This is a genomic window from Tenacibaculum aquaeponti (genome assembly GCF_052084715.1).
In the GTDB taxonomy this organism is placed as follows: Bacteria; Bacteroidota; Bacteroidia; order Flavobacteriales; family Flavobacteriaceae; genus Polaribacter.
Genome location: NZ_CP197288.1, coordinates 3,180,001 through 3,295,343 on the forward strand (window position 1 = coordinate 3,180,001; position 115,343 = coordinate 3,295,343).

Here is a 115,343-nt window from a genome sequence, read left to right on the forward strand (position 1 = left end):
AATTCCTTGTCGGGTAAGTTCCGACCTGCACGAATGGTGCAACGATCTGGATACTGTCTCAGCCATGAGCTCGGTGAAATTGTAGTATCGGTGAAGATGCCGATTACCCGCAGCGGGACGAAAAGACCCCGTGAACCTTTACTATAGCTTCGTATTGACTTTGGATAAGTAATGTGTAGGATAGGTCGGAGACTTTGAAGCAGTGTCGCTAGGCGCTGTGGAGTCAACCTTGAAATACGACCCTTTGCTTATCTAGAGCCTAACTCAGCGATGAGAACAGTGCGTGGTGGGTAGTTTGACTGGGGTGGTCGCCTCCAAAAGAGTAACGGAGGCTTCTAAAGGTTCCCTCAGCACGCTTGGTAACCGTGCGTAGAGTGCAATGGCATAAGGGAGCTTGACTGAGAGACATACAGGTCGATCAGGTACGAAAGTAGAGCATAGTGATCCGGTGGTTCCGCATGGAAGGGCCATCGCTCAAAGGATAAAAGGTACTCCGGGGATAACAGGCTGATCTCCCCCAAGAGCTCACATCGACGGGGGGGTTTGGCACCTCGATGTCGGCTCGTCACATCCTGGGGCTGGAGAAGGTCCCAAGGGTTGGGCTGTTCGCCCATTAAAGTGGCACGCGAGCTGGGTTCAGAACGTCGTGAGACAGTTCGGTCTCTATCTGCTGTGGGCGTTAGAAATTTGAGTGGATCTGACTTTAGTACGAGAGGACCGAGTTGGACGAACCTCTAGTGTATCTGTTGTCTCGCCAGGGGCACTGCAGAGTAGCTACGTTCGGAAGGGATAAGCGCTGAAAGCATATAAGCGCGAAACCCACCACAAGATGAGATTTCTTTAAAGGGTCGTTGAAGATGACAACGTTGATAGGCTATAAGTGTAAGTGCAGTAATGTATGTAGCTGAGTAGTACTAATAACCCATAGGCTTATGTACGTACTTCCCCTCTTAATGAGGGGAAGACAACTCTTTTGATTATTTAAAATACCATTTTACTAATATGTTAACTTATACAGTTGAAATATACTGAAACAACTTAAGGTGATTATAGCAATGGGGCTCACCTCTTACCATTCCGAACAGAGAAGTTAAGCCCATTAGCGCCGATGGTACTGCCACTGGTGGGAGAGTAGGTCGTCGCCTTTCTTTTAAACAAAAATCCGATTAGTTTTTTACTAATCGGATTTTTTGTTTTTTAATATTTATTATAAATATTAAAATAGATATTATTAAATTTTTCCTAGTTTATAAATATGGTATTAAGCTTATTTATCTGATCTTTTAAGAAAATATAATAAAGAATCTATAAAATATGATTAAGCTGAGTGTAACAGTTTTTGAAAGCTATTGTAGATATATAACTCGTAATTGATATTATTAATGGCTAATCTAGGATAATTATTTAGTTTTCTTGATAAAACCTTTGGTTGTTTGTAATTGCTTGTTATTTAGCTGCTTGTCTAGTGTCTTATTAAATTGTTGTTTAATCTATAAAACCATTTTTAATAAGCTTTATAAGTAGCAATAAATTAATAGTCAAACTGATAATTAAAAATTCTCTTTTTTTTTAGAAAACTTTATGTATATTTGCACACTGTTTTTACAGGGTAAATTATGTCTTGTAATAACGTAATTAAATAATTTTTAACTGGTTTCAGGTTTAATAGCTACGTTTTCGTAGGGACAATAGAAGTTATTAAATACCAAAACCACAAATCAAATCAATATGTATACAGATCCAATCGCGGATTTTCTTACTCGAGTGAGAAATGCTATTTCAGCTGGTCACAGAGTTGTAGAAGTTCCTGCTTCAAAATTGAAGAAGGAAATGACCAAGATTTTGTTCGATCAAGGTTACATTTTAAGTTATCAATTTAATGATGATTCTGTTCAAGGTTCTATCAAGATAGCTTTAAAGTACGATCGTTTAACAAAAGAGCCGGTTATTAGAAAAATTCAGAGAGTATCTACACCAGGTTTACGTAAGTATGTTGGTGCTAAAGAGATGCCGAGAGTTTTAAACGGTCTAGGAATTGCAATTGTTTCAACTTCTAAAGGTGTGATGACAAACAAGAAAGCACGACAAGAGAATGTTGGAGGAGAGGTACTTTGTTACGTTTACTAATTTAAACATTTTGTAAAATGAGTAGAATAGGTAAAAGCCCAATCACATTACCACAAGGTGTTGAAGTAAAAGTAAACGATAACGTGGTTACAGTAAAAGGTAAGTTAGGAGAGTTAAGTCAAAAGTTAACTTCTGATGTTACTTTAAAGATTGAAGATGGAACTTTAACATTAGAAAGACCATCAGATAGTAAAGAACATAAAGCTGCACATGGTTTATACCGAGCTTTAATCAGTAACATGGTTGAAGGTGTAAGTAAAGGTTATACTAAGGAGTTAGAGTTAGTAGGAGTAGGTTATAGAGCATCTAATCAAGGACAAAAATTAGATTTAGCTTTAGGATTTTCTCATAACATTGTTTTAGAGTTAGCACCAGAAGTAAAGGTTGAGACAGTATCTGAAAAAGGTAAAAATCCAATCGTAAAATTAACTTCTCATGATAAACAGTTAGTTGGTCAGGTAGCGGCAAAGATACGTTCTTTCCGTAAGCCAGAACCATATAAAGGTAAGGGAGTTAAGTTTGTTGGTGAAGTAATTAGAAGAAAAGCAGGTAAATCTGCATAATATTAGTGTTATGGCATTATCAAAACTTGAAAGAAGACAACGTATAAAGTATAGAATTAGAAAAGATATTACAGGAACAGCTGTTAAACCAAGGTTATCAGTTTTCAGGAGTAATAAAGAAATCTATGCTCAAATAATTAATGATGTAGACGGTGTTACATTAGCATCTGCTTCATCTAGAGATAAAGAAATTGCATCTGGTTCTAAAGCAGAATCTGCTGCTGCAGTTGGAAAAGCAATTGCTGAAAAAGCTGTAAAAGCAGGGATTGAATCTATTGCTTTCGATAGAAATGGTTACTTATATCATGGGCGTGTGAAAGTATTAGCTGACGCTGCAAGAGAAGCTGGTTTAAAATTTTAAGAAATTATATTATGTTAGGATATAAAAACGCAGAAAGAGTAAAACCAAGCGGATTAGAGCTTGTTGATAGATTAGTAGGGGTACAACGTGTTACTAAGGTTACTAAAGGAGGTAGAGCATTTGGTTTCTCTGCTATAGTAGTAGTAGGTGATGGTAAAGGTGTTGTAGGACATGGATTAGGTAAGTCTAAAGATGTTTCTTCTGCAATAGCTAAAGCTGTAGAAGATGCAAAGAAAAATTTAGTTCGTATTCCGCTTTTAAATGGAACTTTACCTCACGAACAAAAAGGTAAATTCGGTGGAGCTAAGGTTTTTATTAAACCAGCTTCAAATGGTACCGGAGTTATTGCAGGTGGTGCTGTGCGTGCAGTATTAGAATCAGTAGGAGTACATGATGTATTATCTAAGTCTCAAGGATCATCAAATCCTCATAACGTAGTAAAAGCAACTTTTGATGCTTTATTACAATTGCGTAGTGCAGAGACTGTAGCTAGACAAAGAGGTATTTCTTTAGATAAAGTTTTTAACGGTTAAAAATTAAGACGATGAGTAAGATTAGAGTTACACAAGTAAAAAGTCAAATAGGTCGCCTTAAGAATCAAAAGAGAACGTTAGAGGCGTTAGGGTTAAAAAGAATTAATCATACTGTTGAGCACGACGCGTCTGCTACAATTTTAGGAATGGTTAATAAAGTTCAACACTTAGTTTCTGTAGAAGAAATTAAATAAGAAGATAATTAAAATGGGTTTACATAACTTAAAACCAGCAGCTGGATCAACTAAGAGCGGAAAGAGAATCGCTCGTGGAGAAGGATCTGGACATGGTGGTACCTCTACAAGAGGACATAAAGGAGCTAAATCTCGTTCTGGATACTCTCGTAAAATCGGATTTGAAGGAGGGCAAATGCCACTTCAAAGACGTGTGCCTAAGTTTGGATTTACTAACATCAACCGTAAGGAATATGTTGGAGTTAACTTAGATAGATTACAAGAGTTAGTAGATAACGGTAGAATTACTGATACAGTAAATATGGAAGTTTTAGTTCAAAATAGATTAGCACGTAAAAATGATCTTGTGAAGATTTTAGGACGTGGTGAATTAAAAGCTAAATTAAATATTACTGTACACAAATTTACTGCAACAGCAAAAGCGGCTATCGAAGCAGCTGGAGGTGAAGCAGTAACTTTATAATCCCTGTTAAAAGATGAAGTTTATAAACACTTTAAGAGACATTTTTAAGATTGAAGAGTTAAAAGATAAGTTACTTTTAACTATAGGTTTAATCGCTGTATATCGATTTATGGCTGCAGTTCCTTTACCAGGAATTGATCCAACTCAGTTAGCAGCTTTAAAAGATCAAGCAGGAGGTGGACTCTTAGGTTTATTAAATGCATTTACAGGAGGGGCATTTGCTAGAGCATCTGTAATGGCGCTTGGTATTATGCCTTACATTTCTGCATCGATTGTAGTTCAGTTAATGGGAATAGCTGTTCCGTATTTACAAAAACTACAAAAAGATGGAGAGAGTGGACGTAAGAAAATTACACAAATTACTCGTTGGTTAACAATACTAATTACTTTAGTACAAGGACCAACATATATTACGGCAATTAAAACTCAATTTGGGTTACCAGAATCTGCTTTCTTAGTTGGTGGTGCTACTTTTTGGGTTTCATCAATGATTTTACTAACTGCAGGTACAATTTTCGCCATGTGGTTAGGTGAAAGAATTACAGATAAAGGAGTTGGTAATGGTATCTCTCTTTTGATTACTGTAGGTATCATCGCAAATTTCCCAGCCGCTTTTATGCAAGAGTTTATTGCTAAAACTACTAATGCTGGAGGTGGTGGTATAATGATGATTTTAATTGAAGTATTAGTGTGGTTTGTTGTAATATTATTAACTGTACTACTTGTTACAGCGGTTCGTAAGATTGCTGTTCAATATGCTAGAAGAACAGCTATAGCAGACATTAAAGACGTAGAGGGAGCTAGACAATATATTCCTTTAAAGTTAAATGCTGCAGGTGTAATGCCAATCATCTTCGCACAAGCAATTATGTTTTTACCAATGACTTTAGGTCAGAAATATCCAACTTTAGCTAGTTTAGCTGATATTAATGGGTTATGGTATAATGTAATCTTTGCATTATTAATTATAATATTTAGTTATTTCTACACAGCGATAACTATACCAACAAATAAAATGGCAGAAGATTTAAAGAGAAGTAATGGTTTTGTACCAGGCTATAAGCCAGGTGAAGAAACAGCAAATCATTTAGATTCTGTTTTATCAAAAATTACTTTTCCTGGATCTTTATTTTTAGCAGGTTTATCAATTTTACCAGCTATAGCAGCTAAGTTTGGAATTACTCAAAACTGGGCGTTATTTTATGGAGGTACTTCATTAATAATTATGGTAGGTGTTGCAATAGATACTATTCAGCAAATTAATTCATATTTATTAAACAGTCGTTACGACGGTTTAATGAAAACAGGTAATACTAATAGAAAATCATTAAAGTAATTATGGCTAAGCAACCAGCAATTCAACAAGACGGAACCATTACGGAGGCATTATCCAATGCAATGTTCCGTGTAGAATTAGAGAATGGACATATTGTTACAGCACACATTTCTGGGAAAATGCGTATGCATTATATTAAACTTTTACCTGGAGATAAGGTGAAGTTAGAAATGAGTCCTTATGATTTAACTAAGGCAAGAATTACTTACAGATATTAAAAAAACACACTGATGAAAGTAAGAGCATCATTAAAGAAAAGAAGTGCCGACTGTAAAATTGTACGCAGAAAAGGCAGACTATATGTAATTAACAAAAAGAATCCTAGATTTAAACAAAGACAAGGTTAGTTATGGCAAGAATCGCAGGTATTGATATTCCAAAGAATAAGAGAGGTGTAATCGCTTTAACATACATCTTTGGTATAGGAAGAAGCAGAGCTAAAGAAGTTTTAGCTGAAGCAAAAATAGACGAAAGTATTAAAGTTCAAGATTGGAACGATGATCAAATTGCAGCTATTCGTGAGCAAGTAGGAAAGTACACTATTGAGGGTGAATTACGTTCTGAGGTTCAATTAAACATTAAACGTTTAATGGATATAGGTTGTCAAAGAGGAATCCGTCACAGATTAGGGTTACCTTTAAGAGGACAAAGAACTAAGAACAACTCTCGTACTAGAAAAGGTAAGAGAAAAACTGTAGCAAACAAGAAAAAATAATCATTAGATTATTTTTACTAAACTAGTAAAGAATCATGGCAAAATCTAAAGTAACTAAGAAACGTAAAGTAGTAATTGAGTCTACAGGTGAGGCTCACATCACTGCATCGTTCAATAACATTATCATCTCTTTAACTAACAAAAAGGGAGATGTAATTTCATGGTCTTCTGCAGGTAAGATGGGATTTAGAGGGTCTAAGAAAAATACACCTTATGCAGCTCAGTTAGCTGCTGAGAACTGTGCTGAAGTTGCTAAAGAAGCAGGTTTACGCAAAGTAAAAGTGTATGTTAAAGGACCAGGTAATGGTAGAGAATCAGCTATCAGATCTATCCATAATTCAGGTATTGAGGTTACAGAAATTATTGATGTAACTCCAATTCCACACAATGGATGTCGTCCACCTAAAAGAAGAAGAGTATAATTATATTTTAACAAAGCAGGAAATTTGATTGTCGAAGGAGTAAGCCTTAATTCACAATCCCTGTTTAAATTTTAAGAAATGGCAAGATATACAGGACCAAAAACTAAAATCGCTCGTAAATTTGGTGAAGCGATCTTCGGAGATGATAAAAACTTCGAAAAAAGAAACTATCCTCCAGGGCAACACGGTAATGGTAAACGTAGAGGAAAAAAATCAGAATATGCTGTACAGTTAATGGAAAAGCAAAAAGCTAAGTATACTTACGGTATCTTAGAACGTCAATTCCGTAACTTATTCAAAAAAGCTCAAGCTTCTGGTGGTATTACTGGTGAGGTTTTATTACAATTATGTGAATCTCGTTTAGATAATACTGTTTTCCGTCTAGGAATAGCTACTTCTCGTAGTGCTGCTCGTCAGTTAGTTTCTCACCGCCACATTACAGTTAACGGAGATATTGTTAATATTCCTTCATACAGATTAAAAGCTGGAGATGTTATTGCTGTAAGAGAAAAGTCTAAATCTTTAGACGTTATCGAAAATGCATTAGCTTCAAATAGCGCTGTATACGAGTGGTTAACTTGGAATGCAGAACAAAAATCTGGAACTTTTGTAAAGGCTCCAGAAAGATTACAGATTCCTGAAAACATTAAGGAGCAGTTAATCGTAGAATTATATTCTAAATAATAAATTAATTATAACCATATTGGTATCCAGCCAAAGGGTCCGTTTGTTCTTCTTCAAACTTACGGACCGCGCAACTGGGTAACAATTAAAAAGAAGAAAAATAAATGGCGATTTTAAATTTTCAAAAGCCCGATAAAGTAATCATGATCGAATCTACTGATTTTAAGGGTAGATTTGAATTCAGACCGCTAGAACCAGGTTTTGGTCTAACTGTTGGTAATGCTTTAAGAAGAGTATTATTATCATCTTTAGAAGGATTTGCAATTACATCTTTAAGAGTAGATGGAGTAGATCACGAGTTTTCTACTATAACTGGTGTTGTAGAAGATGTAACTGAAATGATTTTAAATTTAAAACAAGTACGTTTTAAGAAGCAAATCGAAGAATCAGATAGAGAAACAGTTACTATTGCAATCTCAGGTCAAGAGCAGTTAACTGCTGGAGATTTACAGAAATTTATTTCTGGTTTTCAAGTGTTAAATCCAGATTTAGTGATCTGTAATATGGATAAATCTGTAAAGATTAATGCAGAGATTACAATTGAAAAAGGTAGAGGATTTGTACCAGCAGAAGAAAACAAGAAATCAGGAGCTCCATTAGGAACAATTTTTACTGATTCAATCTTTACACCAATTAAAAATGTAAAGTATGCAGTTGAAAATTTCCGTGTTGAGCAAAAAACTGATTACGAAAAATTAGTTTTCGATATTGATACAGATGGATCTATCAATCCAAAAGATGCTTTAACAGAGGCAGCTAAGATTTTAATTCACCACTTCATGTTATTCTCTGATGAAAGAATAACTTTAGAGGCTGATGAAATCGCACAAACTGAATCTTACGATGAAGAATCGCTTCACATGCGTCAGTTATTAAAGACGAAATTAGTAGATATGGATTTATCTGTTCGTGCTTTAAACTGTCTAAAAGCTGCAGAAGTAGATACATTAGGAGATTTAGTATCATTCAATAAGAGTGATTTAATGAAGTTCAGAAACTTTGGTAAAAAATCATTAACAGAATTAGAAGAGTTAGTGAACAATAAAGGCTTAAGCTTCGGAATGGATTTATCAAAATATAAATTAGATAGAGATTAAATTAATCAAGGTTAGCATATTTTGCTCCTCTAAAATGAGTTGAGCAAGATGTTAATCTAAAACTAAACGTCATGAGACACGGAAAAAAAGTTAACCATTTAGGTAGAAAAACTGCGCATAGAAAAGCTATGTTAGCTAATATGGCATGTTCTTTAATCGAGCATAAGCGTATTAACACTACTGAAGCAAAGGCAAAAGCATTACGTAAGTTTGTTGAGCCTTTAATAACTAAAGCTAAAGCTGAGAATAACGGTACAGAAGAAAAAAATATGCACAATCGTCGTGTAGTATTTAGTTACTTAAGAAATAAGTATGCTGTTACTGAGTTATTTAAAGAAGTAGCCGTTAAAGTAGCAGATAGACCTGGTGGTTACGTTAGAATTATCAAATTAGGAAATCGTCAAGGAGATAATGCCCCTATGGCTATGGTAGAATTAGTTGATTACAACGAATTATACAACCCTAACGGTAAGAAAGCTAAGAAGACAACTCGTCGTAGTCGTCGTGGTGGTGCTAAAAAAGTAGAATCAACACCAGTAGCAGATGTTGAAGCTTCACAAGAAGAAGAATAAGATGTCTGGTGATTTGAAATAATATAAAAGGATAAACTATTAAGTTTATCCTTTTTTTTATATATTATTGAAAATTAAAAAATTAACCTTATGAAAAGACTAATCTTCATTTTATCAATCTTTGTTTCTAAGTGTGTCTATTCTCAAAATTTACCATCTTTAGAAATTTTATCTCCAAGCAATCAGCTTACCAATCAGGTAAGCAATAAAGGAAGGGACAATGGAAATCTTATTAAAGGAAGTGTTTATTTAAAAGAGAATTGGGCAAATAAACTAACAGTAAAAAGTAAAACTGGTAAAATTTATGAATTCGACAATACAAATTTTAATGTAAAAGAAAATTTATTTGTCGTAAATAAAGGTTTTCAATCTTATTTCAAAGTTGACGATTCTAAGGCCAAAGAGATTTACTTAAATGGAATTCAATTTGTAAAAGTAAATGGAACTTATTATGAAGTTATTACTGTAGTAAACAATTCAATGATTGTTAAGTTTCATAAATTAACTGTTTTGAAAGGACAAGTAAATCCTTTTTCAAAAGAAAAAGTAGGGAATGATAAATATAAAATTAATAGTACTTATCATATTGTCGAAAATAATATAGTTAATAAATTTAAATTGAAATCCAAAAAGGTTTTAAATTTAATGGATGGAGATAAAGCAAAGAAAGTAAAAAAATACGCTAAGGATAATTCTTTATCATTTAAAAAAGAAAATGAATTAAAAAAGATTATTAAGTTCTATGCTTCAATATAATAATTGATCAATACTTTTGGATACCAAATAAATATTTGAATTTGATTTTAGAGTTAACATATAATTATCAACAACAAAATAATCTTAAAGAAAGCAATAAACAGTTATTACCTTTTTTAAAAAAGAAAGGTGTTTTAATTAATTTATTAATAAAATATTGTAAAATTTAAATTTTTATAAAAAGGATTAACAATTGTGTTTGTCCTTTTTTTTTAAACTATTTTTGACAAACTTTTTTAACATGAAATACACAACTAGAAAGAAAGCTCTTGTTTTATTAGCAGATGGAACAATTTTTTACGGTAAATCTATTGGTATAGAAGGAACAGTTACTGGAGAAATTTGTTTTAACACAGGAATGACAGGTTATCAAGAGATTTTTACTGATCCTTCTTATTACGGTCAATTAATGGTAGCAACGAATGCTCACATAGGTAACTATGGGGTTAATGACGAGGAAGTTGAGTCTGAAGGAATCAAAATTTCTGGATTAATTTGTAGAAACTTCAGTTTTGAACATTCTAGAGTAGATTCTGATGGAAACTTAAAAGATTGGTTTGAAAAGCATAATTTAGTTGCAATTTCTGATGTAGACACAAGAGCATTAGTGTCTTATATTAGAGAGAACGGAGCTATGAATGCTATCATCTCAACAGATGTAGATAACATCGACAAACTTAAAGAAGAATTAGCTAGTGTTCCTAACATGGAAGGGCTTGAGTTAGCTTCTAAAGTTTCAACAAAAGAGCCATATTTTGTTGGAGATGAAAATGCTTCAATTAAAATCGCAGCTTTAGATATTGGAATTAAAAAGAATATTTTAAGAAATTTAGCTAAGAGAGATGCTTATATTAAAGTGTTTCCTTACAATGCTAAGTTTTCAGAATTACAAGATTGGAATCCAGATGGATATTTTATCTCAAACGGTCCTGGAGATCCAGAACCTTTAATTGATGCACAAAACGTAGCAAAAGAGATAATAGAAAAAAATCTACCTTTATTTGGTATTTGTTTAGGACATCAGGTAATTGCTTTAGCTAACGGTATTTCAACATATAAAATGCATAACGGGCATAGAGGTATTAACCACCCAGTAAAAAATTTAATTACAAGTAAAGGAGAAATAACTTCTCAGAATCATGGTTTTGCTATTAATAGAGAAGAAACTGAAGCGCATGAAGATGTTGAAATTACACATGTTCATTTAAATGATAATACTGTAGCAGGTATTAGAATGAAGAATAAGAATGTGTTTTCTGTTCAATATCACCCAGAAGCAAGCCCTGGACCACATGATTCAGAATACTTATTTGATCAATTCATTGAAAATATTAAAAAAGTTAAGTAATTGATTTTATGAAAAGGTATGTAGTAGTAATACAAGAGTCAGTAAGAGATTTTTTTATGTACTATCAAAGTAAATGTAAAAGAAAAATTGTAAGTCTGAGTCTTTTAAAATTCAAAGATGTTGCTAATGCTACCAATTTAGAAATAATAAAATCATTTAAAAATATTTCAGTTAAGAAACGTATGAGTTGTGTATAACTCATACGTTTCATATTATACAGAAATATAAAAGTTAAGTTCTGTTTAAGATGAATAGTAGTAGATTTGTTTTTGAGCTAACTAAAAAAGAAGATTATGTATTTTTAGTAGAAAATGAATCAGTTAAACTTTTATGGAATTTACTAAAAATAAATACTGTTTAAAATCAGAATGACATCGTAAAACTACCTTATTAGATTCAAGGTAGCTAGCTGTTTCAGGATAAAACGATTTCGTAGAAAATAATTAAAAATCAACCTAAAATACTGTAGCATTTGTAAATTAGCTACAGCCAAAAAATAAATAAAAATATAAAAGATGAGTATTATTATCAATATCCACGCACGTCAAATTTTTGATTCTAGAGGAAATCCTACAGTAGAAGTAGATGTAACTACTGAAAACGGAGTGTTAGGTAGAGCAGCTGTGCCTTCAGGGGCTTCAACAGGAGAACATGAAGCAGTTGAGTTGCGTGATGGAGGAGATGATTATATGGGAAAAGGGGTTACCAAAGCTGTTGAAAATGTAAATACTATCATAGCTCAAGAATTATTAGGAGTTTCTGTTTTCGAACAAAACTTAATCGATAAAATGATGATTGATTTAGATGGCACACCAAATAAATCAAAATTAGGAGCTAATGCAATTCTTGGAGTTTCTTTAGCTGTAGCTAAAGCAGCAGCAAACGAATTAGGAATGCCTTTATATAGATATATTGGAGGAGTAAGCGCAAATACTTTACCAGTTCCTATGATGAATATCATCAATGGAGGATCACATTCAGATGCTCCTATTGCTTTTCAAGAATTTATGGTAATGCCGGTAAAAGCAGCAAACTTTACCGATGCAATGAAAATGGGATCTGAAATTTTTCATAACTTAAAGAAAGTATTACATAATAGAAATTTATCCACAGCAGTTGGAGATGAAGGCGGTTTTGCACCAACATTAGAAGGTACAGAAGATGCTTTAGATACGATTGCTTTAGCTGTTAAAAATGCTGGATATAAATTAGGTGACGAGATAATGATAGCCTTAGATTGTGCTTCTGCTGAGTTCTATGTAGATGGGAAATATGATTACACAAAATTTGAAGGCGATAAAGGAAAAGTTAGAACAAGTAAAGAACAAGCAGATTATTTAGCTGAGTTAACAGAAAAGTATCCTATTATTTCTATAGAAGATGGAATGGATGAGAATGATTGGGATGGATGGAAGTATTTAACTGAAAAAGTTGGAGATAAAGTTCAATTAGTTGGAGATGATTTATTTGTAACTAATGTAGAACGTTTATCTAGAGGAATTGAAAATGGTATAGCGAATTCAATTTTAATTAAAGTAAATCAAATAGGTACTTTAACTGAAACAATCGCAGCTGTTAATATGGCACATAATGCAGGATACACATCTGTTATGAGTCACCGTTCTGGAGAAACTGAAGATAATACTATTGCAGATTTAGCTGTAGCTTTAAATACAGGCCAAATAAAAACAGGTTCAGCCTCAAGATCAGATCGTATGGCTAAATATAATCAGTTATTAAGAATTGAGGAGCAATTAGATGATGTAGCTTATTATCCGCAGAAAAAAGCATTTAAGATTTAAAAATATTAGATCGTATTTAATTTAAAGCCTCGTTTTTCGAGGCTTTTTTCATGAAATAATAATAAGTTAAAGTAACTTAAAAATTATCATTTTTTTACTATAATTTTAATGTAATGTTTATTTAGTTTTTTAGACTAAAAAACAATCACGAACCATTTTTTTTAAAAAAAAGAAATAAAAAAAACTTATTGTTTGAACATATAAAATCTATAGATGAAGATTTTTTAAATACTTTAAAAAATGGTATCTTCGTGCATCATTTCAATTATTAATAAATTAAAATAGAAAATGGCAGAAATAGCGAAATTACAAATTGGCGAAAACACCTATGAATTTCCGTTAATAAAAGGGACGGAAGATGAAGTTGCAATAGATATTAAAACATTAAGAGGAGCTACAGGAGGAGTCATTACTATAGATCCAGGTTTTAAAAATACGGGGTCTTGTCAAAGTGCTATTACATTTTTAAACGGAGAAGAAGGAGTATTAAGATATAGAGGTTATTCAATTGAAGAGCTAGCAGAAAAAGCTGATTTTTTAGAAGTAGCTTATTTATTAATTTTTGGAGAATTACCAACCCAAGAACAATTAGATAAATTCTATAATGATATTTTAGATAATGCAATCGTAGATGATGATGTTAAAAAGATTATAGATGCATTTCCTAAGAATGCACATCCAATGGGGTTGTTATCTTCTTTAACTTCTGCTTTAACTGCATTTAACCCTTCTTCAGTAAACGTAGATTCAGAAGAAGAAATGTATAATGCAATAGTTAAGATAATGGGGAAATTCCCAGTGTTAGTATCTTGGTCTATGCGTAAAATAAATGGACTTCCATTAAACTATGGGTCACGTAAGTTAGGTTATGTTGAAAACATTATGAAAATGATGTTTGAAAAACCAAATGAAGATTATGAAATCAATCCAATAGTAAAAGATGCTTTAGATAAATTATTAATCTTACATGCAGATCACGAACAAAATTGTTCTACTTCTACAGTAAGAGTGGTAGGTTCTTCTCATGCTGGATTATTCGCTTCTATATCTGCTGGGATTTCTGCACTATGGGGACCATTACATGGAGGAGCAAATCAGGCAGTTTTAGAAATGTTAGAAGCTATTAAAGCTGATGGAGGAGATACTAAAAAATACATGGCTAAGGCTAAAGACAAAGAAGATCCTTTCCGTTTAATGGGATTCGGACATAGAGTATATAAAAACTTTGATCCAAGAGCAAAGATTATTAAGGTTGCTGCTGATGAGGTATTAGATGATTTAGGAGTTGAAGACCCAGTATTAGATATAGCTAAAGGATTAGAGCAAGAAGCATTAAGCGATGATTATTTCGTAAAAAGAAAGTTGTATCCAAATGTAGATTTTTATTCTGGAATTATTTATAGAGCAATGGGAATACCTGTAGAAATGTTTACTGTAATGTTTGCTTTAGGTCGTTTGCCAGGTTGGATAGCTCAATGGAGAGAAATGCGTTTGCGTAAAGAGCCAATCGGTCGCCCTCGTCAAGTTTATACAGGTGAGAATTACCGTCCTTTCGTAAAAATCAATAAAAGATAACGAGAATTAAAATGATATAATGTCATTCTGAAGTTTAACTCAGAATGACATTTTTTTTGAATTAATATTATATTTTTAAATACTGATTAAATTCAGAAAATATGAAAGACATAAAATTAATTAAGAATAGGTCAGATATAGGTGCAGGAACACGTGGTTCAGATATGGGAATAGACGCAATTGAAATTGCAGCTATTAATAAAGAGAATGATTACTTTAATAGATACGAATTTGAAGATGTAAAAACAGAAAATGAATCCATCTATAATAAAGTTAACAATTCATTTGGTAAGCAAATAGAAAGTGTTTTTAATCAATGTAAGAGATTAAGTAATCATGTGAAAGTTAATTTACAAGAAGGAAGATTTCCTATCGTTTTATCAGGAGATCATTCCTCAGCGTTAGGAACGATAAGTGGTGTTAAAGCTGCATATCCAACCAAAAGAGTTGGAGTAGTTTGGATTGATGCTCATGGTGATTTACATACTCCATATACTTCTCCTTCAGGGAATACTCATGGAATGCCTTTAGGAGCTGCTATAAATGATGATAATTTAGATTGTCAGGTTAATGAAATTGACCGTGAAACTGCTGAGTACTGGGATCGTATGAAAAACATTGCGATCGTTGGGCAAAAAGTTATACCAGAAGATATAGTTTTTTTTGGAGTTCGTGATACAGAAGAACCAGAAGATAAACAAATTGAAAAGTATGGTATTAAGAATTATAAAGTTGCTGAAGTACGTTATAGAGGTTTAAGCGTATGTGTAGAGGAAGCACTTCAAAAACTCGATAATTGCGACGTTATTTATGTGTCGTTTGATGTTGATGCAATGGATTGTGATATGATTTCTTATGGGACTGGTACACCAGTTTCAAAAGGATTTGATGATAAAGAAATTATAAAAATTATTAATGGACTTTTAGATAGTGAAAAGGTAGTTTGCGTAGAGTTTGTTGAGGTAAATCCTTTGTTAGATTTTAAAGGGAACAAAATGGCAGAAACTGCATTTGATATTTTAAATGAAGTTACTAAAAAAATAGAGAGTTTATAAAATTAAAACTTTTACATTTTTTAATTAGGCTATCCGTATTTTCAGATAGCCTAATTTACTTTTATACATGAATCCAGTGGTTTCCATTCCAAACAAACTCTTTCCCGTTTGCAGGTTTAGGTTGATGTGATCTAAAAACACCTGGATTAATGTTTTGACATCCCTCATTTTTAAGGTAATTAGTAACATCAATTGTAAATTGATTTGCCTGATGATGATTGTGATCATCCTGTCTGCCAAAACATAAACTATCGCCAGGGCCATTGTAAGTGAAATTTTGTACGTTATAATTTGCCATAATATTGAATTTTAAATACCTACTCATAAGGCTTTTCGGTTTGTCGCCTTCTATATTTTTTATAGAAAATTCTAAATGATTTATTTTTTATAATTATGATTTTTAAAGAGATATAGATTCGTCAAATTGAAGGATAAATCCTAACTCTTCTCGAGTCCTATATTGTTCGCCATATCGAAATTGAACACGTAGATAAATACCTGTAGTCATCCTGCATAGTTGTAATTTTCCTAAATCACCATTTAAATATATCCCCTCTATAGTAAACTTTGTATTTAGTTGAGGAGGTTCAATAGTTTCATCTATAGGAATAGGAATATCGTACCAAATATTAGTTTTATTGAGCTGTACAGTGTTAGAAATTCCATTAGGATCTTTTGTGTAGTCTGTTAAAATAGCAGTAACTGTATCTAGTTTATTAGAATCATTATAGCTTGCAGTAGCTTCTATTTTAATACCGTTGTAAGGAATTTGATCATTATTTCTTTGTTTCCAATCACCAGAGTACCATGTTTTTTTTGTTATAGTATCCATTATTAATTTTTTATGTTTTATGCGAATAAGAAAATTCAGTATTACTGATTAATATTTTCTAAATGAAAATTAAAGGGTGTAGCATTATTATCAGGTCCTGCTCCTGTCATTACAATATTTGCACTTGTAATTCCAAATAAATTAATTGAAGTAGTAATTTGAGAAATCATTTCAGAATTCATTATTTCTCCTTCTTCAACTTGCGAAACAACTCCAATGTAAATGATAGGACGAAATTCAAAGACAGCTTTTTGCCCAGGAGCTACTCCAGTTTTTTTAGCTAGTAATTTTCCATCTTTATAACAATTAACGTCAATAGAGCCATTGGCTAAATTATTTAAAATTTCTACTTCATTTGTGTTTACTACAGGAGTTGAAGATAATCGTAAAATATCACCAGAAGTATCTTTTATCATCTCAAAAGCTTGTCCATTAAAAGCTTGTAATTTTGGAGTGTAATTTCCATAAGAATCGCTTACAGAGATGTTAAATTTTAAAGGAAAAATAAAAGGATGATTATTCAATCTGTCACAGTTTTTAATAACTTTCCAAGCAATAGCAATTTCATCAAAATTTTGAGCGATGTTATTTTGAAAAATAACCACTTGACTATTATTAGTATTGTTAGATTTATTAATAAAATTTAGAGAAATATTATCCGTCATTTTTTTGATATTAAGATTATTGGTACTTATAAAGTTATTTTATTAATGAATGGATAATTAAAAGAGTGTAATGAGAGAGTTAAAAAAAAGTACGAGTGTAAAGATTTAAACCAAGAAAGTTAGTTAATGATGTTTTGAGAAAAAATAAACCATTATATTTGTTCATATTAAACTTTAGGAGTAGCTAGGTTACTAGTTTGAGAAATATCCTTAGAACCTGATTTGGTTAACACCAACGTAGGGAAAAGTTATCTTAACTTTAGTGTACATATATCTATTATTTATGTGTACAACTTCTATTTCTAGAGTTTACTTTAATTAGTTTTATATGATAACTGTAAAAGTAAACGACACAAGCAAAACATTTTCAAAAGAAACCACTATAGATAGAATGATTGAAACGTTACAAATTCAATCTAACGGAATTGCTATAGCTATAAACAACTCTATTATAAAAAAGTCTGATTGGGAAAAACATACATTGTCCGAAAATGACAATGTATTAATTATAAGATCTACCCAAGGTGGATAAACTAACAATAAAACAAACATCTCTCATAATGAAGAAAAAAGATACGGCTCCAAAGCAAGATGGAATTACAAGGAAACCTTTTCCAAATTCTACAAAGATTTATGTAAAAGGTAAATTACATCCTCAAATTAACGTTGCAATGCGTGAAATTTCATTGAATGATACTGTAGATTCAATGACTAAAACTCGTACTCCAAATGAACCAGTAACTGTTTATGATACTTCAGGACCATATACCGATCCAGAAAAAGAAATCAATATTCATAATGGTTTAGAGCGTATTCGTGAGCAATGGATTTTAGATAGAAGAAATGTAGAGCAGTTAGATAAATTCAGTTCAGAATACTGTAACGAACGTTTAAATGATAAAAGCCTAGATCATTTAAGATTTAATCATTTAAATAAGCCGTATAGAGCTAAGGAAGGAAAAAATGTAACACAGTTACATTATGCAAAACAAGGAATGATTACTCCAGAAATGGAATATGTTGCAATTCGTGAAAATCAGCGTATAGACGAAATGACACGTTTAGCGAAACAACATCCAGGTCAAGATTTCGGTGCTAGTATTCCAGAAAAAATTACTCCAGAATTTGTAAGAGAAGAAATCGCTAGAGGTAGAGCGGTAATTCCTTCTAACATAAATCACCCAGAAGCAGAACCTATGATTTTAGGTCGTAACTTCTTAGTGAAAATCAATGCAAATATTGGTAATTCGGCAACAACATCTTCAATCGAAGAAGAAGTAGAAAAAGCTGTTTGGGCTTGTCGTTGGGGAGCAGATAATATTATGGATTTATCTACAGGGAAAAATATTCACGAAACACGTGAGTGGATTATCCGTAATTCACCAGTGCCAATTGGAACTGTGCCAATTTACCAAGCATTAGAAAAAGTAAATGGTGTTGCCGAAGATTTAACATGGGAAATTTTTAGAGATACATTAATTGAACAAGCAGAACAAGGTGTAGATTATTTTACAATTCACGCTGGAGTTCGTTTAGCTTATGTTCCAATGACTGCAAAACGTATTACAGGAATTGTTTCTCGTGGAGGCTCAATTATGGCAAAATGGTGTTTAGCACATCATAAAGAAAGTTTCTTATACACACATTTCGAAGAGATTTGTGAAATCATGAAAGCTTATGATGTGGCATTCTCTTTAGGAGATGGTTTACGTCCAGGTTGTATTGCAGACGCAAATGATGAAGCGCAGTTTGCAGAATTAGAAACTTTAGGTGAGTTAACTAAAATCGCTTGGAAACACGAAGTACAGTGTTTCATTGAAGGTCCAGGTCACGTGCCAATGCATATGATTAAAGCCAATATGGATAAGCAATTAGAAGCTTGTGGTGAAGCTCCTTTTTATACATTAGGACCATTAACTACCGATATTGCTCCAGGTTACGATCATATTACATCAGGAATTGGAGCAGCAATGATTGGTTGGTATGGTACTGCAATGTTATGTTATGTAACACCAAAAGAGCATTTAGGTTTACCAAATAAAGATGATGTAAGAACTGGCGTAGTAACGTATAAATTGGCAGCGCATGCTGCTGACTTAGCGAAAGGACATCCTGGAGCACAACATAGAGATGATGCGTTAAGTAAAGCTCGTTTTGAATTCCGTTGGGAAGATCAGTTTAACTTAAGTTTAGATCCAGAATTAGCTAGAGAATATCACGACGAAACGTTACCAGCTGAAGGTGCTAAAATTGCACATTTCTGTTCTATGTGTGGACCGAAATTTTGTTCAATGAAGATTTCTCAAGAAGTTAGAGATTATGCTGCTCAAAAAGATTTAGAAGCTGAAAATGCAATTGCAGAAGGAATGAAAGAAAAATCTGAAGAATTCAAGCAAAAAGGTTCAGAAGTATACTTATAAGAATTACGAATTTTTGATTGTCATTACTAGGAGGGAACGACGATGTAATCTGTTTTTTGAATAAAAGATTGTTTTATTCCATTCGTAATGCATATTTTAAATTTGATATTGTAATAATGTTTGTCAGTTCGAGTGGTTTTTCGAAGAGAAAAGAAGAAAAAATGTATCGAGAACAAACGAATATTTCTCGATATAAATTTCACTCATTTTCAATCGTGAAATTCACTCGAAATGACAGCTGTTAATGACATATTATGTTAATTGTTCTAACATCCGAAAAGGAGATACAAAATGAAGCGACACTTTTAAATCAATTGTTTGAAAATGGTTTAGAAGTATTGCATTTAAGAAAGCCTTCTTTTGATATTGAAGGATATCGAAGTTTATTAAAAGAAATCAATCCAGAGCATTATCAAAAAATTATGATACATCAGTTTCATGATTTATGTGCAGAGTTCGTATTGAAAGGAATTCATATTCAAGAACAACCTAGATTAGATTTAGGAGAAAAACTAGAAGGTTATGTTTCATTATACATGTCTGAAGGTTTTAAAGTAAGTAGTTCTTTTCATGAACCAGAGGCTTTAGATGCTTGCGAAATCAATTTTGATTATCATTTATTGAGTCCAGTTTTTTCTTCAATATCTAAACAAGGATACCAAGGAAGAGGTTTTGATGTAAACAGTATTGATAAAACGATTATAGGAATGGGTGGAGTAAATGCAAATACAATTTCTAAAGTATTAGAACTAGGTTATAAAGGTATTGGCGTGCTTGGTGGCGTTTGGAATACAGAAGATCCTGTAAAAAGTTTTGAAGAAATAAAAGATCAATATAAAAGAAATTAAATAATGTCATTACGAGTGAAACGAAGTAATCTTTTCATTGAACAACAGATTACTTCTCTCATACTTCGATCATAATGACTGAAATAATAAATGAAACAACGACCATACATATTAACAATTGCAGGTTTAGATCCATCAAACGGAGCAGGTTTAACAGCAGATGTAAAAACATTTGAGCAATTAAAATGTTACGGATTATCAGTTTGTACTGCTAATACAATTCAAAATGATAAAGAATTTCTGAAATGTGATTGGATTGCTTTGGATACTATTATAGAGCAAATTCAAGTTTTGTTTGATCGTTTTTCGATTGCCACTGTTAAAATCGGGATTGTTGAAGATTGGCAAAAATTATCTAAAATTATTGATACGGTTTTACAATTAAATCCAGACGCTAAAATTGTTTTAGATCCAGTTTTAAAATCATCCACAGGTTTTGTGTTTCAAAACGATTTCAGTGAAAGTGATTTCGATAAAATTTTAGAGAAGATCTATCTAATTACTCCGAATTATCTAGAGATCCAGAATTTATATCAAGAAAAAACGATTGAAGAAACAATACATCATATTCAGTTGAAAACTCACTTATTTTTAAAAGGAGGACATCATCCTGAAAAAAAAGGAATAGATTATTTATATACAAAAGAAGGAAAAATACATCCTTTCAATCCTAAAGAAGGAATTAAAATATTTGGAAAGCATGGAAGTGGTTGTGTGTTATCATCAGCAATTGCAAGTTACATCGCTTTAAAATACCCGTTAGTAAAATCATGTTTTAAAGGAAAACGTTACATCGAGAAAGTATTGAGTTCTAACAAAACATTATTAGGATATCACAACTAAAACAAATGATAAGTAAATTACAATATATATCACAAGGAAAAACTCCTGAAGCACATTTGCAAAATATTCAAAAAGCTTGTACAGCTGGAGCAGAATGGGTACAACTTCGTTTGAAAAATGAAACAGAAGCGGTTATTTTAGAAATTGCTAAAAAAGCAAGAGAGATTACGAGTCATTTTCAAACAAGATTAATCATAAACGATCATTATAAAGTTGCACAGGAAGTAAAAGCAGATGGAGTTCATTTAGGTAAAACAGATGCTTGTCCGGCTGAAGTGAGAAAATACTTAGGAGACTTGTTTATCATAGGAGGTACAGCAAATACTTTAGAGGATTGTAAAGTATTACTTAAAAAGGAAGTAGATTATATAGGTTTAGGACCTTTTAGATATACGACTACAAAGAAAAATTTAAGTCCGACTTTAGGTCTTGCAGGTTATCAAGTATTATTAGATGAATTGAATACAGAAACTCCAATAATAGCTATAGGAGGAATTGTTTTAGAAGATGTAGCATCGTTATTAGAAACAAATATTCATGGTATAGCAGTATCAGGAGAAATAACTAAAGATTTTAATTCCATTTCAAAATTTTATCAAATTTTAAAAGCAGGAAGTTCACAAGAGCAAGTTTTTAAATTAGATACAAACAACTAACTAATTATTATGAGTTCATTACAAATAGCAGATAAAACATTTACATCACGTTTGTTTACAGGAACAGGAAAATTTAGTTCTTCAGAATTAATGCGTGATGCTTTATTAGAAAGTGAAAGTGAATTAGTAACAGTAGCGCTTAAAAGAGTTGATGTACAAAATGAAGAAGATGATATTTTAACACATTTAAATCATCAACGAATCAATTTATTGCCAAATACTTCAGGAGTAAGAAATGCTAAAGAAGCAGTTTTTGCAGCTGAATTATCTAGAGAAGCTTTAGAAACAAACTGGGTGAAATTAGAAATACATCCAGATCCAAAATACTTATTACCAGATCCTATAGAAACATTAAAAGCAGCTGAAGAGTTAGTGAAAAATGGATTTATTGTAATGCCTTACATTCATGCTGATCCTGTTTTATGTAAGCGATTAGAAGAAGTAGGAACACAATGTGTAATGCCATTAGGAGCACCAATTGGAAGTAACAAAGGATTAAAAACATTAGAGTTTTTAGAGATTATTGTAGAACAATCTAATGTTCCTGTAGTTGTAGATGCAGGAATCGGTTCACCTTCACATGCGGCTCACGCGATGGAAGTTGGAGCAGATGCAGTTTTAGTAAATACAGCAATAGCAGTTTCTCAAAATCCAGTTGAAATGGCAAAAGCTTTTAAAATGGCGGTTAAAGCTGGAAGAATAGCTTATGAAGCAAAATTAGCCCCAGTAAAAAAACATGCAGAAGCAAGTAGCCCATTAACTTCGTTTTTGAGCTAATACGACTAGATTTTTTTGTTTCTTTTTTCATCAATAGAAAAAGAAAATGTAAAGATTAAAGAATTCATTAAGAATAAAATAATGAACACCTTCGAAAATATATTTGATAATTACGACTGGGATTCAGTAATGAAAGAGATTCTTTCTAAATCATCTCTTGATGTAGAAAGAGCTTTGGCTTCAGATAAAAGAGATTTAGAAGATTTTAAAGCCTTAATTTCACCTGCTGCAAAACCCTATATTGAGCAAATGGCTCAGTTGAGTAATCAGTTAACCAAAAAGCGTTTCGGAAATACAATTCAAATGTATGCTCCGATGTATCTAAGTAACGAATGTCAAAATATTTGTACATATTGCGGATTCAGTCTAACAAATAAAATTCCAAGGCGAACATTAACAGATGCCGAAATTTTAAAAGAAGTAGAGTTCTTAAAAAATAAAGGTTACGATCATATTTTATTAGTTACAGGAGAAGCGAACCGTACGGTTGGTGTAGATTATATTAATAATGCAATTCAATTAATAAAACCACATTTTTCAAATATCACTATTGAAGTTCAACCATTAGATCAAGATGAATATGAGTTATTGATTGCAAATGGATTGTATGCCGTTTTAGTGTATCAAGAAACTTATCATAGAGAAGAATATAAAAAGCATCATCCAAAAGGGAAAAAATCTAATTTCTCTTATCGATTAGATACACCTGATCGTTTAGGTAAAGCAGGAATTCATAAAATCGGATTAGGAGCTTTATTCGGATTAGAAGATTGGAGAGCGGATAGTTTTTTTACCGCATTACATTTGAAATATTTACAAAAAACATACTGGAAAACAAAGTATTCCATTTCTTTTCCAAGATTACGACCGCATTCTGGAGGTTTAGAACCTAAAGTAGAAATGACAGATGCTGATTTAGTACAATTAATTTGTGCGTATCGTTTATTTGATGAAGATGTAGAATTGTCTATTTCTACTCGAGAAAGCGAAATTTTCAGAAATCATATTGTACATTTAGGTATTACTTCGATTAGTGCAGAATCGAAAACGAACCCTGGAGGTTATGCTGTAGAACCTCAATCTTTAGAACAATTTGAGATTTCGGATGAACGTAGCACAGAAGAAATCACAGTTATGTTGAAAGATAAAGGGTTAGAAGTAGTTTGGAAAGATTGGGAATATTTTAATTAAAGTTAAATGTTAAGAAAATTTACTTTTTTTATTTTGAAAATGATGGGAATAAAAAAGATATTCTCGAAAAAACCTGTTGATTATAAAAAATTAAGAAAGTCAGATAGAAAATTACCACCTAAACATTTTTTAAAAAAGTTTTCAGTAGAAAGTTTAGATTTAGATGATACTAAAATTTATAAAATTAAAAAGCCGAATACAACTAGTAAGGATTTAATAATTTTTATACATGGAGGTGCTTTTATTTCTGGCCCGGCTGAACATCATTGGAATACTATAGAAAAAATAGTAAAGCATACAGGCAAAGAATTGTGGTTAATAGATTATCCTAAAGCCCCAGAATATAACATTCATCAAATTTGTCAAAACATAGATTGGGTTTACGAGTTTGTAACTCAAACTTTTGTTTTATCTGAAAATATTACTTTGATAGGAGATTCTGTTGGAGGGAATTTAATTATGACTTTAACCCAAAGACTCCTTGAAAAGAAAAAAGAAATTCCTAAACAGTTAATTTTAATTACTCCGGTTTTTGATGCGAGTATGTCTAATCCTGAAATAGAAATTATAGCTGAAAAAGATCCAATGTTAAATGTGTTGGGTATACTTTCTGCAAAAGAAATGTGTGCAAATGGTTTAGATTTAAAAGATAAAATCATTTCTCCTTTATATGGAACGTTTAAAGGATTTCCTAAAACAGAGATTTATATTGGAGCGTATGATATTATGTATCCAGATGCTAAAATTGGAGTTAAGAAAATGCAGGAAGAAGGAGTAGATGTAAAACTTATAAACGGAGCTAAAATGCCTCATATTTATCCGTTGCTACCAGTTTTACCACAAGCAAAAAAAGCTCTACAACAAATTATTGAAAGTATAAAAGAGTAATGCTAACCATAGAAGAAAAAAAACAATATAACCGTCATCTTATTTTAGAAGAAATAGGAGAGAAGGGACAAATAAAATTAAAGGAGGCTAAAGTTTTAGTCATTGGTGCAGGAGGTTTAGGTTGTCCTGTTTTACAATATTTAACAGCTGCAGGAATAGGTACAATTGGTGTTATCGATGATGATATTGTAGATCAAACCAATTTACAGCGTCAGATTTTGTATACTATTGAAGACGTTGGAAAATCTAAAGCTGAAACTGCTGCAAATCGATTATCAAAATTAAATCCTTTTATCAATTTTCAGATATATAAAGAGCAGTTAACTAAACATAATGCAATTGAGTTATTTAAACAATATGATATTGTTGTAGATGGAAGCGATAATTTTCAAACTCGATATTTATCCAATGATGCTGCTGTAATTACCAATAAACCTTTAGTTTATGGATCTATCTTTAAATTTGAAGGTCAAGTAAGTGTTTTTAATTATAAAGGAAGTGCAACATATAGGTGTTTGTATCCGACACCACCAAATCCGAAAGATGTTCCTAATTGTTCTGAGATTGGAGTTTTAGGAGTTTTACCAGGAGTTATTGGAAGTTTACAAGCGAATGAAGTACTTAAAATGATTGTTGGTTTAGGAGATGTACTTGCAAATAAATTATTAGTGTTAGACGTTTTGTCGATGCGTCAATTAGTGTTAAATTACAGTAAAACTGAGAGATCTGAAGTAACTACTTTAGATGAAAATTATGAAGCATTTTGTGGAGTTACGATTATTGAAGATGAAATAACTCTTGAAGATTTGAATCAGAATATAACAAAATACAATTTGTTAGATGTACGTGAAAATTGGGAACGTGAACAGTATCATATTGGCGGGCAACATATTCCATTAGGAGAATTACCTAACCGTTTTTCTGAAATCGATACATCCAAACCAGTAGTTGTGTATTGTAAATCAGGAATTCGTAGTGCCAGAGCTATCGATTTTTTACAAGAGCAAGAATTACAAGGAAACTTTATTAATTTGAAAAATGGACTTTAAAAAAATGAATTAATTTCTATTCCAGAAAAGTCTTTATCATACAAATGGATTTTATATATTTAAACTCCAAAAAATGTAAGACTTGAAATTAATTAAACAAAAAACGCTATACTTCTCAGAAGGAAAGTCAGATAAAGTTTATGAGGTAGATTTATGTGAAAGCCAAGAATTGTTCGTGGTTAATTTCAGATATGGAAGAAGAGGTGCAAATCTAAGAGAAGGTACAAAAACTGTTTTTCCTGTATCTCTAGAAGAAGCAGAAAGTGTTTTTTCTAAATTAGTTGAGAGTAAAGAAAAAAAAGGATATTCAGAAGATTTAGGAGCTATTAAAGAAGTTCATAAAGAAGAGAATACAATACAAAAGGATACGATTCTTAAGTATCTTAAACAAGCCTTGTCAGGAACTTATACTCGAAGTTGGAAAGTTTCAAAAATAATTTCTCGAACTACAGTACTTCAAATTAAAGAAGCAGTTCCTTTAGTAAGTCAATTTATCACATCAAAAGATGAATTTGAACAGCATAATGCAATAGCGGCTTTAAGTCATTTCGAGGTTTCCGAATACACATCAACGATTTTAAAAGTATTAAAAGAAAATAAATTTCAAACAATAACAGGAAGAATAGCTTGTGCATATATTCTGAAATTTGGAACCATTTCTGAAAAAGAAGAACTTCATGAACTAGTTAAAGAGTACATCACTTCAGAGCAAATTCAAAATTTACCTATACAACTTTTAGGTGAAAAGCCTAAGAATCCAATGTTATTGTATTATGCCTATTTATTTTCTTACAAAGAAACTGCTTACCGAGAACAATTATATTCAATTATAGAACAGTTACCATTAAAGGTAAATACATTTAAGTCTATTAGATATATGTACAGAACTTCAGTAATTACTGAAGACGCGATGTTCTTTGGATTATTATCGAAACGAATGGCAGTAAGCAACTCGGGTTATACATCAGATTATTTTTATGTAGGAAATCAATGGGTTTCTGCTCAAGAAGAAAAGCAAAAGAAAAATCCTGGAATTGCTTTTTCAGGAAAAACGAAGCAATATTTTATTAAGAATAGTTACAAGAAAATATATAATTTAAGTATTGCAAAAAAAGAAAGTTATGTGAAATTCGCGACAGGAATGCTATGTGCTTTAAATGATGATAATGATCGTGTTAGTGAAAGAGTAGATTATAACTATAATTACAATTCAGAAACTAGACGTTACGAAACAGTGAAGAGTTTTTATCCAGCATATTCTAACTACTTAGGCTTAATGTATGTGTTGTATGGAAATTCAAATAGATTTAGTGATCAACATCAAATTTATTTTTCAGAAGAAGAAAAAAACACTGCTTCTAGAGAAGAAATTTTTCCTGAATTATGGAATGATAAACCAGAAGAGGTTTTATATATTTTAGCGAATGCTAAAAGTACTATTGCTATTAACTTTGCATTACGTGTAATTAATGATAATCCAAGTTTCTTAAATTCAATTTCCAATGAAAATTTATTAAAACTGTTGCAACATTCTCAAGAGGAAGTATTAAATCTAATAACTTCTTTTTTAGAAGAAAAATATAAAGAAGATAAGCCTGAAAACGTAATATTAATTAATTTATTAAAGTCTAAAAATAATAAAGCAATAACACTAGCTTTAGGCTGGTTACAGAAATTTGAAATTACATATTTATCCGATGTTACTTTTATAGTAGAGTTATTACATACAGATGAGGTAAGAGTAATTAATTATTTATCTGAATTATTTATTGAAAAAGTGAAGTATGAAAATAAGATTGCATTAGCTTCATTAAGTGCTTTATTTGCAATACCATCAAATTTCTCAAATTTATTTTTAAATCAGGTAAATGAATTAATAGGAAATACTAAATTCGGAACATTAATTGAAAATATAACTAAAGAGAAAATTATAGAATTAGCTAGCTCTAGTTCAATTTCTAATAAACTCTTTGCTATAAATTTAGCTAAACACGCAAATGTTTCTGTTTATGAATTGTTTAAAGATACTTATAGTGAGTATATTATATCAGATGATTCAGCTTTAAGAAAAGCGGGAGTAGAAATTCTAGCACACTTTCCGGATGTCTTTTTATTAGAAAATAAACAGCATATAGTATTGTATTGTTTTTCTGAATATGAAGAAATAAGAAAAGCTATTCAACCAAGTATTCATAAGCTTGTAAAATTAGATGATGTATTCAAAAAAAGTTTATTAAATCAGTTGCTTTTACAGATCTCAGAAGCAGAAGTGTATGAAGGAATTCATCAAAATAGTTATGAGTTATTAATTGATATTTATGGCGAAGATTTAAAAGAACTTTCAAAGGAGCACTTAATAGAGCTCGTTTTATCTAAATATGAATTTGCTCAAAAACTAGGAACTCCTTTGTTTCAAAAACGAGTGTCGTTAAGTACTTTAGAAATGAGTGACGTAATCCGCCTTTCAGATAGCGATGTAATTGCTATTAGAGAGTTGATGTATGAATATTTCGAAAAAAATATTCCAAGAATTAATTATGAGTTAGAAATTTCTTTAAAAATATTTAATTCTGATTGGGAAGATGTTGTAGTATGGGCATGTGATTATTTCGATAAACATATAGATACTAAAAATTGGACAGTAGATATGTTGGTTTATGTATGCGATCATGTTAAAGAACGTGTGCAATCTTTTGGAAGAAGTTTAATAACTAAACATTTTTCAGAAGAAAAAGGATTGCCTCTATTATTAAAACTACAAGAGCATCCAACTAAAGAAATGCAATTCTTTGTAACGAACTATTTAAAAGAATACGCAACAGATAATGTTCCAGTAATTTTGAAGTTAGAGAGTTATTTTAAGACAACATTATTTTATATCAATACTAACAGGTCTACCAAAACAAGAGTTTATTCTTTTTTAGAACAGGAATCTAAAAAATATAAAGAAGTTGCTTTAATGTCGGTTCGTATTTTGACCTCTGTTTTAGGGTCCAAAACAATTACAGATAGAGATTATGTTTTAGATATTTTGTTAATGATAACGGAGACTTATAACGACATAGAAGTTCCGTTAACAATAAAAGAAATTTAGAAAAAGAATGAAGTTTAATTTTAAATATAGCGGTAATAGTTCTGTTCAGAATAATGCTTCGTCAACAGGAGTAAGTTTTGCTCCAGATGTATTAAGAGATCCAACTTATTTTGTAGGGACTTTAGATAAGAAAATTCCTTTTAGAGAAGCTATTTCAGCTTTACATCACGTCGTTACAGCAGATTTTAATTTTCAGCCTAAAGATAATACCGAATATTTGGCATGGTTGAAAAGTCAAGAGGATATATGGGTAGCAGAAGCTTCTGAAAATTTGGTTTCTGTAAAGGAAGAAATAAAGAATTTACAAGAGCAACTAAAAGAACTACGTTCTAAACGAGATGTAATTACTAAACCGTATTACGAAGCACAACGAAAATATTTTAAATATTTATTTGTAAGAGATTATGCAGCTTGGTTTGTGTTAGATCCTGTGATCACTGTTCATCCAGATCAGATTTTCTTTGAGTGTTTTAGTAAAGATGAATCGGTTTATGGAAAGTTATCTTGTGGCTATGATGTATTTAATTCGATAAGTGATTTTAAATGCGGAACAACAAACATTGACTATTCTAAGAAATTATATAATGAATTTCAAAAAATAAGAACATATAAAGAAACGAACTTTAAAGTAGATCCTGGAGGATTTGATGTGCAAACAACGGGTGAAACTGCTTACAGAGAAGTGAAGATAGATTTGCCAGATAGCTGGGTAAGAGGGTTTTTACAGGTGAGTACTGCAATGACGAATGATAAAGTAACTTTTGATTTGCACCCTATAGATATAACTAATTTTATATTAGTTTTAAAAAGGCATAAAGAGAAAACAGGACCAAGAGCTATAAAATATGTTTTAGAGCCAGATAAACCAATTGTGGCAGTTTTTGAACCGTGGAATATTGAGATTGTATGCTCTCAGTCTATATATAAAGGTAATGAGAAACATGAAATAAGAGTTTGGGGAAGAAGAAGAATAACATTACTTGAGCGTTTATTACCAATTACAAACAAGTTTACTGTTCACTTGTTAGGAACAGGTATGCCTTCTTTTTACATAGCGCATTTAACTAATGAAATGTATTTTACATTAGGATTATCAGGTTGGACGGCTAACGATTGGACAAAATCTACAAGTCTAGATTTACTTTCACCTAGGCAGAAAGTACCAACGACTACAATGCAAAGTATTTATTTAGCTTTGCGTAAGGACTGGTTCAATACATCTCAGAAATTAACTGAAAATCTTGGGATAGATGAATTTTCAGTTCAACAGGCGTTACAAACTTTTACGCAAGCTGGAAAAATCGTTTATGATTTAAAAAATCAGGTTTACCGAATTAGAGAACTTAAAAAAGACGGAATAAATATTGAAGAACTTCGTTTTTCAAGTGAAATTGATAAAGAGGCATACCGATTAATGGAATCAGGAGCTGTTAAAAATTTAAAAGTAGAAGAAAATAGAAAAATTAAAATAACAGCTATTGTGGATGATCGCTACGATACTAAAGTTGTTATTAATAATGATTTACAAATAGAGGAAGCTTCATGCACATGTAGTTTTTACTATAAAAATAAGATGACAAAAGGACCTTGTGAGCATATTTTAGCTACAAGAATAACATTTGATAAAGATTAATTAATATATTTAAACCTTGGTAGTAATAAGATAAAAACCTTGCAACCCGATTGGTGTATCGCCAATCTTGCACACAGATACCGAACGCGTCACTGACTCGAACTTAACTTGTGAAATAGGTACTATAGTACCATTTCCGGTTATACTTCTGCGAAGTGAAATAGTACTATAGTACCTATTTCACTGGAGTTGTTCAATTCAGTCTTTAGAATCGTACGAAGGGAAACTAAAAAATACATCTTATTGCTACCTTTTTGTTTATGAATAATTCAGCTACGAGAAAACAAGAGATTTACGATAAAATCAAAGAATCATCGAAAGATGAATATATACTTTCTGAAATGAAACGTTTAGGTTTCTGGAAAGAAGGAAGTGTAGATTTTGAAAAAGTAAATGCGTTTTTAAAAGAAGAAAGAGAGCTTTCTAATAAACTTCATAAGTTAACTAGAGAACAAAAAAATCTTACAGATACTGAGGCTTTTATTGCTAGAAAGCATTCAGAACGAAAGAAACTGTCTAAAGAAAGACAAAAGGAAACCAAGTTAAGAAGAGAAGAGTTAAAGAAAGCAAAAGCTGAAAAGTGGAAACAAACCAAAGAAGAGGATATTATTTATTTGGGAAAAGGTTTTTCTCATCAATTAAATCATACTGATTCAAATGTTGGTAGGCTTAATAAGAATGGATTACCAATATACAATTCGGTTAAAGATTTAGCCAAGGCTATGGGGATTTCTGTTAATGAACTTAGGTTTTTAGCTTTTTCAAGAAAGAATTCAAAAATTTCACATTATAAGAGATTTAAAGTAGCTAAAAAAACAGGAGGCTTCAGGTTAATTTCTGCTCCAATGCCTCGTTTAAAAAAGGCGCAACACTTTATTTTAGAAAATATTTTAAATAAAGTAACGGTACATGAAAAAGCTCACGGATGTGTTCAAAAAAAATCAATAGTTAGTAATGCTGCTTTACATGTGAATAAAGCAGTAGTTATAAATCAAGATCTTCAAAACTTTTTTCCATCAGTAACATACAATAGAATTAAGGGAGTATATAAATCGCTAGGGTATTCAGAACAATTATCTGTTATTTTTGCATTATTATGTTCAGAACCAAAAATATTAGATATTAGTTTACTTGGGGAAAATTATTATACGCAACGAGGCGATCGTTCCCTTCCTCAAGGTTCTCCATGTAGTCCAGCTATAACTAATATTTTATGTAAAAAATTAGATTTTAGATTAGACGGACTAGCTAAAAAATATGGTTTCACTTTTTCTCGTTATGTAGATGATATTACGTTTTCAGGTGATGTTGAACAATTTCCAAATATCACAGCAATTTTAAAATATTCTAAAAAAATAATTAGAGAAGAGAATTTTAAATTACATCCCGACAAACTTAGAGTGATGAAACAAAATCAGAGACAAGAAGTAACTGGTATTGTTGTAAATGAAAAAATAAATATTAATAAAAAATCTCTAAAAAGATTTAGAGCTTTATTATTTCAAATCGAAAATGAAGGTTTAGAGGGAAAAACTTGGAATGGTGGAGCAAATGTTCTTGCAGAAATAGATGGTTTCGCGAATTATATTTATCAGGTGGACAAGTTGAAAGGAGAAGTTTATAAAGAAAGAGTCAAAAATATTTTAAATAAATATGAATATAAAGAACAACATAAAGCCAAGTTTTTAAAAGAGAAAAAAGATTCTAAATCTAAAATTGGAGGTATTTTTAAGAAGATAAGTTCTTTTTTTAGAAGGTAATCGATTAAGTTAGTCCAAACGAATAGTATCTTTTATTCTAAAACAACGTTCAGAACCTAAAAAATTAGGATCTCCAAATTCTTCTGACCAAAATCCATCTAGTATATCTTTCGTTAAGCATCGATATACTACTACACCTTTATAAATAGAAGAGTCATTCCCTTCGTATTCAAAATTTATAACTAAGATATTGTCTTTAAAAAATCCGATTCCTCTTTGTTTTTGATCGTTGTTGATTGTCCAATCTGCTAAAACCTGTTGATAATCATTTAATTTTAAAGTTAAAATACCTTTATAATTTGAATCGCTATCGTTTTGATTTGATCCTATTACAGAAAAATTACCTTCAAGATCTTTTAAATTCATAAATACCGTTGTAAAAAATAAAGGGCAAAGATATAATCTAAATTTAAACCTGTTTAAAGAGTGTTTATCCCCTTTTATAGTAAGAAATTTGTAATTGATCTTTATTATATATTAATTCGTATAGTAAAGAATTAAATTGTGAAGAGATAAATCTAAAAAACTGATGTTATGACTCAAAAAATCTATTTTTCATTGGTGTTTGTAGTTTTTGGCTTATCAACTTTATTAGGTCAGAAAGAGAATAAAGAAAAAGTTATAAACAGAAATAATATTACAGATTCGATAAGGCCTGAATACATTCTTAAAATAAAGCTAAAAAAGAAACCTAAAAGTAATAAGGTTGTTATAACCTCTATAAAGTACGAAAAAAGAGATTCTCAAATTTTTAAATTATTATTAGCTCAAAAAGAGAGGATCAAACAATTAGAGAAAAAAATAAAGTATACTAGTAATAATAATTTACAACTAGATTAATATTCAGTTTTTTCTAAAAGTTATTGTTTAGATTGAATCATTTCAGTCGAAAAAGTAATTCGTATTATAATTACTTTTGATGTATTCCTCATATACTTCCACCTTTTTTCTATAAAATTGTATTAAATGCAAACTATATAAAAACAATTTAAATTGAATTTCTTATTTTTTTGATAAAGGAGTAATATTTATAAAACAAGGCCTAATAAATTTATACTTTTGTTTTAATGAAACAAACTACCAATACGATTCTAATGATTCGTCCTATTGGTTTTAGGATGAATGAACAAACAGCAGTAAATAACTATTACCAAAAGGTATTAAATAATGTTTTACCGTCAACAGTAAATGCTAAAGCACAAGAAGAATTTGATAATTATGTAAAAAAATTAAGAAGTTACGGAGTAAATGTAATTGTAATACCAGATACTACAGATTTTGATACACCAGATTCTATATTTCCTAACAATTGGATTTCATTACATCAGAATGGAACTGTTGCTATATATCCAATGTTTGCAGAAAACAGAAGGTTAGAAAGAAGAGAAGATGTATTAGAAACTCTTGAAGATAATGGTTTTGTTATTGAAAATGTTGTTGATTATACTTCTGCTGAAGAAGAAAATATTTTTCTAGAAGGTACAGGAAGTATATTGTTGGATAGAGTTAATGAAAAAGCTTATTGCGCATTGTCACCAAGAGCAGATGAAGAATTATTTATTGAATTCTGTGAAGATTTTGAATATACACCTGTAGTTTTTACAGCTAATCAAACAGTAAACAATCAAAGGAAACCTATATATCATACTAATGTTATGATGTGTATAGCAGAAACTTTTGCAGTTATTTGTTTGGAATCTATAGATGATAAAAAAGAAAGAAAAAATGTTGTGAAACATTTAAAAGATGATGGAAAAGAGATAATAGATATTACAGAAAATCAGGTAAATAGTTTTGCAGGAAATATGCTTCAAGTTAGAGGTAAAGATGATGAAAGATTTTTAGTAATGAGCAAAGCAGCTTATGAATCTTTGACAAAAGATCAAATTAAAAAGATAGAAAAACATTGTAAAATAATCTTTAGTTCTCTAGATATTATTGAAGGTTGTGGAGGAGGAAGTGCTAGATGTATGATGGCTGAAGTTTTCTTGTCTAAACTATAAATTGAGGTAATTATATTATAGCTTAAATTCATGTGACTTTTTTAAAAAAATAGTGTCATAATAGTGTAATTAAAATTTATAAACTATGACTTTAAAAATAAAATTTATATCAGTTATAATATTTTCAATCTTTTTAGGAATTGAAACTTTAGCTGCACAAAAAGTTGTAGTTAAAAATGGAGTAGAATATTTAGAAGAAGAAAATCTTTCAGAAGATTTAAGTTCAATAGAAGCTCCAAGCCAAACCCTCATTGTTAAGGTAAAGAAAAAAAATGAAAAGAAGAGTGTTAATTCTGTTACTATTAAAACTCTAAAAAAAATAACTCAAAGGAGAAAATCTTCGTTAAGGTTTAGAAAGAAAAGAGTTACAAAACCGAATAAATGTTATAAAGAAAATAATTCTCCATGTAAAATAGAGGTGAAGAAAAAATAGAATAATGGAAAAGAGTTAGTTAAGAGATCTTTTTTGTTGTTTACCATTCATCGATACAATATTGTATTTTATCGATAAAGGCTTTTTAAAAACATATTTTTTTTGTATTTTAGTTCTATCCCCAAATTAATGAATTATGCATTTTAAAAATCCCCTGTTATTAGTAATTTCAATTTTACTATTTACATATTCTCAAGAAACTTTTTCTCAAAAAAAAGTAGTTGTTAAACATGGTGTTGAATATCTTGAAGAGGCTGAAGAAGATGGAGGATTAAATTCTATAACCGCTCCTTCTAATACCGTTACAATAAACGCAAAAACCAAGAAAGGTAAAAAACTAAGTAAAGAAGCTATAGCTATACAGAAGCTGAGTAAAATTACACAAAAAAGAAAAACATTAAGATTTAGAAATAAAAGGAAAAAAGATTCAAAGAAGTGTGTTAAAGATGTAAAAAAAGAACAATGTGAATCTAAACCAAAAAAGAAATAAATAAAGTTGTCTGTAAAGGCAATTTTTTTATTTGCTTAAACAACGGGGGAAGATGATTGAGAAAGAGAATTAATTAATCTATATAGATAAAGTATTAAGAAGAATATATAATAAGAAATCGTTTTATAAACGGTTTCTTGTTGTTTTAGATCTATTGTGTTTAGATTTAGGATAAGAAAAATTTATGTTTTTTTGTAAAGTTATTGGTTCTTGTGAGACTACTATTATAAGCATGCTGAATTGAATAATTAAAATTAAAACCAAGATTAAAAATTAATTATTATGACCTCAAAAATTAAAAACATACTTTTTCCTATATCAGTGCTGTTGATTTTAAGTATTCAGCAAATAAAAGCTCAAAAAATAACTAAAAGTAAAGAAATAGAGTATATAGAAGAAAATTCTATTAATGATCTAAGTACTATTAAAATTCCAGAAAAACAACATAAAAGACAAAAAACTAAAACTATTAAAACAGAAATTGAATTAAAAAGAATAGTGAAAAGAACAAAACGCTTGCGATATAGAAATAAAAGGAGAAAACCAAAAAAATGTTACATTCATACAGACGAAACATGTAAAACAAATAAATAAAAAAGAGCACCATTAGGTACTCTTTTTTTATTTTAATGCCTTGTGTATTATTTTTCCAGTTGATCCATTTGGGGATTCTATTTTTAATAGATTAGAAATTGTTGGCGCTATATCTATAATCTCATGATATTCTTTTGATTTACCTTTTAAAATTCCATTTCCGTAAAATATTATTGGAACATGAGTGTCATAAGAATAACCTGATCCATGAGTAGAACCTTTCTTAGAATATATAATTGTAGAAGGATTAGGAATTAATAATACATCACCAGAATATTTTTGATTATATCCGTTTTGTAAACTTCTTAAAATACCATTGTTAAATTGTGTGTTCTGTAAAGTTGTTGCAGTTATAGATTTATATATTCCATTGTAATTAATTACATTTTCACTAATTACTTCTGCTACTTTTTTTACAGTTAGGTTTTTCTTTTCAATATTTTCTTTATTAAGAAATATTTGAAAGTTTGATATGTTTTCAACAAAATCTTCAGCTTTAAAATATTTTTTAGTGATTTCATTCACATATTTTAAAAATTTAACACTGCTTAAATAATTAGCAGGGATTTTTACAGATTTTAAATAACTTGGAACTTGAACTGCGGCATGATCTGCGGTTAAAAAAATACTATAATTATTCTTTCCTATTTTTTCATCTAAAAAAATCAATAAACTTTCAAGTTCTTTATCTAGTCTTAAGTATGTGTCTTCTATTTCTTTAGAATCTACACCGAACTGATGTCCTACATAATCTGTAGAAGAATAACTAACAGTTAAAAAATCAGTATATTCATTTTGTCCTAAATTTTCTCCAATTATAGCGGCCTTAGCAAAATCTGTAGTTAAAGAGTTTCCTGCTGGAATTGCTTTAATGATACTGTAGTTATTGTTTTTGCTTCTTAAGTTAGGTATATCGTGAGGAAAAACAGGTCTGTCTTCACCTTTAAAAGTATTTTCAAATTCATTGTCATCAGCTATACTTTCAGTGTAAGTGTTAATATCGTATAAAGTTTTCCATGGTTCATTTAAATATGCATCTACTTTACCAGAAGAGTTAAAATCTAAAACCCATTTTGGTAATTTGTCCATGTAAAAACTAGAGCTTATCCATTCTCCTTTGCTACCACCATCAAACCAATAAGCAGCATTAGCTGTATGGCCAGCAGGTAAAATAGCAGAACGATCTTTAATTCCAATTCCAATGGTTTTACCTTTCATATTTTGAGCTAATCGTAATTGATCAGTAACAGTCGTAGTTAACATTCTATATGGAGATTTTTTTCCTCCATCCCCTTCATTACCTACAGTTTTATAATTGTTATCATCAACGCAATAAATTGATTTTTTTTCAAATTTATCATACCAATTATTTCCTATTATTCCATGATTATTTGGAGTTGTTCCTGTGTAAACAGAAGTATGACCAACTGCTGTATATGTTGGAATATAATTAAAATGAGCATTTTCTAAAGAAAATCCATTATTTATAAGTCGTTTAAAACCTCCATTTCCATATTTAGTATCAAATCTTGTTAAATAGTCGTATCGCATTTGATCAACAACAATACCAACAATTAACTTGTTTTTTTGAGTTATATTATCTTTTGATTTTTCTTTAGAAGTACAACTAAAAAGCACAATAGATAATGAAACAATAATAAGTTTTATGTAATATTTCATTGCTTTAATTTTGAATTTCAAAATTAAATAATTAGAAACTAAAAAAGTGTTTTTTATACAGTGATGTTAATGATTTTTTAATCTTATTCAAGAATTTATCCAAATGAATATTCTTTAGTACATTAGCAAAATAAATTGTAGTAGATGAATTATATCGAGCATGTGGGTAAGTATTTTATGATGCTGAGTCAAGTTTTTAGAGCACCACAAAAGTTTCGAGTTTTTTGGGAGTCTTTATTTCGAGAAATAGAGGAATTAGGTTTAAAATCTATAGGGATAATTGCATTTATATCTTTTTTTATTGGTGGAGTTATAGCTTTACAAACTGCTTTAAATATTAGTGATCCTTTAATTCCAAAAATGCTTATTGGTTTCGCAACTAAAAGATCTGTAATATTAGAATTTGCTCCAACATTTTGTTCTATCATTTTGGCGGGGAAAGTTGGGTCTTATATTACTTCAAGTATAGGAACTATGAGAGTTACTGAGCAAATTGATGCGCTGGAAATTATGGGAGTTAATTCTTTAAATTATTTAGTGTTACCAAAATTAATAGCTACGATCTTTTTTTACCCTTTTTTAGTTGTATTGGGTATGTTTTTAGCCATATTTGGAGGTTGGGTAGCTGGTAAGGCTACTAATATGTTTTTTGTAGAAGATTATATTGTTGGGATACAATTCGATTTTGATCCTTATTTGATTGTATATGCATTAATAAAAACAATAGTTTTTGCTTTTATTATCGCTACAGTTCCATCCTATCATGGATATTATGTTAAAGGAGGTTCTTTAGAGGTAGGAAAAGCAAGTACTCAATCTGTAGTTTGGACCATTGTTGTTATAGTGGTTTGTAATTATTTCTTAACTCAAATGTTGCTTACTTAATATGATTAAGGTTAATGATATACATAAAAGTTTTGGTGAAGCTGAGGTTTTAAAAGGAATTTCAACTTCTTTTGAACCTGGCATGACTAATTTAATAATAGGTCAGAGTGGAGCTGGAAAAACAGTTTTTCTAAAAAGTTTATTAGGACTTCATGTGCCTGAGAAAGGCACTATAGTATACAATGGTCAAGTTAATACAGAAATGACTATTGATGATAAGAGAGAGTTTAGGAAAGAGTTAGGAATGGTTTTTCAAGGAAGTGCTTTGTTTGACTCTTTAAATGTAGAGGAAAATGTGATGTTTCCATTAAAAATGTTTACTAAGCAATCTTTAAATGAAATGTTAGAGCGAGTAAATTTTGTGCTTAAGAGAGTTGATCTTGAAAATTCAAATATGAAATTTCCTGCTGAACTTTCTGGAGGAATGCAAAAGAGAGTTGCTATCGCAAGAGCAATAGTAATGAATCCAAAATATTTATTCTGTGATGAACCTAATTCAGGATTAGACCCAAGCACTTCTATACTTATTGATAACTTAATTAAAGAGATTACAGAAGAGTATCAGATAACAACGGTAATAAATACTCATGATATGAATTCTGTTATGGAAATTGGAGATAAGATTGTCTTTTTGAAAAACGGCTTGAAAGCATGGGAAGGAAGCAGTAAGGAGATTTTTAAAACAGATAATAAAGCTGTAGTGGATTTTGTTTATTCTTCTAATTTATTTAAGAAAGTTAGAGAAGCATATTTAAATAATGGGTAAATTACTGATAGATAGTGAGGTGGTGTTTTTATTGAAAAAAACATTTATTTTTTCTGAAAATATGTTTGGTAGAATTAAAAAAGCTTTATATATTTGCAACCGCTAAGAAAAAATGACCGGGTAGCTCAGTTGGTAGAGCATCTCCCTTTTAAGGAGAGGGTCCTGGGTTCGAGCCCCAGCCCGGTCACAATAAAGCTTCCTTGAGGGGGCTTTTTCTTTGAAAATTTTGGGGAGATTCCAGAGCGGCCAAATGGGACGGACTGTAACTCCGTTGTCTTTCGACTTCGCAGGTTCGAATCCTGCTCTCCCCACTACATTTATACTTTAATTAGGGGATTTTTATTAAGGGCGTTTAACTTGAGGGAGTTGGGCGTTTTTTTTGATTATAAAGCTCTTTTATTAGTGGGGTAATGAAAATTAAATTAAATGTAAGAATTATCATTTTGGTAATGAAACTATAAAAGTAGCCCCTTTTCCGTATTCAGATTCAACCCAAATTTTACCTTTATATAAAGCAATAATTTTTGTAACTATGGCTAAACCAATACCTGTTGAGTTGTGGTGGTCGTCTAGGGTTTGGAAAATATCAAAAATCTTTTTGTGATATTTTTCCTTTATTCCTTTACCGTTGTCTTGAATTCTAAATTCCCAATTTTCACTTTTGTCTTCGTAGCTTATAGTAACTAATCCGTTTTCTTTGTTGGCATATTTAACAGCATTACTAATTAAATTTTGAAAAAGTTGATGTATTCTAAATTTATCACCTCGAATAGTTGGAAGTTTCTTCGGAATATTAATTTTGACATGATCTGGGATGTGAATTGTATAAATAATATCACTTAAAACAAGATCTAAATCTACTTGTCTTTCAGATCTTTCAATTTTATCAACACCAGCATATTTCAGAATACCATTAATTAAATGGTCCATTTTATCAATTTTCTTAATTAATAATTTGAAGTTTTTTTCTATGTCTTCATTATTAATTAAATGACTTAGATCTTCATGAAGCCAAGTAACTAAAGCATTCATACTCCTTAACGGAGCTTTTAAATCATGAGAAACAACATGTGCAAAATCGTTAAGTTCTTTGTTGCTTATGGTTAAATGATTTAAAAGTTCTTCCCTTTCTTTTTGAACAATTAGGTCTTCTGTTATATCTCTAACAATTCCGTGTGCAAAAATAGGTTCATTTTTATCGTTATAAACTAAACTAGAATTTATTTCTATCCATCTTACTTCTTTGTTTTTATTATACACTCTTACCCTAAAGTTTCTAAAAGTGCCTTTTTCTAATAAAATGGCATAAGACTCCATGGCATACTCCATATCTTCTTTATATAGAGTATGAACAACATTAAAAGTGTCTGTATAACCGAAGAATTCTTGAGAAGCATTGTTCATTTTTAAAACATTACCATATAAATCCATTAATATATATGGATCTACGATCGTTTTAAAAAGACTTTCGAGATGAATTTCTTTTTCAGAAATGACGTTTCTTAAATTTTGATTAGTTTGATAAAGTTCTAAAGATTTGTCTTCAAGTATTTTTTCAGCAGCTTTTCTAGCTAGTTTTTCTCTATGAAGAGCTTTTTCTAAAAGTACTATTTTAGTGTCACTCATTTTTTTAAGATTTCAAAGCGTACTTCTGTACCATCTTCTTTAAGTAACTCATATTTAATATCGCAATCTAAACCATAATGTTTGAAGCTTTTTTCCATTAATCCATGAGCAAAAGTGTATAGAGATCTTGAAGAACGATAAATTAAGATTAATTTTTCGTCAGTTTGCTCTATAGTTTCGAATTCTGGTAATTCAGCATCAGGATATAATTTTCGTACCTGTACATGAATATGTTCTTCAATCGATGATAGTAATTTAATAGGGCATTTATAAGATTTTAAAATAACTCCGTAATTGTTTGCTAGTGCATCAAAAAAATGTAAACCATAAACTTTTAAAAGATCGTTTTTGGAGATTTTTGTAAGGTTACTTAAATTAGTAAGTAACGATACCATTTCGGTAAATTTATATGTGCCAACAGCTGTATAAATACCTTTGGATTCTAGTTCAGATTCATCAATAATTTGTTGAACTGTTTCGAGTCCAAATTTAGATTCTACTAAATCTAAGAATTCTGTAAAAACGATTCCTTTCATAATTTAACTGACTAATTCACTACTAGTCCAATAATCGAGCATAGTAGTAACGTTTTTGCTATAATCTTCGTAACGAATTGGTTTTAATATATAACCTGCTATACCAAGTTCATAACATCTTTTAAGATCCTGCATATTGTCAGAGCTGGAAAGAATAATAATTGGAATATATTTTAATCTTTCGTCAGATTTTAATATTTCCAAAAATTCAATTCCATTCATTTTTGGCATATTCAAATCTAAAAAAATGAGTTGAGATAATGAAGAACTTTTTAATTTCTCTAATGCATCTTCTCCATTTGTAGCTTCTATAACTTCAGTAATATGATTACTTTGCCTGCAAACACGGGAAAACTTCATTCTTTCTACTTCGTCATCATCAATAAATAATATGTTTAATTTTTTCATTATCATCAAGTAGTCTTAATTAATGCAGTCAAAATAGAAAAATGTATAAAAAATAGTTTTAGAATTTATTTAAGAAGGATTTAAGTTTAGATTATTGGTTAATTACTGTAGATGAATGTTTTTTTAAATTCATATAATCTCATAGGGTTAACTGTTGGATGTTTAGAAAAATAATTCATCTTTTTGTATCTTTCCACCAAAAAATAGAATGTAAGTATGGATGAAAATAAGCAAGAAGAAAATATAGATAAATCAAAGGAAGCTGTAAAAAAAGATGCAAAAGGTCTTTGGTCTAGTTTTAAAACGTTTCTGCATGAACTTTTAGATTTTAAACATGATACAGATCAGGAGGCTACAATTGAAGCGATCAAAGGAGATATTCCTTTTAAGGGAGCTACTGCTTGGATTTTAATTTGTTCAATTTTTGTAGCATCAATTGGTTTAAATGCAAACTCAACTGCAGTAGTAATCGGAGCCATGTTAATATCTCCGTTAATGGGGCCAATTTTAGGTGTAGGAATGTCGTTAGCTATAAATGACATTGATACACTAAAAAAATCGTTAATTAACTTAGCTACAATGATCGTGTTAAGTTTAATAACTGCTTTCTTTTTCTTTTTTATTTTTCCATTAAAAGAAGATACATCTGAATTAATGGGGCGTGTAAAGCCAGATATTCGTGATGTATTAATTGCGTTCTTTGGAGGATTAGCTTTAATTATTGCACGAACTAAAAAAGGAACGATCGCCTCGGTAATCTTTGGTGTGGCAATTGCTACAGCATTAATGCCTCCATTATGTACAGCAGGTTATGGTTTAGCTATTGGTAATATCGATTATTTCTTAGGAGCCATGTATTTATTTACGATTAATGCTATTTTTATTGCTTTAGCGACTTTTATTGTGTTAAAGTTGTTAGGGTTTACTATGATTCGTTATGTGAATTCTAAAAAGAGAAAACGTGTTGCTCAAATTGCTTCTTTAATAGCATTATTAGTAATGGTACCTGCTGTTATGACATTCTTAAAAGTGTATAAGGAAACTGTTTTAGATGCTAGTTTTAATAAATACATAAAGAAAGAAGTTACAGATAATGATAATTTATGGTTAAATGGAGAACCTAAAAAGGATGATGATTTAAAGGAAATTAGACTTAGATTTAATGGAGAAATAGCTCCTGCTGTAGAAACAAACTTAAAGCTGAAAGTTAAAGATTACGATAAAATTTCTGATTATGAAGTTTTTGTTATTGGAAATAAATCGAGAAGTATAGATGATATTTCTAAATCTTTAGAAAGAGCATATAATAACTTAGATCAGAAAGATTATGTTATTAATGGGTTGCAGGATAAGATAAAGGAATTGGAAAATGAAATTTCAGGATTAACGTCTACAATAGAAAAAGCAGATAAAAGTAGTATTCCTTTTAGTAAGATTGCTGGTGGAGCAAAGCTTAGATTTAATGATATTCAAGAAATTCGTTTTTCTAAAGTATTATCAACAAAAGATTTTATTAAAATCGATACACTTCCAGAAGCTACTGTGATTTGGAGTAGTAAATTGAAGAAAGACTATGTAGCTAAGAAGGAAATCGAATTAAAGAAATGGTTACAGAAAGAAATGAAATTAGATACTTTAATTCTTAAGAAATAAAAAAAAATAATATGTAATTAAAAAAGAGCATTCGTTAGAATGCTCTTTTTGGTTTTTATTTATCTTGATTACAATTTTTTAAAATTTCTTCGGCTCTTTCTTTTCCATATTTGGGATAGTATTTAGGTAGTTCTTCTTTTTCAAATAAGGCTAAGGCTTTTTCAACATCTTTACAATATGGATCTATAGGTTGACCGAAAAATTTTGCACTTCCCATGTCCCATTCAGCCTTTCCTAAAATAACTCTAGGATTTTTTGGAGCTAATTTTAGAGCTTCGTTATATAAAACTGCATTTTTACCAGATAAAGTCATTCCATATTTTTGTCCATCAAAAGCAATATAAGCTGTATTTAATAAAGCTTGATTAATCATGATTTCAGGATTTTTAGGAGAAATGCTTTTGGCGATATCTAAAAATTCTTGTGCTCTTTTTAATTTAGAGTTTAGTTTAGCTTCATCTTTTAAACCAAAACTTCCTAGTATTTCAATGGTTGCCACGTAGTAAGATGGTAACCATTCATTTTGTTCAGCTTTAGCGATTCTCTCAAATAATTGAGATGCTTGATCATTTTTATTCGCTCCCCAAAGTTCGAAAGCTTTTCGCATTCCTGTATCGTATTTCGATTGACTAAAAATTGAAACTGATACAGTTAATAAGAATAAAGTGATTATTTTTTTCATGATAAGCGTTTTTATTTTATCGTAATGGCTAAAGAAATATTTTTATCGACAGTGAATTGTGCATCTTTATATTTTGGAGGTCCAAAAAATCCTTTGGCATCATTAGAAATTCCTATAGGTTCTTTTGGAATACCAAATATTTTAGTGTCCATTTTTTTATTATCATTTTCATCATGAAAAGCAGAAATTGCATAATTTCCTGCTTTAATGTTTTTAAAAACAGCTGTAGCTTTCTTGTCACTTACTTTTACGATTTCACCTTTCATTGGAGTTTTTAAGAAAGTATCTTCAGAGTTATATAAAGCGATATATAAATCACCTTTGTCTGATTTCATTCCAGAAAAATCAATAGTAATAGAATATGTTTCTTGTGCTAAAATGCTTGAAAAAGTGCTTAACACGAATACGAAAAGGAGTAAAATAAGTCTTTGCATAGTTTTAAGATTTAAATTCATTTCAAATATCTTTCGATTTATTTTTATTTAATCAAAATTCTTACCGAGTTGTTATTTTTGGTTACCGAATTGTGATTTGATTATTGTTATTTATAGTTTGCTGATAATCATATTAAAGATTATCTAGTTGATTACTTTTATTATCATCACTAATAGACCAGAAAAATCCGATAAAAAAGAATTGATCTGCTGTAGGTCTTAATGCTTGTCTTTCAAAAGTTCCGTTTATGTTCGGTTGGTTACTGTAATTGTAGCCAAAAACGTTTTCTGTTCCTAAAACATTGTTCACAGAGAAGTATAATATCTTTTGTTGGCTAATTAAGTAAGCAGCGTTTAAACTTACGGAATTATAATTTTTAGTTTTTTCATTTAAAAAACCGGTTTTATTAGGGTTTGTATATGTTCTACCAGTTGCAAATCTATAAGAAATACCAAGTTGAGTTTTCCAAGAATCAACCCAATACTTACCAACTACAGAAGCATTGTGTGATGATGCAAAATTTGGAATTGCTTTAGTAGGAAAATTTCTATGATCTCTTTCCGTGTCTAAATAAGAGTACGATACCCAGTAATCTAAGTTTTTAATATTTTTATTATCTCTCCAAAAAACATCTATACCTTTTGCAAAACCATCTCCATTATTATCAAAATTAGAAGAAGGAGAAGCAAACTGATCGTCGACTTTAACTAAGTCATCATATTGTTTGTAGTAAGCTTCAATTCTAAATTGTTGCTTGTCTTTCATAAATTGATAGTTAGCAATGTAATGTGTCGCATTTTCAGGATTTAAATCGGTAGAAAATTTTAAATATTCACTTCTTGGATTCTGGTAAAACTTACCATAAGCAAAAGAGAATTGAGATTTAGCTCCTGATTTATAGGCTAATGAAGCTCTTGGAGAAAACGTCATTTGATCAGAAAACTCATTGTTTTCGGCTCTAAGTCCAACTTTAGCTGCTAGTTTTTTAGAAAAGAAAATATCTGTTTCCGCAAATGTTCCAAAAATATTATTATTGAATCCGTAGTTAAAAGAGTTGGTGTTATTTAATGTAAATTTTTCTTTAAAGTTTGTGATAAAATATTCTGAACCAAAGTTTACTTTTATTCGACTAGAAAAACGCTTAGAAACTTTTATTTTAAAGTGAGCAGAATTTTCCTGATCATCTATCAGATTATCTTGCAAAGTAAAATCAGTATTTTCATTAGTATAACTCATTCCTCCAGAAATAGACCATCTGCTTCCTAAACGTTGTTTGTATGAACCATTAAAGTAAAGGTTGGTGTTTTGTAAAGCAAAATTGAAACCGTTAGCGAAGTTAATATCCTCCTGAATCACATCTAAATTAGAGTAGTTAAAAGCACTATAAAGTTTTAATAATCCATCTTCATTTGGTTGATAACGATATACCATTTCACCACTTGCACCTTCAAAAGGTTTATTCCATTCTTCTCTTCCTGGAAATGCAATTTGATAAGGAGCTAAGTTGATATAAGAAGTGTTTATACTGAAAGAGTTTTTACCCCAAATTTGAGTGTTTCCAATTCCAGCACCAACTGTCATTAATTGGATTTCAGTTTTTTCTTGATCTGGTTGATCAATAGTGTTTAAAGTAAGTACGCTCGATAGCGCTTGTCCGTATTCGGCAGAATAACCACCAGTAGAAAAAGTCATTCCTTTAAAAAGAAAAGGAGAAAAACGTCCTCTGGTTGGAACATTACTAGATGTTGGGACAAAAGGGTTAAAAACTCGAATTCCATCAATAAACATTTGAGTTTCATTTGCGTCACCACCTCGAACAAATAATCGACCATCTTCGTCATTGGCTGAGGTTCCAGGTAATGTTTGAAAAGCTCCAACTACATCACCTAAAGCACTTGCTGTGGTAACAATATCCAAAGGTTTTAAAGCTACAGCTCTTGCTTTTTCTCCAGCATCAAAACTTCCTGCATTAATTACAACTGCATCTAAAGTGTTAACATCTTCTCTAAGTTTTATTACTAAATTATTTAGTTTACTTAACAAGGCTGTTTTATAAAAAGTTTCAAAAGAGATAAATGAAACTATTATGGTTTGTGTTCCTTCTTCAGAAGTTGTAAAGCTATATTTTCCATTTTCATCTGTAGAAGCTCCGTCGTAAGTTCCCTCTAAATATACATTTGCTCCAGGAATTGGATTTCCTTTAGTGTCTATAACTTTACCAGAAATTTCTACTTGAGCAAAAGTTACAAAGCTCATTAAAAGAGAAAAAATAAATAGTTTGGTTTTCATGTCGTTTTTTTATTTGATGACACAAAGGTGTGTTTGTCTTCTTTTTTTTCATAAAAAGAAATACTGAATTGTGAAAAAAATAAGCTGAACTGTTTTTTTAAAGTACAGGAATATAAATAGTGGTATTACATTTTTTTTGAGGATGCGTATTAAAGTCGTTATGATAAATGTCAAAAGGATTTAATTCACTGTTAATTTTATATCCTTTATTAAAAATCCAAACGAAAATACCTTCCCACATGTTAGGAAGTTCATCTATTCCTAATTCAAAATTAGCTTTAATATATTTTCCTGAAGGAATAGTACGAGTGTTTATATCAGTTGTATCAATATTAATTCCATTTAGACTAATACATGCACTAACTTTTAGCTTATCAGGTTCAGTGATTTTTGGGCTATCATGGTAAATTGACATAATTTGATGTTCTCCATTCATTAAGTTTCTAGGGTAAGCCCATTGAAGTAGTTTTTGAAATGCAATACCTAAATTTTCAAAAGGTCCTATGTGTGGAATATAAGCTACATCAATGTCGTTAATGAAAACAGTATCTATTTTTTTTGCGTTACTATCAATAAATTGTAAATGTTCATTCATGTTACAAATGTATTGTTCCAGTTGAGTTTCTATTTTACCATTCTTGCTTTCTGTTTTGCAAATCTTGCTAAATCTACTCGAACTACTTTCTTGAAATTGTTTAGGACTCATCCCATAAAACTTTTTGAAAGTTCTAGAGAATGAAGATATTGTGCTAAAACCTGAAGAAAAAGCAATTTCAGAAATACTTTTGTCCGGTTTGTGAAGCAAATAATCGGTAGATTTTTCAATACGCTTTCTAACAATAAAATTATTAAAAGTCTCGCCTGTTATAGCTTTAAAAATACGATGAAAATGAAAAGGAGAAAAATGAGCTTTAGTGGCGACATCTTCTAACAAAAGTTTAGCGTTACTATTTTCTTCTATGTATTGAATAGCTTTATAAATTCTAACCGCAATATTGTTATTCATACCTTTTATTTTCAGATGAACAAATGTATACTATTTATAAAGAACTCGCATTTATATTGTATTTTTACAAAGCTAAAAAAATACAAATGTCACAAGATTTAAGCGATTACAGAAAGTCGTATGAGAGATCAGAATTGTTAGAATCTAATTGTCCAGAAAATCCTATAGAACTGTTTAGAGATTGGTTTTTAGTAGCAAATGATTCTGAATTAGTAGATGAAGCTAATGCAATGAGTATTGCGTCAATCGGTTTAGATGGTTTTCCAAAAACTAGAGTTGTTCTATTAAAAAAATATACATATGAAGGTTTTATTTTTTATACCAATTATAATTCTGAAAAAGGAAAGGCAATAGCAGAAAATGGAAATGTTTGTTTATCGTTTTTTTGGGCAGGATTAGAACGACAGATTATTATAAAAGGTACTGCAGAAAAAGTCGCAGAGAATTTGTCTGATGGATATTTTGAGTCAAGACCAGATGGAAGTAAATTAGGAGCTTGGGCATCTAATCAGAGTGAAGTGGTTGCTGACAGAAAAGTGTTGTCAGATAGCCTTGCTGAATTTGAAGAGAAGTTTAAAAACAAAGAAATACCAAGGCCAGAGCATTGGGGAGGTTTTATAGTGAAGCCAGTTTCAATAGAGTTTTGGCAAGGACGTCCTAACAGACTTCACGATAGAATTCGTTACGAATTACAAAAAGATTTTAACTGGAAGCTTGAACGTTTAGCTCCGTAATACTATATTTGAACATTCTTTTTTAGTTGAATGAAAACAATTTACATAGTTCGTCATGCTAAATCATCGTGGAAATATACAAGTGTAAAAGACCACGATAGACCGCTAAAAGAAAGAGGAATTAATGATGCTCATTTAGTTTCTAAATATTTAGCGAAAAATATTCAAAGGCCAGATGTGTTTATTTCTAGTAGTGCAAATAGAGCATTACAAACAGGAATAATTTTTTGTGAAAACTTTGGTTATCCCATGGCTAATTTAAAAATTAGTAAGCAATTGTATAGTTTTAGTGATGGTTATCTTGTGAAAACAGTAAAAGCATTAGATGATAGTTTTGATAGTGCAATTATCTTTAGTCACGATCATGGTATAAATACTTTTGTGAATAAGTTTGGAAGTAAGCCTATAGCTCATGTAACTACTTGTGGGGTAGTTGGTATTCAGTTTAAAGAAAAACATTGGAAAAATATTAAAAAAGGAACCACAGTTCTTGTTGAGTTTCCTAAATATCATAAATAAAACGAATCACTTTTGAAGATAAGGAAATACGCCGCCATAGATATAGGTTCGAATGCAGTAAGGTTGCTGGTAGCGAATGTAATAGAAGATAAAAAGAAAGAACCTAAATTTAAAAAATCATCTTTAGTAAGAGTTCCTATTCGTTTAGGAGCGGATGCTTTTGTTGATGGAAGTATCTCTGATAATAACATCGATCGAATGATAGACGCCATGAAAGCTTTTAAATTATTAATGAAGGTTCATGGTGTTGAAAAGTATAAAGCGTGTGCAACTTCAGCAATGCGAGAAGCTTCTAATAGTGAAGAAATAGTTGAAAAGATTTTTAGAAAAACAGGTGTTGAAATAGATGTAATTAATGGTGCTAAAGAAGCTGCAATTATCTCTTCAACAGATTTAAAACATCTAATAAATTCTGATGAAACTTATTTGTATGTAGATGTTGGTGGAGGTAGTACAGAGCTTACTATTTTCTCTGAAGGCAAAATTATTAATTCTAAATCATTTAAAATTGGTACTGTTCGTTTAATAAACAATTCAAAAGAAAAAAATAAAAAAATATTTGGCAAAGTAGAAGAATGGATTACTAAAAACACAGCAGAATATAAAAGGATTTCTTTAATTGGTTCCGGTGGAAACATCAATAAGATTTTTAAAATGTCTGGATTAGATGCTGGTAGACCAATATCATATATTTATTTAAATGCGCAATTTGAATACTTAAAAAAAATGTCCTATGAGGATAGAATTTCTGAATTAAGTTTAAATCCCGATCGCGCAGATGTAATTGTACCGGCCACAAAAATTTATCTTTCTGCAATGAAATGGAGTGGTGCGAGAAGAATTTTTGTTCCTAAAATAGGGTTGTCTGATGGTATTGTTAAGAGTTTGTATTTTAATAAATTATAAAACATTTTAACATCTCTTTAACACTGATAAAATTTGTTTATATTTGTTAGGCATGTGACCTTTCCCCCGAAAAAGTGTCACAAAAAAGCTAAGTAATCAAAAAACAAATTTTATCCATTATGAAAAGACTTATGTTATCTGGTGCTTTAATAGCAATCGGATTTACGGTATCTGCTCAGGATCTACCAACGAATGCAGAACCAGGAAAGTGTTACGTTCGATGTAAAACTCCTGAAGTTTGGAAAAACGAAGATGTAACAATTGAAGTAGCGCCAGCTTATAAAAGAATTGTTACCTATCCTGCAAAGTATAAAACTATAACAGAAAGGGTGTTAGTAGATGAAGGAGGAGAAAAACTAGTTGTAGTACCTGCGAAATATGAAACACAAAATTTTACAGTAGTAACTAAAGAAGCTTCTAAACGTTTAGAAAAAACTTTAGGAAGGCCATCAGTAGAGAATGTTTCTGTTGTAACAAAAGAAGCGTCTAAGCGATTAGAAGTAGTTCCAGCAAAATATGAAATGCGTGATGTGGTTGTTACTGTTAAAGAAGGGTACAAAAGATTAATCAATGTACCAGCTAAGTTTGAAGTTCGCGATGAGGTGATAACAGTAAAAGAAGCTAGTCAGCGTTTGGAGGTAACACCTGCTAAGATGAAAACAATTACAGAAGAAGTTGTTGTAAAAGAGGCTAGCCAACGTTTAGTAACTATTCCGGCAAAATATGAAATGCGTGATGTTACTGTAGTTGTAAAAGAGGCTTCTCAAAGAGTAGAGATTATTCCAGCAAAATACGAAATGCGTGATGTTACAGTTGTTGTAAAAGAAGCTAGCCAACGTTTAGAGGTTGTACCAGCTACTTTTGGTACTGAAACAGTTTCTTATAAGAAAAGAGAATATGGAAATAAATTAAGAGTTGTACCTGCTTCTTTTTCAAGAGATAGTGAAGTAATTGAAGTTAGAGCTAAGTCGGCTAAATGGCAAATGAGTGAAAGAGCTCCTGATTGTACTTCTTCAGACCCTAATGATTGTCGTTATTGGTGTTACAAGGAAGTACCTGCTCAATTTACAACAGTAGATAAAACCATTTTATCTGCAGATGCTTCTGTAATTACAACGCCTGAATGTGATGAAAGTACTACTCCAGGTGGATGTGGAAATGCAACTTATGTGAAACGAGTAATGAAAACTCCACCAAGTACTAGAACAATAGATATTCCAGAAGTAACTAAAGTTGTAAAGAAAAGAGTAATGGTTACTCCACCAACTACTAGAACAATAGATATTCCAGAAGTAACAGAAATAGTAAAGAAGAGAGTGATGGTAACGCCTCCAGCCACTAGAGTTGTTGAAATTCCTGAGGTAAAAGAAACTATTAAAAGAACGGTTGTAGATGTTCCTGCTTCTACAAGGTTAGTTGATATTCCAGCGGTTACAAAAGTAGTTAAAAAAACAGTAATGGTTACTCCGCCAACTACAAGAGAGGTAGAAGTACCTGCAATTACTAAAGTGGTTAAGAAGAGGGTAATGGTAACACCACCAAGTACTAGATCTATTGAAATTCCTGAAGTTACAACTACGGTTAAAAAAACAATTCCTGCAGTTCAAGGAACTAGAGAGATTGAAATTCCTGAAGTTACAACTACATTAAAGAAAACGGTTATGGCAACTCCTCCTACAACGAGAACTGTTAAAATCGACCCTAAATATGCTTCTATAAAGAAAACTTTATTGGAGAGAGATGCTTATTCTGAAGAAAAGCCTGTTGAAGCTAAATATAAGACAGTAACTAAAGAAGTGTTGGTTTCTAAAGGAGGTTTAACCACTTGGAAAGAAGTAGAATGTAAATTAGTAAATAATACACCATTACCTATTAATTGGAATTTAGGAAGTGCTATATTAACCTCTGGGGCAAAAAGAATTATTGATGCTCGTTTATTACCAATCTTAAAAGACGGAGTAGCTGTAGCAATAGAATCTCATACAGATGCTAGAGGATCAAAAACAAGTAACCAATCTTTATCAGAAAGAAGAGCGCAAGCAGTAGTTAATTATTTAGTTTCTAAAGGGATTAACCCAAGTAAGTTAACTGCTAATGGTTACGGAGAAGCTAGATTAACAAACAGATGTAAAGACGGAGTTTCTTGTACAGAACGTGAGCATGCAGCAAACAGAAGAACTACATTTAGAGTTATTGATCAAAAATAATCAATAGATCTAACATAAATATCTAACAAAAATCAAGGAAGCCCGAGCGAAAGCTTGGGCTTTTTATTTTAATTTAAAGAGTTAAATAAATGTTGAAATATTTAACAGTTATGTTTAAGTGATTTTTTATTGTTAAATTAACATCATGACACATGAATTTGTAGATATAGTAAAACAAGCCGTACTTCATCAAGAAAAAGGATTGAAAAATGTATTAGCAACTGTAGTTCATTTAGAAGGTTCCTCTTACAGAAAACCTGGTGTTCGAATGCTGATTTGTGAAGATGGAAAAATGGTTGGAGCAGTTAGTGGAGGTTGTGTAGAAAAGGAAGTAAAGCTAAGAGCGCAGTCTGTTTTTAAAGATGGAATTGCTAAAGTTATTACCTACGATGGACGATATCGTTTGGGGTGTGAAGGTATCTTGTATATTTTAATTGAGCCTTTTTATGTTTCAAATGATTTTATCAATGATTTTGAAAAAAGCTTATCGGATAGAGAAGAGTTTACCATTCATTCTTCTTTTGTAGCTGAAGATGATGTTAAAGGAGATTACGGAAGTAATATTGCTTTTCAAAATGATAAACAATATACGTTTAATGAAAAACTGGAGTTCTCAAATGATTTACAAAAGTTTTCTCAGAAACTAAAACCACTAACAAAATTATTAATTATTGGAGGAGAACACGATGCTGTAAAATTAACATCAGTATCTAGTTTATTAGGTTGGGAAGTTGATGTGATTACTTCAATTAAAGATCCAAAATCAAAAACTGATTTTCCTGAAGCAAATAAAGTAACCGCAAGCACTCCAGAAATCGTTGATTTAAATATAGATTCCGATACTGTTGTAGTGCTAATGACTCACAATTACGTTCAAGATTTAAAATATTTATTGAAGATTATAAATTTCAATCCGATGTATATTGGGATTTTAGGTTCTACAAAAAGAAGAGATCAGTTAGAAAATGATTTGTTTCATTACAAAGAAGATGTGTCGGAAGAATTATTAGATAAAATTTATAGCCCAGCAGGATTGCATATTGGAGCAATAACACCAGAAGAAATTGCAGTTTCAATTGTTGCTGAGATTTTATCAGTAATTCGAAAAAAAGAACCGTATTCTTTACGAAAAATAAAAGGGAAAATCCATCTTCAGAAGTAAGATATGAAAATAGCAATGCTAATTTTAGCAGCAGGAAAAGCTTCTCGCATGGGAAGTATAAAACAATTACTTCCGTATAAAAATAGCTCAATACTAGGAGCAGTTTTAGAAAGCGGTATAAAGGTTTTTAATTCAAAAGATATTTATGTTGTTTTAGGAGCAAATGCTCGAAAAATAAAAGAAAACTTACCAAAATACACAGTAAACTTTATAATTAACGATGAGTTTACTTCAGGATTAAGTTCTAGTATTTATTCAGGAGTAAAAGAACTTTCAAATTACGATGCTATTTTAATCGCTTTAGGAGATCAACCTAAAATTGATGTTACCTACATCAAGGAAATGGTAACTTTGTATCAGCAAAATAAAGAATTTATTGTTGCTTCTAGATATGATGGCTTCAATGGTGTGCCAGCAATTTTTTCTAAAAGATTCTATCCTAAACTCTTAAATTTAACTGGTGATAAAGGCGCAAAACAATTGTTAAATTCTGAGTTAAATTTTATAAAAACTGTAGCTTCTTCAGGAAAATTACTCGATATTGATACACCTGAAGATTACCAAAAATTAATCAATCCATGATTTCAGTTTCTGAAGCAATTCAACATATAGAAAATTACTGTCAGCCCAATAAAATTATAGAGAAACCAATACAAGAAGTGTTAGGTTTAGTTTTAGCAGAATCTATAGTTTCTCCAATTAATATGCCGCCATTCAAGCAGTCTTCTATGGATGGATATGCATTTATTCACAATGAAATATCAAGTTTTACTGTAGTTGGCGAAGTTCAGGCGGGCGATTCAAAAAATGTAGTGCTACAAGAAGGTGAAGCTGTACGAATTTTTACAGGAGCTAGAGTTCCTGATCAAGCCGATACTGTTGTAATGCAAGAGCATACAAGTGTTGAAGGTGATCAACTAACAATTAATAAATTACCTGTAAAATTTTCTAACGTAAGACCTTTGGGAGAACAAATTAAAACAGGAGCAATAGCTTTAGAAAAAGGAACAGTTTTAAACGAAGCGGCAATTGGATTCATCGCTGGTTTAGGGTTAAGTACAGTAAAAGTTTATCAGAAACCTAAAATTAGTATTTTAATAACAGGAAACGAGTTAAAAGCTGTTGGAGGAGTCTTAGAAGAAGGCCAAGTGTATGATAGTAATTCGATTACTTTAAAATTAGCTTTACATAGATTAGGGATTGATGAAGTTGAAGTTGTAAAGGTTGAAGATACATTCGAAGCAACAAAAATAGCAATTAAAAATCAGTTAGATTTTGCTGATATTATTTTAGTTTCAGGCGGAATTTCTGTTGGAGATTATGATTTTGTAAAACGTGGTTTGGAAGAGAATAATGTGTCGGAAGTTTTTTATAAGGTAAATCAAAAACCAGGTAAACCTTTGTGGTTCGGTCAAAAAGATGAGAAATTAATTTTTGCTTTGCCAGGAAATCCTGCTTCTAGTTTAAGCTGTTTTTATTCTTATGTGCTTCCGGTAATAAAAGCACAATTAGGGTATAAAAATTATCATTTACCAAGAAGTATAGCTAAAGCAACAAGTGATATTAAAAACGCTTTTGGTAAAACTTTATTCTTAAAAGGAATAATAGAAAACGAACAGGCAACGCAATTAACAGGTCAAGCATCTTCAATGTTAAAATCTTTTGCTGTCGCAAATGGTTTATTAATCGTTCCAGAAGATGTACAAGAAATAAAAAAAGGAGAAGAAATTACATACATAAAACTTAGTTAATCGATGGAGGTATTACAGCTAGAAGTATTAGTTCCATTTTTATTAATTCTCGTTGTAGTTGCTTTTTTATATGCAAGTGTCGGGCATGGAGGAGCAAGTGGGTATTTAGCATTAATGGCTTTATTTACTTTTCCGGTTTTATTTATGAAACCGATAGCTTTAGTGCTCAATATTTTTGTTTCTGGAGTATCGTTTTGGTTTTTCAGGAAGCATCAACATTTTAAGTGGAAGTTGTTTTATCCGTTTGCGATTAGTTCAATTCCAGCAGCTTTTATTGGTGGTTATATTTCTGTGAATGCTGGTTTTTATAAAAAAATACTAGGTTTTTTTCTGGTTTTCGCAATTCTTAAGATGTTGAATGTATTTGGAGGTGAAAAGGAAGAACTAAAAGAGAATAATTTAGTAATTTCACTATTAATAGGAGCTTGTATCGGACTTTTTTCAGGAATGATTGGTATTGGAGGAGGTATAATTTTAAGTCCGGTTATTGTGCTTTTGGCTTGGGGAAATATGAAACAAGCAGCTGCAGTTTCAGCTTTATTTATTTTTGTGAATTCAATTTCAGGATTAATAGGTTTTACCATAAATGAAGGAATAGTTCCGTTAGAGGTTTTATACTTTATTCCGGTGGCATTAATTGGTGGAAGTTTAGGTGCTATTTATGGAAGTAAAAAGTATTCTATGAATACGTTAAAGTATGTATTAGCAGGGGTGTTAACAATAGCAGCTGTAAAATTATTTTTAGTGTAAGAAAATGAATGTTATTTATTTTGGAAAAATAGCTGATGTGTCAAATAAATCGTCAGAAAATATTAGTTTGAAGGAGAATTCAATAGCTAGTTTAATTGATTTTTTACAAGAAAAATATCAGTTAGAATTAGATGATATGCAAATTGCTGTTAATCATAATTTAGTTTCAAAATCTGATGAATTGATGTTGAAAGAAACAGATGAGGTAGCAATTTTATCAGCTTTTGCAGGAGGTTAAAATATTGTCAAGATGAGGAGTATAGTAATAGTTTTTGTGTTTTTAATTTACGCTTGTGTAGGTAAGCAATTGAAAAAAGAACTTGTTTCTGAAGATGAAACGATAAAAGACACTATTGTTATTAAAGATACAATCTCACAAGTCGAAACTGTTGAAAAAGAACAAAAAGAGGTAGCGACAAATAAATTAATAGTAATAGATTCAAAATCAATTTATATTAGTCTGCTTACAAAAATACCTGAAGGAAAAGATTATTATTTACCAGTGAGCTTTAAACCTTTGGTTTCAGATATAAAACAAGAAGATTTTTATAATAATTATGCTGATTTCACAAGTGATTTAATCCTGAAAAATATAGAGTATACTAGATATAAAATTGAAGATTCTGTCGCGAATAAATATTTTGAAATTAGTAATCTGAATTCAATTTTAGTTTTTGATGAAAATCAAAATATATTGGATACACTACAATTAAAAAACTACGAATACTTTTCAGACCAAATAGAAAGTCAGGTCATTGCAACGTACAAAGCCACAGAGAAAGTAAAAGAAGATAAAGAATATGTTTGTATGACTGTAAATGACTTTGTGAAAAAGAATAATTATCGGTTTATAAAAGATAGTATTTATTTAAAAGCGACTTTAAAGGAAAACAGATTTAAACCGACAGATGTATATGCACATTATAAAATGATAAAGGCTAAGGATACTATTTCCTTTTTGTCTTTTGGTCAGTATAAAGAAGAAACTGCAAAACATGCATTTTATCTATTTAGAAATAAAAAACCTTTAGATTCTATAATTAATAAAAACCTGATTTCTAAAATAATTTCTGTGCCAACAACGCTTAATGAAGAAAATATATTTGTAACGCATCAATTTATTCCAGATACAGATGCATTTTGGATATCGGTAATTGGAATTGATATTGTAGCAAATACATTAACACAGTACGAAAGAAACAGAGTGTTTTTAAGATAAGTGAAGAATAATAAGAAAATGAAGAAAAAAACAATTTTCATAGAAGGACAAATTACTTCAGAATTTATCGCTAATGCGATAGCTAAACATCAAGTAAAAACTCAAATAGGCGCACATAATATCTTTTTAGGTCAAATAAGAAAAGATGTTGTGAAGGATAAAACTGTCAGTGCAATAGAGTTCACTTGTTATCAAGAAATGGCAGAACAAAAACTACATGAAATCAGAGAAGAGGCCTTTGAAAAGTTTGATTTAACGTGTATGCATACATATCACAGTTTAGGTAAAGTAAAAGTAGGAGAAGTGTGTTTCTTTGTTTTTGTTTCGGCACCCCATAGACCACATGTTTATGAAGCAACAGAGTATATTGTAAATAGAATAAAATCTGAAGTTCCAATATTTGGAAAAGAGCTTTTCGAAGACGAATCGTATCAATGGAAAACAAATGTTTAATCTTAATTAAAGCTTAATTTATGTCAGTTCGAGCGGAGTCGATAAGCATTAAATATTAACAATGGTAGATATTACACATAAATCAAATACATTAAGAATAGCAACAGCACAAGCAATTGTAAAAGTGAGTTCACAAGCTACAATAGAAGCTATTCAAAATGACACTGTACCTAAAGGAAATGTTTTTGCAATGAGCAAAGCAGCAGGTTTACTTGGGGTGAAAAAAACACCTGAATTATTACCAGATTGCCATCCAATGCCAATTGAGTTTACTGGTATTACTTATGAAATAGAAGGGTTAAATGTTGTTGTAAAAGTTACAGTAAAAACGATTTATAAAACAGGAGTAGAAGTTGAAGCAATGCACGGAGCGAGTGTGGTTGCTTTAAATATGTATGATATGTTAAAGCCTATTGATAAAGGAGTTGAAATACATGAAATAAAATTACTTCAGAAAAAAGGAGGAAAAACATCTTACCCAGTAAGGGATGTTTCAGAGATAAAAGCAGCAGTTATAGTATGCTCTGATACAATTTCACAAGGGAAAGGTGAAGATAAATCAGGAAAGTTAATCAAAGAGAAATTGGAAGCTTATCAAGTAGCTGCAAAAGAAGTAGAAGTTATTCCTGATGATTTTGATACAATTCAACAAAGGGTTTTAGCTTTAAAGGAAGGTTATAACTTAATTGTATTAACAGGAGGAACAGGTTTATCAGCTAGAGATACAACACCTGAAGCAATTTTACCTTTATTAGATAAAAGAATCATAGGGGCAGAGGAAACTATTCGAAGATACGGACAAGAACGTATGCCTTATGCAATGTTATCTAGAAGTGTTGTGGGAACAATTGATAATAGTTGTTTAGTGTTAGCACTTCCAGGATCAAGCAAAGGAGTTGTAGAAAGTTTAGATGCAGTTTTTCCACATTTATTTCATAGTTATAAAGTGTTAACAGGAGAACGTCATTAATGAATCAGAGACAAAACATACTAACTGATACTTTCGGAAGGCATCATAATTATTTACGAATTTCACTTACTGAAAAGTGTAATTTGCGATGTACTTACTGTATGCCCGAAAGTGGAGTAGTGTTGTCTCCTAGAAATCAAATTATGACAGCTGCTGAAGTTATCGATATTGCAACATTGTTTGTGCAACATGGAGTAACTAAAATTAGATTGACAGGTGGTGAACCTTTATTGAGAAAAGATTTCGAAGAAATTATTTCTGGACTTTCTAAGTTGCCAGTAGAACTTTCAATGACTACAAATGCAATTCTAGTTGATAGAAATATTGAAGTGTTAAAAAAGTCATCGTTACAAACAATCAATGTAAGTTTAGATACTTTGCACCCTGAAAAATTCAATACAATAACAAAGCGAGATCAATTTAAAAAAGCTTTTGAAAACACTCAGTTATTATTAGATGAAGGTTTTAATGTAAAACTGAATGTTGTGTTGTTAAAAGGTTTTAATGATAATGAAATTATCGATTTCGTAGAGTTTACGAAAGATAGAGCAATTTCAGTCCGTTTTATAGAGTTTATGCCTTTCGACGGAAATAGATGGGATAAATCTAAATTAGTAAGTTATAATGAGCTTTTAAATCAGGTAGAATCTAAGTTCTCGAAAAATGCTATTATTACTTTACCTCATGAAGATAATTTTACAGCTAGAAATTTTAAAATAGAGTCTTACCAAGGTAGTTTCGGAATCATTTCTTCAGTAACTAATCCGTTTTGTGATGTTTGTAATCGTATCCGATTAACGGCAAATGGAAAATTAAAGAATTGTCTGTTTTCTACTTCAGAAATGGATTTATTAAGTACATACAGAGCGGGAATTTCTATTGAATCAATAATTCAAAGTGCAATTCTTAAAAAGAAAGCAGTTCGTTCTGGAATGACAGATAGCAAAGATTTTGAAAACTTAACCAACCATAATAACCGAAGTATGATTACCATAGGTGGTTAAGCATACTTTTTTAATTTATCGAAACTGTAGCGCGTCTATTTTTCTGTCTTCCTGCTTCAGTTTTGTTACTTGCTATAGGTGAACTTTCGCCTTTAGAAGTAGTTTTTACCTTGTTTTCAGATATTCCACTTCTAATAATATAATCCTTTAAGAAATTAGCTCTTTTCAAACCTAAGGTTAAATTACTTTCTGTAGATCCAGTATTGTCTGTGTGTCCAGTAATTAAACAATTGGAATTGTCAACTTTATCCAAATATGTAGAAATATTCACAATTTTTATTCTTTGTTCAGATGTGAATTCAGAATGTAATTTTCCAGAATCGAATTCTAAGACTAAAGGATTTTCTTCGATTTCTTTCATTATTTTTTGTATAAGTTTACTGTAATCTTTAGATTTTCCAACGCTAAACTTAATAGGTTTTTTCATAACGTTATTATTATCAACTTCAAGGTCATCATTCACTTCAGAATAAATATCAATTAGTTTTGTAGGTATTCCACGAGAAAACATGTAGTTTTTGATTTTTACAGCACGTGCCAATCCAATATTCGGAAAAATAGAATTATTCGTTTCGTCACTCATATAATATCCTATAATCGATAAAGCTTTTTCGTTTTTAGGTTGTATAACGAAATCTTTTAATTCATTAAGTTCAGTGTCTAATCCAGTCATAAATGAAGGAGAAAAATCCATACTAGATTTTTTGAATTTAATATTATCAAAAGAAAAATTAATATTGCCTTTCTCATCAATATTCCCAAAAGATAATTTTGGAGTTTCTTCCTTTATAGGTTCAGGCTTTGGTATAGGTTGAGCTATTGTTTCTTGTAAATCATCTGTGTTTGTGGTACAACAATATTTCCAACTTAAAAATGTGCCTAGAATAATCGTTATTAAAATACCTAATAGATAAATTGTTTTTTTTGACATTTTGTTTCTTGATTTATAAAGTTCGTAATAGGGGAGTTACAGTTCTTTAGAAACAAAAAAAGAAGAAAGTCACATTAGGAGAAGTGCATAAAAACAAAAAAGCTTCAAGTTTCCTTGAAGCTTTTTGCGGTGAAAGAGGGATTCGAACCCCCGGACCTGTTACAGTCAATGGTTTTCAAGACCACCGCATTCGACCACTCTGCCATTTCACCAGGCCGAAAACGTTTAACCGTTTTGCGGGTGCAAATATAAGAACCTTTTTTAATTAGAGAAAATAAAATCTAACTTTTTTGAAAAGTATTTTTAAATAAAATTATAAATAATTTACTATCAGTTTTTTAATTGTTGATTTTTTTTGACCTTTAATGCTAATAAAATGTATTAATTGAATAAGACTTAGAAATTAATTAAAAATGCGAGTCAAAATTATATAGTCAATAATAATTCTCATTTTTCTTAGTGCTTCTTCTTCTCGATTTAAGTGAAATAGTTACCTTCGTTTCAAAATTAGAAAGTATGTTTAATTCCTTTGGAAATATATTACGAGTATCTACTTTCGGAGAATCACATGGAGTAGCAATTGGAGGAGTTATAGATGGTTTTCCTGCTGGGATAACAATTGATTTTGATGCTGTTCAGAAAGAATTAGATCGTCGTAAACCGGGTCAGTCAAAAATCGTAACACAACGTAAAGAACCAGATACTGTAGAGTTTTTATCTGGAATTTTTGATGGTAAAAGTACAGGTATGCCTATTGGTTTTGTAATTAAAAACACAAACCAAAAAAGTAAAGACTATAATCATAATACAAATGTATACAGACCTTCACATGCCGATTATACATACGATAAAAAATACGGAATAAGAGATTATAGAGGTGGAGGTAGAACTTCTGCTAGAGAAACTGCAAACTGGGTAGTTGCTGGAGCTTTAGCAAAACAATTACTTGCTCATATTTCTATTAACGCATTTACATCTTCAGTAGGAGATATATTTATAGATAAACCTTATCAGGATTTAGATTTTTCTAAAACTGAATCTAATATTGTTCGTTGTCCAGATGAAAAATCTGCTGAACAAATGATAGAGAAGATTAAAGAAATTAGAAAGGCAGGTGATACAATCGGAGGAACAATTACTTGTGTTGCTCAAAATGTACCAGTTGGTTTAGGAGAGCCAATTTTTCATAAACTTCATGCAGAGTTAGGAAAAGCAATGTTGTCTATCAATGCAGTTAAAGGAATTGAATTTGGTAGTGGTTTCTGCGGGGCAAAAATGCAAGGTTCAGAACATAATGATATCTTTAATCCAGATGGAACTACACAGTCAAATTTATCTGGAGGGATTCAAGGAGGAATTTCTAATGGAATGGATATCTATTTTAGAGTAGCATTTAAGCCAGTGGCTACAATAATGCAAAATCAGCAAACAATTAACTCTGAAGGTGAAGCAACAGAAATACAAGGAAAAGGAAGACATGATCCTTGTGTTGTACCAAGAGCAGTACCAGTTGTTGAAGCTTTAACGGCTTTGGTTTTAGCAGATTTTTACCTAATGGATAAAACTAGAAGGATGTAATTTACTTTGAAAATTTAAATAGGTTTATTAAGTTTAGTATAAAATCCTAAATTCAATAAACCTATTTAGTTTGGGGTATTTCAATAAATAAGAGAAGATCTATTTAAGGTCTAAAAATATTCCTCCTGAAAAAGAAGGGCTTGCGGCAATTATTTTTCCGTCGAAAGCAGAGTCAAAACCTAAAGAAATTCCTAGTTTTTTAGTGATATAATACGCAGCTTCAAAGCCGAAACTACTGAATTCGATATTATTTGCGAAAATGCTACCATTACTATTTACAGCACTTAATGTTCCGTTGTTAAATGATTTTACAACATTTAATCGAGTAATTACCCATAATTTAGAGTCAAGAAAGTTAATTCCAGCTTCTAGTCCTGTTCTAAATTCATCAGAAAAACCTTCAGTTCTATTATTAAACCCTAAATAAGATTTTGCATAAAAAGGTAAATCTCCTAATGTAGAACTGTATCCTAAATGTGTAGATAAGTATTGGTTGAATTCGCCATCTCCATTTTGGTAACTTCCGTCACTTCCTCCAGCATCTTCACCAGTAGGTAAACCAAGAATTAATTTTACAGAAGCTGCCCACTTTCCTTTTTTATAAAATCCGTAGTTAATACCTAGATCTACATCTCCAAAAGAAGTTACAGATTCCCCCGATTGTATAACTCCTCCATTAGTTCCAGAGATTTGATTGTTCTGAGAAGAAACAGCAACAAAAGGAACATAAACTAGAATATCTATTTTATCAGTAATACCATACTCTGCATAAATGTTTGTATTAAATTGGGTTCTTGTCGCGTTAGGATCAATTGCTCCAGTGTCTGTATAATGTTGATCGTACTGTAAATACCAAGCAGATAATTTATAATAACCATTTCCTTTTCCTTTACTCCATTGAGCGTAAACAGAATTTCCTAAAGAAAAAGTAATAACGAATAGTAAAATATATTTTTTCATTGTTTTTGTTTCTTGTTAAATGATTATTGAATTTTAGCTTCTCCTACTTTTACACTAAAAGGTTTACACCAATATAGAATATGAGAAAAATCGTTTATACCAGTATTTTCTATAATGTAAGTATGTGCACCATTGAATACTCTAACTGCATGAATTTCTTTTGCGTTATTTACAGTGTTCGGATTATTTGTTAGGTAAATATATAATCCTGGTAAGCTAGATGAAGCTCTATAATTATCATTTATAACAAGTTCTAAATTATTTGTATCAGGTATTTCATGTAGTGTAAAAGTTCCTTCTAATACATAACTACTAGTAGTTCTTATAGTTCCTGTTTTTTCTTGATTAGTATTATTGTCCACTTGATCCATAGTTACAGTAACTACTATTTCATCGGTAATTGTTTCACCTTCTTCAGAAACAATAGAGGCCATAATAGTTGCTTGTCCTTGAGCTACAGCTGTAACTAATCCGGAGTTAGAAACTGTTGCGATCATTTCATTTGAGCTTGACCAAGTAATGTTTGTTGTGACAGTTTTACCAACATTATCTGTATATTTTGTTGTTAATTGAAAAGTATCGTTTAGCGTAATTTCAGTAATTGGATTTGTAATGCTAAAAGATGCATCAACTCGATCGTTAATAATATCGTCTTGTACGCAGCTTTGTAATAAGAAGATAGATAGGAGTAAAATGGACAATTGTTTCATTATTTCATATTTTATATTGAACTATTTGTCGATTGAATTATAATTCGTTTACAAAAACTATAAAAAAATAAAGCCTTTATAGTAAATAGAAATAATTAGAATCATTTTTTATTTTAGTCAAAAATTTTGTTTAAAGATTATGTTTAATAACCCAATACTGTTTTTTATTTGTGGCTTAGGAGTATTTAATGGTTTTCTTGTGGCTTTTTACTTTCTTTTTTTTAATAAAGAAAAAAGAACACAGAATTTGTTATTTGGGTTGTTAGTACTGTTTCTTAGTATTAGAATTGGTAAATCGTTATATGTGATTTTCACACCAAAGGAAGAACGAAATATTACCTTATTACAGATAGGGTTATCTGCATGTTTTTTAATAGGAGTTAGCCTTTTTTACTATACAAAATCATCGTTGGAAAATAGAAAAGAGTTTCCCTTAAAGTGGAAATTAAACTTCGTTTTTTTAACTTCAGTAATTATTATTTTAGGCTTCAATTATCCTTACGAAAACGCTCAGAAACTATGGAGTATGTATATTGTATATTTCATTTATGCTGTCTGGGGGATTTATGTGTTAGCTACAGGTTTTATTCTAAAAGATACATTTAAAAAGCTATTTAAAAAATCTGAAGATTGTACCACTTCCGAACTTTGGTTAATCTGGGTTTATGTAGCTAATTTGTTGATTTTTGTAGCTTACTTAATAGGTATGTTTTATCTGTATTTAATTGGTACAATTACATTTTCGATTGTTTTTTATGTATTGCTGATTTTCTTTTTATCAAAGAAAAATAGAGAAGAAATTTTTAAAAATATTCCAGAGAAATATGCGTCAAAGAAAATTATAGAGACAGAAGCTAAAGGTTTGTTAGAAGAGTTAAATGAGTTAATTATTACTCAAGCTTTGTATAAAGATACTAATGTGAAAATCTCAGATGTAGCAAAAGGAATCAATATTACACCGCATAAACTATCGCAATTATTAAATGATAACTTAGGGAAAAGTTTTGCGGCTTATATGAATGAGTATAGAATTGAAGAAGCTAAAAAGTTACTGCAAGAACGAACAGAATTGACACTTGAGGCGATAGGGTTTGAAGCCGGATTTTCTTCTAAATCAAATTTTTACGCAACCTTTAAAAAAGTAGTTGGACTAACACCATTGCAATTTCAAAAACAGTTTTTATAGTCTAATTTTATAATTCTGGACACCTGAATTATAAAAAATCATTTTATTAAAAAAGTCTTTCAAGAGTTTTGAATCAAATTTAAATTCAAAATTATGAAACGAACTTTATTAGTATGTGCATTTATTTTATCACAAGTTTTATCAGGTCAATCAGAGTTTGGTAATCTAGAAAAAACACTTCAAAATTATATCAAAGGAAGCTCGTATAACGAATTAGATATTTTAAAAAGTGCTTTTGCTGAAAATGCAACATTATACTTAACAACAAGAGACGGATTCAAAAGATTTACTCCTGAAGAATATGCTGGTTTTTTCAAGAATCGTAAGAAAGGAGAATTTAACGGTCGTGTAGGGAAAGTATTATCAATTGATATTATAAAAGATATTGCTATTGCAAAGGTTGAAATTGCTGGCCCAGATAGGAAGTGGGTTTACATAGATTTATTCTTGTTGAAAAAAGTTAACGAGAACTGGCAAATTATTAGTAAAACGGCTACAAAAGTAAACGACAGTAAGTAGCATGAAAATAATTAAAGTTGCTGTTCTTTTTCTTGTCTGTCTAGTTGGTTATGCTCAAAATTCGTCAATCCCATTTAAAGCTGTTGCTATTGAGATAGATGGAAAGTTGAATGAAGAGGTTTGGAAAACTATTCCAACGCATACAAATTTTCATAACCTTTTACCGACTGATGAAGGTTTAGCTAAAAATCAAACAGAAGTTAAAATATATCATGATGGCGAATTTCTATATATAGGAGCTGTATATCACGATACCACTTCTAAACAACAAGTAAGTTCTTTAAAAAGAGATGTTTCTATAGGTATAAGTGATGCTTTTGTAATGGTTTTAGATACACAACATCAACAACAAAACGGAAATTTATTTGCTGTTAATACTTATGGAACCCAAGTCGATGCTTTGGTTGAGAGAAATGAAACTGGTTATGGTTTAAATTTTAGTTGGAATGCAGTTTGGAGAACTAAAACATCGGTTATTGGAAATGATAAAGTTTATGAAATTGCTATTCCTTTCAAAGCTCTAAATTTTGATAAAGAGAATACAACATTTGGAGTGCAATTTTATGTAAGAGATATAAAAAACAATTCATGGACGATACTTACTGATTTAAGTAGAAATTATCCAACATTTGATTTACGTTTTACGAGAGCATTTACTTTGGAAAAAGTACCCGAAACGATTCGTTCTCGATTTGCAGTTTCTCCTTCTATAACTTTGAATTATCAGAATGTTGATAGTGATGAAGAAACTATGTTTAGGCCGAGTTTAGATGTACAATATAATCTGTCTTCTTCCTTAAAGTTAGACGCTACAATCAATCCAGATTTTTCTCAGATAGATGTAGATCAACAAGTGACTAATCTATCTCGTTTTTCAGTTTTTTTTCCAGAACGAAGAAACTTCTTTTTAGAGAACGCAGATTTATTTTCAAATCTAGGAACTTCAGATGTGAATCCGTTTTATTCTAGAAAAATAGGAGCTGAGAATGAAATTCAATTCGGATTAAAATTATCTGGAAACATAGCTCAAAAAACTAGAGTAGGAGTAATGAATGTTCAAACAGATAAGAATGAGAATATTAATGCTCAAAATTATACAGTATTGGTTGGAGAGCAACAAGTATTAAAACAATTATCTGCGACAGCTTTTTTAATAAATAGGCAAGAGACAGATGCGTTTAATTTTGTTGATGATTACAATCGCGTAACAGGAGTTAATTTAAATTTTAAATCTGATAATAAAAAATGGATTGGATTAGCGAATATGGCGATGAGTTTTAATAATGATATTTCAGGAGAAAATAAATTTTTTAATCTTGGTATAGATTATAACGACAGAGGATTACAAGGTGGTTTTTCTATAAAAAATGTTCAAGATAATTATCTAACTGATGTAGGTTTTACACCAAGATTGTTTACTTACGATGCGATAAATGATTTGCTAGTTAGAGAAGGTTATTATCAAGCTTCAAGTAGTTTGCAATACACTAAGTTTTATGATAAATCTAAAAATTTAAATTCTATTCGATATGTAAATTATGTCAACGATACTTATTTTGATATAGATGGAAGTTTAAATCAAATGAGTCATTTTTTGAATTCAGCTGTATTTTTTAAAGATTTTTCAGCAGTATATTATGTGTTGAATTATGATGATATTGATTTGAAATATGGTTTTGATATTCTTGGAAATGGTAATGCAATCTCACCTGATAATTATCAAAACTGGAATGTGAAAGTTGGATACAACTCAGCAAATAATCAACAATTTCGTTATCGAGTAAATATTCAAAAAGGAAAATTTTATGGAGGAGATAAAATTTCAGGAGGAGTATATCTAAATTATCAATTGCTTCCTTTTGCTAATTTAGAATTATCACATGATGTGAATTCTATTGATTTACATGACTTAGGAAAAGAAGTATTTCATTTAAATCGATTCACTGGTCAGATTTTTTTCAATAATCGTTTGAATTGGACGACTTATGTTCAGTATAATAATCAACGAAATAACTTTAATGTGAATAGTAGATTACAATGGGAATACAAACCATTAAGTTATGTTTATTTGGTTGTTACCGATAACTTTGATGATAATTTTAATCGAACGAATTGGGGAGTTGCATTCAAAATGAATTATCGATTTGATTTTTAATTAATATTAGAAACAAAAAAACTCGAAGAATTTTCTTCGAGTTTTTTTATTTATGTTTAAAAACAAGTTACACTAACATGGTAACAGGGTTTTCAATAAACGTTTTTAATGTCTGTAAGAATTGAGCTCCAACAGCACCATCAACAGTTCTGTGATCACAAGCTAAAGTTAACATCATTGTGTTACCCACAACAATTTGTCCGTCTTTAACTACTGGTTTTTGAACAATAGCTCCAACAGATAAAATCGCTGAGTTTGGTTGATTAATGATTGAAGTAAAGCTCTCAATTCCGAACATACCTAAGTTAGATACTGTAAACGTACTACCTTGCATTTCGTTTGGCTTAATTTTTTTACTTCTAGCCTTTCCTGCTAAATCTTTAACGCTTGCTCCAATTTGAGTTAATGTTAAAGCATCTGTGTGTTTCACTACAGGTACAACTAAACCTTCATCTACAGCAACTGCAACACCAACATGAATATGACTATGGTATTTCGTTACATTTTCTTCCCAAGAAGTATTTACTTGAGGGTGTTTTCTTAATGCCATTGCACATGCTTTAACTACCATATCATTGAATGATACTTTTACATCTGGAATAGCATTTATAGTTTTACGAGAAGCGATTGCGTTATCCATATCTACTTCAATATTTAAGTAGAAGTGAGGAGCAGAGAATTTAGAATTACCTAAACTTCTAGCAATAGCTTTACGCATTTGAGAGTTCTTAACATCTTCTGTCTTTTCTTCACCAGCGATAGCAAAACTCGTGACTTGAGGCGCTGCTGATGGAGTAGAACTAGTAACGACTGGTTGAGGTGCTGCAGAAGGAGTGTAGTTTTCTACATCTTTCTTTACAATTCTACCATTTTCACCAGAACCTTTTACATCTGCTAAATTGATGCCTTTATCCTTAGCTATTTTTTTCGCTAAAGGAGAAGCAAAAATTCTACCTCCAGTACTCGTGTTTGTATTTTCTACAGCTTTTGGAGCATTTGAAGTAGTTTCTGAAACAGGCTTACTTTCCTCTTTTTTGTCTTCTGTACTGGGAGTAGTTGTAACAACTCCTCCATTTTTATGAGCTTCAATGACAGTAGATACATCAGTACCTTCATTTCCGATAATAGCTAAAAGACTATCTACAGGAGCACTGTTGCCTTCTTCTATACCAATATATAATAAAGTACCTTCATAGAAAGACTCAAATTCCATTGTAGCTTTATCAGTCTCGATTTCAGCTAAAATATCACCTTCTTCAACTTTATCACCTACACTTTTTAACCAAGATGCTACAGTACCTTCTACCATAGTATCACTTAATCGAGGCATAGTAACAACCTGAACTCCTTCAGGAATTGCAGTTGAATTATTGTTGGTACTAGCAGTTTCTTCTTTTTTGGGAGCTTCTTTAGCTTCCTCAACTTTAGGAGTTGAGTTTCCGTTTAATAAAGTAGAAATGTCTTCACCTTCTTCTCCGATAATTGCTAATAAAGTGTCTACAGGAGCGCTGTCTCCTTCTTGAACTCCAATATGTAATAAAGTTCCTTCATGGAAAGACTCAAATTCCATTGTAGCTTTATCAGTTTCAATTTCAGCAAGAATATCTCCTTCTTCGATTTTATCACCAACTTTTTTTAACCAAGAAGCTACTACTCCTTCTTCCATTGTGTCGCTTAAGCGAGGCATATTTACGATTGTTGCCATTTGTACTTAGTTTTGTTGGTTATTATTATTTAATGAAAGGGTAGTCTTCTTGTTCGTAAACTACATCGTGTAAAATATTAAGTTCTGGGAATGGAGATTCTTCAGCGAATTTTTCACATTCTTTCACCATTTCTTTTACTTCTTTATTTATAGCATCGATTTCTTCATCGGTAGCATACTTCTTTTCTTTAATGATGTCTAATACTTGTGTAATAGGATCAATTTTGCGATACTCTTCAACTTCTTCTTTTGTACGATAGTGTTGAGCATCTGACATAGAGTGACCTCTATATCTATATGTTTTCATTTCTAAGAAAGTAGGACCTTCGCCTTTTCTTGCTCTTTGGATAGCTTCATCAACTGCCTCAGCAACTTTAACAGGATTCATTCCATCAACTGGTCCACAAGGCATTTCGTAACCTAAACCTAATTTCCAAATATCTTCATGATTTGCTGTTCTTTCAACAGAAGTTCCCATTGCATAACCGTTATTTTCACAAATAAAGATTACTGGCAATTTCCAGTTCATTGCCATATTGAAAGTCTCGTGTAACGAACCTTGACGAGCAGCTCCATCACCAAAATAACATAAAGTAACCGCGTCACTATTGTGGTATTTATCTCCAAATGCAATTCCAGCACCTAAAGGAATTTGTCCACCTACAATTCCATGACCTCCGTAAAACCTAAATTCTTTAGAAAAAATATGCATAGAACCACCTAAACCTTGAGATGTTCCTGTAGCTTTTCCATATAACTCAGCCATTACTCTTTTTGGATCTACACCCATTCCAATAGGTTGAACATGATTACGATAAGCGGTAATCATTTTGTCTTTAGTTAAATCCATCGCATGTAAAGCTCCAGCTAAAACTGCTTCTTGCCCATTGTATAAGTGTAAAAAACCTCTTACTTTTTGTTGGATGTATACAGCTGCTAATTTATCTTCAAATTTTCTCCAAAATAGCATGTCTTTATACCAATCAAGATAGGTTTCTTTAGTTATTTTTTTCATTCTGAATGTTGTTTGTTTCTAGTTGCTTAATATAAATGCAAGAACAAAAATAACTGTTTTTTGTAGAATAAAAAACGCAATAAGTAGGATTTATCTCAAACGTTATCGAAGAATTATTTACTTTTAGCTACAACAAGGGTGCCTTTTGCACCTGTTGCTAGATTCCATTCATTAGAAGAAAGTACCATTCCTGCATCATTTAAAACTTTAAAAGCAGCTGTGTTTGGTCCAGAAGACCCTTGATTAAGAGCTACTATTTTAATTTTATTAACGCCTTCTTCTAAAGGAATTTTGAAAGATTGAAAGCTTTGTTTTAAAGTTAAATTTGTTATAACTGGAATATCGTTAATATAAATACTAACTCTGTCTCCATCAGGGTATTGATGGTCTCTACAGATAATATTAATTGTTTTTGAATTGGTAGTAATACTTCCTAAATCTTGATCGATTACAGGATAACTAAATTGACCATTTATTCTTTGGAAGTTTTTTAAATATCTTTCTTCAGCTATTTTAGCTTTGGTTAAAATCCCTTTGTTTTTTAGATCTTCTTCAGCTTTTTCTCTTTTTTTCTTTTTTTGTAATTCGTCATTAGCTTTTTTAAATCCATCATTATTACCGAAACCTAAAGATTTTGGTTTGGTTATTTTTTTTGCAGGAGCTGCAACAATTCCAATAGATGTGCCTTTTTTTGTACCGCTAGTACTTCCGTCAACTTGAGCTAAAGCATGAAATGAATTAGTCAATAAAGAAAAAATAAAAATGTTTAATAGTAATCGCATAATAAACAAGTTATTGCAAAGATAGTGCCGATTTGCTGAATATAGTCGATAAGAAATGTTAATTCTTACTTAATAGGGAAGTCAAAATAAGTTTTAGGGAAAGGTTCATTACGCAAAGTAAAATGCCACCATTCATATGAGTAAGGTTTAAATCCATTAGCTAACATAATATTACGTAGTAACATCCTGTTTTCTTTCTGTTTTTTAGTAATGTTTTTATAAAAAACATGAGAAACTTTTCCGAAAAAATCATAAGGTCCGCCCATATCTAGTTCTTTATTAGTTTTTAAATTAATAATAGTTAAATCTATAGAACTTCCTCTGGAATGACCAGATCTACTTGAAATATAACCTAATTTAAAAAGATTACGTTTGTTTAATTTTGGATAGAATTGTTGTTTGGTTAATGTATCTTTTGGAATTCTTGCCCATCTGCCAAAATGATTTACTGCACGTTGTGGTCTGTAAGCATCAAAAATTTTTAAACTAAGTCCTTTTTTTATAAGTTGATCTTGGGCTTTTTTTAATGCAAGTGCGGCTTTTGTAGAGGTGATTAAAACAGGTTCTTCATATCCGTTTATTGATGTTCCTACAAAGTTATTTGTGTAACAATAGCGTAACTCTTGTTGGATGCTAGGAGCAATATCCTTTATGTATGAAAATCCTTTAGGTAGTTTTTGAGCAAAAAGAATTAAAGTTGTCCAGTAAAAAAAGAATGTGAAAATTTTCTTCATGTAGTAAAATTAAGAAAAGAAACAAAAAAGCCAAAGCTCTAAAGAGCTTTGGCAAAGTAAACCAAGTATTAGTTTAGAAGTTAGCTAACCGATAAACTAATTTTGTACAGGAAGATGATTATAGCTTAAAACTCGTTTCAGCTTCCATATGTTGTTATTTAGAATCCATACATGTGTGAATAATGCAGATCCTGTAGGCGTGAGTTTGTTATTCTTTCTTATATGAAATGTATGTTTGCCTTTTTGAATGGCACCATATATTTTTCCATTTTTTGTTAAAGGATACACCTTTAAACTATTATCAACTAATTTTCTTATTGGCTTTTCGTTTTTGTTTGCACAAATATTTTTTTGAACAGACTTGAAAAAATCTTCTCGATTTTCAATACCACCTAAATCATGATAAAATTCAAAATCTTGGTCGATAATATCATCTAACTTTTGTAACTCACATTTGTTAAATGTACGTTCGAAAATTATACTGTCTTTACTTTTTAAAGTTTTAAATAGTTCCGAGTTCTGATCAACTTGTCCATTTACAAACAAAGCTGATAACAGAGACCAAATTAATAAAACTATTTTCCAAAATAGGTCTCCTTTAAAGAAAAAGTCGAAAAGTTCTTTCATAGTTAGTTGTTTTTTGAGTTAGCTTTTTAATTACCAGATTTTAAATGCTAAAATTCCTTCATTTTCATCATAATTTCTAAGGAAACCTTTAGGAATGTTTGATAAAGTTCCATTTGTAATTTTTAATTCACCTCTATGTCCATCGTTACAATCTATTTTTAAGGTGATTCTCTTAATTTTATCTTCTGAGTCAAATAGAGGATCGTAAATGTCTATATCAATATTCTTTTTGTCTTTAAACCAGTTGATTAAACGATTTAATTGTTTTTCCGTAGTTTGTTTACTAATGATGAACTCTGCTTTTGTATCGTTAATTGTGCTATCGAATAAAAAAGTTAATTCATCATCGTTATTGTCGTCATTATTTTCGTCGTTGTCATCTTTAAAACGAGAAGGAGCATCTTCCTGGTTTGTAGATTCACAATCTGTACACTCTAAACCATTAGTAGTCATTTTAAAATAATGATTTCCCATATCTCTATCATATATATCTTGAGTGTTTTCTATGTCGTATAAAAATTTTTTTGAAGATTTTTCAAAGAAAAGAGTAGTGCCTTCAGGAATAAAAAGCGTTAAGTATACTTCTTCTCTCTTCCAAATATTTTTATAGTCAGATAAGAAATAAGCGTCAAAAACAATTTTGTTATTCTCTAAATCAAACTTATAAATAATGTTTTCTGCATTCTTTATGGCTAATCTCTTTTTTCTTCCTTCAGATTCTTTTTTAATTTCAATGTAAGCTTCATTTGTTTCACTCTTTTCAACATCAATTTTAATGTTGTTAGAGTATTTCATTTTTTTATCATCAACATAAACTTCTTTAGAATTTCTTCTTCTTTCTAAATTATGTAAGTAGTAAATATCATTATCATTTTGAACTCCTATTTTTAAAGGAGAAGTAGCGTTATATTGAATGTTCTTTTTACTAGCTTTAATTCCTGTTCTTGCTCTTGAAGTTGCATATTCTATTCCCGAAAATCCAACAATAAGTAATGCGGCTAACCAAATACCGAATAAGCTTAATGAAGTAGTTGTGTTAATTCTTTTAATGTTAGGAGAAAGAATTCTTAACCCTAAAATTAATAGTGCGAAAAATGGAACAGCTACAACGATTAAACCGAAGACCGTTAATAACCATTTAGGAAAAACTGAATCATAAAAGAACGGAGGAGCATCTACAAAATCACCTTCAAACCCTAATATTTCCAAACTACTTACAGAAAATAGAGCAAATAATAACGAAACTAGAGTTATACTAGAAACAAATACAAGTAAAGCACCAATGAACTTTCCAAAAATTTTAAAAAGTGAGGATAGAATTTTTCCTACAGTATCTAGAAAATCCTGCAGACCAGATTTGGTGTTAGTGCGTAATTTCTCATAATCAGCACTAGAAATCTTGTCTGTGAGCTCATTGGCACCATCTTTTAGCTTCGTAGAGAGGAATTCAAACTCGTTACGAATTTTTTTTTCAATGCTATCGATATTCACAGGCTCGCCTTCCATCTGTAATTTCTCACTTGTTGTTTTAGCTTCAGGTAATAAAACCCATAATAAAATGTAAGCTAAAACTCCAACTCCAGTTGTTACTGCTGCAAGAATAAATGCTAAACGAATCCAAATGATATCAACATTTACATAATGTGCGATACCAGAGGCTACACCGCCTAAAAATTTACTATCACCGTCTCTAAATAATTTCTTATTAGTGTTTCTTTTTCTAGTGTATGTGTAGTTTTCGTTATAAGACTCTTCTGCTTCCGTGTAATCTTCAGGTTGCCCCATTATAGCGATGATTTCATCAATATCACCTTCATTAACTACTTGTCTTGCATCAGTAATTCTTTCTGATAATAATTCGCTTATTCTAGCTTCAATATCTGCTATAATTTCATTTTTTCCTTGAGGATCATCGCTTAACGATTTGGATATGGCATCCAAATAGCGTTTTAATTTTTGGTAGGCATTTTCATCTATATGGAAGAAGAATCCACCTAAGTTTATATTGATAGTCTTATTCATCTGATGTTGATTTTGTACTTGTTACTTGATTTACTGCATTTACTAAATTATTCCACGTTTTATCGAGTTCCTTTAAGAACATATTACCATTTTCGGTTAATACATAATATTTTCTTGGAGGTCCAGATGTAGATTCTTCCCATCTGTACGATAAAAGTCCAGCGTTCTTAAGCCTTGTTAGTAGCGGATAAATTGTACCTTCTACTACTATCATTTCTGCACTTTTTAATGTTTCTAAGATTTCTGAAGTGTATGCGTCTCCTTTTTGTAAAATGGAAAGTATACAATACTCCAAAACTCCCTTTCGCATCTGTGCTTTTGTATTTTCTATCTTCATTAATAAGGGATGTTATTTTATAAATTTTATAATAAATGGATACTTGTAATGTTCTCCATTATTTGCTTTCATTGAAGCTATAATTACCAAAGCAATTTTAATAAGTGACACAATTCCTACGATAGAGAAAATTCCAAAGAAACTGAAAAAATCACCATTAAAGCTAATTTGATTACCAAAATCTATATGATCGAATCTATCTAATATTCTAAAAATGTTTCTTATGAAAAACGTGAAAAAAGAAGCACTTAGAATAAAAATATATAGACCAAAACTAATATTAAAATTTACAGCTTCTTTACCATGTTCATCTAAAAACTGACTTCTATCTTTTTGTGCTTGCCACAAAATAAGAGGAGTAATAATACTTCCTAAAGGAAATAAATATCCTGCGAAAGATGAAATGTGTATCAAAAAAGCATTAGTGTTTTCGTTCTGATTTTTCATAATAAAATGATTTATATAATACTTTACATTGCAAATATATGTCTAAAAAAAGGTATTATGCAATACATAGTACTGTAATTTAACGTATTTTAACATTTTTTAAGTGGTTTTATGATAATAATTAAGAAATAAAAAGACTTAAATTGCGATTAAATACATTTTTATGAAGTTTACACCTAGAAAAATTAATCTTTACTTATTATATAAATTACCTTCTGCTTTTATTACAGGTATACGAGTAAAAACAATATCTGATAAAAATGCAGTTATCACAGTAAAACATAAATGGATTAATCAAAACCCATTTAAATCTATGTTTTGGGCAGTACAAGGAATGGCAGCTGAATTTTCAACAGGTATTTTAATGGTAAAAAGTATTAAAGATTCTGGTGAGCGTATTTCTATGTTGGTAACTAATATGAATGCAACTTTTACTAAAAAAGCGACTGGTAGAATTATATTCGAGTGCAACCAAGGAGAATTAATTCAGAAGAAAATACAAGAAGCTATTGAAACTAAAGAAGGGCAAACTATAATTTTAACTTCAGAAGGATTTAATGAAAATGGGGTTTCTGTATCTAAATTTGATTTTGAATGGAGTATTAAAGTAAAATCGTAACAAATAGAAATATTTTTAGTCTAATCAAATAAAAATAGAATTTATGTTTTTAAAAAATGCTCACGAAATAGATTATCGCATTTTTGGTGAGGAAATGCAATTTGTAGAAATAGAACTTGATCCAGAAGAAGGAGTAGTGGCAGAAAGCGGAAGTTTTATGATGATGGATTCAGGAATTAAAATGAACACTATTTTTGGAGATGGATCAAATCAAGAAAAAGGTTTGTTGGGAAAAATTTTCTCTGCAGGTAAAAGAATATTAACAGGAGAAAGTTTGTTTATGACTGTTTTTACTAATGAAGGTCATGGAAAAAAACAAGTATCATTTGCTTCGCCTTATCCAGGAAAAATCATTCCTATTGACTTAACTCAGTTTGGAGGTAAGTTTATCTGTCAGAAAGATTCGTTTTTATGTGCAGCTAAAGGAGTTTCTATTGGTATAGAATTTTCGAAAAAATTAGGAAGAGGTCTGTTTGGTGGAGAAGGTTTTATTATGCAAAAGATGGAAGGTGATGGTTTAGGTTTTATACATGCAGGTGGGACTATGGCAAAAAAAGAATTGCAACCTGGGGAAGTTTTAAAAGTAGATACAGGTTGTATTGTTGGTTTTACACAGAATGTAGATTATGATATAGAATTTGTAGGTGGAATTAAAAACACAATTTTTGGAGGAGAAGGTTTGTTCTTTGCAACATTAAGAGGTCCGGGTACAGTTTATATTCAATCTTTACCTTTTAGTAGATTAGCAGGAAGGGTTCTTTCTTCTATTCCTGGTGGAGGAAAGAGTAAGGGAGAAGGAAGTATTTTAGGAGGAATTGGAGATTTATTAGATGGAGATAATTATTAGAAGTAAAAAGAAATAAATTAAAAAAGGTATAAACTTAGTTTATACCTTTTTTAATTTATTATTTAACGCTTAACTTATTGAGTAAGTCTTCTAATTTATTCCCTTCACTTGGTCTAGGAGCGTTAGCTGTTACTATTTTTCCATCTGGATCAATTAAGATAAATCGAGGTAATCCTTTAATCAAATAATCACTTGTAAACTTAAAGTCTTCTTTAGTTTCACCAGCAAATAGTTGCATTCCTCCAAGTTCTCTATCTTTTATAATAGATTCCCATTTCTTTTTGTCTTCTTTTTTGTCAACACTAATACTGATAAATTCAATGTTTTTACCATGGTATTTTTGCTCTAATCTTTTTAAAAGTGGAATTTCTCTTTTACAGATACCACACCAAGTGGCCCAAATATCAATGTATTTATATTTTCCGTTACCAATTAAATCATCCAGAGAAGTTGTTCCTCCGTTATAGTTAACTAAATTTTCAAACTTAGGTGAAATCTCTCCTTTAGCAGTAAGTTTTAGCTTGTTGTATATTTTGGTAATTTCCTTTTTGTTTTCTTCGTTAGTAGAGTAAAGCATATACTTTTTATAATACTCATTTAAATTATCAACTCTATAGATAATTTCTTTTGCAGCATTATGTAGCAAGTCATTTTTTACTAAAGTATCAAAAACTTCAACATGTATAGTTTCTAGGAAAGCTAAATTGAAATCTCTTTTTTTAGATTTTCTCTCATTTGCTTTTTTTTCTAAAAGTTCTTTTACAAGTAAACGATATGATAAAGAATTTATATAATCCTCATTTTTATTGATGTCTATTTCTTCTACCAATTCAGAAGGAAAATATTCTGAAACAACAAATTTGTTATTACCATAAAGCATTCTATGATAAGGTTGGTAATTTTTAATGTTGCGAACAAATTCGTAGTGAATATTTCTTTTTTCTTTAATGAAATATTCTTTAGGTAATTTAGAGCTTAAGGCTAAATCATCCAAAGCAGATTTATATTTATCCATCTTACTTAGAAATTCATTCTCATCTAAAGAGAATAATTTTTCTGCACTCCCAAGAATAAAGCTGTGCTTTTTTATTTTCTTAGTTAAGTAGTTGTTTATGCTTTCATTTTTGCCATTAAATATAGGGTCTTTTAATCGCATTTTAGCGTCTATAACCAAGTCTAGATCATCAAAACTAGATAGATACATATTGACGATTCTCTGATTTATTTGAAGTTTGTAATGACCAGGTTTTATATTTCTCAAGGTGTCAGAGAAACTATTGGATTTTTTGTGAAAACGAATGCTTTTATTATAGTTATAACCAGAAAGTTTGATTTTTCTTTTTTTGAAGTTTTCTACTTTACCAGATAATATTAAATAATCTTTTGTTTTCTGTTCTTTACAGCTTATAAATGTGATAACTATACCTAATAGGTAATGTTTGATTTTCATGCTATTTTGATTTTAATAAGTTGGTTTGGAGGTGAGACAAAAAAAAGAGTTATGATGAACATAACTCTTTTTTTTAGTTTTAAATATGTTTTAGATACCTAAACTTTCAAATAATTCATTAAGTTCTTCACTTCGACTTGGTCTTGGTGCGTTAGCGGTTACAATTTTACCATCAGGGTCAATTAAAATAAATCTTGGTAGCCCTTTAATTAAGTAATCTTTAGTGAATTGTAATTCTTCTTGTGTTTTACCAGCAAAAAGCTGAACTCCACTCATTTCTCTATCCTTAATAGTTTGTTTCCATTTTTCTTTGTTAGCTGGTCTGTCGACACTTAAGCTAACAAATTCAATGTTTTTGCCGTGAAATTGCTGTTCAAATCTTTTAAGTAATGGAATTTCTTTTTTACAGAAACCACACCAAGTAGCCCATACATCAATATATACATATTTGCCTTTACCTATTAAATCATCTAAAGATGTAGTGCCTCCATTATAGTTTTCTAATTTATTAAACTTAGGAGAAGGTTGACCTTTTGCAGTTAATTTTAACTTGTTGTAAAGTTCTCCTATTTCGGCCTTATTTTTTTGATTAGTAGAATAACTATTATATTTTCTATAGTATTCTTGTAAGTTTATAGTTGTGGTGATTTGCTTTTCTGCGGCTTTATGTAATAAATCATTTTTTATTAATGTATCGTTGATTTCTGTATGAACAGATTCTAAATACGATAAGTCGAAATCACCATCGGTTCTATTTTTCTTATTTGTAACATCATCTAATCTAGCTTTGATTAAATCTCTATAAGGTTTAGAGTTAACATAATCTTCACTGTTGTTTAAATCAATATCTCTTGGAATATCAATTGGAAACTGACTAGATACTTTGAATTCTTCATCTCCATATAAAATCCTATGGAAACCCTGGTAGTTCTTAATTGCTAGAGCGAATTCATAGTTAATATTTCTCATTTCCTTTTCTAAATAATCAGCTGGAAGTTGAGAACTATTTGCTAAATCTTCTAAAGTAGATTTGTATTCATCCATTTTACTTAAAAACTCTTCTTCATTCATAGAGAAAAGTTTGTTAGCGTTACCAAGTACTACACCAAGTTTTTTAGCTTTTTCAGTAATGTAATTGTTGATGTTTGCAGTAGGTCCTTGAAAAACAGGATCTTTTGTTCTCTTTTTTGCGTCAACAATTAACTTTAAATCATCAATAGAACTTAAATATACTTGAACTGGTCTTTTACCAATTTTTAAAATATAGTGTCCAGGAGTAATATTTGTTAAAGTGTCAAGAAATGTTTTCGTTTTTCTATCAAAACGAATTTTCTTTTCAAAATTATGACCGGTAAGTTCAATTGTACGTTTTCTAAAATTATCAACTTCGCCAGAAAGCACTAAGAAATCTTTAGGCTTTTCTTTTTTCTCACAAGAAATTACAAGTGAGATTGCGAATAGTATAAGCAACAATTTTTTCATAATTATAAAATTTACTTTATAGGGAATAATTAAATTACGTGTTTCAACACCGAAAGTACCTAATTTTTAAAAGACCTCAAAATCTTTACAGGAAAAATTTGGAAAAAATACAATGATTGCGGACTTTTGATCAGTAAAATCAATCAAAAATACTTTTTCTTCTGAAAAAGAGTTAAATATTTGTAAATAAGAATGTTTTGTTTTTTTAGAGGAATGTTAGTTTTAAAACATTCAATTTCCGAATATGAAAAAAGTGGTTTTTATCACAGGGGCGTCTTCAGGCATAGGAAGAGCTATTGGAGAATATCTTAATGAAAAAGGATGCATAGTTTATGGGACTTCCAGAAACCCAGATCGTATTAAAGATTCAAAATTTCCTTTGGTAGCATTAGATGTCTTAAAATCTGAAACTGTTTTTTCAGCTGTGCAAGAGGTTGTAGATAAAGAAGGGCGAGTAGATGTTTTAATTAATAATGCAGGAAAAGGTATTATGGGAGCTATGGAAGATATTTCTATAGAAGAAGTTGAAAACGGTTTTGATACAAATTTTTTAGGTCCTATTCGTGTTATGAAAGCAGTTTTGCCTCATATGAGAAAGCAAAATAAAGGTTTGATTATAAATATTACTTCTATAGCTGGATATTCAGGTTTGCCTTTTAGAAGTGTCTATTCATCAAGTAAAGGAGCGTTAGAATTATTAACTGAATCTGTAAGTATGGAGGTGAAAAAATTTGGAATAAATATTGTTAGTGTTGCTCCAGGGAGTTTTGCAACAAATATAGCCTCTGGAAGATACTATACACCTGTTTTAGAAAATTCACCGTATAAAGAAATTTATCAGGAAAACTTAAAAGTAACTGATGAATATGTAGATAAAGGTTTAAATCCTTTAGTTATGGCTAAAGCAATACATAAAATTATATTGACTAATAAACCAAAACTTCATTATAAAGTAGGCGCTTTTATGGAACGCTTTTCTGTTTTTTTAAAAAGAGTTTTACCTGATAGGGTTTACGAAAAACTAATTATGAATCATTATAAATTGTAAACTTACTTTTCTTTAGAATAGAGTAGTTTTCTTAAAATAGATTCTACACCAAAATTATCATTACTTTTTGTAGAAAAATTAGCTGTTTTTTTTACTTGAGGATGCGCATTTTCCATGGCATAACTAAAATGAGCTCTTTTCAACATTTCAAGGTCGTTGTTGTAATCACCGAAAACTAAAGTTTCTTCGTAGGAAATATTATATTCTTTTTGAATTAATGCTACAGCATGACCTTTGTTTGCTTTCATTTCAGAAATATCAACCCAATGATTTGCAGATACTTTAACCTTGAGGTTTCCTTCTAAATGTTTCAGATGTGGATACAAAAACTGTTCGCTGCTAACTTCGTGGTAAATAGCTACTTTATAAACAGGTTCGTTTATATCGTTAACAGAATTAATTGCATCGTAATTTTTGTAAAATTCAGCAAGAAGTTTTAATAATTCAGGATTGCTACTAGTGGTGAATGCTTGGTCTTTAGTGCAAAAAACAGGATGTGCTTCAGGTAGTGTTTTTAATAATTTATCAATCATGAATAAATTAGAAGTTTCCATAGCAGTGGATAACAAAGTTTTGTCTTTCTTTACAGCTAAACCTCCGTTTTCAGCCACTATAATAATGTCGTTTTCAATTTTAGCTAACTTATCTTTCATACTATATAAAGGCCTTCCACTCGCAGCAGTAAATAAGATATTATGTTTTTTAATTTTATTAAATAACTCAAAAAATAAATCACTTACTTCATGATTAGAGTTTAAAAGTGTTCCGTCTAAATCTGTAACAATTAGTTTAACATTTGATAAGTCCATAAAAAAGAATTAAGCGATAAAAATAAATATTGATAAATGTAAAGAACTAGTTTGTGTGATTAACTAATCAATAACTTGTAATTTTGATAGTAGTTCTGTTGTTTTTAATAAGAAGAAATCAAATGAAGTTTATTTTGAAAATATTGATGATCTAAGGTTTAAGTATGTTGATTGAAAGTTTTTTGTTATACTATGTTTAGAAAAGTAAAGCTAAATCGTTTTTGTAATGTTTATTTTACATAATTCATTGGTAAATGAAATAGTTTTGCAATGTAAATAATTTGAATTAGTAAATCCTCCTTTACTACAAACAGACAGCTTCTTAATAAGAGCTGTTTGTTTTGTTTTAAAAGATTGGGTTATTAAGTTGTTGTTTTTTAATAAAAATAATTTAGGAACTTTATTTTAAAATGGTATAAAATTGTAGTTTTGCGCGAAACACAACAATAAAACAAAAAAATCAATGAAATTTTTTATAGATACAGCAAATTTAGATCAAATTCGTGAAGCTCAGGCTCTAGGTATTTTAGATGGAGTTACAACAAATCCTTCGTTAATGGCGAAAGAAGGAATTACAGGTGAAGAGAATATAAAAAACCATTACAAAGCAATTTGCGAAATCGTTGATGGTGATGTATCTGCTGAAGTGATTGCTACAGATTTTGAAGGAATGGTTAAAGAAGGTGAAGCTTTAGCTGCTTTACATCCTCAAATTGTTGTTAAATTACCAATGATTGCTGATGGAGTAAAAGCGTGTAAGTATTTTTCTGATAAAGGAATTAAAACAAATGTTACGTTAGTGTTTTCAGCTGGTCAAGCTTTATTGGCAGCTAAAGCTGGGGCAACATATGTTTCTCCTTTTATAGGACGTTTAGATGATGTTTCTACAGATGGGTTAAATTTAATTGCTGAAATTCGTCAAATTTATGATAACTACATGTTTGAGACTGAAATCTTAGCTGCTTCTGTACGTCACACAATGCATGTGATCGATTGTGCTAAAATTGGAGCAGATGTAATGACAGGGCCTTTAAAAGCTATTGAAGGATTATTAAATCATCCTTTAACAACTATCGGTTTAGAAAAGTTTTTAGCAGACTACAAAAAAGGTAACTAAATAATATTTAGTATAAATAATTAAGAAGTCCACACATATAGTGTGGATTTTCTTTTTTAGTAATATTTTTGCAGACTAATGTATCCAGAAAAACAACTTGCACAGTTAGTAATAAGAGCTTGTCAATATTATGATATTGATAAGGTTGTGATTTCTCCAGGTTCGAGAAATGCACCATTAACAATTGGGTTTTCAAATGTTGATGAGATTGAAACGTTTAGTGTAGTAGATGAGCGTTGTGCAGCTTTTTTTGCTTTAGGAATGGCACAGCAAACTCGAAAGCCTGTGGCCATTGTTTGTACATCTGGTTCTGCCTTGTTGAATTATTATCCAGCAATTACTGAAGCTTTTTACAGTAGAATTCCTTTGTTGGTAATTTCTGCAGATAGACCTAAACATCTTGTTGATATTGGAGACGGACAAACAATTCGTCAAGAAAACGTGTTTAAGAATCATATTTTATATTCTGCAAATCTTATTGAAGGTGAAAGTAACGTAGAGTATAATAAAGAAAAAGTAGAAAAAGCTATTTTTACTTGTATTTCAGAAAGTGGACCAATACATATTAATGTGCCATTTAATGAACCAATTTATAGAACTGTCAATGAATTAGAAGATTTTGAGTTCAAGTCAAAAAGTAATAATATAAAAGAAAAATATGACTTGGATACTGAACTTATTGATATTTGGAACACTTCAGAAAAGAAGTTGATTTTAGTTGGTGTTAATTATCCAAATGAAAGTCTTCAAGAATTATTAAAGTATTTTGTAGAAGATACTTCTGTTTTGGTTTTTACAGAAACTACTTCAAATGTAAGTCATCCCAAATTTATCAACTCAATAGATCAATTAATAACTAAACTTGAAGAAAAAGAGTTTAAAGATTTACAGCCCGATTTGTTAATTTCTTTAGGAGGAATGGTTATTTCTAAAAGAATAAAGCAGTTTTTAAGAAAATACCAACCTAAACATCACTGGCATGTAGATAAACTGGTGGAAATGGATACATATTTCTGCTTGTCAAAGTATATAAAAGAAGATTCAGTTGATTTTTTTAAAACTTTAAAGACGAAAGTTCGAATTAAAGAATATAGTGGTTATCAAAAAAAATGGGTGCAAGAAAAAACTCAAAGACAAATTGCGCATCAAAATTTTATTGAAAAAGCTGAATATTCAGATTTTAGGGTTTTTAAAAATATTTTAGACACTTTGCCAGATTCGTCTCAAGTACAGGTCAGTAATAGTGCGGTTATTCGTTACATGCAATTGTATGATGTAAATACTAGCTTAAGAGTGTTTTGTAATAGAGGCACAAGCGGTATAGATGGGAGTACGTCAACAGCAATTGGAGCTGCAGTGGTAGACGGTAAAAATACAGTTTTAATTACTGGAGATTTAAGTTTTTTCTATGATAGTAATGCATTATGGAATAATTATATCCCATCAAACTTTAGGATCATTCTAATTAATAATTCAGGAGGAGGGATTTTTAAAATTATACCAGGTCCTAAATCTACGAATGCATTACGTTATTTTGAAACACCACACAATTTAACAGCAGAACATTTGGCTAAAATGTATAACTTAGAGTACTCTAGCGCTTCGTCATTAAATGGTGTAGAGAGTGAGTTAAATAGTTTTTATGAGAAAAGTGAAAAACCTAAGATTTTAGAAATTTTCACACCATCTAATAAAAACGATACAATATTAAAATCATATTTTAAAAATTTATAATGGAATTACAGGAAGGAGATAAAGTAGATTTAATTATCGGAGTTCAAACAGATCTTGGGTATACAGTTTTAATTAACGAAACCTATGAAGGTTTATTATACAATAATGAAGTTTTTTCTGATGTAGAAGAAGGAATGAAAACATTTGGTTACATAAAAAAGATTAGAGAGGATGAGAAAATCGATGTCTCTCTTAGACCTCAGGGGTTTAAAAATGTAATCGATGAAGATGTAGAAAAGGTATTAAGAAAATTAGAGGAGAAAGGAGAGTTAATGTTAACTGATAAAAGTTCACCTGAATCTATAAAATTTCATTTACAAATGAGTAAAAAGGCTTTTAAAAAAGCTATAGGAAGTTTGTATAAACAAAGAAGAATTCAGTTTTTAGAAGATAGAGTTAAGTTAATAAAAAAGAAATAAATTTTAGTGTTATGAAAAATGTTGTTTTCACAATTGTAATGATATTTACATTGTCAATTTCTTATGCGCAATTTCAAGAAAATATTGATTCAGGAAGACCAGGCAACGCAATTAGTGTTTTTACAGTCGGTAAAAATGTTGGGCAAGTAGAATTGGGTTTAGATTATTCGGATAATTTAGAGGTGTTTTCATCTAATCCTTTTTTAAGATATGGAATTACTGAGAAGATAGAGATTAATGGAGGGGTAAGTTATGATTTCTCAAACTCGGATTTAGTATCTTATAATCTAGGGGCTAAATTCAATATTTTTGAAGGAGATACGATGATGCCTTCTTCTGCTTTTTTTGTAAATTTTAATTTTTCTAATAATTCTTTAATTAAACCTTCTTCTACAGCGTTATTTATTTTTAACCATCAATTTTATGGAGGTTTAAATATTACAGCAAACCTTGGGGTTAATGTGGATTTAGAACCTTCAACAAGAATAGGTGTAGACGGAGAAGGAAATCCAAAAACAAGTGAAGTTGTACAGTTTCAAGGGGTGTACACATTGAATTTTTCTTATGGTTTAGATGATCAATGGACTATTTTTGTTGAGCCTTTTGGGGGTTATGATAAGTTTAGTGATACTAATTTTAATTTAAGTGTAAATGGAGGAACCTCTTATTTGTTAAATAAAAATCTTTTAATCGATTTTCTTGTTGGGCATGGAATAAGTGCAAATAAATTTTTAACCGTAAGTACAGGAGTTTCTTGGAGGATACCAATGAAGTAATTGATTATATTATATGACTAGTCCTAAATAACCGTTACAGTTATTTATTGATTAAATATATTAAACATCATCTAAAGCTATAGCTTTAGATGATGTTTTTTTTCGATATGATTTTATCTTCATTTTATTTTGTTGATGTGCCTGGTTAGGAGTTTTAAAATGACATGACCAATGCGGTCTTTTAGAGTTATAAATAGTTATTGATTGCTTTACTATTTTCTTCATTATCTTAATATCTAGATTTGTGGTAGCAATAAAGAACTCTTGTTTTAAGATTCCATTAACCCGTTCAGCTATCGCATTTTGATATGGATCGTATGATTCTGTCATACTACATTTAATATTATGTTTTGATAAAATATTTTGATAGATGTTACTACAGTACTGCAATCCTCTATCTGAATGATGGATAAGTTCCTTCTCTGGATATACTCTATTTTTCATAGCTATCTCCAAGGCTTTTACCGTTGAGCTTACTTCTAAAGTTTTATCCAAATGATATCCTATGATTTTCTTAGAATATGCATCTGTAATTAATGATAAATACATAGGGTTCTTACGATTGCCTAAATATGTAATATCTGCTACCCATACTTGTTCTGGTCTATTTATTTCCAGATTTTCAATAAGATTAGTATGTTTTCTAAAACGATGATGAGAGTTGGTTGTAATGTGATAACTCTTTTGTCGTTTTATCAATAGTTTATTAGCTCGTAAAATATCAAATAATCGATCTCTTCCAACAGCTAAACTGCTTAATTCCTCCGAAAGAAGATAATACAGTTTTCTTGTCCCAATACTTGGTTGTTCCATTCTTACACGCTTAACCAATTCAACAACCTTATTGGCTATTGATTGAGATTTCTTAACTCTATAGTTAGCTCGATAATAGACCTGTCTGCTAAACCCAAGTAATTTACAGGTAGAAGAAATACTTTCTTTCTTTTGTAAAACAAACATATCAATTACTCGGTTTTGGAGTTTTTTCTAATAGGAATATTATACTCTTTCTCAGCTAAATCAATCATCATATCAAACAGTATCGCTTTCTTCTCTGATGCTGCTGCTTGAGCTTTTAAACGATTGTTTTGCTTTTCTAATTGACGTAATTTTTGCTCTAACTCTAATAATTTTTGTTCTGGTGATTTTGGCATATTAGATGGTGTTTGATCAGTCCAATCAAAGTTACCATATTTTCTCAACCATACTAAAACAGTACTTCTTCCTTGAATCCCATATTTAAGTTGAGCTTGTTTGTAGGTTAATTCGCCTTTTTCTACTTCCGATACAACCGAAAGTTTAAAACTCATCGTATAATCTTTCTGAGTACGTTTGCGGTAAATGTTGTCGTTCATAAGGTTACAAATTTGTGTAACGCTATTTCAGGACGAGACAATATGTAAAAATAAAAAGGAGAGTATAGAGTACTCTCCTTTTTATTTTTTTAAAAAAGTAATGGGCTTATTTATTATCTTCTTCGTTGTCTTCTTCTTCTTCTTCTTCTTTAGGATCATCCTCTAAAGGAGAATTATTTTCTTTAGGAGCATTTTTCATGGCGTTTTCAATACGAATTATATTTTCATAGAACGCTTCAGCATTTCGGTCAGAAAGTTCCATCTTTCCATATGCTTCTTTGTAATAGAAAAGAGCCTGTTCGTAATTTTTGCCAGTTTCATGAAATTTTCCAACATAGTATTCTCCTAAATGAGATTCAGGATGTTTAATCATTACAAAATCTCCAAGAACCCTCAAGTAATCACCATCTAATTTATCTATTACAATACCTTCGATAGCGTAAATATCCTCAAAGCGAACATTTAAATTGGTTCCATATAAGTATTCAATATCTAAATATTTTTTTTCTAAATATTTAATGGCATCTAAAGGTTCTAAATCTTTAATTTTCTCTTCGTATTCTTGTTTTGAAATTCTAGGATATAACCCGAAAATATTACTAAAAGCATCAGGTAAAGCTTTTACTAATGCTGTTGGTTTATTGGCTTCATCTTTAAAATCATTAAAAGCAATATGAAGTTTTTCTGTTTTTAAAGTTTCTAAACCTGTTTTTAATTGTTCGTGTAAATTTTTACGTTCTTTTTTCTCGTATGGATTCGAACTTACATACAAATAAAATTGATTATCAATTTCATCTAAACGTTTCAAATCAAAAGTACTCATCAAGCGAAGTGTTTGATCAGTCAGTCGAGGAGAAATAGAAACGTAAGCATTAAAAATTGGATTTTTCTCTTTCAAATAATGAAGTAAAAAGTTACCAGCATCCTGATCTCCAACAATCGTTAAATAAGGAGAAGTCCTATAATTTGCTTCTAGATAAGGAATCAGTTCTTTTTTGATGTAGTTGTAAAACTTTTTCGCATTAGAGGTTAAGTTTCCACTCTTAGTAACTACAGAAACATCTTGGTTTTTTCTTGAGTCTACATCTAAACCAACAACAATTTGTTTCGGTGTTAAATCTGCATTAGCATATATTTTAGAGTTACCAACATAAATATCAAAAAGGTAATCGTCATCTAAAACAATTGCAATAGGATATTTTCTAATCGTATCACGATCATGTTCTTCAGGAACATATAATTTAATATTACGATCTCTATTAAACTCAACAGAATTTACTTTTTTATTTGTAATTCCTTGTGAGAAAATAGTGAGATTTATAAATAAGATAGTTAATACAAGTAAATTTTTAATCGACATATTTTGTGTTTCTTGTTTAGTACTGAACTACTAAACTATAATTATAGTATTTTTGCTTTCCTAAATAACGAATTTTTTTTCAAATTATGATGCACATCGACTGGAAAACTGCAAAAGAATATACAGATATCACGTATAAGAAACATAACGGTGTGGCAAGAATTGCTTTTAACAGACCAAATGTTAGAAATGCTTTCAGGCCACATACTACAGCTGAATTATTAGACGCTTTTAGAGATGCTCACGAAGATACCTCAATTGGTGTTGTTTTATTATCTGCTGAAGGTCCGTCTACTAAAGATGGAATTTGGAGCTTTTGTTCAGGAGGAGATCAAAAGGCAAGAGGTCATCAAGGTTATGTTGGACAAGATGGTTATCATCGTTTAAATATTCTTGAAGTTCAAAGATTAATTCGTTTTATGCCAAAAGCGGTAATTGCTGTTGTTCCTGGTTGGGCAGTTGGAGGAGGACATAGTCTTCATGTAACTTGTGATTTAACTTTAGCAAGTAAAGAGCATGCTATTTTTAAACAAACAGATGCTGATGTAACATCTTTTGACGGAGGTTACGGATCTGCTTATTTAGCAAAAATGGTAGGGCAGAAAAAAGCAAGAGAAATTTTCTTTTTAGGAAGAAATTATTCTGCTCAAGAAGCTTATGAAATGGGAATGGTAAATGCAGTGATTCCTCACGATGAATTAGAGTCAACGGCTTACGAATGGGCTCAAGAAATTTTAGCAAAATCACCAACATCAATCAAGATGTTAAAGTTTGCTATGAATTTAACAGATGATGGAATGGTTGGGCAACAAGTTTTTGCTGGAGAAGCAACTCGTTTAGCTTACATGACAGATGAAGCTAAGGAAGGAAGAGATGCATTCTTAGAAAAAAGAAAGCCAAGTTTTGAGAAAAAATGGATTCCATAGTAGATAGAATTTTAGGAGAATAACAAATCATCCTATATTTTAATCAATTCGGTAATAAAAAAATCTTAATTGTTTTTCCTTCAGTTAAGTTTGGTGAAAATTAATCAAACAATAATGGAAGTAACAGTTAAGATTTTTATTTATATACACGCTTTTTTTGGTGGTTTGGGTTTAATATCTGGCTTAGGTAGTATTCTTGTAAAAAAAGGAAATACCAATCATAAGAAATTAGGAAAACTTTTTTCAATTAGTATGATTACAAGTTGTTTAATTTCTTTAGTGATTGCATGCCTTCCTAATCACGAAAATCCTTTTCTCTTTTTAATTGGTTTGTTTACTGTGTATTTGGTAATTTCTGGTAAACTAATGTTGTCTTTCAAATCAAAAACTAAAGAAAAAGCAAACACTTTAGATAAAACGGTATCCGCTTTTATGTTAATTATTTCTGCTGGTATGATTTTATTTGGAGCTTATGGATTATTAACTGTTGGAAACGGCTTTCTATTATTTGTGTTTTTTGGAGGTTTTGGAGTGTCGTTATCTATCGGAGATTTTTTATTCTTCAGGAAGTTTGAAAAGATTAGAAATAACGGTTGGTTGTCTAATCACGTAAGCAAAATGGTTGGAGCATTTATTGCTTCTGTAACTGCTTTTATTGTCGCAGGAATTGGATTAGGAAGTTTCGTTTTTTGGATTGTTCCAACAATAATCGGATCATTTTATATTGCATATTGGAAAAGGAAATTAAAAATAGTAGAGAAAAGAAAATAGAAATTAATAATTTTGAGGAATAATTATTTTTGATGAAATCGCAAATAGTAACATTTCTAATTAAATGTCCTGATCAAAAAGGGCTTGTCGCAAAGTTTACTTCATTTTTCTATGAAGAAGGTTTTAATATATTAAGTTGTCAGCAGTATGTAAATGGAATTGCAGATCGTTATTATATGCGTATTCGTTTAGATGCTGAAGATGCTGGGATTTCTAAAAAAGATCTAGAAGATAAATTCTCCAAGCTAGCGAAAGTTTTAGATTGTACATGGTCGGTTCATTACGATAGTGAAAAACAGAATGTAGCAATACTAGTTTCTCATACAAGTCATTGTTTATACGATTTGTTAGAAAGACAAAGAGAAGGAACAATCGATTGTAATATCAGTTTAATTATTAGTAATCATAATAAGTTAAAACCGATAGCCGATATGTTCGGTGTGCCTTATTATCATTTGCCAATTACAAAAGAAACAAAGGCTGAGCAAGAAGCGCAAGTAATTCAATTATTATCTGAACATAATGTAGATTTAATTGTTATGGCGCGTTACATGCAAATTCTTTCAGAAGATTTTATTAATCAATATCCACAGCGAATTATCAATATTCATCATTCTTTTTTACCAGCTTTTCAAGGAGCAAACCCATACCAAAGAGCATATGAAAGAGGTGTGAAGTTAATTGGTGCAACTGCGCATTATGCAACGGTTGATTTAGATGAAGGGCCAATTATAGAGCAAGATGTAGAAAGAATTACTCATGAAAGTACTCCGAAAACACTAAAGCAAATTGGAGCAGATGTTGAGCGATTAGTTTTGGCAAAAGCTGTAAAGTGTCATTTACAACATCAAATCATTGTTTCAGATAACAGAGCTATTGTTTTTCCAGAATCTGGAGAATAGTATTTATATAAATTAAGTAGAGAAACCACATGAAAATAATTTGTATTGGTAGAAATTATGCAAAGCATATAGAAGAATTAGCGAATGAAAAACCAGAAAGTCCAGTAATTTTTTTAAAGCCAGATTCTGCAATACTTCCTAAAAACATACCCTTTTTTATACCTCCATTTTCTAATGAGATTCATTACGAAGTAGAGGTTTTAGTAAAAATTAATAAAGTAGGAAAACATATTTCACCAAAATTTGCTCATAAATATTATGATACTGTTGGTTTAGGGATAGATTTTACAGCCAGAGATGTTCAGGCTGTATGTAAAGAAAAAGGATTGCCATGGGAAAAAGCAAAAGCATTTGACGGAAGTGCAATTGTAGGGCAGTTTTTTCCAAAAGAAGATTTCGATTTAGAAAATTTATCATTTCAATTACAAAAGAATGAAGAGGTTGTTCAAGACGGAAACACATCTTCAATGTTATGGAAGATCGATGAATTAATTGCATATGTTTCTCAATATTTCACATTGAAAAAAGGAGATCTTATTTTTACAGGAACTCCGGCAGGAGTTGGTAAAGTTGAAGAAAATGATATTTTAACTGGTACTATAGATGGAAAACAATCATTTCAAATTAAAGTAAAATGAGTTTAATAACCATTTTATTAATCATAATTCTAATAACTATAGGTTGGGCTTTTTATAGGCTTGCCAAGAAATATGAAAAAAATAAATGGGTTTATACTTTAGTTGGTATTATAGCTTTTGTAGGAGTAGTTCTTGTTAACGCTGTTTTATATGCCTTTTTTAGTGAGATTTCAAATAATATAGATATTGAAACACATAGGCTTATTGCGTTTTTAGTAGGGGTTTTAACTTCAATTTTATTACATTTTATTTTGGAGAAAAACTGGTTAAAAGGGAAAAATATTGAAGCTGAAGAAGCTATAAATGAGATAGGTGAAGGTTAATCCAATTTAAACCATTTAATAGCTTCTAAAATTCCGTTTTCAATAGGGTTTTGTTCAAGTTTTAATTCCTCTTTAGCCTTTTGATTCGAATAATAATTATTCACGCAAAGTGTTTGAACGTTAGTTAAGGAAATATCTGTTTTAACTTTAAAGAAGCGCAATAAATTTCCGAAGTAACCAATACCATATAACAAGAACTTAGGAATTTTTACATAAGATGATTTTTGTTCGAGTTGGAGTGTAACCTTTTTATAAAACTCTTTATAACTTAAATTTTCTCCACATAAAATATAACTCTCACAATGCTTACCTAAATCTATAGCGTTAACAACGGCATTAGCGGCGTCGGTTACATTAATAAAACTTTTTCCTCCAGGAGGGTAAAAAATAATTTTTTTATTGTGTGCACTTAAAACTAATCTTCCAGAACTAGGTTTTGTGTCATAAGATCCAATCATAAAAGTTGGATTTAACGTTACAAGTTTTGTTTCAGAATTACCTTTTGCAAGTTGAAGAATCCTTTCTTGTCCTTCTAATTTACTTTTTGCATATAATGATTTAGAAAAAGGAAAGCGAATTGGTTTCTTTTCATTTCCCAAATCATTTAAACTTCCAAAACCAAAACAATTGGCTGTACTTATATATATAAAGGTTTTAATATTATGCTGTAACGCTTTTTTATATAATGTCTCTGTAGCTGTCGCATTTACGTTTTTGTATACATTATAATCTATAATGTCTTGTCCGGTAAGAGCAGCTGCATGAATAATACAATCAACTCCTGGTAAAACAGATTCAAAAGATTCGTTTTTGGTAATATCACCAACATGAAGTTTTAAATTTTCATGAGCAGGTAAAGCAAAACTGTTCTCATTTCGTAATAAACCAATAACACGATACTTTTTTTCAAGTAAAACTGCGATAATATTTGTAGCTAATAAACCATTAGCACCAGTAACTAAAACTTTCATTAGGCTTGAATTTCTTTTCTCATGGCGTTACTTAACATCTTTATTTTAGTGTTAGACGGTAAAACGCTTAAAATAAATTTACTAACTCTGTTTAATCGGCCAGGAACAACACGTCTTTTCCCTTTAAACATTCTAGAAATACTCATTCTTGCAATTTCATCAAGTTCAACTACACCAAGATTTACAAATTTGCTTTGACTCTCAATTCGTGAAGTAACTTCATCATTTGTTTTCATTGGTCCAGGATACACAACAGTAACCGAAACATTTTTGTCTTTTAATTCTTCTCTTAGTCCCATTGAAAAATGATCGATAAATTTTTTAGATGCAGGGTAAACGGTTTTATATCCCATCGGACTAAAAGCTGCCATGCTAGAAATATTCATAATATATCCTTCTTTACTTTCGATTAAATTAGGAAGTAAAAGTTTTGTTAGCATTGAAGTTGATGTTACATTCAATTGAATAATCTTCTCAATATATTCTAAGGAAACTTCAGTAATACGTTTCGAACCACCACTTCCGGCGTTATTAATAAGAATAGATACATTATAATTATTAGCCCATTCACCAAGCGCTATAACATTGCTTTTTTCTGTCATGTCTGCTTCAAAATAATCAACAGTAACATTAAAATCGTTAGCTATTCTTTTAGAAGTGTCACTTAAATTTTCATTAGGAAGCGCAGCTAAAAGTAGATTGAATTTTTGTTTAGCTAGTTCTTTAGCTAAGGCCAAACCTAGTCCCTGACTAGCTCCCGTAATTAAAGCAAAGTTGTTTTTCATTATTGGTTTTTCAGAAAAGACTATTTACATCACATTCAGTTACATTACTACTTATGATTTTTAATCATTTTTTACAAAACGTTTAGAAAATATGTGAGTATTTTTGTCTTTGGTTGATTGCAAATGTATTCTTGAAATGTTTTCGAAACAAGAAAACAACTAAGTTTAATAAATAATTAGGATACAATTTGCTGAAAATCAAAAATAGAATAAAAACATATGAAAGCAGAAATCATCACAATTGGAGATGAAATCTTAATAGGGCAAATAGTAGATACAAACTCACAGTGGATAGGGAAGGAGTTAAATAAGATTGGAGTATCAGTATATCAAATTTCATCAATCCAAGATGAAAAACAGCATATTTTAAACGCTTTAGAAGAAGCTCAAGATAGAGTAGATATTGTCATTATAACAGGAGGATTAGGTCCAACGAAGGATGATATAACTAAAAAAACAATAGCTGAATACTTTAATGATAATGAAATTGTTGAATATCCTGAAGTTATAGAGAATATTAAGAGATTGTTTAAAAAGGTGAATCATCCTTTTAATGAAGTACAAAAATACCAAGCACATTTACCATCAAAAGCAACGTTGCTTCCTAATAGATATGGAACAGCTCCAGGAATGTGGTTTTATGAAAACGAGACTGTATTTATTTCGTTACCAGGAGTGCCTTATGAAATGAAAGGATTAATGACTCATGAAGTTTTACCTCGAATTCAAGAAAAGTTTGAGTTACCATATATATTACATAAGACAATTCAAACCTATGGGCAAGGAGAAAGTGTAATTGCAGAAAAAATCGAAGATTTCGAGAATAATTTACCAAATCATATTAAGTTAGCGTATTTACCATCTTTTGGAAGAGTAAGATTACGACTAAGTGCTAAAGGAGATAATATAGACTTTGTAACTAAAACTTTGGATAAAGAAGTAAAAAAGTTGTCAGTTTTAATTTCAGATATTATTGTTGGATTAGATGAAGGATTAACAATTGAAAAATTAGTAGGGAATTCTTTAAAAGAAAAAAACAAGACAATTGGAACAGCAGAAAGTATGACAGGAGGCAAAATAGCATCATCTTTAATTTCAGTTCCTGGTTCATCAGCATATTTCAAAGGTAGTTTTGTAGTATATACTTCTGAGTTAAAACAAAAACTATTAGATGTACCAAAGTCTATAATTGATAATTTTTCTGTAGTTAGTAAAGAAGTGGCAGAAGTAATGGCGAAATCAGCTTTAGAAAAATTAAATACAGATTACGCAATTTCAATTACAGGTAATGCTGGACCAACAACAGATCATAATGATAAAGATGTTGGTGTTGTATATATAGGTATAGCTTCAAAACAACAAGTTGAAGTTCATGAATTTAATTTTGGGCAACCAAGAGAAAAAGTAATAAATAAAACCGTAAATAAGGCTCTAGAGCTCTTGTTGAAAAAGAATATGTAAAATTAATGTTATATAGTTTGTTTTATTGAGTTTAAAATATGTATATTTGCACCTCGTTTAGAAATAACAACAAAAACTGTCAAGAAGATGTCTAGAGTTTGTGAATTAACAGGAAAAAAAGCGATGGTAGGTAACAATGTATCTCACGCTTTAAACAGAACAAAGAGAAAATTCAACGCTAATTTAATGACTAAGCGTTTCTATATTCCAGAAGAGGATAAATGGGTAACATTAAAAGTATCTGCTTCTGCATTAAAAAACATTAACAAAAAAGGAATTACAGCTGTAATTAAGGAAGCTAGAGAAAAAGGTTTCTTAACTAAGTAATTACTTCTAGATAAAGTATTAGAGAGATGGCAAAAAAAGGAAACAGAGTTCAAGTTATATTAGAATGTACTGAGCATAAAGCTTCTGGTCAACCAGGAACTTCTCGTTACATCACAACTAAGAATAAAAAGAATACTCCTGATAGAATGGAATTAAAGAAATTTAATCCAATCTTAAAGAAGATGACAGTTCACAAAGAAATAAAATAAGTAGGTCATGGCAAAGAAATCAGTAGCAACGTTACAAACAGGTTCTAAGAGATTAACTAAGGCTATCAAAATGGTAAAATCGCCAAAGTCTGGTGCTTATACTTTTGTTGAGTCTATTATGGATCCTACACAAGTTAACGACTTTTTAGCAAAAAAGTAATTCTTGTATACAGTTTACGAAAAAGCTGCTTTCATTACGAAAGTAGCTTTTTTTGTATATGCTAAAAAGATGTATTTTTGAAGAAAATGTATTGGTATAAAGCAAAATAAAATGACATTTTGGCTGTATTTTAATACTGGTACGATTTTTTACACCAAACTATTACGATTATAACTGTTAACTATGAGTTTTTTTAAAAAAATATTCTCGAAGGAGAAAAAAGAAACTTTAGACAAAGGATTAGAAAAATCTAAAGAAAGTTTTTTCTCTAAATTGTCTAAAGCGGTTGCCGGAAAATCTAAGGTAGACGATGATGTGTTGGATAATCTTGAGGAGATTTTAGTATCTTCTGACGTAGGAGTTAACACTACTTTAAAGATTATTGAAAGAATTGAGGAACGTGTAGCTAAAGATAAATATCTAGGAACCGAAGAATTAAATAAAATATTACGTGAAGAAATAGCAGGCTTACTTTCTGAAACGAATATTGGAGATGAAACTGATTTTACAATTCCAGAGAATAAAAAACCATATGTTTTAATGGTTGTTGGAGTAAATGGAGTGGGCAAAACTACAACTATTGGTAAGTTAGCATCTCAGTTTAAAAAGAAAGGCTTAAAAGTTGTTTTAGGTGCGGCAGATACGTTTAGAGCAGCTGCAATAGATCAACTACAGGTTTGGGCAGACAGAGTTGATGTTCCTATTATTCGTCAAGAAATGGGATCAGATCCTGCTTCTGTAGCTTTTGATACTTTACAGTCAGGAGTGAACCAAGGGGCAGATGTTGTTATTATTGATACGGCCGGACGTTTACATAATAAAGTAAACTTAATGAATGAGCTGACGAAGATTAAACGTGTAATGCAAAAAGTTGTAGGAGACGCTCCACACGATGTGTTATTAGTTTTAGATGGCTCAACAGGTCAGAATGCATTTGAACAAGCAAAACAATTTACAAAAGCAACAGAAGTAACTTCTTTGGCAGTTACTAAATTAGATGGAACAGCAAAAGGTGGAGTTGTAATTGGAATTTCAGATCAATTTCAAATTCCAGTAAAATATATTGGAGTAGGAGAAGGAATAGACGATTTACAAGTCTTTAATAAATACGAATTTGTAGATAGTTTCTTCAAATAATGGATGTATACAAAAAATAAGAAAGCTACTTTTTAAAAAGTAGCTTTCTTATTTTGAAGCTATTTTTTTAACTGTTTACAAGCTTTATTAAAGTATATTAAAAAGAAAGTAAGAACTAAGAAAAGAATGCTCAAAATCAAACTATATCCAGTTGATGGATCAAATTGTAAAGCTGTTTTCAATGAAACTCCATTTAATTTTGGAAAAATAATAAGAATTGATACACTTAAAGTAATACCTAATAATAAAAATAAATTAGTGATTATTTTAAAAGAAACTCGTCTAGGAAATTTTAATTTTTTCCACTTCCAAAATTGGAACAAAAAGACAAGAGCCAAAACAAAAACAATAAGAGGTAAATTTCTATAATATTGGAAAGATGATTTGTTATTAAATTTTTGGTTTAATAGAATGCTTGCAATACCATCAATAATTTCCGCATCAGGAGCTTGGTTAGAATTAATTAATACGACAATAGCCTTATTGATAGAAGGTAGTATATACATGCTAGATTCAAAGCTTTTATTTGTCCCGTAATGGTAAAATATATCATTAACAATTCGCCATCCAAATCCATAATTAGATTTTTCATTTGCAGTAAACAATAGTCTGACAGTATTAAAATCTAAAATAGTATTAGAGTCGTTATTGTAGCTATTCATAATGTTTCGGAGATAAATAGACATATCATTAGCTGAACTGGAAATTAAACCAGAAGGAACTTCTTTAGAATGTAAATCTTTATTGAATTTTAGAATAGGATATTTAAGAAAATATTGATAACTATCGATAAGGTTAGTGTTTGTTTTACCTGAGGTGTTATTTAATTTCATCGGGCTAGAAATCATTTCACTTAAACATTCATCATAAGTTTTACCTGTAATATTTTCAATAATTAAACCTAATAATCTGTAGTTAACATTAGAGTAAATAAAAGGTATTTTAGAATTGTTTTTCAACTCTATTTTTTTGAGTTTTTTGATGTAGAAATCTACATAGTTAAAATTAGTATTTGTTTTAAATGTTCTTCCCAACTCAGTCGAAATACCAGAAGTGTGTCGAAGTAAATTCTCGATGGTAATTTTGTCTGATCTCGTTTTATCCTTATACTGAAACCATTTTAAGTATTTAGAAACAGGATCTTTCAAATTAAGTTTCCCTTGTTTTTGAAGTTTAAGAATTAGTAATGCTGTAAAAGATTTAGACATAGATCCAATTAAATATCGATCTCCTTTCTTTCCATTTCCAAAGTGTTTTAGATATATTGTATTATTTTCATCCGTAATGGCTACAGCAATATTCGGAGAATTATAAAATTGCTTTTTACTTTCAATAAAATGTGTAATATCATTTTCCATATCCTTTGAAAATTCAGAAGAGACTTGAGAAAATATTGAAGTAAAAATAAAAAGTGCTTTAAGCACAAAAAGTGTTCTCATAGTATGTAAATATTTTGCAATAAAAATATTTGGTTGTACACTACGAAAGTCTACAAGAACAGCTGATAGTTGCGAAAGGTTTGTTTTTAGGTGCGAAAATCAGATTGACCTAAGATTGTTTTTAAAACTTTTAGATACAGGAATTTCAATTTGTGTAAGTAAAATAGTATTTGAGTTTTTCCAAGATTTAAAATGAGAAGGGTTTATCAAATGAGATCGATGTACTTGAGTAAGAAAATTGAAATCGGAATGAATTTTTTTTAAGGATGATCTAATTAATTTAGAATTGATATTGTTCTGATCTAAAAAAAAGACTTCAACATAGTTTTGAGATTTAGAAATACAGATTAAATCTTCCTTTTTAATCTTTAAAATATCTAATTTATATTCACCTTTTATAGTGATTTTTTTCTCTTCTTTATTTATAGATTTAGGTTGTTCTATTATTGTTTCTTTAATCTGTTTTGGTAGTTGTTTAAGAGTTAGGTTTCTTGCAAATATTATAATTGGGATAAAAATTAGAGCTGATTTTAAATTGCCATGAAAGAACTGATTAAATGACCAAATTCCATTTAAAAAAGGACTTTTATAATACAAGAAAGTAAGAATTAAATTCAGAAAAAGAAAACATAAAATAGATAGAATTTCTAGTACAATGTTCCATTTTTCAAATCTTTGATAAATAGAATCTTGTAATATCGAAATGATAAAGTAGCTTAAAAAAGTAATAAAGCTAAATCCAATACTTAAAAACTCCCACCAAAGATAATTTCCAAAATTCCCACTATCGAAAGGTCTTATATAGTATGTGAAAATAAAAATCCAAAGACTTAAAAAAGTGTCTACATAAGTATGAAGTTTTATGGAAGGATTTAATTTATTCATTTAAGATTTTTTCAGTAAATCCATTAAAAACATAACCTATTGTCCAGTTATTATTAGTGTAGTTTTCTACTCTAACCCAGTTTCCTTTGATAATTTTTCCTTCATCGTAAAGTTCTAGCTTTTGATCTGTTACTTCTTGTACAATAATTTGAGTTCTAAAAGGGAATTTGCCTATTTTATTTCCTTTAAGACTAGGTTTGTCACGAACAACAAGTCCTTTTTTGGCTGTAGTAATTAATAAATCTTGCGATAAATCATGTTTTTGTTTAATATCCAATCCACCCCAAGTAAGTTTTTCTTGTCTTAAAATAAGATCAACTTTTGGTTTACCATCTAAATATTTATAAGTTTTTAATGTATTATATATGGTGTTTTTTTTACCAAAAGTATAGTAAGATTCTGGTTCTCCGAATTCTTCAATATCGAAAGTTACATCAGGTAGTTTTATATATTTGCGATCAAGAGTTTCTAAAATATAAACTTTAGTTATAGTACAAGCACAAGGGCATTCATCTATATCAAAAGTGATAACTCTATTTACATTATCTAGATTATGATGCCTAATTTCAAAAACTTTAGCATCGTTTTCATAAAATTCAGCATCAATCTCTAAAGCAGAAATTACTTTTCCAGTTTTATCATATAAGTTAAGGGTTCTTTGACTGTCAGAAATGTCAACATTACTTTTTTCAATTTTTGAAATACGAAAATCTTTAGATTCAACGATTGTATCCTTCAAAGTAGTGCCATTTTCAATAGGTTTTACAGTTTCTTTAGCTTCCACAGTCTTTTCAGAAGTAGAACTCGTTAAAGTTGATGTTTTTTTATCTCCTTCATTTTTACATGAAAAAAATAAAAAGTAGATCATTAATATTAAGAAAACTTTCTTTATCATAACATAGTATTTCCAAACTCAAATATAAGATATTCACAATAACCTGATTTGACGTAGTTTTTAGCGACTTAAAATATTCATATCTTTATAAAGTCAATCAATTTAAAAACCACTTCGTGAAAAATATAATAACACTACTCGCTATATTAGTTTTAATAGGATGTAAAAAGGAAGAAGAGAAGGAGATTCAATACTTTACAAATTATGATGAAACTGCTGAATTAAAAGCACAGCAAGAACATGAGAACCCAAGAATGAAGTTTAAACTGCTACGATCTAAATTTTTGGATATGAATGAAGTTTTTAAACCTTTTCAAAAAGATTTAAAGCAATTTTCAGAAGAAAATTATAAAAGTTTAAAGCCATTAATTATCGAACAATCTATTCCTTCAATTCAGCAATCAATAAAAGATGGGAAGTTAACATATGAAAATCTTACACTATTTTATTTGTATAGAATTAGAAAGTTTGAAAGTGATTCCACAAAATACTTAAATGCAATTATTAGTTTAAATCCTAAAGTAATTGAGGAAGCGAAACAAAAAGATAAAGAATTAAAAGATCAAAATATTTCTAATGAATCGGTATTCGGAATGCCTATTCTATTAAAAGACAATATTAACACAGAAAATTTACCTACAACAGCAGGAGCTTTAGCTTTAAAGGATAATAAAACAAGTGATGCTTTTATTACAAAACAATTAAAAGCAAATGGAGCTTTAATTTTAGGAAAAGTAAATCTAAGCGAATGGGCATACTATTTTTGTACTGGTTGTCCGTTAGGATATAGTGCGATTGGAGGCCAGACTTTAAATCCTTATGGAAGAAAAATATTTGAAACAGGAGGTTCAAGTTCTGGAAGTGGTGTCGCAACTGCTGTAAATTATGCCGTAGCTACTATAGGAACAGAAACAGCAGGATCAATAACTTCACCTTCAAGTCAGAATTCAGTTGTAGGACTAAAACCAACAATCGGTTTGCTAAGTCGTTCAGGAATAATTCCAATTTCTAGTACACTAGATACACCTGGTCCAATGACAAAAAATGTAATAGATAATTATATTCTTTTGAAAGCTTTATTAGGGAAAGATACATCAGACGAAAAATCGTTTGAATTAACTGAAAACGAGAAGCAGTTTAAAAAGCAAAGTTTAGAAGGGAAAAAGTTAGGAGTTTTCAAAGCATTATTAAATGATTCTATTTACAAGAAAACAATAGATAAGGTAAAATCAGCAGGAGCTACAATTGTTGAAATATCACCAGAACAAAGAAGTTTGCAAGGTTTCCTAACCTTATTAAATATTGATATGAAACATGATTTATCTAAGTATTTAGGTGATAAGAAAGTTTCAGAAAAAACAGTAAAAGATCTTGTCATATTTAATGAGCAAGATTCAATTTTGAGAGCGCCTTACGGTCAGCAATTGTTTGAAGGAATAGTAAACGATTCAACAACTACTCAAGAATTTGAGAAAGTAAAATTAAATTTGAAAGAGGCAGGAGTTTCTTTTTATCAAGTGTTCGAAGAAGAAAAATTAGATGCAATCCTTTCTATTAATAATTTTCATTCAGCATATTCAGCTGTAGCCGAATATCCTAATTTAACAATCCCGATGGGATATAAAGAAACAGGTGAGCCTATTAATTTAACTTTCATTGGGTTACCAAAAACAGAATTTAAATTGTTATCATTAGGAATGGCTTTTGAAAAATTATCGAAAGCTAGAAAATTACCTAAAGACTATGAGTGATTTATGACGAATAAATCATAATTTTGCACACCTTAAATTTTTAGATAGATGCGTACTAAATCTACAAAACAAAATAAGATCAATGTGGTAACCTTAGGTTGTTCTAAAAACGTTTACGATAGTGAAGTGTTAATGGGGCAGTTAAAAGCTAATGGTAAAAATGTTGTACATGAAGATCCAGAAGATGATGGAAATATTGTAGTTATTAATACTTGTGGTTTTATCGGTAAAGCCAAAGAAGAGAGTGTAGATACAATTTTACATTATGCGCAAAAAAAAGAAAGAGGTGAAGTAGATAAAGTTTTTGTTTCTGGTTGTTTAAGTGAACGTTATAAACCAGATTTAGAAAAAGAGATCACTAATGTAGATCAGTATTTTGGTACACACGATTTGCCAAATCTTTTAAAAGTATTAGAAGCAGATTACAAACACGAGTTAATTGGTGAGCGTTTAACAACAACACCAAAGCATTATGCATATTTAAAAATCGCAGAAGGTTGTGATCGTCCATGTTCATTTTGTGCAATTCCATTAATGCGAGGAAAACATAAATCTACACCAATTGAAGATCTAGTGATTGAAGCTACAAAGTTAGCTGCAAATGGAATTAAGGAAATTATGTTAATTGCTCAAGATTTAACCTATTATGGTTTAGATATCTATAAGAAAAGAGCTTTAGCAGATTTATTAAGAGAGCTAGTAAAAGTTGATGGAATTGAATGGATTCGTTTGCATTATGCATTCCCAACAGGGTTTCCAATGGACGTATTAGAAGTAATGAAAACAGAGCCTAAAGTTTGTAATTACTTAGATATTCCATTACAACATATTAATACAGAGATTTTAAAATCGATGAAACGTGGAACAACTCACGAAAAAACAACAAGCTTAATTCATAAGTTTAGAGAGTTTGTTCCAGATATGGCAATTCGTACGACATTAATTGTTGGATATCCTGGAGAAACAGAAGAGCAATTCCAAGAGTTAAAAGATTGGGTTGAAGAAATGCGTTTCGAGCGTTTAGGTGCTTTTGAATATTCTCACGAAGAAAATACTGGAGCTTATGTTTTAGAAGACGATGTTCCTGCAGATGTAAAATTCCGTAGAGTAAATGAAATCATGGAAGTTCAAAGTCAGATTTCTTGGGAGTTGAATCAAGAGAAAATAGGAAAGACTTTCCGTTGTTTATTCGATAGAAAAGATGGAGAGTATTATTACGGAAGAACAGAGTTTGATTCGCCAGATGTTGATAATGATGTTATTGTTGATGCAACAGAACATTATATTAAATTAGGAGAGTTTATTGATGTTGAAATTTATGATGCTGGAGATTTTGATTTATATGGAAAACCAACAGTAAAACAAGAACGTCCTGTTCCTTTAAATCAAAAAAGAAATAAGTAGTTAAATCTCATTCATATTGTAACAGTTTGATTTATAGTTCGTCTTCTGATTAATTAATCAAATGAACAAACTATGAAATCTAATCAAAAAACTGCAAGAATTGTAGGTGTTTTATTCCTTTTTATTTTTTTTGCAGGAGTAACTGTTTATCAAGTTTTGCAAGCACCATTATTATCTGATGATATTTTAAAAGAAACTGCTACTCATCAAAATCAACTAATAAGTTCTACTTTGTTAAATATGCTAAGTGGAATTTTATCTATTAGTATTGCAGTATTATTATTTCCAGTTTTTAAAACATATAGCACCAATTTAGCTAGACTTTATTTTGCATTTACTTTGTTAAACTTTATAGCAATTGTTATTGATAATGGAAGTGTGTTTTCATTATTAGAACTTAGTAAAGTTTCTAGTGATATTAAGAATATTGATACCTTAAATGCTCTTCAAAAAGTATTCTCTGAGAAACACTGGTGGACACATTATTTTTCATTATTAACTTCTTGTTTTCCAGTTTTTGTATTATACTATACCTTATTTATTGCTAAATTAGTACCAAAATTGATTTCATTAGTCGGAATAATAGCATCAATACTGATGTTTATTGAAATGTTGTCTTCTATTTTCGGTCACGGTATAAGTATGAGTCTAATGTTACCAATGGCGTTTATTCAATTATTATTACCAATTTGGTTACTTATCAAAGGATTTAAAGAAAATATTATCATTAACAATCATTAAATTTTATTTGGAATATGTTGTTCAATAATAACTTGAAGGAATTATATTTTAATTAAAAAAGAAACACTACAGGAAAAAATTATATAAAAGGATCACACTTGTTGTGTTCTTTTTATTTTTACATCATGAAAAAAGCATTTTTTAATTGGAGCTCAGGTAAAGATTCTGCATTCGCATTGTATAAAGTATTACAAGATAAAGAATACGATATTAAGAAATTATTGACAAATGTTAATGAAGAGTATCGTAGAATCTCTATGCATGGATTAAGAGAAGAATTACTTGATGAGCAAGTTAAAGCTATCGGCTTTCCTTCAGAGAAATTATATTTTCCTGCTCAAGTAACTATGGAAATGTATAATCAAAAGATGAAAGAAACTTTAACTTCTTTTAAAGATGAACATTTAGATTATGCGATTTTTGGTGATATTTTTTTAGAGGATTTAAAAAAATATAGAGATCAAAAGTTAGCAGAAGTTGGTTTAAAAGGAGTGTATCCATTATGGAAAAGAGATACTAAAGAATTGCTTAAAGAATTTTTACAATTAGGATTTAAAACTATTACAGTTTGTGTAAATGCCAAGTTGTTAGGAAAAGAGTTTGTTGGACGTATTATAGATGAAGATTTTATTAATGAATTGCCTGACAATATAGATCCATGTGGTGAAAATGGTGAATTTCATACTTTTTGTTTTGATGGTCCTATTTTTAAAAATCCTGTAAGATTTGAAATAGGAGAGAAAGTACTAAAATCATATACACTTAATGAAGATGATGATCAAAGTTGTCACACAGATACTTCAGAAGATATAAAAGAATATGATACAAGTTTTTGGTATTGTGATTTAACCCCAGTTTAATACTCTATTATAATATAAAAATCTCCTTTTTTTTAAAGTGTAAATCCGTTGTTTTTTTGAGGTAAAAAACTGATAAATAGTAGTTTTTATCATTGAGTTGGCTTCTTTGCTGTGTTTTAGATTGCAGAGGTAAATTATAAACCTTTTGAAATCATGTCAACCAAAGAAAAAAACACTACGATTCATTTTAAGTCAAGTGAAAAAACGAAATCACTTGAATTAATTGCTTATTTATTTGATAGAAATAAGAAGTTAGTTGAAAAAGTAATCATAAAAGATGATAAGGCTAAGTTTAAAACTAAATTTGATAGAAGGGATAATTCATCAATTTTAGTATTACCAAATGATGAAGCAATTTCAAACGAGACTGATTTTGCTGTGTTAGCGAGTAAACACAAAGCTTATCGACCAAAAGTTAGAATAAATAGAAACAATGAGTTAGAAGCACTAGCCATTCCTGATAAATTAACTGCATTTTGGTTTAGAAAAAAATGTAGAGTTCTTGGAAATGTATCTAAAGTTTTTAATATCAATAATTTTAAAGATAGAAAAGGCTTATGTAATGTTAGAGTTCATATTTGCGAAGTAGATAGGATAGAATGGTTACTACCAAAAGTACCAGATGATATCATTATTAAAATTCCAGATTTAATATTGTATCCTGAAATACCAATGCCTATTCCAACTATAAAAGAAATTCCTGAAATACCAAGGCCATTTCCATTACCAAATTTAAACTTCGATTTTAACTTTTTTGAGGGTACTAAAAGACCTGAGTTAAATTTAAAGTTCCCAAAAGAAAATAAATTAATTTTATCCAAGGCTACTCAACCAATTATTGAAAATGAAAAAGTTTTAAACTTACTACAAAGTAAAAATCCAAAATTAATAAGAGAGGCAATTTTAAATAACTTCTCTTTATTTCATCCTGTGATTTGTTTAGTTCCTTGGTTGTGGCATTATTTTTATAAGTGTGATCACTTAACTACTGTATATACTGATAATAATGGAGATTTTGATACTGAAATTTCTTATGCAATATTTGGAGATCATCCCGATTTATATTTCTGGGTAGAAGCATTTATAGATGATCAGTGGGTAACAGTATATAAGCCATGGTTATCATGTAATACATATTGGAATTATAAATGTGGTACAGAGGTAAATATAAATGTAACAGATGAAAGAGTTCGTTGGGAGTGTTCTAACGATTTAGATGGTGAATTAATTTGGATTAAAACAATTAATTGGGGAACTAGTGTTACTCACATAGAACAAAGAGATGTGGATGGAGTTCCAATTCAAGGTAAAATTTTAAAAAGACAAGGATTAACAGATAAGCATGAAACAAAAGGGAATTTTAGAAGGCCTTTTGGAAAGAATTTATCTTTTATAGTACAATTTAGTAAAGACTTACCTAGTAATAAATACATCTATTACAGATGGTCGTTTAAGAAAGTTAAAAATGCTGATTTATCCGACGTTGTAAGTACATATAAAAGCTTAGATAATTTAGTTAGAAAATCATATTCATATACTTTTAGAGATAGCAACGGACATTTACATTTTAATTACAATAGTGTTAAGCTAGGTCCTTTTGATGTTGCTTCAGAAAGAAATTTATATTTAATTCCAACGAGTTCACCGCAAGATGCACCATTTAACGCTTCAGAACAAGACGCAGATTGGGATAGAAATACAAGAACTATAGCTTTTGATTCTTCTTTAGAAGGAGATGGTTTATATGAGTTTATATTAGAACTTTTTGATAAAAACGGTAACAAAGTAACTAATATACCGAATCAATTATTTCAAGTTCCAGATTTTGATACGTTTACACCTTCAATAAATGCGCCAGCAATAAATCTAGTTAATAATATAGGAACGAATACTTGTAGTGCATTTAAAATGGTCATGAGAATTGATAATAGTTCTACTCAAGCAGATATTTATAAAATAAAAGTTGATGGAGTAGAGGTAAATCCTACTTGTTGTGGTTTTGTACCTTATGAAAATGTAAACTCTAACATTGAAATTAAATTTAGAGCATATCATCCTCACAATTTTGCTGATTTAAGTTTTGTGGTTCAAAAAGGAACATGTAGTGATTCTGTTCAAACAAGAAAAACGAATGCAAGAGGAATGGTTATTGGAAATGCAATAACAACAACTAGTCCAAATTATATTAGAAATGAATTTAGTGAATACACAAAAACATTTAAACCTGCAGATTTATTGGGTATTTGTGCTAGTGAAGAGAAAGCAGCTTTTGCACAACGATTATATGTTAATGCTTTGGCAACTAACGGAGATCATGAAATAGATGCTTATGATTCTTCTAAATTAGTAGCTTTTGCATTAGATAAAAAAAAGAGTTAGAGTTAATAAGATTATATTGTTTGTATTAATAACAACCTTGAGAATTAAAAATATTCTTGAGGTTGTTTTTTTAGTGAGGATATTATTAGTTAGTTTTACTAAAGTCAAATTTGTTATGATTAGAAAAATATTATTAGTATCGCTATCATTTATTAGCTTTCAAAAAGAAATAATTTAAAATGAAGAAGTTTTTTATCTTAAGTACTTTAGTTTGTTGTTTTTCAAATTGTTCTTTTTTTGAACATAAAAAAATTATAATTACAAAAGAATATATTATAAATGAAAATTGGATAAACGATCACAATGGTATTTTTATTGAGAGAATGAAAGTGAAACAGGACAGTATAATTAATATTTTAGATGTAAATTTTGATGGAGCAGATATTAATAGTATGAATATAGTAAACAAATTGGAAAAAGATAGTTTGTTTTTCTATAGTTATAACGTAGGCAAAACATATGATTCTTTAATGTCTTTATCCAAATTGTCTGAAAAGAAAATTTATTTCCATAAGCCTAACGAAGGTTTATGGGTTAAAGGTCGTTTTTCTGGAGACACTGTTAAAGTTCTTGGTAGTTTAGGTAATAATAAATGGTACAAGTTTTCTAATTTAAAACCAAGAACTAAGTTTTTTGTATTTATTTATGTAGATACTACAGGTCAAGTTCATCGATTTGATCAAGACTTATCAAATTATTAAAATATATTTTGGTATATCTAAAAATTCTTTTATAGAATTTCAAGGTTTTTTTATGTATTGTGATAACTTAAAAACTAAGCTATTTGCTTTTCTAAAGCTAAAAAATGAGTTACTTCATTTTTGTCTTTTAATGGGAAAATATGAAGCTCACATTTATATTCTGTTTTATCTTTTTTATGATTTATGATAACTTCTTTAAAAGGATTACCTAATTGAAGTTTTTGTCTAATCCTTTCTCTAACTTCAGCGGATGTTGATCGTCCTTGTAAAAAACTAGGAGTTTTTCTAACTGCATAATTTTTTGGATAGCCAGTCATTTTAGAGAAACCATCGTTAACCCAAAGAATATTTCTATCGATATCCGTTAAGATTAAAGCTTCAAAAGAGTTTTTAGTTAAAATACTTTCTATGTTACTTTCCCAAGAAAAACTACTAGCTATATTTTTTAAAGAAAAAATATCTTTTTGAAGAGAAGAACTTTTAAGTAAAGAATGATAGTTTTGTATATGTAAGTCGAAACTAAGCATATTTATTCTAGCTTTATTTTTATCAACTAAAAGAGGTTTAATTTCTTCGTACTTACTTTTAGATAATGAATTTAAATAAATATCTAAACTCTTCATTTTTGTTATACCATTTCTCATTTTTCTAGTTTGAAAGTTAAAAATAACTAAAACTTTTTTGTTTTTAATTTAATTAACCATAAATATGGCATTAGCAAAGAAAAGTTTTCCATTATCCCAAAAACCTCTAAATAAAGGATTATCAGCTAAATATATTATATTACCTTTTCCAATAGATTCATTTCCGAAGATCAACGAATTCTTTTGCTTCTTTAATGTTTCAGAACCAGCAAACCCAGAAATAACATTATTATTATCAAGTGTAACAACATTAGTTCCTTTTTTTAATAGATCATATGCGTTACTACCTAATTTTAAAGTGAAATATTTTTCATCATACCCGAAGGCTAAAGGATGTGAATTATCTACTTTTGTTTTAAAAATAGCACCTGTTATTAATTTTTTAATTTGCTCTCTTTCTTGATCTTTAAATAAAATTGATTTAACAATTGGTTTTTCTTCATTTTTTTTCTTTTTCTTTTTAAGTTGTTTAGGAGTTAAATTAAAGATTTTACTCTCACTAAAAACTTGGTTAGCACCTCCAATAGCAATTACTTTACCTCCTTGATTTATCCAAGATTTAAGAGCTTTTAACTTAGTCTCATTTAATATACTATTATAATACCCATTAGGTAAGATTAAAGTATTGAATTTCGCTAAAGTTTTAACAGATAAACTACTTGTAGAAATTGAACTGTAATTATAGTTTAAATCTTGCTCTAAAAAATAACGAACTTCTCCATAACTTAATGTAGAAATTCCTCTACCACCTAAAACAGCAATTTTATTATTCTTTATTTCTTTAACACTTGGAGATCCCATATCCACACCATTTTCAGATAGCCCTGTAGAGATATAATTATTCACTTTATTGTGTTTTAAACTAATTTTTAAAATTAGTTGGTCAAAGTTAGGAATATGTTTGTTATCTCTTTTAGTAATAAATAAAGAACCAGGAAGTAGTTCTTTATTGCTGTTTTTCATCACTTTTTCATTAGTTCTTACTCTAATTTTATGTTGTAATAAATCTGATAACAATGTTGCGTCTGAAACATGATTCCAATCAAAAACATACGCATAAACATTATTTTTTAAAGTAGCTTTTTTATTTTCAGAATTGTTAGCAGATGTATTCACTTGTTTTTTACTTGCTATAGCATTTAAACCATAAGCATAAGGTAAAGACCAAGCTGTAATATCGTAAGTTAGTGTATCTTTAATTTTAGTTTTAGGTTCAAATAAAACTTCAATTAATTTTCCTTTAGGTTGATTTGTGTTTACAACCATATGATTTTTGTTAATTTTAGATTGACTATTCTTACCAGTATTATAATCTAAACCAGAAACAGAGTTTTCTGTAGTTTTTCCATAAGAAATTTCATGACGATCTAAAAGTATTTTTAATTGGCTTAATTTATCGGAATTACCTTGTAAAACATATGATTTATATTTGTATGAGTTTGTATTGTAGTAGTTTTTAAATTCAGAATTTAATTTTTTAACATTGTTGTAGGCAACTTCAACAGTTGATAGTCCAGTAGTTGTATGATGTGTAAGTCTATCTTTTAAGGTTAAAATATCTCCTTCAGCAGTTTTTATTCCTAAACCAGCCATTCCATGTCCCGCTTGTTCGTATGTCATACCAATTGCTCCGTTAAAAGTAGGGTAAGTATCACCATAACTTGGGTATAATAAATCAAAACGTTCTTTAGTGAAATACAACCATCCATTTTTATCAAAATGTTTAGCATGATTTTTCCCTAATTCTCCTTGGAAATCACGTTGAAACTTTGTGATAATTTCATGAAAAGGTTCAGCGGCAGGAGCAAAATAATAAGGATTATTAATGTATTGCTCGTGAAAATCAACATGAACATGAGGTAACCATTTATTGTAAACATTTAAACGTTGTTGAGATTCCGTTTGGGTTGCCCAAGCCCAATCTCTATTTAAATCGAATAAATAATGATTTGGCCTACCTTGAATCCAAGGTTCATTATGTTCTATAGCAGAAGGATTAGGGTTTACATTTCTGTTGGATACTTGATTAAACCAATTTACATAACGATCTCTTCCATCTGGATTTAAACAAGGATCTATAATCACAATAGTTTTGTCGAGCCAAGCTTTTTTTTCGGTAAGTAATTTGTAGGCAGTTAACATTGAGGCTTCACTAGATGAAGCTTCATTTCCGTGAACATTGTAACTTAACCAAACTATTGCTTTGTCTTCTAAGGAAGAAGTTTTTTCAATATTAGCATTTGTTAGATGCTGTTTTCTAATACTTTCAATGTTTGTAAGATTATTTTTACTTGATAAGTAGGCAACCTGCAAAATTCTTCTTTCATACGTTTTTCCGTACTTTTCCAAACTTAAATTATTAGAATTTTCTGCTAAATAGTTAAAATAATCTACAACTTGATGATGTCTTGTGAATTGAGACCCTAAAGGATAACCAAGAAATTCTGAAGGAGACTGTATTTTTTGAGAAAATAGCTGTAACGTAGTTATGAATAATATAACTAAAGAAGTTTTTAAACGCATTGAACCTAATATTTGATTGATAGTCAAATGTAAGGAAATAATCTCATCTAAAACTTTTCAAAAACACCCAAACCGAATAAAGCAAAGTCATATTTAACAGGGTCATTAGCGTCAAATTCCCTTAACATTAGGTCTAATTCTTTAATTGCTTTCCAATCATTTTGTTTACGATTTAAAACACCTAGTTTTCTTGCGATATTACCAGTATGAACATCTAAAGGACAATGTAAGTTACTTGCTTTGTGGTTTTTCCAAATACCAAAATCAACCCCTTTTTTATTGTCTCTAACCATCCAACGTAAAAACATGTTAATACGTTTTGCTGCTGAACCTTTTACAGGGTCGGAAATGTGTTTTTGAGTTCTTGGTAAATGAGGGATTTCAAAAAATATTTTTTTAAAGTTATGAATAGCAAATTGATAATTATCTGCTTCTTTTGAAGGGAGTAAAACAGATGCTAGTCCATTATGATTTTCATAAATGTTTTTTAATGAACGAATAAAAAATTTAAAATCTTCAGCATTAAAAGTTCGATGTACAAATCCATCAAAATTATCAAGTTGATCTTCAGAATGATGTAAAACAAAATCATAAGGAGAATTCCCCATTAAATCCATCATACGTTTTGAATTTTTTATAATCATCGTTCTATTTCCCCAAGCAATTATAGAAGAGAGAAAACCCGCAATTTCAATATCTTCTTTTAAAGAAAATGAATGAGGAATTTGAATAGGGTCGCTATCAATAAATTGATTATTCTCGTATAAATCAGCTTTTTCGTCTAAAAATTCTTTAAGCTCCTTTGTAGTCATGTTTTATTTTATGTTGGAAGACCTGCAAAGCTAAGGCAAATAAAGAAACCATTATATGTAGCGTGTAATAAAATACTCCAACCTAAACCAAAGCGTACTCTAAGAAAACCTAAATATCCACCTAAAACTAATTGAGGTGCTACTAAAATAGGAGCAAGAATTAAAACATTGTTAGTAATTGTATAATTTGATAAATGTACTAGTGCAAAAAGAATGGCAAAGCAATAAAAAGCAATTCTAAATAATGCTTTTCCTTTAAATAAGGTTAAAGGAGCTCTAAAAACAACTTCTTCAATTAATGGAGCTAAAATAGCAGCATAAAAAAATACAGCAATTTTGGAATATTGATTAATCATTTCAGCAACTGCATGATTTTCCATGTCTACCAAACCAGAAGCTTCAACTAAACCTAATAAAGGAGTTAATAAACCAATAGAAATAATACTGATCACTAAAGTGTGAAAAAATTTTTTCAATCTATATTTAGGATCAGTATTAGGATCTTGTTCTAAAACTGGATTTCTTAAATAAGAAATTAATTCATTAAAGGTTTCTCGCATAATTTGGTATTTATGAATAAGTAGCCAGAAACCTGAAAAAGTTACAGTTTAATTAATATTTAGCGGCTCCTGTATTTTTAGAACTTTTCAAAATAAAAGCTCTCAAATCATCATTGGCTTTTTCTAAATCTTCTTTTCTTAAATACATCATATGACCACTTCTGTATCCTTTAAAGAACATTCTGTTTTTTAACTTTCCACTAGGGTCTATTTTTCCCATAGTGTATTTAGCTGCACTATATGTAGTTGCACCATCATAATAACCCGATTGCACTAACAATTGTAAGTAAGGGTTTTCTGCCATAGCTTTTCGTAAATTTTCTCTAGCATTATTATTAGAAAAATCCCAAGGATGAACAGAACCAAACATATTGTATTTTACATCTGTTTTAAAATTCAAAACATTTTGTGTGTAATAATTTATAGCAGGAGTAAAGGAGTGTAACCAAGAAACTAATTCAGGACTATAATCTGGTCGTGTTCCGGTTTCAGTTCTGTCTAAACCTAAATACCTACTGTCTAATCTTCCTATAGTTTTTCCAGAAGAATTTCGTAATAATTCTTTCCAGAAGTAAGAAGTAGGAATTTCTAAATTTTGTTGAAGAATTACTCTTTTATCTATTCCAGAATAATAAGCCATTTGTTCTGCAATAGCATTTTTTTCTGTTTCACCAATATAACCGCCTTTCGCTAAAGCAGGAAGAAGTTTATTAATTGCAAAGTTTTCAGATTCTGGAAGAATTTCTAGTAAATCTTTTTGTTGCAGTGCAGGAGGTAATTGTTTATGATACCATGCTGCAGCAGTAAAATACGGGAAGTTTACTGCTAAATTCTCTGAACTTTCAGTACGGATGATTTTATAATCTGCAGGAGAAACCATAATAACTCCGTTCAAGTACATCCATTGTCTGCTTTGTAGTTCATAAGCTAACTGCATTACTCTTGTACCTCCATAGCTTTCACCAATAATATATTTTGGAGCTTTCCATTTATTATTTCTTGTAACAAAAGTATTTAACCAATCCGCTAAATATTTTGCATCAGCGTTTACTCCAAAAAAGTATTTTTTATCAACTTTTTCTCCTTTTTTTACTACTGGTCTAGAATATCCGGTGTTTACTGGGTTTACAAAAACAATATCAGCAACATCTAAAACAGAATACGGATTATCTTTTATTCCATAAGGTTGAATAGGATTACCTTCATCATCTATTTTTAAAACTTTAGGTCCAGTGTAAGCAATATGCATCCAAACAGAAGCCGAACCAGGTCCACCGTTAAAAGACATAATTAAAGGACGTTCCGATTGATTAGACACATCAGTTCGATGATAGTAAGTATAAAATAAAGTAGCTTTTATATTTCCGTTTGCATCAAAAACAGGTTGCGTACCTGTTTGAGCTTTATAGCTAACTTTTTTCCCTTTTATTGTAACAGTATTACTAGTTATTACAGTAGTATCTACAGGAACTCTCATGTCCTGAGCATTTACAAATAGAAATGAGAAAAAGAATAATAATAGAGTGAGTTTTTTCATTTGATATATAGATTTTTAAATAAGGTTGATTAATCCTAATATGACGATTATTGCAAATAAAGTTATGATAAAAAATAATACTGAAGCAAAGGCGGTTATAAATGATCCTATTTTATCATTTTTTTGATGAAATACTCTATAGATGTACCACGTTAAAGCAATAAAAATAAAAGGATTTAAAATTAATGGTATTCTAAAGATTAGAAAACTAATGCTACCAACAATTAAAGTTAAGTGACCTAGTATAAATGAGTTTATAGTAATATGCTCAGCAAAATTGTATCGTCTGAAAAATAGTTTTGTAATTAACGAGAGAGGAATTACGGTAAATACCCAAAAGAATTTAAAATAATTATAAATAAAAGCAGCACCTGTAGAACCTATTTTATAAGGTAAAGTTCCTTTCACAGTATTTGCTTGTTTTTCAGAGACTATTGATGCTGTACTAAAGAAAGATTCTAGAACTAAATAAGCAGTAATAGCAATAATTAAAAAGGAAATAGGGTTAAAAATGTGTTTTCTTTTCCCTTTTAAATATTCTTCAATAGTATGTTTAGGGTTTAAAGTCAGGTTTTTTAAGTTGTATAAAAAACCTTTATCCATGTTAGTAACAGTAGCAACAGTACTTGTAATAGTAGAAACAAAAGTTATTTTAGGAATGTCTCTTTTCTCACCACAATTTGGGCAAAATTTTTCATCATGTTCATAACTACAAGAAATACAAATCATAGAATTTAATATTTCTGATAAAATTACTTAAAAAAAGAACTATGTAATTATAATTCTTTTTAAGTTAAAAAATTAATTTTTGTTATATATGAATTTCCAAATAGACATTGCTGAAACAGCACCTAATATTGGAGCTGATATATAAATCCAAAGCGTTGAAATTTCACCTGAGATTACAGCAGGAGCTAAGCTTCTTGCAGGATTAAATGAGCCACCAGATATAGGACCAGAAAACAAAATAAAACTAATTACTGAACTTCCTATAATAATCCCAGCTATTTTCGAAGATTCTTTTGTTGAAGTGCTCTTTAAAATAGTTAACATTAAAAAGAAAGTTAAAATAAATTCTATAATTATTGATGATAAAGCACCGTTTTGAGGTGTTGTTTGTCCTAATGTTTTAGTTTCAGGGAAAATCAATAGCAATAAAAAACTCGCAGCAAATGCCCCTAATACTTGTGCAGTAATATAACCTAAAATACTGTTTTTTGGAATTTTGTTTCCGATTACTAAAGCTATAGTTACAGCTGGATTTATGTGTGCTCCAGAAATACTTCCAAAGCAATAAATTATTGTTGTTATAACGATACCAAATGTTACTGAAATACCAAGTAACCCTAAACTCTGATTAGTTAAAGAATTAACAATTACTGCTCCTGTTCCACAAAAAACTAAAGCAAAAGTTCCTATAAATTCAGCTAAATAATTTTTCATATTATTAATAATAAA

Annotated in this window: 119 protein-coding genes, 3 tRNA genes, 2 rRNA genes and 1 riboswitch (1 of these 125 running past the window's edge); of the genes, 83 read left to right on the forward strand and 41 right to left on the reverse strand. The window is 30.1% G+C overall.

The genetic code is table 11. The features are described 5' to 3' along the window. From ACSIGC_RS14420 to ACSIGC_RS14520, 21 genes are all read left to right on the forward strand, one after another. Positions 1 to 938, forward strand: a 23S ribosomal RNA gene (locus tag ACSIGC_RS14420); it begins 1,846 nt to the left of the window's first position. A 101-nt stretch (positions 939 to 1,039) separates the two neighbouring features. Continuing rightward, positions 1,040 to 1,148, forward strand: a 5S ribosomal RNA gene (gene rrf / locus ACSIGC_RS14425). A 580-nt stretch (positions 1,149 to 1,728) separates the two neighbouring features. Next, positions 1,729 to 2,127 (forward strand): 30S ribosomal protein S8, encoded by a 399-nt coding sequence (rpsH, locus tag ACSIGC_RS14430; protein WP_442265491.1) that lies wholly within the window; start codon positions 1,729 to 1,731, stop codon positions 2,125 to 2,127. A 17-nt stretch (positions 2,128 to 2,144) separates the two neighbouring features. Further along, entirely contained in the window at positions 2,145 to 2,690 is a 546-nt protein-coding gene (rplF, locus tag ACSIGC_RS14435) for a 50S ribosomal protein L6 (protein ID WP_442265492.1), read from the forward strand. Between the two features lie 10 nt (positions 2,691 to 2,700). After that, the gene (gene rplR / locus ACSIGC_RS14440; RefSeq protein WP_095074014.1) at positions 2,701 to 3,051 is read left to right on the forward strand and encodes a 50S ribosomal protein L18; all 351 of its coding nucleotides are present in this window, start codon (positions 2,701 to 2,703) and stop codon (positions 3,049 to 3,051) included. Between the two features lie 11 nt (positions 3,052 to 3,062). Beyond that, positions 3,063 to 3,584, forward strand: a complete 522-nt coding sequence (rpsE, locus tag ACSIGC_RS14445; protein WP_394341865.1) for a 30S ribosomal protein S5 — start codon at positions 3,063 to 3,065, stop codon at positions 3,582 to 3,584. A gap of 11 nt (positions 3,585 to 3,595) precedes the next feature. Continuing rightward, a complete protein-coding gene (gene rpmD / locus ACSIGC_RS14450; protein WP_095074011.1) occupies positions 3,596 to 3,778 on the forward strand; it encodes a 50S ribosomal protein L30 in 183 nt (60 codons plus the stop codon). Positions 3,779 to 3,791: 13 nt separating this feature from the next. Then, positions 3,792 to 4,241, forward strand: a complete 450-nt coding sequence (rplO, locus tag ACSIGC_RS14455) for a 50S ribosomal protein L15 (RefSeq protein WP_299675234.1) — start codon at positions 3,792 to 3,794, stop codon at positions 4,239 to 4,241. Between the two features lie 13 nt (positions 4,242 to 4,254). Then, positions 4,255 to 5,577: a preprotein translocase subunit SecY gene (gene secY / locus ACSIGC_RS14460; protein ID WP_442265493.1), complete on the forward strand. Its 1,323-nt coding sequence runs from the start codon at positions 4,255 to 4,257 to the stop codon at positions 5,575 to 5,577. A 2-nt stretch (positions 5,578 to 5,579) separates the two neighbouring features. Beyond that, positions 5,580 to 5,795 carry a translation initiation factor IF-1 gene (infA, locus tag ACSIGC_RS14465; protein ID WP_068206835.1) on the forward strand — a complete coding sequence of 72 codons (216 nt, stop codon included), beginning with the start codon at positions 5,580 to 5,582 and terminating at the stop codon, positions 5,793 to 5,795. 12 nt (positions 5,796 to 5,807) lie between these two features. Continuing rightward, the gene (gene ykgO, locus ACSIGC_RS14470) at positions 5,808 to 5,924 is read left to right on the forward strand and encodes a type B 50S ribosomal protein L36 (protein ID WP_010181906.1); all 117 of its coding nucleotides are present in this window, start codon (positions 5,808 to 5,810) and stop codon (positions 5,922 to 5,924) included. Positions 5,925 to 5,926: 2 nt separating this feature from the next. Continuing rightward, positions 5,927 to 6,292 carry a 30S ribosomal protein S13 gene (gene rpsM, locus ACSIGC_RS14475; RefSeq protein WP_442265494.1) on the forward strand — a complete coding sequence of 122 codons (366 nt, stop codon included), beginning with the start codon at positions 5,927 to 5,929 and terminating at the stop codon, positions 6,290 to 6,292. A gap of 35 nt (positions 6,293 to 6,327) precedes the next feature. Then, positions 6,328 to 6,714 carry a 30S ribosomal protein S11 gene (gene rpsK, locus ACSIGC_RS14480; protein ID WP_095074006.1) on the forward strand — a complete coding sequence of 129 codons (387 nt, stop codon included), beginning with the start codon at positions 6,328 to 6,330 and terminating at the stop codon, positions 6,712 to 6,714. A gap of 78 nt (positions 6,715 to 6,792) precedes the next feature. Further along, on the forward strand, positions 6,793 to 7,398 hold the full coding sequence (gene rpsD, locus ACSIGC_RS14485) for a 30S ribosomal protein S4 (protein ID WP_442265495.1): 606 nt from the start codon (positions 6,793 to 6,795) through the stop codon (positions 7,396 to 7,398). A 104-nt stretch (positions 7,399 to 7,502) separates the two neighbouring features. After that, positions 7,503 to 8,495: a DNA-directed RNA polymerase subunit alpha gene (locus ACSIGC_RS14490; RefSeq protein ID WP_442265496.1), complete on the forward strand. Its 993-nt coding sequence runs from the start codon at positions 7,503 to 7,505 to the stop codon at positions 8,493 to 8,495. Between the two features lie 71 nt (positions 8,496 to 8,566). Then, entirely contained in the window at positions 8,567 to 9,067 is a 501-nt protein-coding gene (gene rplQ, locus ACSIGC_RS14495; RefSeq protein ID WP_442265497.1) for a 50S ribosomal protein L17, read from the forward strand. 90 nt (positions 9,068 to 9,157) lie between these two features. Continuing rightward, positions 9,158 to 9,823, forward strand: a complete 666-nt coding sequence (locus ACSIGC_RS14500) for a hypothetical protein (RefSeq protein ID WP_442265498.1) — start codon at positions 9,158 to 9,160, stop codon at positions 9,821 to 9,823. Between the two features lie 241 nt (positions 9,824 to 10,064). Beyond that, positions 10,065 to 11,171, forward strand: a complete 1,107-nt coding sequence (carA, locus tag ACSIGC_RS14505) for a glutamine-hydrolyzing carbamoyl-phosphate synthase small subunit (RefSeq protein ID WP_442265499.1) — start codon at positions 10,065 to 10,067, stop codon at positions 11,169 to 11,171. Between the two features lie 515 nt (positions 11,172 to 11,686). Next, entirely contained in the window at positions 11,687 to 12,973 is a 1,287-nt protein-coding gene (gene eno, locus ACSIGC_RS14510) for a phosphopyruvate hydratase (RefSeq protein WP_442265500.1), read from the forward strand. A gap of 288 nt (positions 12,974 to 13,261) precedes the next feature. Further along, positions 13,262 to 14,548 carry a citrate synthase gene (locus tag ACSIGC_RS14515; protein WP_442265501.1) on the forward strand — a complete coding sequence of 429 codons (1,287 nt, stop codon included), beginning with the start codon at positions 13,262 to 13,264 and terminating at the stop codon, positions 14,546 to 14,548. Positions 14,549 to 14,649: 101 nt separating this feature from the next. After that, the gene (locus ACSIGC_RS14520; protein ID WP_442265502.1) at positions 14,650 to 15,603 is read left to right on the forward strand and encodes an arginase; all 954 of its coding nucleotides are present in this window, start codon (positions 14,650 to 14,652) and stop codon (positions 15,601 to 15,603) included. A gap of 61 nt (positions 15,604 to 15,664) precedes the next feature. Here ACSIGC_RS14520 and ACSIGC_RS14525 read toward each other — a convergent pair whose 3' ends face one another. The 3 genes from ACSIGC_RS14525 to ACSIGC_RS14535 form a co-directional block, all read right to left on the reverse strand. Next, on the reverse strand, positions 15,665 to 15,928 hold the full coding sequence (locus ACSIGC_RS14525) for a hypothetical protein (RefSeq protein ID WP_442265503.1): 264 nt from the start codon (positions 15,926 to 15,928) through the stop codon (positions 15,665 to 15,667). A gap of 75 nt (positions 15,929 to 16,003) precedes the next feature. Continuing rightward, the gene (locus ACSIGC_RS14530) at positions 16,004 to 16,435 is read right to left on the reverse strand and encodes a hypothetical protein (RefSeq protein WP_442265504.1); all 432 of its coding nucleotides are present in this window, start codon (positions 16,433 to 16,435) and stop codon (positions 16,004 to 16,006) included. Positions 16,436 to 16,476: 41 nt separating this feature from the next. After that, positions 16,477 to 17,100, reverse strand: coding sequence for a hypothetical protein (locus ACSIGC_RS14535; RefSeq protein WP_442265505.1), 624 nt, complete (start codon positions 17,098 to 17,100; stop codon positions 16,477 to 16,479). 166 nt (positions 17,101 to 17,266) lie between these two features. After that, a riboswitch (TPP riboswitch) is annotated at positions 17,267 to 17,361 on the forward strand. Between the two features lie 67 nt (positions 17,362 to 17,428). Here ACSIGC_RS14535 and thiS point away from each other — a divergent pair. The 12 genes from thiS (at position 17,429) to ACSIGC_RS14595 (ending at position 32,259) form a co-directional block, all read left to right on the forward strand. Further along, positions 17,429 to 17,632: a sulfur carrier protein ThiS gene (thiS, locus tag ACSIGC_RS14540; protein WP_442265506.1), complete on the forward strand. Its 204-nt coding sequence runs from the start codon at positions 17,429 to 17,431 to the stop codon at positions 17,630 to 17,632. A gap of 28 nt (positions 17,633 to 17,660) precedes the next feature. Beyond that, complete coding sequence (gene thiC, locus ACSIGC_RS14545) at positions 17,661 to 19,520, forward strand: phosphomethylpyrimidine synthase ThiC (protein ID WP_442265507.1); 1,860 nt, start codon at positions 17,661 to 17,663, stop codon at positions 19,518 to 19,520. 254 nt (positions 19,521 to 19,774) lie between these two features. Continuing rightward, positions 19,775 to 20,368, forward strand: coding sequence for a thiamine phosphate synthase (locus tag ACSIGC_RS14550; protein WP_442265508.1), 594 nt, complete (start codon positions 19,775 to 19,777; stop codon positions 20,366 to 20,368). 90 nt (positions 20,369 to 20,458) lie between these two features. Then, on the forward strand, positions 20,459 to 21,211 hold the full coding sequence (locus ACSIGC_RS14555; RefSeq protein ID WP_442265509.1) for a hydroxymethylpyrimidine/phosphomethylpyrimidine kinase: 753 nt from the start codon (positions 20,459 to 20,461) through the stop codon (positions 21,209 to 21,211). Positions 21,212 to 21,216: 5 nt separating this feature from the next. Further along, complete coding sequence (gene thiE, locus ACSIGC_RS14560; protein WP_442265510.1) at positions 21,217 to 21,867, forward strand: thiamine phosphate synthase; 651 nt, start codon at positions 21,217 to 21,219, stop codon at positions 21,865 to 21,867. Between the two features lie 9 nt (positions 21,868 to 21,876). Continuing rightward, positions 21,877 to 22,644, forward strand: a complete 768-nt coding sequence (locus tag ACSIGC_RS14565; protein ID WP_442265511.1) for a thiazole synthase — start codon at positions 21,877 to 21,879, stop codon at positions 22,642 to 22,644. 81 nt (positions 22,645 to 22,725) lie between these two features. Further along, positions 22,726 to 23,835 (forward strand): 2-iminoacetate synthase ThiH, encoded by a 1,110-nt coding sequence (gene thiH / locus ACSIGC_RS14570; protein ID WP_442265512.1) that lies wholly within the window; start codon positions 22,726 to 22,728, stop codon positions 23,833 to 23,835. Between the two features lie 39 nt (positions 23,836 to 23,874). Next, a complete protein-coding gene (locus tag ACSIGC_RS14575; RefSeq protein WP_442265513.1) occupies positions 23,875 to 24,723 on the forward strand; it encodes an alpha/beta hydrolase fold domain-containing protein in 849 nt (282 codons plus the stop codon). Further along, a complete protein-coding gene (gene moeB / locus ACSIGC_RS14580) occupies positions 24,723 to 25,772 on the forward strand; it encodes a molybdopterin-synthase adenylyltransferase MoeB (protein WP_442265514.1) in 1,050 nt (349 codons plus the stop codon). Before ACSIGC_RS14575 ends, moeB begins: the two co-directional genes overlap by 1 nt. A gap of 82 nt (positions 25,773 to 25,854) precedes the next feature. Further along, positions 25,855 to 28,866, forward strand: coding sequence for a WGR domain-containing protein (locus ACSIGC_RS14585; RefSeq protein WP_442265515.1), 3,012 nt, complete (start codon positions 25,855 to 25,857; stop codon positions 28,864 to 28,866). Positions 28,867 to 28,873: 7 nt separating this feature from the next. After that, positions 28,874 to 30,499 carry an SWIM zinc finger family protein gene (locus ACSIGC_RS14590; RefSeq protein WP_442265516.1) on the forward strand — a complete coding sequence of 542 codons (1,626 nt, stop codon included), beginning with the start codon at positions 28,874 to 28,876 and terminating at the stop codon, positions 30,497 to 30,499. A gap of 260 nt (positions 30,500 to 30,759) precedes the next feature. Beyond that, on the forward strand, positions 30,760 to 32,259 hold the full coding sequence (locus ACSIGC_RS14595) for a reverse transcriptase family protein (protein ID WP_442265517.1): 1,500 nt from the start codon (positions 30,760 to 30,762) through the stop codon (positions 32,257 to 32,259). A 9-nt stretch (positions 32,260 to 32,268) separates the two neighbouring features. On the opposite strand, the gene ACSIGC_RS14600 is transcribed toward ACSIGC_RS14595, so the two are convergent. Continuing rightward, positions 32,269 to 32,625 carry a hypothetical protein gene (locus ACSIGC_RS14600; protein ID WP_442265518.1) on the reverse strand — a complete coding sequence of 119 codons (357 nt, stop codon included), beginning with the start codon at positions 32,623 to 32,625 and terminating at the stop codon, positions 32,269 to 32,271. A 168-nt stretch (positions 32,626 to 32,793) separates the two neighbouring features. Here ACSIGC_RS14600 and ACSIGC_RS14605 point away from each other — a divergent pair, with 168 nt between their 5' ends. The 5 genes from ACSIGC_RS14605 (at position 32,794) to ACSIGC_RS14625 (ending at position 35,779) form a co-directional block, all read left to right on the forward strand. Continuing rightward, a complete protein-coding gene (locus ACSIGC_RS14605; RefSeq protein WP_442265519.1) occupies positions 32,794 to 33,099 on the forward strand; it encodes a hypothetical protein in 306 nt (101 codons plus the stop codon). A gap of 227 nt (positions 33,100 to 33,326) precedes the next feature. Continuing rightward, a complete protein-coding gene (ctlX, locus tag ACSIGC_RS14610) occupies positions 33,327 to 34,262 on the forward strand; it encodes a citrulline utilization hydrolase CtlX (protein WP_442265520.1) in 936 nt (311 codons plus the stop codon). Positions 34,263 to 34,347: 85 nt separating this feature from the next. Further along, positions 34,348 to 34,695 carry a hypothetical protein gene (locus tag ACSIGC_RS14615; protein WP_442265521.1) on the forward strand — a complete coding sequence of 116 codons (348 nt, stop codon included), beginning with the start codon at positions 34,348 to 34,350 and terminating at the stop codon, positions 34,693 to 34,695. A 136-nt stretch (positions 34,696 to 34,831) separates the two neighbouring features. After that, complete coding sequence (locus ACSIGC_RS14620; RefSeq protein ID WP_442265522.1) at positions 34,832 to 35,185, forward strand: hypothetical protein; 354 nt, start codon at positions 34,832 to 34,834, stop codon at positions 35,183 to 35,185. Positions 35,186 to 35,467: 282 nt separating this feature from the next. Further along, positions 35,468 to 35,779, forward strand: coding sequence for a hypothetical protein (locus ACSIGC_RS14625; RefSeq protein ID WP_442265523.1), 312 nt, complete (start codon positions 35,468 to 35,470; stop codon positions 35,777 to 35,779). 27 nt (positions 35,780 to 35,806) lie between these two features. Here the strand turns inward: ACSIGC_RS14625 and pafA are convergent, their stop codons facing one another. After that, a complete protein-coding gene (gene pafA, locus ACSIGC_RS14630; protein ID WP_442265524.1) occupies positions 35,807 to 37,459 on the reverse strand; it encodes an alkaline phosphatase PafA in 1,653 nt (550 codons plus the stop codon). Between the two features lie 144 nt (positions 37,460 to 37,603). On the opposite strand from pafA, the gene ACSIGC_RS14635 reads away from it, so the two are divergent. From ACSIGC_RS14635 to ACSIGC_RS14650, 4 genes are all read left to right on the forward strand, one after another. Next, positions 37,604 to 38,344, forward strand: coding sequence for an MlaE family ABC transporter permease (locus ACSIGC_RS14635; RefSeq protein ID WP_442265525.1), 741 nt, complete (start codon positions 37,604 to 37,606; stop codon positions 38,342 to 38,344). Position 38,345: 1 nt separating this feature from the next. After that, positions 38,346 to 39,110 (forward strand): ABC transporter ATP-binding protein, encoded by a 765-nt coding sequence (locus ACSIGC_RS14640; protein ID WP_442265526.1) that lies wholly within the window; start codon positions 38,346 to 38,348, stop codon positions 39,108 to 39,110. Positions 39,111 to 39,224: 114 nt separating this feature from the next. Beyond that, positions 39,225 to 39,297: transfer RNA gene (locus ACSIGC_RS14645), tRNA-Lys, on the forward strand. Positions 39,298 to 39,338: 41 nt separating this feature from the next. Then, positions 39,339 to 39,421, forward strand: a tRNA-Tyr gene (locus ACSIGC_RS14650). A 127-nt stretch (positions 39,422 to 39,548) separates the two neighbouring features. On the opposite strand, the gene ACSIGC_RS14655 is transcribed toward ACSIGC_RS14650, so the two are convergent. From ACSIGC_RS14655 to ACSIGC_RS14665, 3 genes are read right to left on the reverse strand one after another with little or no spacing between them, the layout of a single operon-like run. Beyond that, a complete protein-coding gene (locus tag ACSIGC_RS14655; RefSeq protein WP_442265527.1) occupies positions 39,549 to 40,736 on the reverse strand; it encodes a sensor histidine kinase in 1,188 nt (395 codons plus the stop codon). Next, on the reverse strand, positions 40,733 to 41,272 hold the full coding sequence (locus ACSIGC_RS14660; protein WP_442265528.1) for a heme NO-binding domain-containing protein: 540 nt from the start codon (positions 41,270 to 41,272) through the stop codon (positions 40,733 to 40,735). The genes ACSIGC_RS14655 and ACSIGC_RS14660 overlap by 4 nt, the downstream gene beginning before the upstream one ends. Positions 41,273 to 41,275: 3 nt before the next feature. After that, entirely contained in the window at positions 41,276 to 41,686 is a 411-nt protein-coding gene (locus ACSIGC_RS14665) for a response regulator (protein ID WP_442265529.1), read from the reverse strand. Positions 41,687 to 41,896: 210 nt separating this feature from the next. Here ACSIGC_RS14665 and ACSIGC_RS14670 point away from each other — a divergent pair, with 210 nt between their 5' ends. Then, on the forward strand, positions 41,897 to 43,333 hold the full coding sequence (locus ACSIGC_RS14670) for a DUF389 domain-containing protein (protein ID WP_442265530.1): 1,437 nt from the start codon (positions 41,897 to 41,899) through the stop codon (positions 43,331 to 43,333). Positions 43,334 to 43,388: 55 nt separating this feature from the next. Here the strand turns inward: ACSIGC_RS14670 and ACSIGC_RS14675 are convergent, their stop codons facing one another. From ACSIGC_RS14675 to ACSIGC_RS14690, 4 genes are all read right to left on the reverse strand, one after another. Continuing rightward, a complete protein-coding gene (locus ACSIGC_RS14675) occupies positions 43,389 to 44,015 on the reverse strand; it encodes a hypothetical protein (RefSeq protein ID WP_442265531.1) in 627 nt (208 codons plus the stop codon). An 11-nt stretch (positions 44,016 to 44,026) separates the two neighbouring features. Further along, positions 44,027 to 44,449: a DUF2141 domain-containing protein gene (locus ACSIGC_RS14680; RefSeq protein ID WP_442265532.1), complete on the reverse strand. Its 423-nt coding sequence runs from the start codon at positions 44,447 to 44,449 to the stop codon at positions 44,027 to 44,029. Between the two features lie 133 nt (positions 44,450 to 44,582). Continuing rightward, positions 44,583 to 46,739, reverse strand: coding sequence for a TonB-dependent receptor (locus ACSIGC_RS14685; RefSeq protein WP_442265533.1), 2,157 nt, complete (start codon positions 46,737 to 46,739; stop codon positions 44,583 to 44,585). Between the two features lie 97 nt (positions 46,740 to 46,836). Then, positions 46,837 to 47,745: an AraC family transcriptional regulator gene (locus ACSIGC_RS14690; protein ID WP_442265534.1), complete on the reverse strand. Its 909-nt coding sequence runs from the start codon at positions 47,743 to 47,745 to the stop codon at positions 46,837 to 46,839. Between the two features lie 86 nt (positions 47,746 to 47,831). Here ACSIGC_RS14690 and pdxH point away from each other — a divergent pair, with 86 nt between their 5' ends. The 13 genes from pdxH to moaA all read left to right on the forward strand — a co-directional run bounded on the left by pdxH (position 47,832) and on the right by moaA (position 59,420). Continuing rightward, on the forward strand, positions 47,832 to 48,479 hold the full coding sequence (pdxH, locus tag ACSIGC_RS14695; protein ID WP_442265535.1) for a pyridoxamine 5'-phosphate oxidase: 648 nt from the start codon (positions 47,832 to 47,834) through the stop codon (positions 48,477 to 48,479). A 30-nt stretch (positions 48,480 to 48,509) separates the two neighbouring features. Then, entirely contained in the window at positions 48,510 to 48,998 is a 489-nt protein-coding gene (locus ACSIGC_RS14700; RefSeq protein ID WP_442265536.1) for a SixA phosphatase family protein, read from the forward strand. 12 nt (positions 48,999 to 49,010) lie between these two features. Continuing rightward, complete coding sequence (locus tag ACSIGC_RS14705) at positions 49,011 to 49,904, forward strand: Ppx/GppA phosphatase family protein (protein ID WP_442265537.1); 894 nt, start codon at positions 49,011 to 49,013, stop codon at positions 49,902 to 49,904. A 119-nt stretch (positions 49,905 to 50,023) separates the two neighbouring features. Next, on the forward strand, positions 50,024 to 52,111 hold the full coding sequence (locus tag ACSIGC_RS14710; RefSeq protein ID WP_442265538.1) for an OmpA family protein: 2,088 nt from the start codon (positions 50,024 to 50,026) through the stop codon (positions 52,109 to 52,111). Between the two features lie 145 nt (positions 52,112 to 52,256). Next, the gene (locus ACSIGC_RS14715) at positions 52,257 to 53,273 is read left to right on the forward strand and encodes an XdhC family protein (protein ID WP_442265539.1); all 1,017 of its coding nucleotides are present in this window, start codon (positions 52,257 to 52,259) and stop codon (positions 53,271 to 53,273) included. A gap of 3 nt (positions 53,274 to 53,276) precedes the next feature. Beyond that, the gene (locus ACSIGC_RS14720; RefSeq protein ID WP_442265540.1) at positions 53,277 to 53,855 is read left to right on the forward strand and encodes a nucleotidyltransferase family protein; all 579 of its coding nucleotides are present in this window, start codon (positions 53,277 to 53,279) and stop codon (positions 53,853 to 53,855) included. Beyond that, the gene (locus tag ACSIGC_RS14725) at positions 53,852 to 55,024 is read left to right on the forward strand and encodes a molybdopterin molybdotransferase MoeA (protein ID WP_442265541.1); all 1,173 of its coding nucleotides are present in this window, start codon (positions 53,852 to 53,854) and stop codon (positions 55,022 to 55,024) included. The genes ACSIGC_RS14720 and ACSIGC_RS14725 overlap by 4 nt, the downstream gene beginning before the upstream one ends. 3 nt (positions 55,025 to 55,027) lie before the next feature. Further along, entirely contained in the window at positions 55,028 to 55,774 is a 747-nt protein-coding gene (locus ACSIGC_RS14730; RefSeq protein ID WP_442265542.1) for a sulfite exporter TauE/SafE family protein, read from the forward strand. Positions 55,775 to 55,778: 4 nt separating this feature from the next. After that, positions 55,779 to 56,012, forward strand: coding sequence for a MoaD/ThiS family protein (locus ACSIGC_RS14735; protein ID WP_442265543.1), 234 nt, complete (start codon positions 55,779 to 55,781; stop codon positions 56,010 to 56,012). Positions 56,013 to 56,024: 12 nt separating this feature from the next. Then, the gene (locus ACSIGC_RS14740; protein ID WP_442265544.1) at positions 56,025 to 56,993 is read left to right on the forward strand and encodes a hypothetical protein; all 969 of its coding nucleotides are present in this window, start codon (positions 56,025 to 56,027) and stop codon (positions 56,991 to 56,993) included. 18 nt (positions 56,994 to 57,011) lie between these two features. Beyond that, positions 57,012 to 57,446: a molybdenum cofactor biosynthesis protein MoaE gene (locus ACSIGC_RS14745; protein ID WP_442265545.1), complete on the forward strand. Its 435-nt coding sequence runs from the start codon at positions 57,012 to 57,014 to the stop codon at positions 57,444 to 57,446. 61 nt (positions 57,447 to 57,507) lie between these two features. Continuing rightward, entirely contained in the window at positions 57,508 to 58,416 is a 909-nt protein-coding gene (gene moaCB / locus ACSIGC_RS14750) for a bifunctional molybdenum cofactor biosynthesis protein MoaC/MoaB (protein WP_442265546.1), read from the forward strand. Continuing rightward, positions 58,416 to 59,420 carry a GTP 3',8-cyclase MoaA gene (gene moaA / locus ACSIGC_RS14755; RefSeq protein WP_442265547.1) on the forward strand — a complete coding sequence of 335 codons (1,005 nt, stop codon included), beginning with the start codon at positions 58,416 to 58,418 and terminating at the stop codon, positions 59,418 to 59,420. The genes moaCB and moaA overlap by 1 nt, the downstream gene beginning before the upstream one ends. Before the next feature lie 10 nt (positions 59,421 to 59,430). Here the strand turns inward: moaA and ACSIGC_RS14760 are convergent, their stop codons facing one another. Then, the gene (locus tag ACSIGC_RS14760; RefSeq protein WP_442265548.1) at positions 59,431 to 60,351 is read right to left on the reverse strand and encodes an OmpA family protein; all 921 of its coding nucleotides are present in this window, start codon (positions 60,349 to 60,351) and stop codon (positions 59,431 to 59,433) included. Positions 60,352 to 60,478: 127 nt separating this feature from the next. Further along, positions 60,479 to 60,563: transfer RNA gene (locus tag ACSIGC_RS14765), tRNA-Ser, on the reverse strand. A gap of 304 nt (positions 60,564 to 60,867) precedes the next feature. Between ACSIGC_RS14765 and aroC the strand changes: the two genes are divergently transcribed. Next, positions 60,868 to 61,929, forward strand: coding sequence for a chorismate synthase (gene aroC / locus ACSIGC_RS14770; RefSeq protein WP_442265549.1), 1,062 nt, complete (start codon positions 60,868 to 60,870; stop codon positions 61,927 to 61,929). 99 nt (positions 61,930 to 62,028) lie between these two features. Here aroC and ACSIGC_RS14775 read toward each other — a convergent pair whose 3' ends face one another. After that, positions 62,029 to 62,889: a hypothetical protein gene (locus ACSIGC_RS14775; protein WP_442265550.1), complete on the reverse strand. Its 861-nt coding sequence runs from the start codon at positions 62,887 to 62,889 to the stop codon at positions 62,029 to 62,031. A gap of 23 nt (positions 62,890 to 62,912) precedes the next feature. Beyond that, entirely contained in the window at positions 62,913 to 63,599 is a 687-nt protein-coding gene (locus ACSIGC_RS14780; protein WP_442265551.1) for an Ig-like domain-containing protein, read from the reverse strand. A 139-nt stretch (positions 63,600 to 63,738) separates the two neighbouring features. Between ACSIGC_RS14780 and ACSIGC_RS14785 the strand changes: the two genes are divergently transcribed. The 3 genes from ACSIGC_RS14785 (at position 63,739) to ACSIGC_RS14795 (ending at position 67,459) form a co-directional block, all read left to right on the forward strand. Continuing rightward, a complete protein-coding gene (locus ACSIGC_RS14785; protein WP_442265552.1) occupies positions 63,739 to 64,785 on the forward strand; it encodes a helix-turn-helix domain-containing protein in 1,047 nt (348 codons plus the stop codon). 93 nt (positions 64,786 to 64,878) lie between these two features. Beyond that, positions 64,879 to 65,304, forward strand: a complete 426-nt coding sequence (locus tag ACSIGC_RS14790; protein WP_442265553.1) for a nuclear transport factor 2 family protein — start codon at positions 64,879 to 64,881, stop codon at positions 65,302 to 65,304. A 1-nt stretch (position 65,305) separates the two neighbouring features. Beyond that, positions 65,306 to 67,459 carry a DUF5916 domain-containing protein gene (locus ACSIGC_RS14795; protein WP_442265554.1) on the forward strand — a complete coding sequence of 718 codons (2,154 nt, stop codon included), beginning with the start codon at positions 65,306 to 65,308 and terminating at the stop codon, positions 67,457 to 67,459. Positions 67,460 to 67,526: 67 nt separating this feature from the next. Here the strand turns inward: ACSIGC_RS14795 and ACSIGC_RS14800 are convergent, their stop codons facing one another. From ACSIGC_RS14800 to ACSIGC_RS14835, 8 genes are all read right to left on the reverse strand, one after another. Then, on the reverse strand, positions 67,527 to 69,164 hold the full coding sequence (locus ACSIGC_RS14800; RefSeq protein WP_442265555.1) for a pyruvate dehydrogenase complex dihydrolipoamide acetyltransferase: 1,638 nt from the start codon (positions 69,162 to 69,164) through the stop codon (positions 67,527 to 67,529). 25 nt (positions 69,165 to 69,189) lie between these two features. After that, a complete protein-coding gene (pdhA, locus tag ACSIGC_RS14805; RefSeq protein ID WP_442265556.1) occupies positions 69,190 to 70,179 on the reverse strand; it encodes a pyruvate dehydrogenase (acetyl-transferring) E1 component subunit alpha in 990 nt (329 codons plus the stop codon). A gap of 113 nt (positions 70,180 to 70,292) precedes the next feature. Further along, the gene (locus tag ACSIGC_RS14810; protein ID WP_442265557.1) at positions 70,293 to 70,961 is read right to left on the reverse strand and encodes a hypothetical protein; all 669 of its coding nucleotides are present in this window, start codon (positions 70,959 to 70,961) and stop codon (positions 70,293 to 70,295) included. A 65-nt stretch (positions 70,962 to 71,026) separates the two neighbouring features. After that, positions 71,027 to 71,695: a M15 family metallopeptidase gene (locus tag ACSIGC_RS14815; protein WP_442265558.1), complete on the reverse strand. Its 669-nt coding sequence runs from the start codon at positions 71,693 to 71,695 to the stop codon at positions 71,027 to 71,029. Positions 71,696 to 71,791: 96 nt separating this feature from the next. After that, positions 71,792 to 72,322, reverse strand: a complete 531-nt coding sequence (locus ACSIGC_RS14820) for a nuclear transport factor 2 family protein (protein ID WP_442265559.1) — start codon at positions 72,320 to 72,322, stop codon at positions 71,792 to 71,794. A 30-nt stretch (positions 72,323 to 72,352) separates the two neighbouring features. After that, positions 72,353 to 74,344 (reverse strand): PspC domain-containing protein, encoded by a 1,992-nt coding sequence (locus ACSIGC_RS14825; protein ID WP_442265560.1) that lies wholly within the window; start codon positions 74,342 to 74,344, stop codon positions 72,353 to 72,355. Beyond that, a complete protein-coding gene (locus ACSIGC_RS14830; RefSeq protein ID WP_095073895.1) occupies positions 74,337 to 74,681 on the reverse strand; it encodes a PadR family transcriptional regulator in 345 nt (114 codons plus the stop codon). Before ACSIGC_RS14830 ends, ACSIGC_RS14825 begins: the two co-directional genes overlap by 8 nt. Positions 74,682 to 74,693: 12 nt before the next feature. Beyond that, positions 74,694 to 75,128 carry a DUF4870 domain-containing protein gene (locus ACSIGC_RS14835; RefSeq protein WP_442265561.1) on the reverse strand — a complete coding sequence of 145 codons (435 nt, stop codon included), beginning with the start codon at positions 75,126 to 75,128 and terminating at the stop codon, positions 74,694 to 74,696. Positions 75,129 to 75,291: 163 nt separating this feature from the next. Between ACSIGC_RS14835 and ACSIGC_RS14840 the strand changes: the two genes are divergently transcribed. Beyond that, positions 75,292 to 75,747: a DUF4442 domain-containing protein gene (locus tag ACSIGC_RS14840; RefSeq protein WP_442265562.1), complete on the forward strand. Its 456-nt coding sequence runs from the start codon at positions 75,292 to 75,294 to the stop codon at positions 75,745 to 75,747. 43 nt (positions 75,748 to 75,790) lie between these two features. Then, positions 75,791 to 76,594, forward strand: coding sequence for a TIGR00266 family protein (locus tag ACSIGC_RS14845; protein ID WP_299675455.1), 804 nt, complete (start codon positions 75,791 to 75,793; stop codon positions 76,592 to 76,594). A gap of 58 nt (positions 76,595 to 76,652) precedes the next feature. Here ACSIGC_RS14845 and ACSIGC_RS14850 read toward each other — a convergent pair whose 3' ends face one another. Together ACSIGC_RS14850 and ACSIGC_RS14855 are read right to left on the reverse strand one after the other, a co-directional pair. Beyond that, a complete protein-coding gene (locus tag ACSIGC_RS14850; RefSeq protein WP_442265563.1) occupies positions 76,653 to 78,044 on the reverse strand; it encodes a TlpA family protein disulfide reductase in 1,392 nt (463 codons plus the stop codon). A gap of 90 nt (positions 78,045 to 78,134) precedes the next feature. Next, entirely contained in the window at positions 78,135 to 79,526 is a 1,392-nt protein-coding gene (locus ACSIGC_RS14855; protein ID WP_442265564.1) for a TlpA family protein disulfide reductase, read from the reverse strand. A gap of 244 nt (positions 79,527 to 79,770) precedes the next feature. On the opposite strand from ACSIGC_RS14855, the gene ACSIGC_RS14860 reads away from it, so the two are divergent. After that, on the forward strand, positions 79,771 to 80,574 hold the full coding sequence (locus ACSIGC_RS14860) for an SDR family oxidoreductase (protein WP_442265565.1): 804 nt from the start codon (positions 79,771 to 79,773) through the stop codon (positions 80,572 to 80,574). A gap of 2 nt (positions 80,575 to 80,576) precedes the next feature. Here the strand turns inward: ACSIGC_RS14860 and ACSIGC_RS14865 are convergent, their stop codons facing one another. Continuing rightward, a complete protein-coding gene (locus ACSIGC_RS14865; RefSeq protein ID WP_442265566.1) occupies positions 80,577 to 81,383 on the reverse strand; it encodes an HAD family hydrolase in 807 nt (268 codons plus the stop codon). A 463-nt stretch (positions 81,384 to 81,846) separates the two neighbouring features. On the opposite strand from ACSIGC_RS14865, the gene fsa reads away from it, so the two are divergent. The 4 genes from fsa (at position 81,847) to ACSIGC_RS14885 (ending at position 85,429) form a co-directional block, all read left to right on the forward strand. Continuing rightward, positions 81,847 to 82,500 carry a fructose-6-phosphate aldolase gene (gene fsa, locus ACSIGC_RS14870; protein WP_442265567.1) on the forward strand — a complete coding sequence of 218 codons (654 nt, stop codon included), beginning with the start codon at positions 81,847 to 81,849 and terminating at the stop codon, positions 82,498 to 82,500. Between the two features lie 78 nt (positions 82,501 to 82,578). Continuing rightward, a complete protein-coding gene (gene menD / locus ACSIGC_RS14875) occupies positions 82,579 to 84,234 on the forward strand; it encodes a 2-succinyl-5-enolpyruvyl-6-hydroxy-3-cyclohexene-1-carboxylic-acid synthase (RefSeq protein ID WP_442265568.1) in 1,656 nt (551 codons plus the stop codon). After that, on the forward strand, positions 84,234 to 84,653 hold the full coding sequence (locus ACSIGC_RS14880) for a DNA-binding protein (protein ID WP_442265569.1): 420 nt from the start codon (positions 84,234 to 84,236) through the stop codon (positions 84,651 to 84,653). Before menD ends, ACSIGC_RS14880 begins: the two co-directional genes overlap by 1 nt. A gap of 11 nt (positions 84,654 to 84,664) precedes the next feature. Then, a complete protein-coding gene (locus ACSIGC_RS14885; protein ID WP_442265570.1) occupies positions 84,665 to 85,429 on the forward strand; it encodes a transporter in 765 nt (254 codons plus the stop codon). Positions 85,430 to 85,489: 60 nt separating this feature from the next. On the opposite strand, the gene ACSIGC_RS14890 is transcribed toward ACSIGC_RS14885, so the two are convergent. Together ACSIGC_RS14890 and ACSIGC_RS14895 are read right to left on the reverse strand one after the other, a co-directional pair. Beyond that, a protein-coding gene (locus ACSIGC_RS14890; protein ID WP_442265571.1) for an IS3 family transposase occupies positions 85,490 to 86,784 on the reverse strand; the annotation gives its coding sequence in 2 pieces (ribosomal slippage) (positions 85,490 to 86,418 and positions 86,418 to 86,784; 1,296 coding nt in all). 106 nt (positions 86,785 to 86,890) lie between these two features. Next, the gene (locus ACSIGC_RS14895) at positions 86,891 to 88,144 is read right to left on the reverse strand and encodes an alpha/beta hydrolase (protein ID WP_442265572.1); all 1,254 of its coding nucleotides are present in this window, start codon (positions 88,142 to 88,144) and stop codon (positions 86,891 to 86,893) included. 86 nt (positions 88,145 to 88,230) lie between these two features. Here ACSIGC_RS14895 and ACSIGC_RS14900 point away from each other — a divergent pair, with 86 nt between their 5' ends. The 5 genes from ACSIGC_RS14900 (at position 88,231) to ACSIGC_RS14920 (ending at position 91,704) form a co-directional block, all read left to right on the forward strand. Then, positions 88,231 to 89,070 carry a 1,4-dihydroxy-2-naphthoyl-CoA synthase gene (locus ACSIGC_RS14900; RefSeq protein WP_095073879.1) on the forward strand — a complete coding sequence of 280 codons (840 nt, stop codon included), beginning with the start codon at positions 88,231 to 88,233 and terminating at the stop codon, positions 89,068 to 89,070. A 114-nt stretch (positions 89,071 to 89,184) separates the two neighbouring features. Continuing rightward, the gene (locus ACSIGC_RS14905) at positions 89,185 to 89,841 is read left to right on the forward strand and encodes a hypothetical protein (protein WP_442265573.1); all 657 of its coding nucleotides are present in this window, start codon (positions 89,185 to 89,187) and stop codon (positions 89,839 to 89,841) included. Between the two features lie 32 nt (positions 89,842 to 89,873). Further along, positions 89,874 to 90,743, forward strand: a complete 870-nt coding sequence (purU, locus tag ACSIGC_RS14910; RefSeq protein WP_442265574.1) for a formyltetrahydrofolate deformylase — start codon at positions 89,874 to 89,876, stop codon at positions 90,741 to 90,743. A 29-nt stretch (positions 90,744 to 90,772) separates the two neighbouring features. Continuing rightward, positions 90,773 to 91,381, forward strand: a complete 609-nt coding sequence (locus tag ACSIGC_RS14915; RefSeq protein WP_442265575.1) for a fumarylacetoacetate hydrolase family protein — start codon at positions 90,773 to 90,775, stop codon at positions 91,379 to 91,381. Continuing rightward, entirely contained in the window at positions 91,378 to 91,704 is a 327-nt protein-coding gene (locus ACSIGC_RS14920; RefSeq protein ID WP_442265576.1) for a hypothetical protein, read from the forward strand. Before ACSIGC_RS14915 ends, ACSIGC_RS14920 begins: the two co-directional genes overlap by 4 nt. On the opposite strand, the gene ACSIGC_RS14925 is transcribed toward ACSIGC_RS14920, so the two are convergent. Both ACSIGC_RS14925 and ACSIGC_RS14930 read right to left on the reverse strand, forming a co-directional pair. Beyond that, a complete protein-coding gene (locus ACSIGC_RS14925) occupies positions 91,701 to 92,675 on the reverse strand; it encodes an NAD-dependent epimerase/dehydratase family protein (RefSeq protein WP_442265577.1) in 975 nt (324 codons plus the stop codon). The two genes, ACSIGC_RS14920 and ACSIGC_RS14925, sit on opposite strands and share 4 nt — an antisense overlap. Further along, entirely contained in the window at positions 92,675 to 93,460 is a 786-nt protein-coding gene (locus ACSIGC_RS14930) for an SDR family NAD(P)-dependent oxidoreductase (protein ID WP_442265578.1), read from the reverse strand. The genes ACSIGC_RS14925 and ACSIGC_RS14930 overlap by 1 nt, the downstream gene beginning before the upstream one ends. 219 nt (positions 93,461 to 93,679) lie before the next feature. Between ACSIGC_RS14930 and ACSIGC_RS14935 the strand changes: the two genes are divergently transcribed. The 5 genes from ACSIGC_RS14935 (at position 93,680) to ftsY (ending at position 96,754) form a co-directional block, all read left to right on the forward strand. After that, positions 93,680 to 94,921: a competence/damage-inducible protein A gene (locus tag ACSIGC_RS14935; protein ID WP_442265579.1), complete on the forward strand. Its 1,242-nt coding sequence runs from the start codon at positions 93,680 to 93,682 to the stop codon at positions 94,919 to 94,921. Positions 94,922 to 95,008: 87 nt separating this feature from the next. After that, positions 95,009 to 95,248 carry a 50S ribosomal protein L28 gene (gene rpmB, locus ACSIGC_RS14940; RefSeq protein WP_075344434.1) on the forward strand — a complete coding sequence of 80 codons (240 nt, stop codon included), beginning with the start codon at positions 95,009 to 95,011 and terminating at the stop codon, positions 95,246 to 95,248. 26 nt (positions 95,249 to 95,274) lie between these two features. Next, on the forward strand, positions 95,275 to 95,457 hold the full coding sequence (gene rpmG / locus ACSIGC_RS14945) for a 50S ribosomal protein L33 (RefSeq protein WP_013070733.1): 183 nt from the start codon (positions 95,275 to 95,277) through the stop codon (positions 95,455 to 95,457). Between the two features lie 7 nt (positions 95,458 to 95,464). Then, entirely contained in the window at positions 95,465 to 95,617 is a 153-nt protein-coding gene (locus ACSIGC_RS14950) for a DUF4295 domain-containing protein (protein WP_442265580.1), read from the forward strand. A gap of 183 nt (positions 95,618 to 95,800) precedes the next feature. After that, entirely contained in the window at positions 95,801 to 96,754 is a 954-nt protein-coding gene (ftsY, locus tag ACSIGC_RS14955) for a signal recognition particle-docking protein FtsY (RefSeq protein WP_442265581.1), read from the forward strand. 59 nt (positions 96,755 to 96,813) lie between these two features. Here ftsY and ACSIGC_RS14960 read toward each other — a convergent pair whose 3' ends face one another. From ACSIGC_RS14960 to ACSIGC_RS14970, 3 genes are all read right to left on the reverse strand, one after another. After that, the gene (locus ACSIGC_RS14960) at positions 96,814 to 98,193 is read right to left on the reverse strand and encodes a serine hydrolase (protein ID WP_442265582.1); all 1,380 of its coding nucleotides are present in this window, start codon (positions 98,191 to 98,193) and stop codon (positions 96,814 to 96,816) included. Positions 98,194 to 98,292: 99 nt separating this feature from the next. After that, positions 98,293 to 99,078: a LytTR family transcriptional regulator DNA-binding domain-containing protein gene (locus ACSIGC_RS14965; protein WP_442265583.1), complete on the reverse strand. Its 786-nt coding sequence runs from the start codon at positions 99,076 to 99,078 to the stop codon at positions 98,293 to 98,295. Then, positions 99,071 to 99,973 carry an SH3 domain-containing protein gene (locus ACSIGC_RS14970; protein ID WP_442265584.1) on the reverse strand — a complete coding sequence of 301 codons (903 nt, stop codon included), beginning with the start codon at positions 99,971 to 99,973 and terminating at the stop codon, positions 99,071 to 99,073. Before ACSIGC_RS14970 ends, ACSIGC_RS14965 begins: the two co-directional genes overlap by 8 nt. A 116-nt stretch (positions 99,974 to 100,089) precedes the next feature. Here ACSIGC_RS14970 and ACSIGC_RS14975 point away from each other — a divergent pair, with 116 nt between their 5' ends. The 6 genes from ACSIGC_RS14975 to ACSIGC_RS15000 all read left to right on the forward strand — a co-directional run bounded on the left by ACSIGC_RS14975 (position 100,090) and on the right by ACSIGC_RS15000 (position 107,809). Beyond that, complete coding sequence (locus tag ACSIGC_RS14975) at positions 100,090 to 101,724, forward strand: amidase family protein (RefSeq protein WP_442265585.1); 1,635 nt, start codon at positions 100,090 to 100,092, stop codon at positions 101,722 to 101,724. A 48-nt stretch (positions 101,725 to 101,772) separates the two neighbouring features. After that, a complete protein-coding gene (gene rimO, locus ACSIGC_RS14980) occupies positions 101,773 to 103,128 on the forward strand; it encodes a 30S ribosomal protein S12 methylthiotransferase RimO (RefSeq protein ID WP_442265586.1) in 1,356 nt (451 codons plus the stop codon). 72 nt (positions 103,129 to 103,200) lie between these two features. Beyond that, complete coding sequence (locus ACSIGC_RS14985; RefSeq protein WP_442265587.1) at positions 103,201 to 103,869, forward strand: DUF4386 domain-containing protein; 669 nt, start codon at positions 103,201 to 103,203, stop codon at positions 103,867 to 103,869. Between the two features lie 125 nt (positions 103,870 to 103,994). Beyond that, entirely contained in the window at positions 103,995 to 104,729 is a 735-nt protein-coding gene (locus tag ACSIGC_RS14990) for a diphthine--ammonia ligase (RefSeq protein ID WP_442265588.1), read from the forward strand. 153 nt (positions 104,730 to 104,882) lie between these two features. Continuing rightward, positions 104,883 to 107,108 carry a hypothetical protein gene (locus ACSIGC_RS14995; protein ID WP_442265589.1) on the forward strand — a complete coding sequence of 742 codons (2,226 nt, stop codon included), beginning with the start codon at positions 104,883 to 104,885 and terminating at the stop codon, positions 107,106 to 107,108. Positions 107,109 to 107,287: 179 nt separating this feature from the next. After that, on the forward strand, positions 107,288 to 107,809 hold the full coding sequence (locus ACSIGC_RS15000; protein ID WP_442265590.1) for a hypothetical protein: 522 nt from the start codon (positions 107,288 to 107,290) through the stop codon (positions 107,807 to 107,809). Positions 107,810 to 107,883: 74 nt separating this feature from the next. Here ACSIGC_RS15000 and ACSIGC_RS15005 read toward each other — a convergent pair whose 3' ends face one another. The 7 genes from ACSIGC_RS15005 to ACSIGC_RS15035 all read right to left on the reverse strand — a co-directional run bounded on the left by ACSIGC_RS15005 (position 107,884) and on the right by ACSIGC_RS15035 (position 115,328). Next, a complete protein-coding gene (locus tag ACSIGC_RS15005) occupies positions 107,884 to 108,453 on the reverse strand; it encodes a PAS domain-containing protein (RefSeq protein WP_442265591.1) in 570 nt (189 codons plus the stop codon). A 48-nt stretch (positions 108,454 to 108,501) separates the two neighbouring features. Beyond that, positions 108,502 to 110,976: a M14 metallopeptidase family protein gene (locus ACSIGC_RS15010; RefSeq protein WP_442265592.1), complete on the reverse strand. Its 2,475-nt coding sequence runs from the start codon at positions 110,974 to 110,976 to the stop codon at positions 108,502 to 108,504. Positions 110,977 to 111,023: 47 nt separating this feature from the next. Then, a complete protein-coding gene (locus ACSIGC_RS15015; protein ID WP_442265593.1) occupies positions 111,024 to 111,788 on the reverse strand; it encodes a TIGR02757 family protein in 765 nt (254 codons plus the stop codon). A gap of 8 nt (positions 111,789 to 111,796) precedes the next feature. After that, positions 111,797 to 112,348, reverse strand: coding sequence for a CPBP family intramembrane glutamic endopeptidase (locus tag ACSIGC_RS15020; RefSeq protein ID WP_442265594.1), 552 nt, complete (start codon positions 112,346 to 112,348; stop codon positions 111,797 to 111,799). Between the two features lie 52 nt (positions 112,349 to 112,400). After that, entirely contained in the window at positions 112,401 to 113,885 is a 1,485-nt protein-coding gene (locus tag ACSIGC_RS15025; protein WP_442265595.1) for a S10 family peptidase, read from the reverse strand. Between the two features lie 15 nt (positions 113,886 to 113,900). Beyond that, positions 113,901 to 114,614 carry a DUF3667 domain-containing protein gene (locus tag ACSIGC_RS15030; RefSeq protein WP_442265596.1) on the reverse strand — a complete coding sequence of 238 codons (714 nt, stop codon included), beginning with the start codon at positions 114,612 to 114,614 and terminating at the stop codon, positions 113,901 to 113,903. Between the two features lie 72 nt (positions 114,615 to 114,686). Continuing rightward, positions 114,687 to 115,328 (reverse strand): MIP/aquaporin family protein, encoded by a 642-nt coding sequence (locus ACSIGC_RS15035; protein ID WP_442265597.1) that lies wholly within the window; start codon positions 115,326 to 115,328, stop codon positions 114,687 to 114,689. Positions 115,329 to 115,343 lie beyond the last annotated feature (15 nt).

Bases quoted from the DNA above. Each gene is read 5' to 3' on its own strand.
- ACSIGC_RS14825 (WP_442265560.1), bottom strand. From the start codon at position 74,344: ATGAATAAGACTATCAATATAAACTTAGGTGGATTCTTCTTCCATATA.
- ACSIGC_RS14640 (WP_442265526.1), top strand. From the start codon at position 38,346: ATGATTAAGGTTAATGATATACATAAAAGTTTTGGTGAAGCTGAGGTT.
- thiH (WP_442265512.1), top strand. From the start codon at position 22,726: ATGAACACCTTCGAAAATATATTTGATAATTACGACTGGGATTCAGTA.
- ACSIGC_RS14900 (WP_095073879.1), top strand. From the start codon at position 88,231: ATGATGCACATCGACTGGAAAACTGCAAAAGAATATACAGATATCACG.
- ACSIGC_RS14850 (WP_442265563.1), bottom strand. From the start codon at position 78,044: ATGAAAATCAAACATTACCTATTAGGTATAGTTATCACATTTATAAGC.
- ACSIGC_RS14780 (WP_442265551.1), bottom strand. From the start codon at position 63,599: ATGAAACAATTGTCCATTTTACTCCTATCTATCTTCTTATTACAAAGC.
- moaCB (WP_442265546.1), top strand. From the start codon at position 57,508: ATGGTAGATATTACACATAAATCAAATACATTAAGAATAGCAACAGCA.
- ACSIGC_RS15015 (WP_442265593.1), bottom strand. From the start codon at position 111,788: ATGACTACAAAGGAGCTTAAAGAATTTTTAGACGAAAAAGCTGATTTA.
- ACSIGC_RS14915 (WP_442265575.1), top strand. From the start codon at position 90,773: ATGAAAATAATTTGTATTGGTAGAAATTATGCAAAGCATATAGAAGAA.
- ACSIGC_RS14655 (WP_442265527.1), bottom strand. From the start codon at position 40,736: ATGAGTGACACTAAAATAGTACTTTTAGAAAAAGCTCTTCATAGAGAA.
- rpsE (WP_394341865.1), top strand. From the start codon at position 3,063: ATGTTAGGATATAAAAACGCAGAAAGAGTAAAACCAAGCGGATTAGAG.
- pafA (WP_442265524.1), bottom strand. From the start codon at position 37,459: ATGAAATATTACATAAAACTTATTATTGTTTCATTATCTATTGTGCTT.
- thiC (WP_442265507.1), top strand. From the start codon at position 17,661: ATGAAGAAAAAAGATACGGCTCCAAAGCAAGATGGAATTACAAGGAAA.
- ACSIGC_RS14725 (WP_442265541.1), top strand. From the start codon at position 53,852: ATGATTTCAGTTTCTGAAGCAATTCAACATATAGAAAATTACTGTCAG.
- rpsD (WP_442265495.1), top strand. From the start codon at position 6,793: ATGGCAAGATATACAGGACCAAAAACTAAAATCGCTCGTAAATTTGGT.
- ACSIGC_RS14950 (WP_442265580.1), top strand. From the start codon at position 95,465: ATGGCAAAGAAATCAGTAGCAACGTTACAAACAGGTTCTAAGAGATTA.
- ACSIGC_RS14595 (WP_442265517.1), top strand. From the start codon at position 30,760: ATGAATAATTCAGCTACGAGAAAACAAGAGATTTACGATAAAATCAAA.
- ACSIGC_RS14635 (WP_442265525.1), top strand. From the start codon at position 37,604: ATGAATTATATCGAGCATGTGGGTAAGTATTTTATGATGCTGAGTCAA.
- ACSIGC_RS15025 (WP_442265595.1), bottom strand. From the start codon at position 113,885: ATGAAAAAACTCACTCTATTATTATTCTTTTTCTCATTTCTATTTGTA.
- ACSIGC_RS14740 (WP_442265544.1), top strand. From the start codon at position 56,025: ATGAGGAGTATAGTAATAGTTTTTGTGTTTTTAATTTACGCTTGTGTA.
- ACSIGC_RS15000 (WP_442265590.1), top strand. From the start codon at position 107,288: ATGAAGAAGTTTTTTATCTTAAGTACTTTAGTTTGTTGTTTTTCAAAT.
- ACSIGC_RS14720 (WP_442265540.1), top strand. From the start codon at position 53,277: ATGAAAATAGCAATGCTAATTTTAGCAGCAGGAAAAGCTTCTCGCATG.
- ACSIGC_RS15030 (WP_442265596.1), bottom strand. From the start codon at position 114,614: ATGATTTGTATTTCTTGTAGTTATGAACATGATGAAAAATTTTGCCCA.
- ACSIGC_RS14785 (WP_442265552.1), top strand. From the start codon at position 63,739: ATGTTTAATAACCCAATACTGTTTTTTATTTGTGGCTTAGGAGTATTT.
- rpmD (WP_095074011.1), top strand. From the start codon at position 3,596: ATGAGTAAGATTAGAGTTACACAAGTAAAAAGTCAAATAGGTCGCCTT.
- rpsM (WP_442265494.1), top strand. From the start codon at position 5,927: ATGGCAAGAATCGCAGGTATTGATATTCCAAAGAATAAGAGAGGTGTA.
- ACSIGC_RS14840 (WP_442265562.1), top strand. From the start codon at position 75,292: ATGAAGTTTACACCTAGAAAAATTAATCTTTACTTATTATATAAATTA.
- ACSIGC_RS14970 (WP_442265584.1), bottom strand. From the start codon at position 99,973: ATGATAAAGAAAGTTTTCTTAATATTAATGATCTACTTTTTATTTTTT.
- pdhA (WP_442265556.1), bottom strand. From the start codon at position 70,179: ATGAAAAAAATAACTAAAGAAACCTATCTTGATTGGTATAAAGACATG.
- ACSIGC_RS14965 (WP_442265583.1), bottom strand. From the start codon at position 99,078: ATGAATAAATTAAATCCTTCCATAAAACTTCATACTTATGTAGACACT.
- ACSIGC_RS14590 (WP_442265516.1), top strand. From the start codon at position 28,874: ATGAAGTTTAATTTTAAATATAGCGGTAATAGTTCTGTTCAGAATAAT.
- ACSIGC_RS14555 (WP_442265509.1), top strand. From the start codon at position 20,459: ATGAAACAACGACCATACATATTAACAATTGCAGGTTTAGATCCATCA.
- ctlX (WP_442265520.1), top strand. From the start codon at position 33,327: ATGAAACAAACTACCAATACGATTCTAATGATTCGTCCTATTGGTTTT.
- ACSIGC_RS14605 (WP_442265519.1), top strand. From the start codon at position 32,794: ATGACTCAAAAAATCTATTTTTCATTGGTGTTTGTAGTTTTTGGCTTA.
- ACSIGC_RS14760 (WP_442265548.1), bottom strand. From the start codon at position 60,351: ATGTCAAAAAAAACAATTTATCTATTAGGTATTTTAATAACGATTATT.
- pdxH (WP_442265535.1), top strand. From the start codon at position 47,832: ATGTCACAAGATTTAAGCGATTACAGAAAGTCGTATGAGAGATCAGAA.
- ACSIGC_RS14920 (WP_442265576.1), top strand. From the start codon at position 91,378: ATGAGTTTAATAACCATTTTATTAATCATAATTCTAATAACTATAGGT.
- ftsY (WP_442265581.1), top strand. From the start codon at position 95,801: ATGAGTTTTTTTAAAAAAATATTCTCGAAGGAGAAAAAAGAAACTTTA.
- ACSIGC_RS14700 (WP_442265536.1), top strand. From the start codon at position 48,510: ATGAAAACAATTTACATAGTTCGTCATGCTAAATCATCGTGGAAATAT.
- ACSIGC_RS14520 (WP_442265502.1), top strand. From the start codon at position 14,650: ATGAAAGACATAAAATTAATTAAGAATAGGTCAGATATAGGTGCAGGA.
- purU (WP_442265574.1), top strand. From the start codon at position 89,874: ATGAAATCGCAAATAGTAACATTTCTAATTAAATGTCCTGATCAAAAA.
- ACSIGC_RS14885 (WP_442265570.1), top strand. From the start codon at position 84,665: ATGAAAAATGTTGTTTTCACAATTGTAATGATATTTACATTGTCAATT.
- ykgO (WP_010181906.1), top strand. From the start codon at position 5,808: ATGAAAGTAAGAGCATCATTAAAGAAAAGAAGTGCCGACTGTAAAATT.
- infA (WP_068206835.1), top strand. From the start codon at position 5,580: ATGGCTAAGCAACCAGCAATTCAACAAGACGGAACCATTACGGAGGCA.
- ACSIGC_RS14815 (WP_442265558.1), bottom strand. From the start codon at position 71,695: ATGAAGAAAATTTTCACATTCTTTTTTTACTGGACAACTTTAATTCTT.
- fsa (WP_442265567.1), top strand. From the start codon at position 81,847: ATGAAATTTTTTATAGATACAGCAAATTTAGATCAAATTCGTGAAGCT.
- ACSIGC_RS14675 (WP_442265531.1), bottom strand. From the start codon at position 44,015: ATGAAAAAAATAATCACTTTATTCTTATTAACTGTATCAGTTTCAATT.
- ACSIGC_RS14565 (WP_442265511.1), top strand. From the start codon at position 21,877: ATGAGTTCATTACAAATAGCAGATAAAACATTTACATCACGTTTGTTT.
- ACSIGC_RS14730 (WP_442265542.1), top strand. From the start codon at position 55,028: ATGGAGGTATTACAGCTAGAAGTATTAGTTCCATTTTTATTAATTCTC.
- ACSIGC_RS14715 (WP_442265539.1), top strand. From the start codon at position 52,257: ATGACACATGAATTTGTAGATATAGTAAAACAAGCCGTACTTCATCAA.
- ACSIGC_RS14855 (WP_442265564.1), bottom strand. From the start codon at position 79,526: ATGAAAAAATTGTTGCTTATACTATTCGCAATCTCACTTGTAATTTCT.
- ACSIGC_RS14905 (WP_442265573.1), top strand. From the start codon at position 89,185: ATGGAAGTAACAGTTAAGATTTTTATTTATATACACGCTTTTTTTGGT.
- ACSIGC_RS14795 (WP_442265554.1), top strand. From the start codon at position 65,306: ATGAAAATAATTAAAGTTGCTGTTCTTTTTCTTGTCTGTCTAGTTGGT.
- ACSIGC_RS15010 (WP_442265592.1), bottom strand. From the start codon at position 110,976: ATGCGTTTAAAAACTTCTTTAGTTATATTATTCATAACTACGTTACAG.
- ACSIGC_RS14620 (WP_442265522.1), top strand. From the start codon at position 34,832: ATGCATTTTAAAAATCCCCTGTTATTAGTAATTTCAATTTTACTATTT.
- ACSIGC_RS14925 (WP_442265577.1), bottom strand. From the start codon at position 92,675: ATGAAAGTTTTAGTTACTGGTGCTAATGGTTTATTAGCTACAAATATT.
- ACSIGC_RS14990 (WP_442265588.1), top strand. From the start codon at position 103,995: ATGAAAAAAGCATTTTTTAATTGGAGCTCAGGTAAAGATTCTGCATTC.
- ACSIGC_RS14615 (WP_442265521.1), top strand. From the start codon at position 34,348: ATGACTTTAAAAATAAAATTTATATCAGTTATAATATTTTCAATCTTT.
- ACSIGC_RS15020 (WP_442265594.1), bottom strand. From the start codon at position 112,348: ATGCGAGAAACCTTTAATGAATTAATTTCTTATTTAAGAAATCCAGTT.
- ACSIGC_RS14670 (WP_442265530.1), top strand. From the start codon at position 41,897: ATGGATGAAAATAAGCAAGAAGAAAATATAGATAAATCAAAGGAAGCT.
- rpmB (WP_075344434.1), top strand. From the start codon at position 95,009: ATGTCTAGAGTTTGTGAATTAACAGGAAAAAAAGCGATGGTAGGTAAC.
- ACSIGC_RS15035 (WP_442265597.1), bottom strand. From the start codon at position 115,328: ATGAAAAATTATTTAGCTGAATTTATAGGAACTTTTGCTTTAGTTTTT.
- ACSIGC_RS14550 (WP_442265508.1), top strand. From the start codon at position 19,775: ATGTTAATTGTTCTAACATCCGAAAAGGAGATACAAAATGAAGCGACA.
- ACSIGC_RS14820 (WP_442265559.1), bottom strand. From the start codon at position 72,322: ATGAAAGAACTTTTCGACTTTTTCTTTAAAGGAGACCTATTTTGGAAA.
- ACSIGC_RS14575 (WP_442265513.1), top strand. From the start codon at position 23,875: ATGATGGGAATAAAAAAGATATTCTCGAAAAAACCTGTTGATTATAAA.
- rpsH (WP_442265491.1), top strand. From the start codon at position 1,729: ATGTATACAGATCCAATCGCGGATTTTCTTACTCGAGTGAGAAATGCT.
- ACSIGC_RS14500 (WP_442265498.1), top strand. From the start codon at position 9,158: ATGAAAAGACTAATCTTCATTTTATCAATCTTTGTTTCTAAGTGTGTC.
- ACSIGC_RS14880 (WP_442265569.1), top strand. From the start codon at position 84,234: ATGGAATTACAGGAAGGAGATAAAGTAGATTTAATTATCGGAGTTCAA.
- ACSIGC_RS14515 (WP_442265501.1), top strand. From the start codon at position 13,262: ATGGCAGAAATAGCGAAATTACAAATTGGCGAAAACACCTATGAATTT.
- moaA (WP_442265547.1), top strand. From the start codon at position 58,416: ATGAATCAGAGACAAAACATACTAACTGATACTTTCGGAAGGCATCAT.
- ACSIGC_RS14835 (WP_442265561.1), bottom strand. From the start codon at position 75,128: ATGAAAAATCAGAACGAAAACACTAATGCTTTTTTGATACACATTTCA.
- ACSIGC_RS14535 (WP_442265505.1), bottom strand. From the start codon at position 17,100: ATGACGGATAATATTTCTCTAAATTTTATTAATAAATCTAACAATACT.
- rplF (WP_442265492.1), top strand. From the start codon at position 2,145: ATGAGTAGAATAGGTAAAAGCCCAATCACATTACCACAAGGTGTTGAA.
- ACSIGC_RS14810 (WP_442265557.1), bottom strand. From the start codon at position 70,961: ATGCGATTACTATTAAACATTTTTATTTTTTCTTTATTGACTAATTCA.
- ACSIGC_RS14775 (WP_442265550.1), bottom strand. From the start codon at position 62,889: ATGAAAAAATATATTTTACTATTCGTTATTACTTTTTCTTTAGGAAAT.
- ACSIGC_RS14895 (WP_442265572.1), bottom strand. From the start codon at position 88,144: ATGTCGATTAAAAATTTACTTGTATTAACTATCTTATTTATAAATCTC.
- ACSIGC_RS14525 (WP_442265503.1), bottom strand. From the start codon at position 15,928: ATGAGTAGGTATTTAAAATTCAATATTATGGCAAATTATAACGTACAA.
- ACSIGC_RS14985 (WP_442265587.1), top strand. From the start codon at position 103,201: ATGAAATCTAATCAAAAAACTGCAAGAATTGTAGGTGTTTTATTCCTT.
- rpmG (WP_013070733.1), top strand. From the start codon at position 95,275: ATGGCAAAAAAAGGAAACAGAGTTCAAGTTATATTAGAATGTACTGAG.
- ACSIGC_RS14690 (WP_442265534.1), bottom strand. From the start codon at position 47,745: ATGAATAACAATATTGCGGTTAGAATTTATAAAGCTATTCAATACATA.
- carA (WP_442265499.1), top strand. From the start codon at position 10,065: ATGAAATACACAACTAGAAAGAAAGCTCTTGTTTTATTAGCAGATGGA.
- ACSIGC_RS14930 (WP_442265578.1), bottom strand. From the start codon at position 93,460: ATGAAAAACAACTTTGCTTTAATTACGGGAGCTAGTCAGGGACTAGGT.
- ACSIGC_RS14790 (WP_442265553.1), top strand. From the start codon at position 64,879: ATGAAACGAACTTTATTAGTATGTGCATTTATTTTATCACAAGTTTTA.
- ACSIGC_RS14800 (WP_442265555.1), bottom strand. From the start codon at position 69,164: ATGGCAACAATCGTAAATATGCCTCGCTTAAGCGACACAATGGAAGAA.
- ACSIGC_RS14960 (WP_442265582.1), bottom strand. From the start codon at position 98,193: ATGAGAACACTTTTTGTGCTTAAAGCACTTTTTATTTTTACTTCAATA.
- ACSIGC_RS14490 (WP_442265496.1), top strand. From the start codon at position 7,503: ATGGCGATTTTAAATTTTCAAAAGCCCGATAAAGTAATCATGATCGAA.
- ACSIGC_RS14860 (WP_442265565.1), top strand. From the start codon at position 79,771: ATGAAAAAAGTGGTTTTTATCACAGGGGCGTCTTCAGGCATAGGAAGA.
- ACSIGC_RS14735 (WP_442265543.1), top strand. From the start codon at position 55,779: ATGAATGTTATTTATTTTGGAAAAATAGCTGATGTGTCAAATAAATCG.
- ACSIGC_RS14625 (WP_442265523.1), top strand. From the start codon at position 35,468: ATGACCTCAAAAATTAAAAACATACTTTTTCCTATATCAGTGCTGTTG.
- ACSIGC_RS14600 (WP_442265518.1), bottom strand. From the start codon at position 32,625: ATGAATTTAAAAGATCTTGAAGGTAATTTTTCTGTAATAGGATCAAAT.
- rplO (WP_299675234.1), top strand. From the start codon at position 3,792: ATGGGTTTACATAACTTAAAACCAGCAGCTGGATCAACTAAGAGCGGA.
- rimO (WP_442265586.1), top strand. From the start codon at position 101,773: ATGCGTACTAAATCTACAAAACAAAATAAGATCAATGTGGTAACCTTA.
- ACSIGC_RS14865 (WP_442265566.1), bottom strand. From the start codon at position 81,383: ATGGACTTATCAAATGTTAAACTAATTGTTACAGATTTAGACGGAACA.
- thiE (WP_442265510.1), top strand. From the start codon at position 21,217: ATGATAAGTAAATTACAATATATATCACAAGGAAAAACTCCTGAAGCA.
- ACSIGC_RS14660 (WP_442265528.1), bottom strand. From the start codon at position 41,272: ATGAAAGGAATCGTTTTTACAGAATTCTTAGATTTAGTAGAATCTAAA.
- rplQ (WP_442265497.1), top strand. From the start codon at position 8,567: ATGAGACACGGAAAAAAAGTTAACCATTTAGGTAGAAAAACTGCGCAT.
- menD (WP_442265568.1), top strand. From the start codon at position 82,579: ATGTATCCAGAAAAACAACTTGCACAGTTAGTAATAAGAGCTTGTCAA.
- ACSIGC_RS14935 (WP_442265579.1), top strand. From the start codon at position 93,680: ATGAAAGCAGAAATCATCACAATTGGAGATGAAATCTTAATAGGGCAA.
- eno (WP_442265500.1), top strand. From the start codon at position 11,687: ATGAGTATTATTATCAATATCCACGCACGTCAAATTTTTGATTCTAGA.
- secY (WP_442265493.1), top strand. From the start codon at position 4,255: ATGAAGTTTATAAACACTTTAAGAGACATTTTTAAGATTGAAGAGTTA.
- ACSIGC_RS14845 (WP_299675455.1), top strand. From the start codon at position 75,791: ATGTTTTTAAAAAATGCTCACGAAATAGATTATCGCATTTTTGGTGAG.
- ACSIGC_RS14685 (WP_442265533.1), bottom strand. From the start codon at position 46,739: ATGAAAACCAAACTATTTATTTTTTCTCTTTTAATGAGCTTTGTAACT.
- ACSIGC_RS15005 (WP_442265591.1), bottom strand. From the start codon at position 108,453: ATGAGAAATGGTATAACAAAAATGAAGAGTTTAGATATTTATTTAAAT.
- ACSIGC_RS14680 (WP_442265532.1), bottom strand. From the start codon at position 44,449: ATGCAAAGACTTATTTTACTCCTTTTCGTATTCGTGTTAAGCACTTTT.
- aroC (WP_442265549.1), top strand. From the start codon at position 60,868: ATGTTTAATTCCTTTGGAAATATATTACGAGTATCTACTTTCGGAGAA.
- ACSIGC_RS14665 (WP_442265529.1), bottom strand. From the start codon at position 41,686: ATGATAATGAAAAAATTAAACATATTATTTATTGATGATGACGAAGTA.
- ACSIGC_RS14830 (WP_095073895.1), bottom strand. From the start codon at position 74,681: ATGAAGATAGAAAATACAAAAGCACAGATGCGAAAGGGAGTTTTGGAG.
- ACSIGC_RS14745 (WP_442265545.1), top strand. From the start codon at position 57,012: ATGAAGAAAAAAACAATTTTCATAGAAGGACAAATTACTTCAGAATTT.
- thiS (WP_442265506.1), top strand. From the start codon at position 17,429: ATGATAACTGTAAAAGTAAACGACACAAGCAAAACATTTTCAAAAGAA.
- ACSIGC_RS14710 (WP_442265538.1), top strand. From the start codon at position 50,024: ATGAAAAGACTTATGTTATCTGGTGCTTTAATAGCAATCGGATTTACG.
- moeB (WP_442265514.1), top strand. From the start codon at position 24,723: ATGCTAACCATAGAAGAAAAAAAACAATATAACCGTCATCTTATTTTA.
- ACSIGC_RS14530 (WP_442265504.1), bottom strand. From the start codon at position 16,435: ATGGATACTATAACAAAAAAAACATGGTACTCTGGTGATTGGAAACAA.
- rplR (WP_095074014.1), top strand. From the start codon at position 2,701: ATGGCATTATCAAAACTTGAAAGAAGACAACGTATAAAGTATAGAATT.
- rpsK (WP_095074006.1), top strand. From the start codon at position 6,328: ATGGCAAAATCTAAAGTAACTAAGAAACGTAAAGTAGTAATTGAGTCT.
- ACSIGC_RS14995 (WP_442265589.1), top strand. From the start codon at position 104,883: ATGTCAACCAAAGAAAAAAACACTACGATTCATTTTAAGTCAAGTGAA.